90 protein-coding genes, 2 tRNA genes, 1 pseudogene and 1 riboswitch are annotated in these 111,251 nt (G+C 68.4%); of the genes and pseudogenes, 53 read left to right on the top strand and 40 right to left on the bottom strand.

Annotated elements, in window-relative coordinates:
• Positions 1-238: 238 nt before the first annotated feature.
• The 5 genes from AC1DVI_RS11050 to AC1DVI_RS11030 all read left to right on the top strand — a co-directional run bounded on the left by AC1DVI_RS11050 (position 239) and on the right by AC1DVI_RS11030 (position 4,126).
• Positions 239-811 (top strand): Hsp20/alpha crystallin family protein, encoded by a 573-nt coding sequence (locus tag AC1DVI_RS11050; protein WP_476958004.1) that lies wholly within the window; start codon positions 239-241, stop codon positions 809-811.
• Positions 812-889: 78 nt separating this feature from the next.
• The gene (locus AC1DVI_RS11045) at positions 890-1,408 is read left to right on the top strand and encodes a BCAM0308 family protein (RefSeq protein ID WP_476958003.1); all 519 of its coding nucleotides are present in this window, start codon (positions 890-892) and stop codon (positions 1,406-1,408) included.
• A gap of 50 nt (positions 1,409-1,458) precedes the next feature.
• Positions 1,459-2,820, top strand: coding sequence for a nicotinate phosphoribosyltransferase (locus AC1DVI_RS11040; protein ID WP_476958002.1), 1,362 nt, complete (start codon positions 1,459-1,461; stop codon positions 2,818-2,820).
• A 47-nt stretch (positions 2,821-2,867) separates the two neighbouring features.
• A complete protein-coding gene (locus AC1DVI_RS11035) occupies positions 2,868-3,113 on the top strand; it encodes a hypothetical protein (protein WP_476958001.1) in 246 nt (81 codons plus the stop codon).
• Between the two features lie 26 nt (positions 3,114-3,139).
• Positions 3,140-4,126 (top strand): ribose-phosphate diphosphokinase, encoded by a 987-nt coding sequence (locus tag AC1DVI_RS11030; protein ID WP_476958000.1) that lies wholly within the window; start codon positions 3,140-3,142, stop codon positions 4,124-4,126.
• Here the strand turns inward: AC1DVI_RS11030 and AC1DVI_RS11025 are convergent.
• The 7 genes from AC1DVI_RS11025 to AC1DVI_RS10995 form a co-directional block, all read right to left on the bottom strand.
• A complete protein-coding gene (locus tag AC1DVI_RS11025; protein WP_476957999.1) occupies positions 4,104-5,831 on the bottom strand; it encodes a long-chain-fatty-acid--CoA ligase in 1,728 nt (575 codons plus the stop codon). The two genes, AC1DVI_RS11030 and AC1DVI_RS11025, sit on opposite strands and share 23 nt — an antisense overlap.
• Before the next feature lie 61 nt (positions 5,832-5,892).
• Entirely contained in the window at positions 5,893-6,441 is a 549-nt protein-coding gene (locus AC1DVI_RS11020; protein ID WP_476957998.1) for a hypothetical protein, read from the bottom strand.
• Positions 6,442-6,453: 12 nt separating this feature from the next.
• A complete protein-coding gene (locus tag AC1DVI_RS11015) occupies positions 6,454-7,518 on the bottom strand; it encodes a hypothetical protein (protein ID WP_476957997.1) in 1,065 nt (354 codons plus the stop codon).
• A gap of 3 nt (positions 7,519-7,521) precedes the next feature.
• Positions 7,522-8,331 (bottom strand): universal stress protein, encoded by an 810-nt coding sequence (locus AC1DVI_RS11010; protein WP_476957996.1) that lies wholly within the window; start codon positions 8,329-8,331, stop codon positions 7,522-7,524.
• 47 nt (positions 8,332-8,378) lie between these two features.
• Positions 8,379-9,221: a universal stress protein gene (locus AC1DVI_RS11005; protein ID WP_476957995.1), complete on the bottom strand. Its 843-nt coding sequence runs from the start codon at positions 9,219-9,221 to the stop codon at positions 8,379-8,381.
• Between the two features lie 300 nt (positions 9,222-9,521).
• Entirely contained in the window at positions 9,522-9,827 is a 306-nt protein-coding gene (locus tag AC1DVI_RS11000) for a hypothetical protein (RefSeq protein ID WP_476957994.1), read from the bottom strand.
• A gap of 87 nt (positions 9,828-9,914) precedes the next feature.
• On the bottom strand, positions 9,915-11,522 hold the full coding sequence (locus tag AC1DVI_RS10995) for a sensor histidine kinase (RefSeq protein WP_476957993.1): 1,608 nt from the start codon (positions 11,520-11,522) through the stop codon (positions 9,915-9,917).
• Between the two features lie 570 nt (positions 11,523-12,092).
• Here AC1DVI_RS10995 and AC1DVI_RS10990 point away from each other — a divergent pair.
• Together AC1DVI_RS10990 and AC1DVI_RS10985 are read left to right on the top strand one after the other, a co-directional pair.
• Positions 12,093-12,518 carry a hypothetical protein gene (locus AC1DVI_RS10990; RefSeq protein ID WP_149166355.1) on the top strand — a complete coding sequence of 142 codons (426 nt, stop codon included), beginning with the start codon at positions 12,093-12,095 and terminating at the stop codon, positions 12,516-12,518.
• 21 nt (positions 12,519-12,539) lie between these two features.
• Positions 12,540-13,409 (top strand): Crp/Fnr family transcriptional regulator, encoded by an 870-nt coding sequence (locus AC1DVI_RS10985; RefSeq protein ID WP_476957992.1) that lies wholly within the window; start codon positions 12,540-12,542, stop codon positions 13,407-13,409.
• Positions 13,410-13,528: 119 nt separating this feature from the next.
• On the opposite strand, the gene AC1DVI_RS10980 is transcribed toward AC1DVI_RS10985, so the two are convergent.
• From AC1DVI_RS10980 to AC1DVI_RS10960, 5 genes are all read right to left on the bottom strand, one after another.
• A complete protein-coding gene (locus tag AC1DVI_RS10980) occupies positions 13,529-14,512 on the bottom strand; it encodes a zinc-dependent alcohol dehydrogenase family protein (RefSeq protein ID WP_476957991.1) in 984 nt (327 codons plus the stop codon).
• Between the two features lie 102 nt (positions 14,513-14,614).
• Positions 14,615-14,911, bottom strand: a complete 297-nt coding sequence (locus AC1DVI_RS10975; RefSeq protein WP_476957990.1) for a c-type cytochrome — start codon at positions 14,909-14,911, stop codon at positions 14,615-14,617.
• A 26-nt stretch (positions 14,912-14,937) separates the two neighbouring features.
• Positions 14,938-15,309 (bottom strand): c-type cytochrome, encoded by a 372-nt coding sequence (locus tag AC1DVI_RS10970; protein ID WP_149166351.1) that lies wholly within the window; start codon positions 15,307-15,309, stop codon positions 14,938-14,940.
• Between the two features lies 1 nt (position 15,310).
• Complete coding sequence (locus AC1DVI_RS10965; protein ID WP_476957989.1) at positions 15,311-16,657, bottom strand: L,D-transpeptidase family protein; 1,347 nt, start codon at positions 16,655-16,657, stop codon at positions 15,311-15,313.
• A gap of 17 nt (positions 16,658-16,674) precedes the next feature.
• Positions 16,675-16,935 carry a hypothetical protein gene (locus tag AC1DVI_RS10960; RefSeq protein WP_476957988.1) on the bottom strand — a complete coding sequence of 87 codons (261 nt, stop codon included), beginning with the start codon at positions 16,933-16,935 and terminating at the stop codon, positions 16,675-16,677.
• Positions 16,936-17,290: 355 nt separating this feature from the next.
• On the opposite strand from AC1DVI_RS10960, the gene AC1DVI_RS10955 reads away from it, so the two are divergent.
• The 6 genes from AC1DVI_RS10955 to AC1DVI_RS10930 all read left to right on the top strand — a co-directional run bounded on the left by AC1DVI_RS10955 (position 17,291) and on the right by AC1DVI_RS10930 (position 25,054).
• The gene (locus AC1DVI_RS10955) at positions 17,291-18,766 is read left to right on the top strand and encodes an efflux RND transporter periplasmic adaptor subunit (RefSeq protein WP_476957987.1); all 1,476 of its coding nucleotides are present in this window, start codon (positions 17,291-17,293) and stop codon (positions 18,764-18,766) included.
• Positions 18,767-18,798: 32 nt separating this feature from the next.
• The gene (locus AC1DVI_RS10950; RefSeq protein WP_476957986.1) at positions 18,799-19,545 is read left to right on the top strand and encodes an ABC transporter ATP-binding protein; all 747 of its coding nucleotides are present in this window, start codon (positions 18,799-18,801) and stop codon (positions 19,543-19,545) included.
• Positions 19,542-20,774 carry an ABC transporter permease gene (locus AC1DVI_RS10945; RefSeq protein ID WP_149166346.1) on the top strand — a complete coding sequence of 411 codons (1,233 nt, stop codon included), beginning with the start codon at positions 19,542-19,544 and terminating at the stop codon, positions 20,772-20,774. The genes AC1DVI_RS10950 and AC1DVI_RS10945 overlap by 4 nt, the downstream gene beginning before the upstream one ends.
• A gap of 44 nt (positions 20,775-20,818) precedes the next feature.
• Complete coding sequence (mgtA, locus tag AC1DVI_RS10940) at positions 20,819-23,437, top strand: magnesium-translocating P-type ATPase (protein ID WP_476957985.1); 2,619 nt, start codon at positions 20,819-20,821, stop codon at positions 23,435-23,437.
• Positions 23,427-23,903 (top strand): hypothetical protein, encoded by a 477-nt coding sequence (locus AC1DVI_RS10935; RefSeq protein WP_476957984.1) that lies wholly within the window; start codon positions 23,427-23,429, stop codon positions 23,901-23,903. The genes mgtA and AC1DVI_RS10935 overlap by 11 nt, the downstream gene beginning before the upstream one ends.
• A 254-nt stretch (positions 23,904-24,157) precedes the next feature.
• Positions 24,158-25,054, top strand: coding sequence for a universal stress protein (locus tag AC1DVI_RS10930; protein ID WP_476957983.1), 897 nt, complete (start codon positions 24,158-24,160; stop codon positions 25,052-25,054).
• A gap of 184 nt (positions 25,055-25,238) precedes the next feature.
• On the opposite strand, the gene AC1DVI_RS10925 is transcribed toward AC1DVI_RS10930, so the two are convergent.
• Positions 25,239-25,547, bottom strand: a complete 309-nt coding sequence (locus AC1DVI_RS10925) for a hypothetical protein (protein ID WP_476957982.1) — start codon at positions 25,545-25,547, stop codon at positions 25,239-25,241.
• 84 nt (positions 25,548-25,631) lie between these two features.
• Between AC1DVI_RS10925 and AC1DVI_RS10920 the strand changes: the two are divergent.
• A pseudogene (locus AC1DVI_RS10920) lies at positions 25,632-25,948 on the top strand (hypothetical protein); the annotation flags it as partial.
• A gap of 41 nt (positions 25,949-25,989) precedes the next feature.
• On the opposite strand, the gene AC1DVI_RS10915 reads toward AC1DVI_RS10920, so the two are convergent.
• The 7 genes from AC1DVI_RS10915 to AC1DVI_RS10885 form a co-directional block, all read right to left on the bottom strand.
• A complete protein-coding gene (locus AC1DVI_RS10915; RefSeq protein WP_476957981.1) occupies positions 25,990-26,535 on the bottom strand; it encodes a hypothetical protein in 546 nt (181 codons plus the stop codon).
• Between the two features lie 39 nt (positions 26,536-26,574).
• Entirely contained in the window at positions 26,575-29,646 is a 3,072-nt protein-coding gene (locus tag AC1DVI_RS10910; protein ID WP_476957980.1) for an efflux RND transporter permease subunit, read from the bottom strand.
• On the bottom strand, positions 29,643-30,743 hold the full coding sequence (locus AC1DVI_RS10905) for an efflux RND transporter periplasmic adaptor subunit (RefSeq protein ID WP_476957979.1): 1,101 nt from the start codon (positions 30,741-30,743) through the stop codon (positions 29,643-29,645). Before AC1DVI_RS10905 ends, AC1DVI_RS10910 begins: the two co-directional genes overlap by 4 nt.
• 49 nt (positions 30,744-30,792) lie before the next feature.
• On the bottom strand, positions 30,793-32,268 hold the full coding sequence (locus AC1DVI_RS10900) for a GntP family permease (RefSeq protein WP_476957978.1): 1,476 nt from the start codon (positions 32,266-32,268) through the stop codon (positions 30,793-30,795).
• A 24-nt stretch (positions 32,269-32,292) separates the two neighbouring features.
• Complete coding sequence (locus AC1DVI_RS10895) at positions 32,293-33,576, bottom strand: patatin-like phospholipase family protein (protein ID WP_476957977.1); 1,284 nt, start codon at positions 33,574-33,576, stop codon at positions 32,293-32,295.
• A 23-nt stretch (positions 33,577-33,599) separates the two neighbouring features.
• Complete coding sequence (locus tag AC1DVI_RS10890) at positions 33,600-35,102, bottom strand: alpha/beta hydrolase (protein ID WP_476957976.1); 1,503 nt, start codon at positions 35,100-35,102, stop codon at positions 33,600-33,602.
• A gap of 599 nt (positions 35,103-35,701) precedes the next feature.
• Complete coding sequence (locus AC1DVI_RS10885) at positions 35,702-36,835, bottom strand: c-type cytochrome (RefSeq protein WP_476957975.1); 1,134 nt, start codon at positions 36,833-36,835, stop codon at positions 35,702-35,704.
• A gap of 150 nt (positions 36,836-36,985) precedes the next feature.
• Between AC1DVI_RS10885 and coxB the strand changes: the two genes are divergently transcribed.
• The 3 genes from coxB to AC1DVI_RS10870 are packed head-to-tail and all read left to right on the top strand — an operon-like array spanning position 36,986 to position 40,919.
• Positions 36,986-38,008: a cytochrome c oxidase subunit II gene (gene coxB / locus AC1DVI_RS10880; protein ID WP_476957974.1), complete on the top strand. Its 1,023-nt coding sequence runs from the start codon at positions 36,986-36,988 to the stop codon at positions 38,006-38,008.
• The gene (gene ctaD / locus AC1DVI_RS10875) at positions 38,005-40,536 is read left to right on the top strand and encodes a cytochrome c oxidase subunit I (protein ID WP_476957973.1); all 2,532 of its coding nucleotides are present in this window, start codon (positions 38,005-38,007) and stop codon (positions 40,534-40,536) included. Before coxB ends, ctaD begins: the two co-directional genes overlap by 4 nt.
• Before the next feature lie 23 nt (positions 40,537-40,559).
• Positions 40,560-40,919, top strand: coding sequence for a hypothetical protein (locus tag AC1DVI_RS10870; RefSeq protein WP_119510319.1), 360 nt, complete (start codon positions 40,560-40,562; stop codon positions 40,917-40,919).
• 21 nt (positions 40,920-40,940) lie between these two features.
• Here AC1DVI_RS10870 and AC1DVI_RS10865 read toward each other — a convergent pair whose 3' ends face one another.
• The gene (locus AC1DVI_RS10865; protein WP_476957972.1) at positions 40,941-41,807 is read right to left on the bottom strand and encodes a DUF2189 domain-containing protein; all 867 of its coding nucleotides are present in this window, start codon (positions 41,805-41,807) and stop codon (positions 40,941-40,943) included.
• 245 nt (positions 41,808-42,052) lie between these two features.
• Between AC1DVI_RS10865 and AC1DVI_RS10860 the strand changes: the two genes are divergently transcribed.
• Complete coding sequence (locus AC1DVI_RS10860) at positions 42,053-42,346, top strand: acylphosphatase (protein WP_476957971.1); 294 nt, start codon at positions 42,053-42,055, stop codon at positions 42,344-42,346.
• 257 nt (positions 42,347-42,603) lie between these two features.
• A complete protein-coding gene (locus tag AC1DVI_RS10855; protein WP_476957970.1) occupies positions 42,604-43,050 on the top strand; it encodes a hypothetical protein in 447 nt (148 codons plus the stop codon).
• 3 nt (positions 43,051-43,053) lie between these two features.
• Here the strand turns inward: AC1DVI_RS10855 and lipB are convergent, their stop codons facing one another.
• Positions 43,054-43,794 (bottom strand): lipoyl(octanoyl) transferase LipB, encoded by a 741-nt coding sequence (lipB, locus tag AC1DVI_RS10850; protein WP_476957969.1) that lies wholly within the window; start codon positions 43,792-43,794, stop codon positions 43,054-43,056.
• Between the two features lie 125 nt (positions 43,795-43,919).
• Here lipB and AC1DVI_RS10845 point away from each other — a divergent pair.
• Positions 43,920-44,006: transfer RNA gene (locus AC1DVI_RS10845), tRNA-Leu, on the top strand.
• A gap of 144 nt (positions 44,007-44,150) precedes the next feature.
• A complete protein-coding gene (locus AC1DVI_RS10840; protein ID WP_476957968.1) occupies positions 44,151-45,314 on the top strand; it encodes a glycosyltransferase family 61 protein in 1,164 nt (387 codons plus the stop codon).
• 12 nt (positions 45,315-45,326) lie between these two features.
• Here AC1DVI_RS10840 and AC1DVI_RS10835 read toward each other — a convergent pair whose 3' ends face one another.
• Entirely contained in the window at positions 45,327-45,629 is a 303-nt protein-coding gene (locus AC1DVI_RS10835; protein WP_014199893.1) for an STAS domain-containing protein, read from the bottom strand.
• 296 nt (positions 45,630-45,925) lie between these two features.
• Between AC1DVI_RS10835 and mgtE the strand changes: the two genes are divergently transcribed.
• From mgtE to AC1DVI_RS10800, 7 genes are all read left to right on the top strand, one after another.
• Positions 45,926-47,365 carry a magnesium transporter gene (mgtE, locus tag AC1DVI_RS10830; RefSeq protein ID WP_476957967.1) on the top strand — a complete coding sequence of 480 codons (1,440 nt, stop codon included), beginning with the start codon at positions 45,926-45,928 and terminating at the stop codon, positions 47,363-47,365.
• 46 nt (positions 47,366-47,411) lie between these two features.
• Positions 47,412-47,515, top strand: a riboswitch (TPP riboswitch).
• Between the two features lie 57 nt (positions 47,516-47,572).
• Positions 47,573-48,691 carry a glycine oxidase ThiO gene (thiO, locus tag AC1DVI_RS10825; protein WP_476957966.1) on the top strand — a complete coding sequence of 373 codons (1,119 nt, stop codon included), beginning with the start codon at positions 47,573-47,575 and terminating at the stop codon, positions 48,689-48,691.
• Positions 48,688-48,897 carry a sulfur carrier protein ThiS gene (gene thiS, locus AC1DVI_RS10820; RefSeq protein WP_014199889.1) on the top strand — a complete coding sequence of 70 codons (210 nt, stop codon included), beginning with the start codon at positions 48,688-48,690 and terminating at the stop codon, positions 48,895-48,897. The genes thiO and thiS overlap by 4 nt, the downstream gene beginning before the upstream one ends.
• Before the next feature lie 61 nt (positions 48,898-48,958).
• The gene (gene thiG, locus AC1DVI_RS10815; protein WP_454020959.1) at positions 48,959-49,729 is read left to right on the top strand and encodes a thiazole synthase; all 771 of its coding nucleotides are present in this window, start codon (positions 48,959-48,961) and stop codon (positions 49,727-49,729) included.
• A gap of 63 nt (positions 49,730-49,792) precedes the next feature.
• Entirely contained in the window at positions 49,793-50,236 is a 444-nt protein-coding gene (locus tag AC1DVI_RS10810) for a PaaI family thioesterase (protein ID WP_476957965.1), read from the top strand.
• A gap of 37 nt (positions 50,237-50,273) precedes the next feature.
• Entirely contained in the window at positions 50,274-50,747 is a 474-nt protein-coding gene (locus AC1DVI_RS10805) for a hypothetical protein (RefSeq protein ID WP_476957964.1), read from the top strand.
• Between the two features lie 29 nt (positions 50,748-50,776).
• A complete protein-coding gene (locus AC1DVI_RS10800) occupies positions 50,777-51,475 on the top strand; it encodes an NnrU family protein (RefSeq protein WP_476957963.1) in 699 nt (232 codons plus the stop codon).
• A 16-nt stretch (positions 51,476-51,491) separates the two neighbouring features.
• Here AC1DVI_RS10800 and AC1DVI_RS10795 read toward each other — a convergent pair whose 3' ends face one another.
• Positions 51,492-53,603, bottom strand: a complete 2,112-nt coding sequence (locus tag AC1DVI_RS10795; protein WP_476957962.1) for a hypothetical protein — start codon at positions 53,601-53,603, stop codon at positions 51,492-51,494.
• 258 nt (positions 53,604-53,861) lie between these two features.
• Here AC1DVI_RS10795 and AC1DVI_RS10790 point away from each other — a divergent pair, with 258 nt between their 5' ends.
• On the top strand, positions 53,862-54,275 hold the full coding sequence (locus tag AC1DVI_RS10790; protein WP_149166318.1) for a Rid family hydrolase: 414 nt from the start codon (positions 53,862-53,864) through the stop codon (positions 54,273-54,275).
• 18 nt (positions 54,276-54,293) lie between these two features.
• On the opposite strand, the gene AC1DVI_RS10785 is transcribed toward AC1DVI_RS10790, so the two are convergent.
• Positions 54,294-54,485 carry a hypothetical protein gene (locus tag AC1DVI_RS10785; RefSeq protein WP_247890036.1) on the bottom strand — a complete coding sequence of 64 codons (192 nt, stop codon included), beginning with the start codon at positions 54,483-54,485 and terminating at the stop codon, positions 54,294-54,296.
• 224 nt (positions 54,486-54,709) lie between these two features.
• Here AC1DVI_RS10785 and AC1DVI_RS10780 point away from each other — a divergent pair, with 224 nt between their 5' ends.
• The 3 genes from AC1DVI_RS10780 to AC1DVI_RS10770 all read left to right on the top strand — a co-directional run bounded on the left by AC1DVI_RS10780 (position 54,710) and on the right by AC1DVI_RS10770 (position 57,196).
• The gene (locus AC1DVI_RS10780; protein WP_476957961.1) at positions 54,710-55,423 is read left to right on the top strand and encodes a response regulator; all 714 of its coding nucleotides are present in this window, start codon (positions 54,710-54,712) and stop codon (positions 55,421-55,423) included.
• An 84-nt stretch (positions 55,424-55,507) separates the two neighbouring features.
• On the top strand, positions 55,508-56,110 hold the full coding sequence (locus AC1DVI_RS10775) for a 2-hydroxychromene-2-carboxylate isomerase (protein WP_014199879.1): 603 nt from the start codon (positions 55,508-55,510) through the stop codon (positions 56,108-56,110).
• Between the two features lie 99 nt (positions 56,111-56,209).
• Complete coding sequence (locus AC1DVI_RS10770; protein ID WP_476957960.1) at positions 56,210-57,196, top strand: potassium channel family protein; 987 nt, start codon at positions 56,210-56,212, stop codon at positions 57,194-57,196.
• Positions 57,197-57,202: 6 nt separating this feature from the next.
• Here the strand turns inward: AC1DVI_RS10770 and ccoG (AC1DVI_RS10765) are convergent, their stop codons facing one another.
• From ccoG (AC1DVI_RS10765) to AC1DVI_RS10750, 4 genes are all read right to left on the bottom strand, one after another.
• Positions 57,203-58,717, bottom strand: coding sequence for a cytochrome c oxidase accessory protein CcoG (gene ccoG, locus AC1DVI_RS10765; RefSeq protein ID WP_476957959.1), 1,515 nt, complete (start codon positions 58,715-58,717; stop codon positions 57,203-57,205).
• 190 nt (positions 58,718-58,907) lie between these two features.
• On the bottom strand, positions 58,908-60,356 hold the full coding sequence (locus tag AC1DVI_RS10760; protein ID WP_476957958.1) for an aminotransferase-like domain-containing protein: 1,449 nt from the start codon (positions 60,354-60,356) through the stop codon (positions 58,908-58,910).
• Between the two features lie 401 nt (positions 60,357-60,757).
• Positions 60,758-63,577: a phosphoenolpyruvate carboxylase gene (gene ppc, locus AC1DVI_RS10755; protein ID WP_476957957.1), complete on the bottom strand. Its 2,820-nt coding sequence runs from the start codon at positions 63,575-63,577 to the stop codon at positions 60,758-60,760.
• 312 nt (positions 63,578-63,889) lie between these two features.
• Entirely contained in the window at positions 63,890-64,762 is an 873-nt protein-coding gene (locus tag AC1DVI_RS10750; protein ID WP_476957956.1) for an SMP-30/gluconolactonase/LRE family protein, read from the bottom strand.
• 241 nt (positions 64,763-65,003) lie between these two features.
• Here AC1DVI_RS10750 and fbaA point away from each other — a divergent pair, with 241 nt between their 5' ends.
• A complete protein-coding gene (gene fbaA, locus AC1DVI_RS10745) occupies positions 65,004-66,083 on the top strand; it encodes a class II fructose-bisphosphate aldolase (RefSeq protein ID WP_407823909.1) in 1,080 nt (359 codons plus the stop codon).
• 45 nt (positions 66,084-66,128) lie between these two features.
• Here the strand turns inward: fbaA and AC1DVI_RS10740 are convergent, their stop codons facing one another.
• From AC1DVI_RS10740 to AC1DVI_RS10725, 4 genes are all read right to left on the bottom strand, one after another.
• The gene (locus AC1DVI_RS10740; RefSeq protein WP_476957955.1) at positions 66,129-66,959 is read right to left on the bottom strand and encodes a GH12 family glycosyl hydrolase domain-containing protein; all 831 of its coding nucleotides are present in this window, start codon (positions 66,957-66,959) and stop codon (positions 66,129-66,131) included.
• Between the two features lie 77 nt (positions 66,960-67,036).
• Positions 67,037-67,891, bottom strand: a complete 855-nt coding sequence (locus AC1DVI_RS10735) for a glycosyltransferase (protein WP_476957954.1) — start codon at positions 67,889-67,891, stop codon at positions 67,037-67,039.
• 243 nt (positions 67,892-68,134) lie between these two features.
• Positions 68,135-69,613 carry a cytochrome c oxidase accessory protein CcoG gene (gene ccoG, locus AC1DVI_RS10730; protein WP_476957953.1) on the bottom strand — a complete coding sequence of 493 codons (1,479 nt, stop codon included), beginning with the start codon at positions 69,611-69,613 and terminating at the stop codon, positions 68,135-68,137.
• A 170-nt stretch (positions 69,614-69,783) separates the two neighbouring features.
• Entirely contained in the window at positions 69,784-70,491 is a 708-nt protein-coding gene (locus AC1DVI_RS10725) for a Crp/Fnr family transcriptional regulator (RefSeq protein WP_476957952.1), read from the bottom strand.
• Between the two features lie 364 nt (positions 70,492-70,855).
• Here AC1DVI_RS10725 and AC1DVI_RS10720 point away from each other — a divergent pair, with 364 nt between their 5' ends.
• From AC1DVI_RS10720 to AC1DVI_RS10685, 8 genes are all read left to right on the top strand, one after another.
• Positions 70,856-73,135: an ATP-binding protein gene (locus AC1DVI_RS10720; protein ID WP_476957951.1), complete on the top strand. Its 2,280-nt coding sequence runs from the start codon at positions 70,856-70,858 to the stop codon at positions 73,133-73,135.
• 8 nt (positions 73,136-73,143) lie between these two features.
• Positions 73,144-73,626 (top strand): response regulator, encoded by a 483-nt coding sequence (locus AC1DVI_RS10715; protein WP_149166307.1) that lies wholly within the window; start codon positions 73,144-73,146, stop codon positions 73,624-73,626.
• 16 nt (positions 73,627-73,642) lie between these two features.
• A complete protein-coding gene (locus tag AC1DVI_RS10710; protein ID WP_476957950.1) occupies positions 73,643-76,555 on the top strand; it encodes a PAS domain S-box protein in 2,913 nt (970 codons plus the stop codon).
• A 67-nt stretch (positions 76,556-76,622) separates the two neighbouring features.
• The gene (gene ptsP / locus AC1DVI_RS10705) at positions 76,623-79,145 is read left to right on the top strand and encodes a phosphoenolpyruvate--protein phosphotransferase (RefSeq protein ID WP_476957949.1); all 2,523 of its coding nucleotides are present in this window, start codon (positions 76,623-76,625) and stop codon (positions 79,143-79,145) included.
• On the top strand, positions 79,142-80,098 hold the full coding sequence (gene pfkB / locus AC1DVI_RS10700) for a 1-phosphofructokinase (RefSeq protein ID WP_476957948.1): 957 nt from the start codon (positions 79,142-79,144) through the stop codon (positions 80,096-80,098). Before ptsP ends, pfkB begins: the two co-directional genes overlap by 4 nt.
• Positions 80,099-80,124: 26 nt before the next feature.
• Complete coding sequence (locus AC1DVI_RS10695; RefSeq protein WP_476957947.1) at positions 80,125-81,957, top strand: PTS fructose-like transporter subunit IIB; 1,833 nt, start codon at positions 80,125-80,127, stop codon at positions 81,955-81,957.
• A gap of 170 nt (positions 81,958-82,127) precedes the next feature.
• Positions 82,128-84,458, top strand: coding sequence for an ATP-binding protein (locus AC1DVI_RS10690; protein ID WP_476957946.1), 2,331 nt, complete (start codon positions 82,128-82,130; stop codon positions 84,456-84,458).
• A gap of 100 nt (positions 84,459-84,558) precedes the next feature.
• Positions 84,559-86,103, top strand: a complete 1,545-nt coding sequence (locus tag AC1DVI_RS10685; RefSeq protein WP_476957945.1) for a tetratricopeptide repeat protein — start codon at positions 84,559-84,561, stop codon at positions 86,101-86,103.
• Here AC1DVI_RS10685 and AC1DVI_RS10680 read toward each other — a convergent pair.
• Both AC1DVI_RS10680 and AC1DVI_RS10675 read right to left on the bottom strand, forming a co-directional pair.
• A complete protein-coding gene (locus AC1DVI_RS10680; RefSeq protein WP_476957944.1) occupies positions 86,058-88,358 on the bottom strand; it encodes a TonB-dependent receptor in 2,301 nt (766 codons plus the stop codon). The genes AC1DVI_RS10685 and AC1DVI_RS10680 overlap by 46 nt on opposite strands.
• Positions 88,359-88,501: 143 nt before the next feature.
• Positions 88,502-89,470 (bottom strand): FecR family protein, encoded by a 969-nt coding sequence (locus AC1DVI_RS10675; protein ID WP_476957943.1) that lies wholly within the window; start codon positions 89,468-89,470, stop codon positions 88,502-88,504.
• Between the two features lie 307 nt (positions 89,471-89,777).
• On the opposite strand from AC1DVI_RS10675, the gene AC1DVI_RS10670 reads away from it, so the two are divergent.
• Positions 89,778-90,392, top strand: coding sequence for an RNA polymerase sigma factor (locus AC1DVI_RS10670; RefSeq protein WP_476957942.1), 615 nt, complete (start codon positions 89,778-89,780; stop codon positions 90,390-90,392).
• A gap of 355 nt (positions 90,393-90,747) precedes the next feature.
• Here the strand turns inward: AC1DVI_RS10670 and AC1DVI_RS10665 are convergent, their stop codons facing one another.
• Both AC1DVI_RS10665 and AC1DVI_RS10660 read right to left on the bottom strand, forming a co-directional pair.
• On the bottom strand, positions 90,748-92,811 hold the full coding sequence (locus AC1DVI_RS10665) for a putative bifunctional diguanylate cyclase/phosphodiesterase (RefSeq protein WP_476957941.1): 2,064 nt from the start codon (positions 92,809-92,811) through the stop codon (positions 90,748-90,750).
• 326 nt (positions 92,812-93,137) lie between these two features.
• Positions 93,138-93,329 carry a zinc-finger domain-containing protein gene (locus AC1DVI_RS10660; RefSeq protein WP_081863448.1) on the bottom strand — a complete coding sequence of 64 codons (192 nt, stop codon included), beginning with the start codon at positions 93,327-93,329 and terminating at the stop codon, positions 93,138-93,140.
• 171 nt (positions 93,330-93,500) lie between these two features.
• Here AC1DVI_RS10660 and AC1DVI_RS10655 point away from each other — a divergent pair, with 171 nt between their 5' ends.
• The 3 genes from AC1DVI_RS10655 to AC1DVI_RS10645 all read left to right on the top strand — a co-directional run bounded on the left by AC1DVI_RS10655 (position 93,501) and on the right by AC1DVI_RS10645 (position 95,678).
• The gene (locus AC1DVI_RS10655) at positions 93,501-94,514 is read left to right on the top strand and encodes an ABC transporter ATP-binding protein (RefSeq protein WP_476957940.1); all 1,014 of its coding nucleotides are present in this window, start codon (positions 93,501-93,503) and stop codon (positions 94,512-94,514) included.
• The gene (locus tag AC1DVI_RS10650) at positions 94,504-95,505 is read left to right on the top strand and encodes a lysophospholipase (RefSeq protein WP_476957939.1); all 1,002 of its coding nucleotides are present in this window, start codon (positions 94,504-94,506) and stop codon (positions 95,503-95,505) included. Before AC1DVI_RS10655 ends, AC1DVI_RS10650 begins: the two co-directional genes overlap by 11 nt.
• A gap of 96 nt (positions 95,506-95,601) precedes the next feature.
• Positions 95,602-95,678, top strand: a tRNA-Arg gene (locus AC1DVI_RS10645).
• A 72-nt stretch (positions 95,679-95,750) separates the two neighbouring features.
• On the opposite strand, the gene AC1DVI_RS10640 is transcribed toward AC1DVI_RS10645, so the two are convergent.
• A complete protein-coding gene (locus AC1DVI_RS10640; RefSeq protein WP_476957938.1) occupies positions 95,751-96,284 on the bottom strand; it encodes a hypothetical protein in 534 nt (177 codons plus the stop codon).
• Positions 96,285-96,437: 153 nt separating this feature from the next.
• Between AC1DVI_RS10640 and AC1DVI_RS10635 the strand changes: the two genes are divergently transcribed.
• From AC1DVI_RS10635 to AC1DVI_RS10625, 3 genes are all read left to right on the top strand, one after another.
• Complete coding sequence (locus tag AC1DVI_RS10635) at positions 96,438-97,100, top strand: DUF6766 family protein (protein ID WP_476957937.1); 663 nt, start codon at positions 96,438-96,440, stop codon at positions 97,098-97,100.
• A gap of 98 nt (positions 97,101-97,198) precedes the next feature.
• Entirely contained in the window at positions 97,199-100,108 is a 2,910-nt protein-coding gene (gene polA, locus AC1DVI_RS10630; protein ID WP_476957936.1) for a DNA polymerase I, read from the top strand.
• 1 nt (position 100,109) lies between these two features.
• Entirely contained in the window at positions 100,110-102,386 is a 2,277-nt protein-coding gene (locus AC1DVI_RS10625; RefSeq protein ID WP_476957935.1) for a CheR family methyltransferase, read from the top strand.
• Positions 102,387-102,404: 18 nt separating this feature from the next.
• Here the strand turns inward: AC1DVI_RS10625 and AC1DVI_RS10620 are convergent, their stop codons facing one another.
• Both AC1DVI_RS10620 and AC1DVI_RS10615 read right to left on the bottom strand, forming a co-directional pair.
• A complete protein-coding gene (locus AC1DVI_RS10620) occupies positions 102,405-102,971 on the bottom strand; it encodes a chemotaxis protein CheB (protein WP_476957934.1) in 567 nt (188 codons plus the stop codon).
• A 46-nt stretch (positions 102,972-103,017) separates the two neighbouring features.
• On the bottom strand, positions 103,018-104,037 hold the full coding sequence (locus tag AC1DVI_RS10615) for a chemotaxis protein CheB (protein ID WP_476957933.1): 1,020 nt from the start codon (positions 104,035-104,037) through the stop codon (positions 103,018-103,020).
• A gap of 198 nt (positions 104,038-104,235) precedes the next feature.
• Between AC1DVI_RS10615 and AC1DVI_RS10610 the strand changes: the two genes are divergently transcribed.
• The 5 genes from AC1DVI_RS10610 to ychF all read left to right on the top strand — a co-directional run bounded on the left by AC1DVI_RS10610 (position 104,236) and on the right by ychF (position 111,150).
• Positions 104,236-106,113, top strand: a complete 1,878-nt coding sequence (locus tag AC1DVI_RS10610; protein ID WP_476957932.1) for an ATP-binding response regulator — start codon at positions 104,236-104,238, stop codon at positions 106,111-106,113.
• Positions 106,114-106,214: 101 nt separating this feature from the next.
• Positions 106,215-106,628 carry a DUF2946 family protein gene (locus AC1DVI_RS10605; protein ID WP_476957931.1) on the top strand — a complete coding sequence of 138 codons (414 nt, stop codon included), beginning with the start codon at positions 106,215-106,217 and terminating at the stop codon, positions 106,626-106,628.
• Between the two features lie 214 nt (positions 106,629-106,842).
• Positions 106,843-109,089: a TonB-dependent receptor gene (locus tag AC1DVI_RS10600; protein ID WP_476957930.1), complete on the top strand. Its 2,247-nt coding sequence runs from the start codon at positions 106,843-106,845 to the stop codon at positions 109,087-109,089.
• A gap of 29 nt (positions 109,090-109,118) precedes the next feature.
• Positions 109,119-109,931: an energy transducer TonB family protein gene (locus tag AC1DVI_RS10595; protein WP_476957929.1), complete on the top strand. Its 813-nt coding sequence runs from the start codon at positions 109,119-109,121 to the stop codon at positions 109,929-109,931.
• 118 nt (positions 109,932-110,049) lie between these two features.
• On the top strand, positions 110,050-111,150 hold the full coding sequence (ychF, locus tag AC1DVI_RS10590; RefSeq protein ID WP_476957928.1) for a redox-regulated ATPase YchF: 1,101 nt from the start codon (positions 110,050-110,052) through the stop codon (positions 111,148-111,150).
• Positions 111,151-111,251 lie beyond the last annotated feature (101 nt).

Below are 111,251 nucleotides of genomic sequence, written 5' to 3'. Positions count from 1 at the left end.
CGAAACCTGGCTCGTCGCCCGGCATGGACACCGCACCCCAGCCCAGGTGCGCGCCGACCAACTCCGGGTTGATCAGATGCCCATCGCCGAGCTACCCTTGGTCGCCTGAACAAGCCCAGCCGGGTGTCTCAAATCCGGGCCGCGGTACAATGCTTGATCCAGGTTAACGTGTCCGGGCCGCTTTGGGTCGATAGAAGAGGCGGCACACGCGCCACCGCAACAAACAGGAGGCACTCCCATGGCCGACACGAACGTGACGGAAAAGCCCAAACAGGAGGAGACCTCCCGGCAGGCGATCGCCTCCACCGGCGCAGCGGCTCAGGAGATCGCCGCCCGCAACCGGCACCCGATCCTGGCGTTGCGCGACGAGTTCGACCGGCTGTTCGACGAGGCGTCGTCGATGTTCCGCTTCCCCTGGAGCCGGCGCTCGCCGTTCGACCTGGAACCGTTGCTGCGCACGGAGCTGGAGGGCGCCGCTTTCGCGCCGCCGGCCGAGGTCGAGGAGCGCGCGGGCGAGTATCGGGTGACCATGGAAATGCCCGGCATGGACGAGCAATCCGTGGACCTCAGCGTCCAGGACGACGTCCTGTCCATCAAGGCCGAGAAGAGCGAGGAAAAGGAGGAGAAGGACGCCAACCGTTACGTCTCGGAGCGGCGCTACGGCCTGTGCGCGCGGTCGTTCCGCCTTCCCGCCAATGTGGACCGCGACCGCATCGCGGCCAGCATGAAGAATGGCGTCCTCACCGTCGTTCTTCCCAAGACCGAACCGGGCCAACCGTCCAAGCGGAAGATCGACATCGCGAAGGCCTGAACGGCACGGTGTCGCGCCACGGAGTCATCGAGTGCCGGGCAACGCCGGCACTTCCTTTCCTTCACCGGCAGGTTCCCCATGGGCGAGCACATCCACGAACCGCGTCCCCACGACCAGCGTCCGCAACCGGCCCGCCGCGACCGGCTGATCCAGGAGCATGTCCACGACCCATACAAGCGGGCCGCCAAACTGTCCGATCCGACGGTCTGTCCGCAATGCGGCGCCGTCTACCACCACGGGCGGTGGAGTTGGGGGTTGCCCGCCGTCGATGCCGTGAAGGAATTGTGCCAGGCCTGCCACCGCGCCAACGACCGCTACCCCGCCGGCACCGTGACCCTGTCCGGCGGCTTCGTCGGCCCGCATCGCGACGAGATCCTGGCCGCCGTCCATCACCAGGAGCGCCTGGAGAAGGACGAGCATCCCCTGCACCGCATCATCGGCATCGAGCATCGCGACGGCGACATGGTGGTGACGACCACCGACGTGCATCTGCCCCGCCGCATCGGCGAGGCCCTGCACCACGCCTATGCCGGCGATCTCGACCTCCACTACGACAAGGACGCCTACTATGTCCGCGTCGCCTGGAGGCGCGACTGAGCCGGAACCTGTCGGGCATTCGCGCCTGAGGGCGTGGGAAAGGGACGGCCATGCCGGAGTCGGACGGAGACGGGGATGGCAACAGCCTGCTGCTGACGGACTATTACCAGCTCACCATGGTCCAGGCCTATGTCGAGCATGGCCTGACCGACGTGGCGTCGTTCGAGCTGTTCGTGCGCAAGCTGCCGCCGGGGCGGAACTTCCTGATGGCCGCCGGACTCGAACAGGCGGTGGCTTTCCTGGAGAGCGCGTGGTTCGGCGCGGACGAGATCGCTTGGCTTCGCGGCGAGGGCCGGTTCTCCGAGGCGGCCATCGAGGAGTTGGCGAATTTTCAATTCAGCGGGGATCTGGACGCGCTGCCCGAAGGGACGGTCTTCTTCGCCCACGAGCCGATCCTGCGGGTGACGGCGCCGTTGCCGCAGGCGCAGCTCGTCGAAAGCCGCCTGATCAACCTGATCCATCTGCAGACCGTCATCGCCTCGAAGGCGGCGCGGCTGGTGTTGGCGGCGCGGCACCGCCCGCTCATCGATTTCGGGCTGCGCCGGGCGCATGGGGCGGAGGCGGCGCTGCTGGCCGCAAGGGCGAGTTATCTGGCGGGGTTCGCCGGAACCGCGACGGCGCTGGCCGCCAAGCGCTTCGGCATTCCCGCCGTCGGCACCATGGCCCATTCCTTCATCCAGGCCCACGCCAGCGAGAGGGAGGCCTTCGCCAACTTCGCGCGTTCCCGCCCGCAACGGCTCGTGCTGCTTCTGGACACCTACGACACCGAAGCGGCGGCCAGGACCGTGGTCGCGCTGGCCCGCGATCTGGCCGGCGAGGGCATCCGGATCGACGGCGTGCGGCTCGACAGCGGTGATCTGGCCGCGCTCTCCCGCAAGGTGCGGGGCATCCTGGACGAGGGCGGCCTGGACGAGACGCGCATCATCGCCAGCGGCGGTCTGGACGAGGCGGGGATCGCCGACCTTCTGGACGGCGGGGCGCCCATCGACAGCTTCGGCGTCGGCACCAGCCTGGGGACCTCCACCGACGCGCCGGCGCTGGATTGCGCCTACAAGTTGGTGGAGTACGCCGGCCTGCCGCGGCGCAAGCGGTCCGCCGGCAAGGCAACGTGGCCCGGACGCAAGCAGGTCTTCCGGCGCTACGGGGCGGAGGGGCGGATCGAGGCCGACCGGCTTTCGACCCTGGACAGCGACGAGGAGGGTCGGCCCCTGCTGGTGCCGGTGGTGCGCGGCGGCCGGCGGGTGGCGCCGCTGCCGGACCTTCCGGCGATCCGGGCCCATGCGGCGGCGGAGTTGGCATCCCTTCCGGAAGCCCTGTCGCATCGGACCTCCGGGCTTCCTCTCCTGGTGGAGATCGCTCCGATTCTGGAACGCCTTGCCCGGGAGGCGGACCGGCGGGTCGACACCGTGTGAAGCAGAGCCTCGACCGGACGGACGGGGCGGAACGGATGGGTGGTGTCATGGATTCCTATCTGCATCTGGAATACATCGTGGAACGGCAGCAAAAGGCGTGGACCGTGCGCATGCAGGGCGGTGACTGCGCCGGCTTCTTTCCGTCCCGGCGTGATGCTCTCAAGGCGGCGCTCGGAGATGCGGAGCGGGTGTGCGATCTCGGCCACCATGTGGACGTGTACGCCCGGCGTGTGGACGGCAGCCTGAGACGGGTTGCGGCGCGCCCCGCCGACCGGCCATCCAACCGGCCATGAGCCGTGTCCGCCCGGAGGAGGCTCCCGTGGGAAACGATGGCATCCTGCTCTTCGATCTGGACCCGGACTGGGGCCTTGGGGCGCGGATCGCCCGGCAACTGGAGGTGCCGGTGAGCCTTCACGAGGAGCGGGGCTTCGAAGACGGGGAACTCAAGGTCCGCCCGCTGGTGGGGGTGCGCAACAGGGACGTCTATGTGGTGCAGTCCCTGCAAGGCGATGCGGAGCGCAGCGTGCACGACAAGCTGTGCCGGCTTCTGTTCTTCGTCGGCGCGGTGAAGGACGCGTCCGCGGCGAGCGTGACCGTCGTCACCCCCTATCTGGCCTACGCGCGCAAGGATCGGCGGACCAAGCCGCGCGATCCCGTGACCCTGCGCTATCTGGCCGGCATGATGGAGGCGGTCGGCGTGGACCGGGTGATTACGGTCGATGTCCACAACGAGGCGGCGTTCGAGAACGCCTTCCGATGCCGGACGGAGCATCTGGAGGCGCGCAAGCTGTTCGCGGCGCATCTGGCACCGCTGGTCGGCCAGGGCGGCCTGTCCGTGGTGTCTCCGGACGTCGGCGGGGTGAAGCGGGCCGAACGGCTCCGGGAGTCCCTGGAGCACGCCTTGGGCCGCGACGTCGGGCTCGCCTTCATGGAAAAGACACGCAGCGGCGGCGTGGTGCGGGGCGGGACGCTGGTCGGGGACGTCCAGGGGCGGACGGTGGCGATCCTCGACGACCTGATCAGCACCGGCACCACGATGATGCGCGCCGCCTCGGCCTGCCGCGCCGCGGGCGGAGGCCCGGTGTTCGCCCTCGCCACGCACGGGCTGTTCGTCGGCGGCGCCCCGACGGTCGTCGCCTCGCCGCTGTTCGACCGCGTCGTCGTCACCGATACACTGCCGCCCTTCCGCCTGCCGGAGAAGCTGGTGTCCCGCCGCGTGACGGTGCTGGCCACGGCCCCGCTGCTTGCGGAGGCCATCGCCCGCATTCACGGTGGCGGGTCGGTCAGCGATCTGCTGGCCGATTGACCTCCCGGTCGTCGCCCCCTAGCCGTTCGGGGATGAGGTCGCGTTTCAGAATCTTGCCGATCGTCGAGGTCGGCAAGGCCGTGCGGAACTCGATCCGCTGCGGCTGTTCGAAGCGTGACAGGCGATGGGCGAGGAAGGCGCGCAACTCCGCTTCGGACAGCGTGGAGCCGGGCTGCGGCACGACGAAGGCCCGGATCGCCTGCCCGCGCACCGGGTCGGGCTCGCCCACCGCCGCGGCATCGACAACCTGCGGATGCTGTTTGATGACCGCTTCGACGGTGCGCGGGTAGACATGCTGCCCACCGGTGACGATCAGATCCTTCAGACGGTCCACGATGTGAAGGTAACCGTCACCGTCGAGAAAGCCGATGTCCCCCGTGTGCAGATGGCCGCCCTCCATCGCCTGCGCCGTCGCCGGCGCGTCCTGCCAATAGCCGGCCATCAACTGCGGTCCGCTCACGCACACCTCGCCGCTGTAGCCTTGGGGTAGGGGCGTGCGGCGGTCGTCCAGCGAGACGATCTCGACCAGGGTGCCCGGCAGCGGCAAGCCCGCCGAGCCCGGCTTGTTCAGGCCGCTGAACGGGTTGCAAGTCACCACCGGCGAGGCTTCGGTCAGGCCGTAGCCTTCGGCCAGATAGGCCCCGGTGAGTTGCTGGAAGCGCTCCAGCAGCAGCGGCGGCAGGCTGTCGCCTCCCGACACGCACAGGCGCAGCGACGACAGATCGTAGCGGTTCAGGTGGGGAAAGGCAGCTATGGCCTGGAACAGGCGCGGCACGCCGCTGAAAATGGACGGGCGTTTGCGCTGTATGGTCTCCAGGATCTCGCGCACGTCCACCCGCGGCAGCAGGATCAGCTCCGCTCCCAGCGCCAGGGCGAAGTTCATCACGCCGGTCATGCCGAACACGTGGAAGAAGGGCAGCACCGCCAGCACCCGTTCACGGCCCGGTTCGGCGCCGGTGAACCAACGGCGGCACTGGATCGTGTTGGCGTACAGGCCCGCATGGGTCAGGACGGTGCCCTTGGGAACGCCGGTGGTGCCGCCGGTGTATTGCAGCACCGCGGGGTCGGCGCGGGGCTGCACCGCCACCGGGCGAGGCGCGCCATGGTCGGCGAGCAAACGGCGAAAGCACACATGCCGCTCGTCCCGGGGGATGTCGGCCACATCCCGGCGTTTGAACAGCCGATAGGCCCAGTTCCTTGGAAATGGCAGGGCGTCGGCCATGCGCGCCACGACGATCGTTCGAAGCCGGCCCGGCCACCCCAGCGCGTCGAGCTTGGCGTGGAACGGGACGAGGTCCAGCGTGATCAGAACCTCGGTCCCGGAATGCTCGATCTGATCGGTCAACTCGGCGATGGAGGCGAGCGGGTTGAGGTTCACGACAACGCCGCCGGCCTTCAGGATGGCGTGGAACGCGATCACCGAATAGGGACAGTTCGGCAGCAGAAGAGCCACCTTGCCTCCCTTTCCGACGCCCAGCTCCTGAAGCCCGCGCGCGGCGCGATCGACCAGGTTGCCGGTCTGTCGGTAGGTGATCCGCTTTCCATAGAAGTCGAGGCAGACGGTGTTCGGAAAGGCGGCGCAGGCATCCTCCACCAGCCGGTGCAGCGGCTGCTCGGGGATGGGGGTGCGCCAGTCGAGCCCGGCCGGATAGGACGCTTCCCAAGGCTGACGTCCGTTTGTCGGCGGCGTTGTCGCGCTGTCCATGGCGTGCCCCTGCATTGATGGGAACCATCGGGAACCCGGTGTGGGTGCGTTTCGGCGGCCGTCACATCATGTCGCCCGCTCCGGTCTCCGCGTCGAAGGGGTTGATGCCCGGCCGTCCCGGCCGTCCCGCCACGCAGTCGAGCAAGGCTGGAATGGCCTTGCTCGTCCCGCTCAGCAGGATGGACACCGTGCTGCGTCGCCCGTGGACGGACAGGCTCGATCCGCGCATCAGGGCATCGAGCAGGTCGCGCGTCAACGGCAGGCCCAGGTTGAAGATGTCCGGCACCGGCACCTCGACGATGCCTTGCCCGGTCCAGCGCCGGTCGATGCTGACGACGACGTCATAGACGGCGCCGATGGACAGGTCGAAGTCCGCGCGGAAGACATGCAGCCGGAACGTCCTGAAATCGCCGGTGACCGTCATTGCGATGGCGGCATCGATCTCCGGGCGCCCATCGATCCGGTATTCCGAAAGGAGCAGGCAATAGCCCGCGCCATCGCTTTCCAGTCTCCAGCCCACCACCCGGTCCTTGCCGTAGGCCAGTTCCGGAGCAAAGCCGGTCGTGGCGATCAGCAGTGCGAGCGTGCGCCATATGGATCTACGCTCCATTGTCGGAGGCTCCTATCCTTGACCGAAGGGGCGCGCGGTGGCCAAGCGCAAATAGGCGTCGATGCGGGCGAGCCAGTCGCCGCGCCGCTCGCCCGCCGCCTCGTCCAGCCGCTCGGCGGCGAGGCGCGCCCGCAGGCTGGCGCGGAAACTGCAGTAGAAGGCGATCAGTCGCCGATCGGCTGCGTCGCCGCTCCAGACGCGGTAGAGGTCGAGAATTGCGTCGCCGACCCGTCGGGCGCCAAGCCGCTCGCATTCGAGAGACAGATAGGCCAGTTCGTCCACCGGGTCGAGCAACCGCAGGTCGCGGCTGAACTCCAAGCAGTCGATGATTCGGGGCGTGCCGTCGAGAAAGACATGCTCGGGCCGCAGGTCGCCGTGCCCCTCGATGATCCGCCCCTCCGCCGCCCGCGCCCGAAGCAATCGGCCGTGTCCCGTCAGAAAAGCGACCTGCGTTTCGGCGGCGGCGCGGGCTCGTTCGGCCAGCGGACCGGTCACCCGGGGAAGCGTCACGTCGAGATTGCGGCTGATGTCCGCCTCGAAACGCCGCTGATAGTCAGCTGGCGACATCGGTTCCGCCAAGCCGCCGCGGTAGAACTTCGTCAGGACGAGGCCGAGCCGTTCGATGTCGGCCGGTGCCAGAGCGCCGGCCCGGATGCGTTCGTCCAAGCGCCGCTCCTGCGGCAGTCGCACCATCCACACCAGCCAGTCGGCCATCAAGTCCCGCGGACCAGGGCGTCCCCCGAGACGGAACGAGCCGTCCGGACGGGCGAGCAGACCGACCACGCCGAGGTAAACATCGGGCGCCAAGCGGCGGTTCAGCCGCGTCTCCGTCAAGCAATTGCTTCGCCGGGCGGTGAGGGACGTGAAATCCACACAGGGCAGACGCGCCGGCTTCTTCAGCTTGTAGGCGTGCCGCTCGGTCAGGAAGACCCACGACAGGTGTGTTTCAATGGTCTCGACCCGGCTTGGACGATCCGGGTAGGCGTCGGGCTTGCGCAGAAAGCCGATCTTCGCATCCAGCGGGATGCAGGCTTCCCTCGTCTCCTGTGGAACGGCGATAATGTGCGGGTCCGCCACGGTTCAATGCACCATCAGCACCGGCCGATCGGCGGCTTCCAGCACATGGTGCGTGGCGCCCCCCAACGCTTGTTCGAACACGCGGGCGTGGCCGTAAGCCCCCATGACGAGGAGATCCGCCTCCACCGCGCGGGCCTGGGCGAGAATCGCTCCGGGCGCTTCGAACTCGGCGGCGAAGTTGATCCGCGCGTCCGCGTGGATGCGGTGGGCCTCCAGGTAGGCCAGGGCGCGGCGGTCGGGCTCGTCGTCGAACCCCGGCGGGTGCACGGAGAGCAGGATGGTTTCCTTGGCGTGACGCAGGAACGGCAGCGCGCCGTGCAAGGCGCGGCCGGCCTCGCGGCGCTCGTTCCACGCGACAAGCACGCGTTGCGGCCGGAAGGTTTCCTCCGCCCCCGGCGGAACGATCAGCAGCGGCGCGCTGGCGCTCAGCACCAGTTGGCCGAGCGCGCGCGGCGACAGTCCGCCCTTGCCTGCGGAGTCTCGATCATCGCGGCCGGCAACGATCAGGTCGGCGTAACGGCTGTGGAAGGCCAGCCGCTCGGGCAGGAAGCCGTGATCGGCGATCCAGTCGCATTTCAGGCAGGCGGCGCTGCACCGGGCGATGAAGCTCTGTTCCGCTTCGGCCGAGGGCCGGCCGGGCACCGGTGGGATGGCGACCGGTGCCGCGACGTACCAGGGCAGGGCGGTCTCGGCCGGGCAATGGAGGCCGATGAGGCGCGCGCCCATTAGGCGCGCCACCGCGATGGCCGTTGAAAGGCCGGCGCTCGTGTGCAGATCCCGGGCGAACGGCACGAGGATCGTCTTGATGTCCATGATGACCTCCCGGTCTTGCTCGCATCGGTATGCCCGGCGCCGATGCGTCAGTGGGACATCAGCACCGGGACGGTCATACGGTCGAGGATCGAGCGCGTCGCGCCACCGAGCACCCATTCACGGGCGCGGGAGTGGCCATAGGCACCCATGACCAGCAGATCCGCATCGTGGTCGAACATCCAGTTCAACGCCACATCCGCCACGTCGCTGCCCTCCGACGACAGGGAGGCCACCTCCACCGTCACGCCGTGGCGGGCCAACAGGGTGCCGATGTCCGCCCCCGGCAACGCGCCGTGACCGCTTGGCGTGGATGCCGCATCGACCACCAGCACCGTGACCGATGTCGCCTTCTCCAGCATGGGCATGGCGTCTGCGACCGCGCGCGCCGCCGCGCGGCCCGCGTCCCAGGCCACCACGATCCGTTTCCCGATGGTGGGACGGAGGCCGGCTTGGGGAACCAGCAGCACCGGCCGCCCGCAGGACATCACCACCGTTTCGATCTCCAACCGGCCGACGAGCGCCGAATGGCCGGGCAACGCCTGACCGAGGACGAGAAGGTCCGCGTAGCGGGCGTTCAGAGCCAGAGCCCTGTCGATCGCCGTGTCATCGCACTTGCAGATCCGCCGTTCCGCCACGCACCGCTGCGGGTCGAGCAAGGCGTCCATCCTGGCAACCGTGCGCTCCGTCTCCTCCGCCGCGGACCGGTTCAGCGCATCGGTCACGAACTGCGGAACGCCACCGTCGATGGACATGGGAATGCGCGGCTGAATGTCGAGCACGAGGCCGGTCAGATGCGCCGTGTGCTGCTCCGCCAGGAGCATGGCCGCTTCGACCCGTGCCGCGCCGGCCGGGCAATCATCGAACTGAACGAGAATTTCCCGGTAGGACATGGCCGCGTCTCCTTGGTCGTGTGATGGGGCGTTTTCGCCCGACGAGCATGGCGAGACAGCATTGGCTCGTATGAGGATCGTGACATTAACCTGGATAAAGACCGGAGCGGCGCAGACACCGGGAACCGGCTCCGCCAAGCGTGCACGAGGTGGTCAGTCAACTCCCCGCCAACTCCCCGCCAACTCCCCGCCAACTCCCCGCCAACTCCCCGCGGATCGGCAGATAGAAAGCTGTAGGCGGGGCTTCGGCGGGCGGTGGCGCGGGCGCAGGCCGGGGTGGCGGCCCGCCAGTCGTCCCTGTCAGGCGACTGTGTGGTGACCATCGCCCTCTCCCCTGCGCACCGCTTCCTCGTTCTCGTGATGGCGGACGTAATGCGCCAGAACGATCTTCAGGACACCGGCGCGCTTCATGTCCCGGCAGGCCACGGCATGGGCAATGTCATCCTCGATCATGCGGCGGATGGTGCGTTGCCCCTCCGGGGTTTGGTCGAGGTAGGAACCGAGTTCCGCGGCAACGATCTCCGGCAAATGCTCATGCTCGGCGATGGCGTCGATCTCCTCGCGGGTCAGCCCACTCAGCCCGATGCAGTCCTCGATCGTGATCATTATGATGGCCTCCCTGGTCACGGGTGTGACACCAGTCTGGCCGGATCGAGCAGCGCGGACCTTAACCCAGGTTAGCAAGCCACGACTTCAATTGGCGTGTCCTGCGTCTCCGGTGTGAAGGGTCAGCCGCAAACTGGTTTGCGGCGACGTTGTCCATGTCGACTTCGCGCCAACCTGCTCGGCCAGCATGCTGATCAATTCGAGGCCGGAGGATCGTACCCGCTCCGGCGGCAGGCCAACGCCATTATCGGACAGCATCAGATGGATCTCGCCGGGCTTTGTCACGAGCAAGGCGAGGGTGATCGTCCCGCCTCCCTGTGGGAACGCATGCTTGGCGCTGTTGGTGATGAACTCGTTGGCGATCAGCCCGAGTGAGACGGCGGTGTTGTGGTCGACATACGCATGGTCGACGCTGGTTCGCAGCGCGATTCCACCGGCAAGGCTGCGTCCATGAAGGGCTATGGCGTTGGCGCACAGTTCTAGAAGATACTCTCCCAGTTCCACGACGCCGACCTGGCTGGCCTCATACAGGCGAGAATGCACGAGGCGAAGCGCCTCGACCCGCCCCTGGAGTTGATCCAGGATGCGGATGGTTTCTTCGCTCTTGGCTTGACCGCTTTCCAACGCAAGCAGGCTCAAGATCGCCTGGAGGTCGTTCTTGACCCGGTGCTGAAGTTCGCGCATCGACATGATCCGCTGGTCTTCCGCCCGGCGCAGGAGGTCGCTGGTGTTCCGCATCGTGTCGTAGACCGAGGCCAATTCCTCCAGGTTGGTCGGCGGCGGCGGCGGCAACGCCGCTCCGGGTGTCTGCATCGCTTCCGCGACTTGCGCCAACCCGCTCACCGACTTGGACAGCCGACGGGCGTAGCGCAGCACCAGGAGGGAGGCGCAGCCGAGCGCTAGGATGCTGACGGCGGCCGCCGACCACAGCGATCGGCGCAGAGGCTCCTCGAACACGGAGGCCGGCGCGGCGAACGCGACTGTCCATCCCGACACTTTTGAACGCGAGAACACGAGCGACAACGGCTCTCCCTCCAAAGCGGGGCCGGTCGCCTGCCCGGTCGGAGCCGTCTGGATCGCCATTTGAACCCACCCAGGGGCTGGTTTGCCGACAAACTGGTCGGCAGCGCGCGTTCGCGCGACGACGACCCCGTTTCGGTCGATGATCCCAGCCACCCAGCCGTCGGGAATTGGCTGCTCTCGAAGGAGGGTCTCCCATTTCGAGGTCGTCACCGCCGCAATGAGTGCGTAACGCTTGCCATCCTTTGCCTGAACGGGCACCAGGACTGCACCGACATGCTCGTTGGCGATGGGGCCGTACAACAGGCCGGAAACCTGCGGCTGTCCGGTGGTCATCGCCTCGCCCAGCTTGGGATTGATGTCGGCAACCGTCGGCACGGTCGTTCCATACGGAACTTTGGTGCTGAACACCACGCTTCCATCGGCATCGCGAAGCGTTACGTGCGACCAGTGGGAATGCTTGTCCTTGACCGCTTGAGCGACGCGATAAAGCCGTTGCGGATCGCCGTCGACGACCATCGTCGCGGCAAGCGCCTCCAGGGCGGAGGTGGTGACGAGCAGTTGCTGATCGAGAGCCGCCGCGATGGCGCGGACCGTGATCGCCATCTCGGCGGCGGCAAACTGTCGCTGTGTTGTCAGATTCCATGCGACCAAACTGACGGCGATGGCAGCCATGGCTGCCAAGGCCGTGACCACGACGCTGAGAAGATGGCGGCTGATGTTCCGTCGCGCCAAACCTATGGGAGGTGGAGGGGCCGGCGAGATATTGGTTAATAGCTGCATTGCCAAACCTCTTGATCATCAAAAGGTTGCCGTCGGTATTTTAAATTATAGACTCCTTATACTCTTTCTATTAAAGTGTGCAATGATTTTATAGTCCGGGACATTGTCGCGTCATGAAGGTTATCGACAATATGAAGAATGTGTTTTGTCATAGTTTATCTTATTATGTTTGGCGTTGATATTGTTGCGAATTGAGTATGATGCATAAGGCGTGATGGGGTGTCGCCGGCCTATTTTACGGATATGCTCCATCTCATTAGCATAGGCGCGCCGGATGGTGATCCAGATCAAGTCAATCGGCGGCACAATGAGGGACTGTTGCCGTGATGAGCCCAAGCGTTGAAAGATCGGCGGCGAAAAACCGGGGGCTGCGTTTCAGCCCCAACCGCGTTTTCGATGCCACTTTTTCCTGATGAGGGCGGTGCTCAAGCTAAACCCCGTGCATTGCCACAGGAGGCGGCCATGATGCCAACCGGTGACCTTGCGGAAGTCGGGCATCTCCATGCCGAACTCATGAACGCGATTGCCTTGGCCCTGGCGAGCGGCAGGCATCGCGATCAGGATTTGCTGTTTCTCTTTCAATGGGTACAAGAGGTGGGACAGGCCGAAGCAATGGACCGCGTCCGGTCCGTTGCAAGCGAGGCGTCGGACCGGACAACGGAGATGGACTGCCAGAGCGTGTTGCGGTCACTCGTCTGCACGCCGGCACACACGCCTCTCGGGATCGCCGCGAAACTGGCGGTCGCATGTGCAATGTTCGACGCTTTCAAAATGGCTCAGGAGGCGCCGGGAGGTCCTGTGGCGCCCCATGTCATTCTGTCCGCATTTTTCGACGCCATGGCCCAGGCTCAGCTGCTTCCGTTGGAGCGGCCAAGCCTTCCGCACTGATTCCAGGCTGAGGAGGCGGTCATGCAATCAGACTGCCAAGCGTGCCCGCTGCGACGTGACGGGTTGTGTGCAAGCGTTGCGGATGAACAGCTGCCCAGCTGGGCGGCGATCAAACGCCCGGTCCGCACCATTCGTGCCGGCGCCAGCTTGTTTGTCGAAGGTGACGAGAACGAGATGGTCTACATCGTTCGCCGTGGCTGGGCGTTGGCGTCCATGATGCACGAGAACGGTCGGCGCCAAGTGCTGCGTTTCGTCATGCCGGGAAATCTGATCGGTTTCGAGCGGGCCCCCGACGGCGACATGCCCTGCACGGTTGAAGCGCTCACCGATCTGATCGTCTGTCCGATGCCACGCCATTCCCTGATGCGCTTTTGCCAACAGGCGCCGAACGTTGCCTTGCGGATGGCATCCTTGCTCGCGGCCGAAACGATCTCTGATTGGCGGCTCCTGGGCGGACTCGGCACCCGCACCGCCGCGGAGCGGATTGCCCGGCTTCTCCTTGCCCTTTACAATCGGCAACGGCAAAGAACCGCACCGGACATTTCGGACGTGACGTTGCCGATCAGTCAGGTCCTCATTGCCGATGCCACAGGGCTGACACCGGTTCACGTGTGTCGGACGCTCAAGGAGATGCGTACGGCTGGCCTGCTGTCCTTCGCGAAAGGCCATCTGCGTGTGCTCGATTGGATGCGGCTCACTGAACTGGCCGAGATGAACGACGCCACGGCACCTCAGCCACTCGCCAAGCAGGACGTGTCGTTGCCACTCACCAATCCACGGGACCGCGGGCGATTGTCACAAGATTTCCGAAAACCATTATTGAACTCGCCCGGGGTGCGCGTAATTCATGTTATGGACTTTTCCAGTCGATCCGCTTCGAAAAAACTCTGACATCAGTAGTTATCGATCGATTTGGCCCGTCGATTTAAATGCTGTATGCCAAGGACCAGGAGAGGAATTCTGAATTCCACCTGATGCAAGCAGCGACCGCACAGCGGAAGGACGCCACCTCAGACGGTCAGCACCGCCGCTCCGGTGACGGTCCCGCAGCGCAGCGCTTCCACGGCTTCATTGGCCTGGGCGAGGGGAAAGGGCGTTGTGCGGGTCCGTACGGGGATGCGGGGCGCAAGCGCCAGGAACTCCTCCCCGTCCCGCCGGGTGAGGTTGGCGACGGAGCGGATCACCCGCTCACCCCATAGGATGTCATAGGGGAAGGAGGGAATGTCGCTCATGTGGATGCCGGCGCAGACGACGGTGCCCCCCTTCACCACCGCCCGCAGCGCCGTCGGCACCAGCGCGCCGACGGGGGCGAAGAGAATGGCGGCATCCAGAGGCTCCGGAGGGGGCTCTTCAGACCCGCCGGCCCATGCCGCGCCAAGATCACGGGCCAGGGCCTGTGCAGCTTCGTCCCCAGTCCGCGTGAAAGCGAAAACCCGCTGATCCCAGTGCCGGGCAATCTGGATGACGATGTGCGCAGCGGCCCCGAAGCCGTAAAGACCCAGGCGCTCCACCTCCCCGACGGCTCGGAGGGCGCGGTAGCCGATCAGGCCGGCGCACATCAGCGGCGCCGCTTCGATGTCCGTGTAGAACGGGTCGACAGGAAAGGCGTAGCGAGCGTCGGCGACCGCCATCTCGGCGTAGCCGCCGTCGATCTGGTAGCCGGTGTAGCGCGCGCGGTCGCACAGGTTCTCGCGTCCCGAGCGGCAATAGACGCATTCGCCGCAACTCCAGCCGAGCCAGGCGATGCCCACGCGGTCCCCAAGATGAAAGCGCTCCACGCCCGGCCCGGTTTCGAGGACGCTCCCGATGATCTCGTGGCCGGGAACAAGTGGCAGCTTGGGATGCGGCAACTCGCCGTCGATGACGTGCAGGTCGGTTCGGCACACCGCGCAGGCGTGCACGGCGATCAGGATTTGGCCCGGTCCTGGCTCTGGGTCCGGCAGCAAGGCGGGAATCAGCGGTGCGCGCGGCTGCGGCAGGATCATCGCTCTCATGCTCAGCCCTCCATGTGAAGGTCTGTTTCACGATCGTTCCGGACAACAGCGGCTTCCGGCGACCTTGATCGGGGCGCGCGGCGCGGAGTGGTTGGGCTCGCGTTAGCGCGACATCCCTTGCAGATAGGCGATAACGTCATCGATCTCCGAGCGTGAAAGATTCAGGTCGGGCATCGGCGGGTGAGGAAAGGTCAGCCATTGCCGCAACCAGTTCGGGCTGCGGTTCGGATCGCGCGCGATGCTGGCCAATGTCGGGACCGCGTCGGTGCCGCGCACGACACGGCTGTCCGCATTGCTGTCCGAGGCTAGGTGGCAGGCGGCGCACCAACGGTCGGCGATGCTTCTGCCGGCTTCCGCGTCCGCCGCCTGTGTCACGTCCGCCATGGCGAAAAACGTCATCAACACCCCCGCGCATAGGCCCGTCTTCATTGCAAGCCTTCCTTTAGGGACATCAGGTACGCGACGACATCGTCCGTTTCTTCCATGGACAGACGGATGTTCGGCATCACCGGGTGGGATGTCCGCAGGTAACTGCGCAGGGCCATTTCGGTGATCCCTGGATCGCGCATTCGCTCCACCAGGTCGGGCGCAGCAAGCTCCTCCTGCATGGGGGGCGGCTTAGCCATCGGCGGCTGCGACACGCGGTGGCACTCACCGCAGACCTCCTCGACCAAGTGGCGCCCGAAGCCGATGCTGCCCGGTCCATCGGACGCGGCGCGCGCGGACGCGGCAACAATCAACGAAACGATGATTGCTCCGACCGCTAGGCTGGGCAATCGGCACGGAGTGTCGACCATGTCAGGCCTCCCTGTGCCACGGGGCTGGTGCAATGGATACAGCGTCTTGTGCAGAAACGGCGGCCCGCCCGAAGCTGGCGGCAAGCCGGAAAGGTTCTGCGATGATCAGCTGCATGCTATGGCTGGGGCGCTCGGGAAGTCCACTCTTCGTACGAGGTACATGGCTGACAGGGCTCAGAAGGGCGCAGGACAAAAAGACGCAGGATAAGGCGCCTGCGCAGCGCCATCGCCGCCTTTGAACCGCGCCGGCTTTGTCGGAGGCCGGTATGTAGGGATCACGCCGCCGTGGCGACGTCTTCACGCGAACGCCATCCGCAACGCGCGCTCGTGGACCTCGGGGGCGTATTCGGGTGATGACGGTTTCGTCATGATGACCCCATCGTCTCGGAACATGGAGTCTCCGGAAAACTCGGAGCGGTTCAGTCTCCGACGACCCACGCAGGATGGGCCGCGGGAGGCCACGCTGTTCCTCGACCGCCTTGTGGACGGCGCCCCAATCCACCCGTGACGCGGCACGACCCGCGGCGCGTGCAACGATCGCCTCAAGATTCGGGAAGTCGGGCGGGTCGAAGCGCCCTGTTTCCTCTAGGGCATCGGCTTGCCGGGTCGTCAGGTGAACCTCGATGTAAAGGCTGTCGCCGACCCAGCCGAGTTTCACCGGCTCGTCCACGACACGAATCTGGGTGCCGATGGGCACCTCCTCGTACAGGCGCCCGATATCCCGGTTGTGCAGGCGGAAGCAGCCGTGGCTCACGCGGCGCCCAACACCATAGGGTTTGTTGGTTCCATGGACGATGATGCCCGTCCAGCCGAGGTACAGTGCCTTGGGTCCCAGCGGGTTGTCCGGCCCCGGCGGGACATAGGACGGCAGGTCCGGGTCCTCCTCCCGCATGCGCGTGGAAGGCATCCAGGGCGGGTTGACACGCTTGGCCCGGACGTAGGTGGAGCCGGTCTGCAGGTTGGCGGCCTCGGCACCAATTCCCACCGGAAAACTGGCCGGCGGCTTCCCCCGTGCGAAGTGATACAGGCGCTGCTCCGCAAGATTGATCACAATGCCGTTGCGCCCCCCGGATGGAAGGATATGCGCCGTCGGCAGCACCACGAGTGTTCGGTCGCCCGGCAGCCACGGGTCGATGGCTGGATTTGCCATGATGATCTCGGTGTAGCCGAGATCATTGTCGATGGCGATGTCGGCCAGCGTGTCGTCCGCTGACGCAAAGAGAATACCGAATGGCAATGGTCCAATGATGTCGGCCGCCGCCACCGGCACCGGAGCAAAGGCCAGGGCCGCCAGGGCAGTGACAACGCCTCCAATCGAACGCAACAGGACGGCAGCGCCCACGGTCACCTACGGCCTCAGTCCGCCTAAGAGCGGGTTTTCCGCTGGGTGCGGCTGAACATGCGTTCCGCCTTCTCGTTCGCCGCCCTGGCGTCCGCCGCTGCGGCGCGCGCCTGTTCGGCCGACTGCTGGGCGGCGCGGGCCGCCAGCGTCGCCTCCGCCTTGGCGTCATTGGCGGTGGCTTGCGTCTGGATCAGAAGGTTGCGGTCTTCCGCGCTTAACCCCGAGCACCCCGCCGCGAGCAGGGTGCCCAGCACGACGGATACGTTGCGCAAGGACATCGCCATATCAATCTCCTGTCTTGGATCCGAGAAACAAGGCGACCGGCTGGAGCGCGGAATCTCCGCTACAGGAGGGCCGCCCCGCCCAGTCATCCGCTTGCCCGGCATATCGAGCGTCGAGCATGGACGAAGGCGGAGTCGAGGCATTAACCCAGGTAAAGGCGGCGCATCGTAAAGACGCGGAGATCGGGCGGAGCCCGACCTCTTTCGGTCGAAGCGTCCCTGTGGGCGCCGCCTTTTGCGGGTTAACCCCATCCGCGAGCGCTGATCTTGATGCACGTTAATGCCCCGGGGCATCCTTCGGATAGGGTGCGGGAGTCCATGGTGCGGAGCGTGGACCCAGTCCTTCCGGAGTCAGCCGATGACGCTGCCGCTGACCGAGCACGGGCCGCTGACCGAGCACGGGCCGCTGACCGAGCACGGGCCGTTGAGCGACCACGGTCCGAGCCCTGGACGATCAAAGATCCCAGCGGAACGCCGTGTCGCCCGACATCCCGGCTGGCTGTTCGGGCTCGCGCTCGCCCTGACGGCCGCCGCAATGCTGCTTTCTCACGTTGTGGGCACCCGCAACGCCGCGCCCGCTTACCGCACCGGCCCGGTGGCCCGTGGGGCGGTTACCGCGTCGACCACCGCGTCGGGCACCGTCAACCCGGTCGTCACCGTGCAGGTGGGGTCACAGGTGTCGGGACAGATCAGCGAACTGCTCGCCGACTTCAACACCGAGGTGAAGACCGGTCAGCTCGTCGCCCGCATCGATCCTGCGCTGTTCGAGACACAGGTGGCGCAGGCGGCCGGCGACCTCGCCGTTGCCCAGGCGGGCATCGAGACCCAGCGCGCCACTGTCATACGCGCCAACGCCGACCTGGAGGCCGCGCGCGCCACGCTGACCAACGTACAGGCTCAGCTGCGCAAGGCCCAAGCGCTCCTGTTCAACGCCAGGAGCAGTTATGAACGCACGCAACGGCTCTTCGACCGCGGAAATGCCTCCGCCTCGGGCCGCGACAGCGCGAAATCCGCCAACGACGCCGCCCAGGCGGAGGTCGAGGCTCTGACCGCGCAGGAGATCAGCCAGCAGGCAACCGTCCGCTCCAGCGAGGCCCAGCTTACCCTCGCCCAAGCCAACGTGGCGAGCGCGATGGCGTTGGTGCAGCAGAAACAGGCGGCGTATCAGGGAGCGCGCATCAATCTGGAGCACACGCGCATCGTCGCCCCGGTGGACGGCACCGTCATCCAGCGCAACGTCGACCGCGGCCAGACGGTGGCGGCCAGCTTGCAGGCCCCGGTGCTGTTCACCATCGCCCAGGATCTGACGGCCATGCAGGTGGACGCTTCCGTGGACGAGGCGGATGTCGGGACCGTCCGGGTGGGCCAGGACGTGCACTTCACCGTGGACGCTTTCCCCGGCCGCCGCTTCACCGGGGCGGTGATGCAGATCCGCAAGGCGCCGCAGGTCGTGCAGAACGTCGTCACCTACGACGTGGTCATCTCGGCGCCCAATCCCGATCTTGCGCTCCTTCCCGGTCTGACCGCCAACGTGCGCATCGTCGCCGACCACCGCGACGACGCGCTGCTGGTTCCCAGCGCCGCCTTGCGCTACCACCCGGCCAAGGCCGCCCCGTCGAGCAGCCCGCCATCCCAGCAGACGGGCGAGGTCTGGGTGCTGAACGCCGCCGGGCAGCCGGAGCGCCGCCCTCTTCGGCTTGGTGTTTCCGACGGCAGCATGGTGGAGGTCGTCGAAGGAAAGCTGGGAGTCGGAGACCGTGTCGTGCTCGGCGAAACGGCGCCGTCCACGGCTTCGGGTGCCGTTCCATCCATGGGCGCCGGACCGCGCATGTGACGCCGGCGCTTCAGACATCGGGGGGCCCAGCCATGGGAGACTGGCTGATCGAGACCGAGCATCTGTGCAAGGATTACCGGCTGGGCAACGTATCGTTGCGTGCGCTCGACGACGTGTCGGTTCGCATCGCCCCTGGCGAGTTCGTCGCCGTCATGGGACCATCCGGATCGGGCAAGTCCACCTTCATGAATCTGCTCGGCTGCCTCGACAGCCCCAGCGGCGGCCTCTACCGCCTCGACGGCCGTGACGTCTCGCATCTTGCACCCGATGAGCTGGCGGTCGTGCGCAATCGCTTGATCGGCTTCGTATTCCAGGGATTCAATTTGTTGCCGCGCACGCCGTCGGTCGAGAATGTCGAACTGCCGCTCGTGTACGCGGGCGTTTCAGCACCCGAGCGGCGCCGTCGTGCCTTGGTCCGGCTGGCCGAGGTCGGTCTCGCCGAGCGGGCGTGGCATCATCCCTCGCAACTGTCGGGCGGCCAGCAGCAGCGTGTCGCCATTGCGCGCGCGCTGGTCAACGACCCGCTGCTGATCCTCGCCGACGAGCCCACCGGCGCGCTCGACTCGCGCACCAGCGTCGAGGTCATGGCGCTGTTCCAGACCTTCAACGCGCGCGGCATCACGGTTATCCTGGTGACGCACGAACCGGACATCGCCGCCTTCGCCCGGCGCACGCTGCGCTTTCGCGACGGCCGGCTGATGGACGATCGGCCGGTGGCGGCGCCCCGCGTGGCCTCCGAGGTGCTGGCGGGCCGGCGCCCGGAGGAGTCTGCGGCATGAACCTCCTGTCGTCCATCCGCATCGCGCTCGCCGCCCTGCGCCTCAACCTGATGCGCAGCGTGCTGACGATGCTCGGCATCATCATCGGGGTGGGGTCGGTGATCACCATGATCGCGGTCGGCGCCGGGGCGGAAGCCCGCATCGCCGAACAGATCAACAGCCTCGGCTCCAACCTGATCGTGGTGGTGTCCGGCGCCATCACCTCGGGCGGCGTGCGGCTCGGCTTCGGCACCGAGATGACGCTGAGCGAGGATGACGCACAGGCTCTGGAACGGGACATTCCCGAAATCCTGGTGGCCGCACCGGGAGTCCGCGGCAGCGCGCAGGTCATCTACGGCAACCTGAACTGGTCGACCGTGATCGTCGGCTCCACCCCCGACTTTCTGACGGCGCGGGATTGGGGCGTCGTCCAGGGCCGGCCCTTCGAGCAGGCCGATCTGGACCGGGCCGCCAAGGTGGCGCTGCTCGGCCAGACGGTGGCCACCACGCTGTTCGGCAACGCCGACCCCGTCGGTCAGATGATCCGCATCAAGAAGGTGCCCTTCACGGTGGTCGGCGTGCTGGACCGCAAGGGCCAGAGCATGCAGGGGCAGGACCAGGACGACACCATCGTCATGCCGCTGAGCACCGCGCGGAACCGAGTTCTGGGAGCCAGCGAGGTGAACCGGCGGGCGGTGGGCGCCATCCTCATCAAGATGCGCGACGGCGTCGACATGCACGCCGCCGAGGTGCAGATCCATGGCCTGCTGAGGCAACGCCACCATCTTCAGCCGGCGCAGGACGACGATTTCTGGCTCCGCAACCTGTCGGAGGTCGCCCAGGCGCAGGAGACCTCGTCGCGCGTGCTGACCCTGCTGCTGGCGGCGGTGGCCTCGGTGTCGCTGGTGGTGGGCGGGATCGGCATCATGAACATCATGCTGGTCAGCGTCACGGAACGCACGCGGGAGATCGGCTTGCGCCTCGCCGTCGGGGCGCGAAGCCGCGATATCCTGAGCCAGTTCCTGATCGAGGCGCTGACCTTGTCCCTGACCGGCGGGCTGACCGGAATCGCCGTCGGCGCGGCGGCCTCCTTCACCATCGGCCATTGGGCGCACTGGCAGACGGAACTCAGCGTGTCGGCCATTCTCCTGGCCGTTGGCTTCGCGGCGGCGGTCGGTGTCTTCTTCGGCTTCTACCCGGCCCGCAAGGCCTCCCGCCTCCAGCCGATCGAAGCCCTTCGCTACGAGTGAACAGGCCAAGGCAGCGGGACGCAGCGTGCAAGGAGACGGGCGACATGGAAAGCGATCCCGACAGCGTCGCCTTGGCCAGCCAGCCGCTGGACTCCCTCCTCGCCGGGATCGGAAGCACGGCGGGTGGGTTGAGCGGCGCCGAAGCGGACGCGCGGTTGACCCGCTGCGGGTCCAACGACCTTTCGGCGGTGCGGCGGAGGCCGTTGTGGCTCCAGTTCCTCGACCGCCTGCGCAACCCTCTGCTGATCATCCTGCTTCTGGCCAGCGGATTCTCGGCCATGGCCGGCGACTTCTACAGCTTCGCCATCGTCATGGGCATCGTGTTCGTCAGCGTCGTTCTCGACTTCGTTCAGGAAGTCCGTGCCGGCAACGCCATCGAGGACCTGCGCCGCTCGGTTGCGCTGCGGGCCAGGGTCCTCCGCGATGGCCAGGAACGTGCGTTGCCGGTCGAGCGGCTGGTGCCGGGCGACGTCGTGCAGTTGGCCGCGGGCGACCTCGTGCCGGCGGATGCCCGACTGATGGAAGCGCGCGACCTCTTCGTAAACCAGGCGCTGTTGACGGGCGAGCCTTATCCGACCGAGAAACACGTGGCCGAACTGCCGCACGTCGTCGATCCCGGCGAGGCGACCAACACGCTGTTCATGGGCACCTCGGTCATCAGCGGCACAGGACGTGCGGTGATCCTGCGGACCGGGCGCGCCACCCTGCTCGGCGCGATGGCGCACAGCCTGAGGGCGCCGCCGCCGCCCACCGATTTCGAGATCGGCGTGCGCCATTTCGGTCTGCTGATCCTGCGTGTGACCGTGTTCCTGGTGCTGTTCGTGCTGCTGGCGAACGTGCTGTTCCACCGGCCCTGGCTGGAATCGCTGATGTTCGCGGTTGCACTGGCGGTCGGGCTGACACCGGAATTGCTTCCGATGGTCGTGACGGTGACGCTGGCCCGCGGCGCCTTGCGTCTCGCCGAACGCAAGGTGATCGTCAAGCGGCTGACGGCGCTGCACAATCTGGGAGCCATGGATGTCCTGTGCACGGACAAGACCGGTACCCTGACTGAGGCGCGTATCCGTCTGGTCCGGCACATCGACGCCCAAGGAGAAGACAGCGACGAGGTGTTCCGGCTGGCCTGGCTCAACAGCCGCTTCGAAAGCGGCATCCGCAGCCCGCTCGACGACGCCATCCTGGAGCATGGCCAACCGGATGCCGTCGATTGGCACAAGCTCGACGAGGTGCCCTTCGACTTCGAGCGCCGGCGCGTCTCCGTCCTTCTGGAGCGCGGCGGACAGCACCTGCTGATCGTCAAGGGGGCGCCGGAGGACGTCCTGCGCCTGTCCACCCATTACGAGCCGGGGCCGGGGCGGCCGAGCGCCTTCGACGCCGAGGCCAGGGCGCGCGTCCAGCGCCTGTTCGAACAGTTGAGCGACGACGGGTTCCGGGTGCTCGGCATCGCCTCGCGCGTGGTCGGGCCGGACCAGCGGGAAGCGCGGGTCACGGACGAGACCGAGCTGATGTTCGCCGGCTTCGCCGCCTTCCTCGACCCGCCCAAGGCCGACGCGGCGGCGGCCGTGCACGCCCTGTCGAAGGCCGGGGTCGCCGTGAAGATCCTCACCGGCGACAACGACCGCGTGACCCGGCACGTCTGCCGCGATCTGGGCATTCCCGTGACCGGTCTGATCACCGGCGACGAGTTGCGCGCCATGAGCGAGGAGGCGCTCCGCTTGCGGCTCGCCAAGGTGAATGTGTTCTGCCGGCTGTCGCCGCCGCAAAAGCAGCGCGTTCTGCTGGCGCTGAAGCAGCGCGGTCACGCGGTGGGCTTTCTCGGCGACGGCATCAACGACGCGGCGGCGCTGCACGCCGCCGATGTCGGCATCTCGGTGGACGGCGCCGCCGACGTGGCCAAGGACGCGGCGAGCCTGATCCTGCTGGAGCACGACCTGTCGGTGATCCACGGCGGCGTGCTGGAAGGCCGCCGCACGGTCGAGAACGTCACCAAATACATCCTGATGGGGAGCAGTTCGAATTTCGGCAACATGCTGAGCATGGCGGGCGCCGCGCTGGTTCTGCCCTTCCTGCCGATGCTGCCGATCCAGGTGCTGCTGAACAACCTGCTCTACGACGCGTCGGAGATCGGCATCCCCTTCGACCGCGTCGATCCGGAAACCATCACCCGCCCGGTCCGCTGGAACATGGATCTGATCCGCCGCTTCATGCTCATCCTGGGGCCGGTCAGTTCCCTGTTCGATTTCCTGACCTTCTACGCCCTGCTGACCCTCTTCGGTGCCGGGGAGGCGCTTTTCCAGACCGGCTGGTTCGTGGAATCCCTGGCGACCCAGGCGCTGATCATCTTCGTCATCCGGACGCGGCGGTCGCCTCTGGTCAGTCGGCCGCATCCACTTCTGGCGGCCTTGTCGGTGGGGATGGTCCTGCTTGCGGCACTCATCCCGCTGAGCCCGCTCGGCCCGCTGTTCGGCTTCGTAAGCCTGCCATTGGCCTTTTTCATCTTCCTGGCGGGGACCGTCGCTGCCTATCTGATTCTGGCCGAGTGCATCAAGCGCTTGTTTTATCGGCGGTTTGGCCGACAGGTGCGACGAGGGGCGATGGCGGCGGGCCGGTTCCCGCACGGACCGTCCAGCCCGCGATCCGAGCACAGAGCGCATGATGCCTGACGATACGATGATTCACGCGGTGCAGCACGAAGCTGCAGCGCAGGGAGGCCGGCCCGAACCGTTGCCGCCATCGATCGCCAGCTATGTGTGGCGCCACAGCGGGAAACACCAAGTCGGGCTGTCGGTCCTGTCCGCCATGGTCTTCCTTTTGAGCGTGTGGCCCCTTGAAATCCAGAGGCGCATCGTCAACGACGCCATTTCGTCCGGATCGCTTTCGGCGATCATGGGGCTGTCCGTCGTCTCTCTCGGCATCGCCATTCTTGAAGGCGTGCTCAAGTTCATCCTGAACCTCTACCGTGGCTGGGTCAGCGAAACGGCGGTGAGGCACCTGCGCATGACGATTCTCCGCTTGTGCGGCCATGCCTCGCAGTCGGGCGCTTCGCATGAACAAGATGGTGTGGCGATCGCACCGGTCCTGTCGGAGGCGAAACCGCAGTCCGGCAAATCGCCGTCGGTGCCGATTTGACGGGGCGGTCGTTTCAATAGGAGCGTCACCTTTCTTCGGAGAAGGCGTCGCCAAGTCTGCCGAACAACGATGGTTGAAGCGATCATTGGGTCAAGGCACGGTTTGCGAGGCCTGACGCCGAAGGCGGAAAGGAACGCCCTTAATCTGGGATCCCTTAATCTGGGATCCCTTAATCTGGGATAAGGCAGCACAGCGACGGGTAGGCAGGATCTCCGAGTCTTTGTCCTTATTTGCATGAAGCGCTGGGAGGCCCCATGATCAAGAACATCCTCATTCCGGTCGGCGGTCTTCCCACCGATGCGGCGCTTCTGGAAGAGGCCTTCGCGCTGGCACGCCTCTTCGCGGCCCATATCGAGGTCCTGCATATTCGGCGCGATCCGCGCGATGATCTGCCTTTGTACGGCGAAAGTGTTTCCGCCGAAATCCTCCAGGAGGTCGTCGATGAAGCCGAGCGCAAAGCGCAGAAAACCGCGGCAGCGGCCCGGCGGATGTTCGATGAAATGGTGGCCAGAGCCTCCGCAATCGTGACGGAGCGGCCCTCGGAAGGATTGGCCAAGGCAAACGGCGTGTCGGTTTCTTGGCGCGAGGCGACCGGCCCGACCGCCTGGATCCTGCCGGCACGGGCGCGCTTTGCCGATCTGACCGTCCTGGCCAGGCCGGCCGGCGAGCCGGTGGACTTGGAGGTCTCCCAGTGCGTGCTGTTCGAGTCGGGCCGTCCCCTGCTGTTGACCGGCGGTGCCATGGAGCGGCTCGACACCGTCGCCATCGCCTGGAACGGCAGCCTGTCGTCGGTGCGTGCGGTCGCCGGCGCCATGGGCTTCATCTCTCGGGCGCGCACGGTCTCCATCCTGATCGCGGACGAAGGCCCAATGGATGCCCTGGCGGGCGTGCTCCGCGGGCGGCCACGGCCGCAGCCGCAGCTTTTGGCCGACCACCTCGTCTGGCACGGCGTCCAGGCCACCATCCACAAGGTCGGCCGGGAAGGCCAGCCGGTCGGTGCAGCCCTGGTGGAAGCGGCGCACGCTCTGAATGCCGGATTGCTGGTGATGGGTGGCTACGGGCATAGCCGGATGCGGGAGATCATACTGGGCGGTGCCACGCGCCACGTTCTGACGCATCCCACTGGCTGCGCCGTGTTGCTGGCGCATTGACCGGCCAAGCTGGGGTGGCCCTCCGATCACGCGACATGAAGGCGGGAGCCGCCTCGCTCGATCTCTTCATAAATCCGAACCTGAAGGTCCGACCAACAGCCTCGACCCGTGAGCCACCTTCAATGACGGTGAATCACAGCCTCAGCTCCGGCGCAACTCCGATTCCCGTTTCATGCACGATGCTCTAATCCTGGCGTTCTTTCGTCACGCCGGAAAAACCTCGGAAGGCTTCGGTTACATCTTTCATGACCTGCGGGAAAAACGCGACACGGCCGGCAAGCGGACCTTCGTTGATTGGCGTGGGGCGGGGGAGCGGACGCGGCAAAGGGGTTGGTTTGCCAGGGTTCTTCTCGTCGGTACGGGGAGGCTCATAGAAATGCAGAGCCAGCTGGCCGTCGGGTTCGGCAGCGTAGGGAAGTCCGGGCTCGGTCCGGCGCTCCGCACCGGGAAGGACATACTGATCGCCCTGGGCGGTCCTTTCCGTCAACGGCATCCAAGACCCCCCATTCGCCGGTTAAAGCCTCGTTCAACCTACCAGATTTCAGCCAATCCGCTCTAGGGAATACGGCTGATTATTGAGTGCATGCTGGCGATCGTCGGCGCCACCCCGGCGGACCGGAAGGAACGGATCGACATCCAGGCGCGTGGCCTCGCCATCGGCCTGGACAGCGCTGCTGGGTGCACAAGACCGCCAACGTGCTGAACAGGGTGGCCACGTCCGTGCCGCCGGCGATGAAGCAGGACCTGCGCGAGATCCGGATGGTCCCGGACCGGGAGACGGCGGAAACCTGGCGGCGGCTGCAGGGCGAGAACCGGTTGCCCAAGGTCGTCTACGGCGTCACATTCCGCGACGGCATCGAGGTCATCGAAGCCGTGTCTCAGAACGCCGCCTGACCGCCCCGTCACCCAATCTCCCGCATAGCTCGACGCTGAAGTTATTCGCACACGACGACTTCGGCGGACGAGAGGCGATGCAGCAGGTGCCGGCGGCGGCGTTTGTCCGGCGGCAGCAGCTCGTAAAGAAAGGTCTCGATGGGCCTCCAGACCGAGACCCAACCAAGGATGACGAAGCTCTCCTGCAAAATCCGGGTCATCGGGCGAGCCGGAAAATTGTTGGAGATCTGCCAAGCAAGGAAAAGGCAGACGGATAGAACGACAAAACCGATCAAGGCCGCTTGGCGCCACGTTCGGATGGACTCGCGATTCCTTTTCGCCTCGCCCGCAGCACAGGCGGCGAAATGGCCGGTCAGCGCGGCGGCGACATCGAACGGCGGACACCGCGTCATCTCCTTGGCCGGAAAATGGACCACGATGCGAACCGGCTGATTCACGGGCAGTTCCTTCACCCGCCTCAGGAAATACTCCTCGGCGCCCGGCGTCAGACTGCCTTCGCGGAACGGCGACGGATCGACGCTGTCGAACAACTGCGACAGGTGGCAGAGCCTGATGTCGATGACGTTGTTCTTCGTTTCCACCGGCATCCTCATTTCCCGCGTTCAAGACCGAATGTCCCAAGGCGGTCACACCGCCGATGGACGGGCCGAAGCTGGCTTGCGCACCGTCCCGCGGCGGCTGAACCACGCCACATAGAGCGTCGGAAGGAAGACGAGCGTCAGCAGCGACGCGACAAGGAGGCCGCCCATGATCGCGAAAGCCATCGCACCCCAGAACACCGTGAAGGCAATCGGGATGAGGCCGAGCACGGTGGAGGCGGCGGTCAGCATGATCGGGCGGAACCGGGAGCCGCAGGCTTCGACCACGGCGTCCGGGATGGCTCGTCCGGCGGCCCGCTCCGCCTCGATCTGCTCGATCAGGATCACGGCGTTCTTCGCGATCATGCCGACGAGCGCGAGGACCCCCAATATGGCGACGAAGCCGAGCGGCTGGCCGGACGCCAGCAGCGCCAGAACGACGCCGATCAGGCCGAGCGGCACCACGCTCAGCACGATCGCCAGACGCTGGAAGCTGCGAAGCTGGACCATCAGCACGGTCAGCACCAGGAGCAGCATCAAGGGAATGACCGCGAAGACCGACGCGCGGCTTTTGGCGCTTTCCTCCGCGATTCCGCCGACCTCGATGCGGTATTCCGGTGGCAGGGTGGCCGACAGGTCGGCGATGCGGGGCGCCAGGGCGTCGATGGCGGATTCCGGTGGAACGCCGGGCGCCACGTCCGCCTGCAGCGTCAGGGTCGGCTGACGCCCGCGCCGCCAGACCAGCGGAAGATCCTGGGCGTAGCCGAAGGACGCCAGCTGGTTCAGCGGAACGCTCCGTCCGTTCGGCAAGGACACCGGCAGGCTGCGCAGCGTTTCCACCGACAGGGTCTGCCCGCGGGCATCCCGCGCCAGAACGTCGATCAGATAGATCCCGTCGCGGATCGGCGTGACGGGGCTTCCCGAGACGGCGGCGTTCAGCATGGTGGCGACGGCGGCCGAACTCAGGCCCAGGCGCCGCGCCTCGTCCTGGTCGATCCGCACCCGCAATTTGCGGGCGGTTTCCATCCAGTCGAAGTTGATCCGCCGCGTCTCGGGGAACGTCGCGACGACCTGCGCGAGCTTCATCGCGATCTCGCGCACCTCGCTCGGGTCCGGCCCGACGACGCGGTACTGCAGCGGCCACCCCACGGGCGGCCCGAGTTCCAGCGGGTACACGCGGGCGACGGCGTCCGGGAACTCCTCGGCCAGTAGGGATTCCAGGCGGGATTGCAGCCGTTCGCGCGCCGCGATGTCCGTGGTCACGACCACCGTCTGGCCGATGAAGGGGTTGGCGAGCTGGACGTTCAGCGGCAGGTAGAAGCGGATCGCGCCGCGCCCGGCATAGCTGCTCCAGCGCGCGACCCCCGGCTCCTTGGCCAGCAGCGCGTCGAACCGTTCGACCGCCTCGCGCGTGGCGTGGATCGAGGCGTTCTGCGGCAGGCGGAGATCGACCAGAAGCTCGACCCGGTCCGAGGGTGGAAAGAACTGCCGCGGAACGAGACCCAGCGCCAGGATCGCGGCGACGAACAGGCCGAGCGTCGTCGCGATGGTCACTCCCCGGAACCGGATCGCCGCGCCCAGAACACGGCGGTACAGCCGCAGCACGACGCCGGGCTCTCCGCCCCGCCCCGGCTTGGGCGGCCGCAGCAGCATCATGCCCAGGACGGGTGCGAAGACGGTCGCGACGAGCCACGACGCGATCAGCGCGATGCCCACGACGGCGAAGATGGAGAAGGTGTATTCGCCGGCGGAACTCTGCGCGAAACCGATCGGCACGAAACCGGCGATGGTCACCAGCGTGCCGGACAGCATCGCGATGGCCAGGGCCTTGTAGGGGTACACGGCGGCGACCTCCATCCGGTCGCCGGCGGCGAGCCGCCGGGTCATCGCGTCGATGGTGGTCATGGCGTCGTCCACCAGCAGGGCGAGCGCGATGATCAGCGCGCCCAGCGAGATGCGCTGGAGATCGATGCCGAGCAGATCCATGGCGGCGAAGACGATGGCCAGCGTCAAGGGAATCGTGATCGCGACGATGGCGCCCGCGCGCAGGCCGAGCGCGACGAAGCTGACGATCAGCACGATGACGACGGCCTGCCACAGCGACGTGATGAAGTCGGAGATCGCCTCGTCGACCGTGCGCGCCTGATCGGCCACCAGATGCGCCTCGATCCCCATCGGCAGGCCGGCGCCGATGCGCGCCATCGCCGCCGAGACGTTCCGGCCGAGGGCGAGGATGTCGCCGCCCGGACGCATCGCGATGGCGAGCCCGATCGCCGGCTCGCCGTTCACCCGGAACAGCGGCTGGGGCGGATCGGCCAGATCGCGGCGCACCTCGGCCAGATCGCGCAGGCGCAGCATGCGCCCACCGGCCACGAAATTGACGTCGAGGATGTCCTGCTCCGACGCGAAGGCGCCCGAGACCTGCAGGGACACCGCTTCCTTGCCGGTGCGCAGCACGCCGGCCGGGCGCACCGCGTTCTGCGCCTGCAAGGCGGCGATCAGGGCGCCGGGCTCGACCCCCAGCCCCGCCAGCGTCTCCAGCGAGAAGTCCACGTAGACGCGCTCGTCCTGCTCGCCCAGAAGCTCGATCTTCGAGACGTCCGGGATGAGCAGCAGGCGTGAACGGACGTCTTCGACGGCGTCGCGCAGTTCGCGATGCGTGAACCCGTCGGCGGTGAAGCCGTAGATGATGCCGAAGGTGTCGCCGAAATCGTCGTTGAAGCCGGGGCCAAGGACGCCCTGCGGAAGGGTGTGGCGCATGTCGCCGACCCTCTTGCGCACCTCGTACCAGGTGTCGCTCACCGCGCGGCCCTGGGTGCTGCCGACCAGATCGACGAAGATCACGGTCGTTCCGGGAACCGTGTAGCTGCGCAGCGTGTCGAGGTTCGGCACCTCCTGCAGAGTCCGTTCGATCCGCTCGGTCACCTGCTGGAGCGTTTCGTCCAGGGTGGCGCCCGGCCACTGCGCCTGCACCACCATGGTGCGGATGGTGAAGGCCGGGTCCTCCGCCCGGCCGAGCTTCAGGAACGCGAGGGTTCCAGCCAGGACGACACCGATCATCAGGAAGAGGACCAGGGACCGGTTCCGGATCGCCCAGGCGGAGAGATTGAAGCCGCTCATGGCCTGGCCCCGAGCATGCGGACCTTCTGCCCCGGCCGCAACGCCTGCACCCCCGCGGTGACCACGACCTCGTCGGCTTCGAGGCCGCGCGCGACGATGACCCGGGCGAGGTCGTAGCGCTCGAGGTCGATGTTGCGCAACGCGACGGTGCCCGTCGCCTGATCGACGACCCAGACCGCCGGCTGCCGGTTCGCCTGCGTCAGGGCGGTTGCGGGAATCTCGAAACCGCCCACGCCGCCGGTCCGGATCGACCCGGTGACCGTCGAGCCGAGGCGCATCGCGTCGGGCGGGTCCTGAAGGCCGACCCGGACCGTGAAGGTGCGGGTCACCGGGTCGGCCTGCGGTGCCACTTCGCGCACGCGCCCCATGGTCTGCACCGCGGGGTCGGAGGTCAGGGCCACCGTGACGACCGAGTTGGCCGGGGCGATCCGGAACACCGGTGCCGGAACGTCGAAAACGGCGTCCCGCCCGTCCCGGCGGGCCAGATGCACGATCATGCGACCGGCCGCCACCACCTCGCCGGGTTCGGCGCCGCGGGCGGTGACCGTGCCGGGACCGTCGGCCACCAGCTCCGTGTAGCCCAGATGATCCTGCGCGGTGTCGAACTGCGCCTGCGCCGCATCGACCTGCGCCACCGCCGCTTTCAGCGCCTGCGCCGCGGTGTCGTAGCGGGCGCGGGTCGTCCAGCCCTGGCCCAGGAGGGTTTCCTGCCGCTCGTAGTCGTTGCGTGCCAGCGTCTGCTGTCCCATGGCGGCGCTCAGGTTCGCCTGCGCCGTTCTCAGGGCGTTGCGGGCGGGTTCGGGGTCCAGGCGCGCGATGGGTTGCCCCGCTTCGACCTGATCGCCGACATTCACCAAACGCTCGATCATCCGTCCGTCGATGCGGAACGCGAGGCTGACCTCGTCCTGCGCCTGGATCTGGCCGGACAACGACAGGGTCTCGCCACCCTCGTGCTTGATGACCGTCACCACCCGCACGGGGCGGACCGGGTCCGCGACGGGTTCCTCTCCGGAACCGCATGCCGCGAGCAGGATCGACGGCGCGACGGCGAGCAGAGCCCATCGGCGGCGTGCGCGTTCGGCTCGTTTGTGGTTCACGGATTCCCCCATTTTTTCGGCGTCCGGCGATCCCGATGTGACGTTCGCCCTAGATTCCGAGGCGCTTGAGCAGGCTGGCCAAAACGATCAGGACGACCAGAGCGAGCATCGGTATGGCGGCGGCGACGACGAAGACGTCGCCATAGGAGTCGCGGTGGTTGAGCCGGCAGACGGTGAGCAGCGTGATGACGGCGCCGTTGTGCGGCAACGCGTCGAGCGCACCCGAGGCGACCGCCGTCACCCGATGCATCACGTCGAGCGAAAAGCCGGACGTGTGCGCCATGTCCACGAAGGTCGGGCCGAGCGCGTCGAGGACGATGCTCATGCCGCCGGACGCCGAGCCGGTCATCGCGGACAGAATCGCCACGGACGCCGCGACCGACACCAGGGGGTTGCCGCCGCCGATGGCAAGAACGGCCTGGCTGATCGTCCCGAAGACCGGAAGCGCGGCGATCACCGCGCCGAAGCCGACAAGGCTCGCCGTGCTGAAGATCGGCAGGACCGAAGCGTCGGCGCCCTTGTCCAGGCTCGTGCGCAGATCGCCCAGACGGTTCCAGTTGCCGGCGATCAGAAGAAGGATGGCGAGGAACAGCGCCACGATGACCGCCCATACGCCGCGCACGGCCTCGATGGTCGTGGCGCCGAACCGCGGCTCGGCGAGGAAGGCGGTGTCCATCCGGGGAGCGACGACCTGGACGAACAGGAAGTTGCTGGCGATGACCACGACGATCGGCAGCACGGCCAGCGCGGCCGGGGGCAAGGCGTCCGTGTCGGCGAGACCTTGCGGAGCGGGTTCGGCGGAGAGTTCGGCGATGTCGAACCCTTCGCACTGCGCGTGTTCGCGCGCCGCGCGGTCCAGCACCGGGGTGCCGTCGACATGGTCGCCGTACCCCTCGCCGGATGCCTTCGCGGTGGCGGCGCGCCGGTCCAGCCACAACACTCCCAGCGCGAACATCACGAGCCCGCTGACGATTCCGAGGCCCGGCGCGGCGAAGGCCGTGGTGCCCAGGAAGGGCATCGGGATCGCGTTCTGGATCGCCGGCGTTCCCGGCAGGGCCGACATGGTGAAGGTGAAGGCGCCCAGCGCCAGGGCGCCCGGTATCAGCCGCTTCGGGATGTCGGCGTCGCGGAACAGGGCGGCGGCCACGGGGTAGATCGCGAAGGCGACGACGAAGGCCGACACGCCGCCATAGGTCAGGACGGCGCAGCACAGAACCACCGACACGACCGCGCGGTCCGGTCCCAGCCGGGCGCTGACCAGCCGGGCGAGGGATCGCGCCGACCCGGTGTCGTCCATCAGCTTGCCGAAGATCGCCCCAAGCATGAACAGGGGAAAGAAGGCGATGATGAAGGAGCCGGTGTTGGTCATGAAGATCTGGGTGTAGGCGCCGAGGATCGGCAGGCCCCCGGTCAGCAGGGCGGCGAGCAGCGCGGCCGCCGGCGCGGCGATCAGCAGGGTCACGCCGCGATAGGCCAGGAAGATGAGCAGCGCGAGCGCGACGAGGACGAAGGCGATATCGAGCATGTCGGTGGCTCCGTGGGGGCCTGCTTAGGGGGCTCCGTGCGAAGGCGGTTGGGGCGGCTCGGGGTAGCGCGCGTCGTAGGGATAGCGGGGAAAATCCTTGCCGAGCCTCCGCCAGTCGGCCAGCCACCCTTCGGTGACGGTTCGCCCTTCCTCGCGAAGCGTCGCGAAGTAGTCGGGGCAGCGGTTGAATTTCGAGGTGTGCTTGAGTCCCCAGGCGGTGTCGCGGGTCATCTTGATGGTCCGGACCGCGATGATCTTATGATTGTCCAGCGGTGGACGCCCGTTCCCGTACCGCTCGATCCATTGGTTGATCGTCATGATGGCGTCCAGTTCCTGGTTGAGCGACAGGTTGCCGGCCAGATCGTTCTCCCGGTCCCGGATGTCCTCGAGACCGATGTTCGAGGAGGCGGGGTGGAACTCCTGGGGGTTGATGCGCACGATCCAGATCTCGTCCGGCTTTTCGTCCTTCACCTTCGCGTCGAGAAGGTCGCGCACCGGCGGGTTGCGCGAATACAGGCCATCCCAGTAATACCCGTTGCGGGTGACGGTCCGTCCCGGCACGCAGGTCGGAAACACCATGCCGGGAATGACCTGCGCGGGCAGGACCTCCGGAAGCGTCCCCGACGCCGCCACGCCCGCCAGCGAGATCGCCCGGCGCATGCGCCAGCGGGTGATGTCGTACTGGTTGATCTCCCGGCCGTCCGGCCGCAGACCCTTCTGTTCGAGGGTCTTGTTGGAATCGAACACCTCGAAATTGCCGCTGAGCACCTCGATGGCGCCGGCGAGAATCCGGATGTCGGCTTCGGCCACCCGCGGCCAATCGATCGTGTCGAAATGCGGGCACAGGTCTTTCAGCAGCTCCGGGAATCCAAGATACTGCCAGCGGGCTCCCATCATGTTGAGGCCGGCCAGTCCAAGTTGACCGACGGGGGAATAGGGGTTGGACACCGGCAGCGGCAGTCCCTGTGATTTCCACCCCAGTAGGGTGGCGACCAGATGGTTGTGGGCGGCTTCGGCCGGGGTGATCGCGGCGAAGGTCGTCCACAGGAAGTCCAGGCGCTCGATGGCCTTGCCGATGGTGCCGCACGCCGTGTCGGCGGTGTTCGGGGCGAGGCCGTACCAAACCGCCAGCGCGCACAGCGCGCCCGCCGACGTGCCGCTGATCGCGACGATGTCGAAGGTGTCGCCGTCCCGCGGGGTCTCGTCCCAGCCCTGCTTCGTCGTCAGAATGGTTTTCAGGACGCCCCAGGTGAACGCGGCGTGCGTTCCTCCGCCCTGGCAGGCGATCGCGACCTTCTTGGTGGCCATGTCTTCACCGCCTTCCAGGGTGTCTAGGGGGACCGGTCGTTGGGCAGCAGGTGGCTTGAGGCGTCCCCGGACGTTTCCGGTGCCAGGGTTTCCTCGATCCGCCCCAGCAGGTAGGGGAAGAAGGGGTTGGACGACATGCGGAGCAGGGCGTCCATGCTGACGATCAAGGCTCCGCGCTCTCCACGGGCGGCGACCGCGCCCAGATGGATGCCGAAATCCTCGTTGGGATCGGGGTGCAGGCCGTAAAGGGAGTCGGTCGTCGGAAACGGAAGGGCGACGTGCGAAAGCGAATAGACGTCGGCGGGATAGATCAGCCCCAGTTCATGCACCTGTTCCGTCTCCGTGCCGGCCTCCGTCATGCGCGCGACCACGTCGGGCCGCTCCGCATCGGCGTTGGTGATGATCGTGGTTCTGAACCGACGGGGCGGATCGGGCAGGATGCGCGCCAGCATGGTGTCGGACGCCGAACTCAGGAGCGGGCCGAACTTGGTGTTGCGGTTCACGTCGAACAGAACGAGTTCGCTGCCGTTGGCGGGGAGGTGGGCGTACAAGCCGGACAGGATCGCACGCGTGCTGACGGTGAAATCCATCACGGACTGGAAGGTGAGGATCGGCGGAAGGCCGTCCAATCGGCCATGGCCCGCAAGATTTGCGATTCGGCTCTGAAGAGCCGATGTCAGCAGATGCGACTGCCGTGCGCCGTTGACCGGAAACGAGTTGTACTTGAAGGGGTTGAATTCCGGCACCACGCCGAGCCAGGCGGCCTTCGCGAATGGGGGGAAGATCGCGGGCAAACCGGCCAGCCCGGCGAAGCGCGCGAATGCGGTGATCCCGATCATCGGCGAGATCAGAACGATGCGGTCGGGGCGCTTCAGCCGGGCATCGTCGAGGGCGTCGAGCGCGTACATCATCGCAAGCGCGCCGCCGTTCGAAAACCCGACGACGTGAAGCGGTTGGTCCGGCGCGATTCGCCGCTGCGCTTCCCGTGCCGCCAATCGGGTGGCCGCCAACCAATCCTCCCACTCGATGTCCGTCAGGCCTGCGGGAACCGTGCCGTGGCCGGGCAACCGGATGGCGATGGCGACGAATCCGTACGCCTGATAAAGGCGGGCGATGTGACGAAGGCTGTAAGGGGAGTCGGTCAAACCGTGAAGGAACAGCACCGCTCCTTTGACCGGACCGTCGGGCTCGAGTACATAGGAACGGTTCCAGTCCCGCGAGAACTTTCCAGGGTAGATCGGGCTTCCATCGAAATAACGGTTGACCGGGATGCGCTCCCCTGGGGGCAGTTTCTGGCTGACTTCCGCCCGCACACTGTCGAAGATGGCAGCCTCTGTCTTCATGTATTCGGTCCAGCCGCTGCTCTCCAGATCCTTCCTGTGCAGTTCCTGTGGTACGAAGGTATGCCAAATCTCGAGTGGCAGGCCACGTTGCGAGTCATAGGCGCGCACAAGAAGAAGGACGACGACACTCACGGCGAGCAGCGTGATTATTCTCCTTAAAATTTTTTGTGCCCACAGCTTCATGAAGATATGACTTTCGAGTGTGGAAGGGTTCGCCTGGCTACCGGAAATGTATAGGAATGTTAACGCAATGATCATGCCGCAACGCGATCGGGCATGCTCATGTTATGCAAAGGGCATTTTTGATGAAAGGCTTCCATATTGACTAATCAGGTCATTCATTATGAGTTATGGCATCACACCCAATTTACGGCAGCCGTTTCGACAAAAATTTCTTTATTGAGAACGCAAGTTCTGCGTGATTGATGATGTTTAGTGTATGAATAATTGAACCGGCCGGCGTGATCATAGGAATCGATCTGGGCTGCGCCGCATTGCGCATCGGTGTTTACAACCCGAGTTCGTCCCTCGGGTGGAAGGGGGATAGCCCTACGCTGTGTGCCGGCTTTGGGTGAAGCGTGGAAGCATCCTGCGGCGTACCCGCTGGACGGCCCAATCGTCATTTTGCGCCAGGAGGATCGTGCCGATGAGACGGTTGATCGCCTCCAGCGCCACCTTTGCCTTGTACTCCGCCGAATGCCGCCTCGGTTTTCCCGTCATCGGGTCCGTCCTTCATCCTGGGCGAACCAAGCTTATCCAAACGTCGGGAAAACGGGACCAGTTCACTCCGTCTCCGCCGTCTCCCGTGGGCGGCTCAGCGCGTAGTGCAGGGACAGGGCGTGGATCTGCTCCTCCGTCAGGTTGCGCACAGCGGCGCCCATGATCCTGGACAGCGGTGTGTCGCCGTGCGCGTCCCTCTGCCAGAGGCGGAGCTGGTCGGCGATGTAGCTCGCGTGCTGGCCGTCGAGGCGGGGATAGCGCGGGTCGCGGTCCTCGCCATGGCAGCCGGAGCAGGCCGGCACTCCGGTGTCGCGGTCGCCGGAATCGGCGAGCCGGGCGCCCAGCTCCAGCAGGGCCGGATCGGCGTCGGCGGGCGGGGGCGGGTAGGGCGCCGCCGTTTGCCCCGCATAGTGGTCGGCGAGAGCACGCAGGATCGAATCGTCCAGCCCGGCGGCCACCGGCTGCATGATGCCGCTGTGCCGGCCCCCCTCGGCGTAGGCCTTCAGCGCGTGGAAGAGATAGTCGGCGTTCTGGCCGGACAGGCGGGGGAAGGCGGCGGTGCTGTCCCCGGGGCCGCCCCCGGCACCATCATAGCCGTGGCAGCGGGCGCAATTGTCCAGAACCTCGCGGACGGAGCCGTCCAGCATTTGCAGATCGGCCAGGGCCGAGCGGTCGCCGTCCGGCGGAGTCTCCCCGAAGGCCAGGCGGCGGTATTCCTCGGCGCTCATGCCGTCGAGCCGGCGCAGGAAGGCGGCCACCGCCCACGGCTCGTCGTCGCGCGCCTGCGCCGGCCAGGCGGGCATGCCGGCGTATTTGATGCCGTTGTAGGTGATCCAATAGAGCTGCTTGTCCGTCCAATCCCCGGCATGACCCGGCAGGAAGGGCGGGGTGGGCAGCATGTGGCGCGAGATCGGGTTGCGCCCGACGTCCGGCGCGCCGTGGCAGGGGGCGCAGCCGTCCTCGTAGTGGCCGGCGCCGCGCCGGATCAGCGCCGGGTCGTCGAGGTCAGGCGGATCGCTCACGAAGGCGGCGTGCGTCTCGATGGAGCTGCGCATCGCCATGCTGAAGAACCAGTGGACCGGCGGCCAGTGCTCCTTGCTCGCGGCGATGCTGTAGAGCCCCGACCAGGCGAACAGGAAGCCCCCCACCGCTTGGGCGCCCAGAACCAGCCCGATGATCGTCAGAACTCTGCGCATGGATGGGCCGCTCCGCCGGTTGAGAGTGATCGTCCCCGAGTGAATGCTCCCCCGCTGACCGAAGTTCCGGCGGAACCTGCGGCCTTGCCGTGAGTTTAGCCGTGCAACGACGATGCCCGCCGCCGCGGGCCAACGCCGCGAGGGGGGTGCATGGACCGCAGGTCTGGCCGCAGCGAGGGACGCAGACGGAACTGGCGGGGGGCGGCCCTGGCCGGCGGAATGGGCCTCCTGGCGGCCTGCGAACAGGGTCCGCAATCCGCGCTCCACCCCGCCGGGCGCAACGCCGAGGCGATCCTCGACCTGACATTGCTTCTCGTCGCCGGGGGCGGGGTCATCTTCCTTTTCGTCATGGCGCTGGCGGGGTACGCCGTCATCGCCCGGCCGGAACGTTTCCCCGGAAGCCGCGCCTGGATCATCGGCGGCGGCATCGTCTTTCCCATCGTCACGCTGACCGCGCTTCAGGTCTACGAGTTCGCGGTGGCCCGGCAATTGTCGGACACCGGCGGGGTGGAACCGCTGCGCGTCGAGGTCACCGGCCACATGTGGTGGTGGGAGGTCCGCTACCCCGGTGTGGGGGAGGGGGGTGAGGTGCTGCGCACCGCCAACCGCCTCGTCATTCCCGCCGGGCGGCCGGTGGAGGTGGTGGTGACCGCGGCGGATGTCATCCACAGCTTCTGGGTGCCCAGCCTGGGCGGCAAGATGGACATGATCCCCGGCCACGAGAACCGGCTGATCCTGGTCGGGGAGCGGCCCGGCACCTACCGCGGCCAATGCGCCGAATATTGCGGCGCCCAGCACGCGCTGATGGCCTTCGACGTGGTGGTGGAGCCGCCCGACCGCTTCGATGAGTGGCTGGCCGCCGAGCGCCGCCCCGCCGCCGAGCCCGACGGGCCGCAGCAGGCCGCCGGGCGCGACGCCTTCCTGCGCACCGGCTGCGGGTCCTGCCACACGGTGCGCGGGACGCCGGCCAACGGGGCGGCCGGGCCGGACCTGACCCATGTCGGCGGGCGCGGCGCGCTGGCCGCCGGGACGCTGCCCAATACGCCGGAGGCCCTGGCCGGCTGGATCGCCGGGGCGCAGCACATCAAGCCGGAGAACCGCATGCCGTCCTTTCCGATCCTGGGCGGCGACGACCTGCACGCCATCGCCGTCTGGCTGGAGAGCCTGAAATGACCCCGCCGCTCGACGATGCCGCCCTGCCCAACCGCCTGCCGCGCCCGAAGGAGGAGCTGGAGGCGCTGAAGCGCGCCTGGAGGCCGACCTCCGGCCTCGGCCTGCTGAAGGAGGTGAACAACAACATCATCGGGGTGATGTACATCGGCACGGCGCTGCTGTTCTTCGTCATCTCGGGCACGCTGGCGCTGGTCATGCGGACGCAGCTCGCCGTGCCGGAAAACGACGTGCTGGGGCACAGCCTCTACAACCAGTTCTTCACCGTGCACGGCACGGGCATGATGTTCCTGTTCGCCGTGCCCATCGTGGAGGCCATCGGCGTCTTCCTGCTGCCCTCCATGCTGGCGGCGCGCGACCTGCCCTTTCCCCGGCTGTCGGCCTTCGCCTTCTGGGCCTACCTGTTCGGCGGGCTGGCCTTCTTCTGCTCGCTGATCTTCGAGGTGGCACCGGACGGCGGCTGGTTCATGTACCCGCCGCTGACCAGCATGAGGTTCTCGCCGGGCATCAACGCCGATTTCTGGCTGCTCGGGATCGGCTTCATCGAGATCTCGGCCATCGCCGGGGCCATCGAGATCATCGTCGGCATCCTGCGCACCCGCCCGCCCGGCATGACGCTGGACAAGATCCCGGTCTATTGCTGGTCGATGCTGGTGATGGCCGGGATGATCGTCTTCGCCTTTCCGGCGGTGATCATCGCGACCGCGCTTCTGGAGATCGAGCGCGCCTTCGACTGGCCCTTCTTCATCGCGGAGCGGGGCGGCGACCCGCTGCTCTGGCAGCACCTGTTCTGGTTCTTCGGCCATCCGGAGGTCTACATCATCTTCCTGCCGGCGGCGGGGCTGGTGTCGATGATGGTGCCGGCGCTGGCGCAGCGGCCGCTGATCGGCCACGACTGGGTGGTGGTGGCGCTGGTCGGCACCGGCTTCTTCAGCTTCGGCCTGTGGGTGCACCACATGTTCGCCACCGGCATCCCGCCGCTGAGCCTGAGCTTCTTCTCCGCCGCCAGCATGGCCGTGTCGGTGCCGGCGGGCATCCAGGTCTTCGCCTGGATCGCCACGCTGGGCAAGGGGCGGCTGCAATGGACGGTGGCGACGTGGTTCCTGCTGGGCTTCCTGTTCATCTTCGTGGCCGGGGGGCTGACCGGCGTGATGGTGGCGGTCATCCCCTTCGACTGGCAGGCCCATGACAGCTACTTCGTGGTGGCGCACCTGCATTACGTGCTGATCGGCGGCATGGTCTTCCCGGTCTTCGCCGGGCTGTATCACTGGTGGCCGACCATGAAGGGCACCATGCTGTCGGAGCGTCTGGGGCGCTGGGCCTTCTGGATGATGTTCATCGGCTTCAACGTCGCCTTCTTCCCCATGCATGTCAGCGGCCTGATGGGCATGCCGCGGCGGGTCTACACCTATCCGGGGGATCTCGGCTGGAACGTCCTGAACATGATCTCGACCGTCGGGGCCTTCGTGATGGCCTTCGGCATTCTGCTGGTGCTGATCGACATGGCGCGCGACGCCTTCGGCCGGGGGCGCCCGGCGCCGGAGAATCCGTGGAAGGCGGGGACGCTGGAATGGATTCCGAACGACAACTACGCGACGCGCAGCATCCCGCACGTCCGCTCCCTCTACCCGCTGTGGGACCACCCCAACCTGTCGCGCGAGGTGCAGGAGGGCGCCCATTACCTGCCCGGCGCCCCGACCCGCCGGCGCGAGACCATCGTGACCAGCCCGATCGAGGCCCGGCCGCAGTATCTGATGCCGATGCCCGGCCCGCACTGGAGCCATTTCCTGGCCGGGCTGTTCACCGCCGCCCACTTCATCTGTCTGGCGGTGCAGCTCTACTGGGTGTCGCTGGTGCCGGGGGTGCTGGCCATCGCCTCGGTCTTCTGGTGGGTGTGGAGCCTCGACAAGGGGGCCGACCACCCGCCGCAGGACGTCGGCGGCGGCTGGCGGGTGCCGGTCTATCTCCAGGGATCGGAGAACCATTCCTGGTGGGGGACGGCGGTCCTGCTGCTGGTGGACGGGACGGCCTTCGCCTGCCTGTGCTTCACCTACGTCTTCCTGTGGACGGTCAGCCCGGATGTCTGGCCGGAGGGCACCGACGCCCTGCCGGGGCTGGGGTGGCTGGCCGGCGAGGCGGCGCTCTGGGTCGTGGCGGCGGGGGCGATGCTGCTGGCGAGCCGCGCCGTGGCCGGCAACCGCTCCTGGGCGATGCGGGGCCTCCTGCTCGCCGGTCTCCTGCTGATGCTGGCCGCCGCGGTGGCCGAGCCCTACAACCATATCGGCAGCGGCCTCGTGGCGTCGGAGAGTGCCTATGGCGCGATCGTCTACATGCTGGCCTCCTGGCAGGTTTTCCACGTCGTGATCCTGGTCCTGATGACCGGCTTCACGCTGGCGCGCTCCTTCGCAGGCTTGCTGCACGCGCAGCGCCGCGTCACCTTCGACAATGTGATGCTGGTGTGGCTCTACACCTGCGGGCAGGGCGTGGTGTCGCTCCTGCTGGTGCATCTGTTCCCGCGGCTGGCCGTGTGAGCCCGGAAACTGTGAGGTTGGGCATGGAGAAGACGGCGTTCACCGCGACCTTCACCGGAATGATGTCGGCCTTCCTGATCTGGGCGGCCCATTTCGCGGCGGTCTACGGCATCAACGGGCTGATCTGCGCCCGCGAATGGGACGGGGTGGCGTTGTACGGCCACCCCGTCGCGGTGGTGCTGATCCTCGGCGCCACGGCGGTCGCCCTGCTGCTGGCCGCCGGCGTGCTGGCGGCGGCGCTGTGGGGCGCCGCGCCGGGCCGGCGGGCCAGCGAGGACCCGCGCCGCTTCATCCGCCTGTTCACCGCGCTCGCCGCTGCGGGGGCGCTGGTCGCCATCCTGTGGAACGGGCTGCCCGCCCTGCAGGTGCCGGCCTGCGGCTAACCCGGTTGTCTCACTCCGGGATCAGCCCTCGGGAATCAGGCGCCGGTAGAGGTGCCATGTGGCGTGGCCGAGCACCGGCATGACGATCACCAGCCCGACGAAGGCGGGCAGCGAGCCGAGCAGCAGCCCGCCCGCCACAATCAGGCCCCAGAGCGCCATGGGCTCGGGATTCCTCAGCGTCGCGCGGACGGAGGTGCGGATGGCCATCGCCACGCCGACCCGGCGGTCCATGAGAAGCGGGAAGCTGACGACGCTGATCGCCAGCGCCAGAACGGCGAACAGGAAACCGACCCCGATCCCCAGCACGATCATCGCCCAGCCGGCGCGGGTGGTGAACAGCGCCTGGGTGAAGGCGCTCCAGCCCTCCGGCGCCAGCGGGGCGAGGGTGGCCATGTAGATGAGCTGCGCCGCCACCAGCCACAGCAGGAACACCGCCGTCAGGATCGCCCCCATCGCCAGGATCGCCCCGAAGGCCGGGGAGCGCGCCACCGCGAAGGCGTCCACCCAGGACACGCGGTCACCGCGCTCGCGCCGGCGGCTCATCTCGTACAGGCCGACCGCGGCGAAGGGGCCGATCAGCACGAAGCCGGAGGACAGCGGGAACAGCAGGTGCAGCGCGTTCTCGTTGAACACCACCTCCGCCAGCAGCAGTCCGACCAGTGGGTAGATCAGGGCGATGAAGAGGACGTCGGTCCGGCAGGCCATGAAATCATGAAGCCCCTTCCGCAGCGCGTCGCGCAGGTCGTCGCTGCGGATGCGCCGTACCGTGGGCTCCAGCGCCGCCCGTTCCCGCGCCGGCGGGGCGATGGCGTGGCCCGCTTCGGCCAAGCCGTGGGACCAGGATTTGAAATGGGCCGCTCCCCATTCCGCAGGGTTTCGGATGGTCATGTCCGTTCCTCCCGAACCGTTCGTTCAGGGTGCGCGAGCCCGCCCGTGCCCGGTCGCGGCCTTCGCTGTCGCGGCCCGGCGGTCACAGGAGGTCCCGCGCCCCGCCATGCACGGATGATACGCCGACGAATGGTTGGCGGCACTGTTCATTGGGGGAGGAGAGGGCGCCGGGTGGCGCCGGGTTTTCCCGAACCGCCGTCTGTCTTATTGTCCTGACCTTAGGGAAAGCGACATCGGGGAAGGGAATGGGGGACGAGGACAACCGCAAGGCCGTGCTGGCCCGCGTTCACGGCAAGGTGCAGGGCGTGTGGTACCGCGGCTGGACGGTGGACACGGCGAACCGGCTGGGGCTGGCCGGCTGGGTGCGCAACCGCGGCGACGGCACGGTGGAGGCGCTGTTCGCCGGCCCGGCGGACGCCGTGGACCGGATGCTGGAGGCCTGCCGCCGCGGCCCCTCCGCCGCCATCGTCAGCGACATCGCCGTCGAGCCGGCCCGTGATCCTGGTCCGGGCGCCTTCGAGCAGCGCCCGACGCTGTGACGGCGGCGAGGGGTGGTTAGCCTTCTGTTAGCCATACGCGGCTAGGCTGTCGGGTGGGGATGAGGGGGGCGGAGCGCCGTGCCCCCACCCCGGCCCTCCCCCGCTGGCGCAGGGGAGGGAGATATTCGCGGAGCGGCGGCAGTCCCCTCCCCTGCGCAGCGGGGGAGGGTTAGGGTGGGGGCAAGCGGATCGGAATGAGCGGCAAAAGGCCAAAATCAGCGCTCCGGCTCCTGCGCGGCACGCTTCTGTCGCTTGGCATGCTGACGACCGGAGCCGCCATGGCCAAGGGGCCGCTCGACCGGACCGAGCCGGGGCACATGCCGCCGGTGCCGCCCGGCGGCTACGACCTGCCGCTGTCGCCGCCGGTGGTTCGGTACCCCTTGCCGCCGCAATGGGTGACGATCCGCTCCACCCAGGACTGGCGGCACGCCGGAACCTTCGAGAAGGAGCTGAGCAAGGCCTGCGCGTCCCGCCAGTTCCGGGAACAGATGCCCATGCGCTACCGCGCCATCTTCAAGGGCGAAGTTCTGGGCGTCGCCTTCGGCCACGGCCTGAACCTGCACGACCCGAATAAGCAGGCGAACCGCAAGCTGATCTATCTGTTCCGCAACGGCGACAGCACCGGCTGCACCATCGTGTCGATCACCAACGAGGATTTGCGCGTCCTGAACGACGCCCAGTCTGCCGGGGCGCCGAAGCGGTAAAGGTCACTCCCCGTCCGGCCCGCCGCCGAAGACCTCCGCGAAGCTGGCGATCAGGGCGGCGTCCACATCCTCCATGGTGACGAGATGGCCGAGCGCCACGATGGAGGTCACCCCATGTTCGCTGATGCCGCAGGGGACGATGCCGGCGAAGTGGGACAGGTCCGGCTCGACGTTCAGGGCGACGCCGTGGAAGCTGACCCAGCGGCGCACCCGCACGCCGATCGCGGCGATCTTGTCCTCCTGGCCGGGGGCGCCGCCGTAGGGTTGCTTGTCCACCCAGATGCCGACCCGGCCCTCCCGCCGTTCGCCGCGGATGTTGAAGGCGGCCAGCGTGCGGATCAGCCACTCCTCCAGATCCTGGACGAAAGCGCGGATGTCGGCGCCGCGCGTCTTCAGGTCCAGCATCACATAGGCCACGCGCTGCCCCGGCCCGTGATAGGTGAATTGCCCGCCGCGCCCGGCCTGATAGACGGGGAAGCGGCCCGGTTCCAGCAGGTCCTCCTCCCGCGCGCTGGTGCCGGCGGTGTAGAGGGGCGGATGCTCCAGCAGCCAGACCAGCTCCGGCGCGGTGCCGGCGCGGATGGCCTCGACGCGCGCCTCCATCTCGGCCAGCGCGTCGGGATAGGGGACGGGCGTGTCGCTGATGCGCCATTCCACCGCCCGCGTCGGTGCGGGAGCGGGGGCGAGAACGGCATTGCCAAGGACGTCGGGGGCGGGCGGAACGGGGGCGGTGAGGTCGGTCATGCCGACGTTATGAACTTTCTTTGGCAAAAACGCGAGACGCCGCTTGATCGGGCGTTGGGGATCTGCTATTCCCCCGCTCCACCCGATGAGGGGAGCAGTTCCCTCCTCGGTTCTACCAGCCTTGTGCGGTCGTGGCGGAATTGGTAGACGCGCAGCGTTGAGGTCGCTGTGGCAGAAATGCCGTGGAAGTTCGAGTCTTCTCGACCGCACCATCCTCCCTCCGGGAGGAATGAGATGTTGAAAGGGCGCCCGTCATACGGCGTCCTTTTGTTTTTTCGCGCGAAGCAGGGGCCGACAAACAGCCCAAGACGGGGGAAACGGTTCCGTCAGCCAGGACCAGCCCGGATGCCCGTGACATGAACCTTCCTCTCCATTTGTCGCTCGCCGAGGCGGAGGCGCGGCACTTGGTCGACGGCGATGGGCATCCCATCGTGGAGTCGCGCGAGTTGTTGCCGGCGCGGGAGATCGGGGTCGCGCCGCTGGCTTTCGGCGACACGGATTTCTCGCATCGCCGGGTTTTCGAGCGTCCCTACGAGGGGGCATGGTGCGAATCGGTCTACCGCTCGGCGTCGGTGCGGCTCTACCGGCTCCGCGGCGCCCTGGTCCATTCGTCGTCCGGCATCGTCATGCTCAGGCCGGTGGACCAGACCACCGGACAGACCGGGCTTTGCCTGCTTGATGAAACCATCCAATACATCGAACTGGCGGAGCATGGCATCCATCTCGACCGTGATGCCGGCTCGATTTCAGTATCGAGCGAGAAGTTCAGCCGGTTGCAGAATCGCGCCGTTCACCTTCTCGCACCGGGTGGAGCTTATAATTATTACCATTGGAACATCGATGTGATGTCCCGTTTTTCCGTCCTGCCGGAAAAGTACCTTGATGATGTCTTTCTTGTTCCGCCCTTGCGGTGTCAATTCCAGTGGGATTTTCTGAACGGCGTCGCGAGCCGCCGGGCGATGCGGCTTCAGGCCGTCCATGCGCCGGAAACCGTCGAAGTGGACGAGTTGATTCTCATACCCAACATTGGCGATTTCGGTCATTTCCCGCGCTCGGAGCAGTTGCGCGTCTTCGCGTCTTCCGGCTTGGGTGCGCCGTCGACGGTGGCGGGCCGCCGGTTGTACATCGCGCGCCGGAACGCGGAGCATCGCCGATTGCTGAACGAACAGGAGGTCATCACCCTCCTGGAAGCGGCCGATTACGAGATTCTCGAATGCGAGACGCTTCCGCTCGCCGAACAGGCGCAGCGATTTGCCGAGGCGTCGCACATCGTGGCTCCGCACGGTGCGGGCCTGACCAATGTGGTTTATTGCGACAGCCGCGCGGCGCTGTGCGAACTGCAGATGGATCTGAACGTGAACTGGCTGTTCCGGCGGTTGGGCAATCTCAAGGGCATCCGCTACGGATGCGTGGTCGGTGAGAACGACGGCCTCTGGGAGCCGTTGCGGCCTCACAACAAGGCTTGGCGCCTTCCGGTCGACCGGTTGGCTGCGGTTCTGAAGAGGGAGGGCTTCCTGTAACGCCGGGCCGCCTCAGCGGAACTCCACATACTGGTCGAGTGCGACGCGCCGCATGGTCTGCACGATGTAGGGTTGCGCATTGTGCACCGTCACCAGTCCCTTCGCGTCGCGGCAGCGGTTGGCGAGGACGAACAGCATGCCGATCGCCGCGGAATCCAGGAAGGTCATGTAACGCAGGTCCAGCCGCACCTCGGGCCGCGCGCCGATGTCCCAGTCCGCCAGCAAATCATGAAACTTGCGGCTGTCGTCGTAGGTGAAACGCCCCGACAGCATGATCCCTTCCTGACCGTCGATGTCGGTGTAGGCGTACTCCATCGTCACATCCGTTGGCCGGTGGTGTCTGTTTTTCGCTGCCTGCGCGGGGAAAAAAGCCGCGCGCGCATTATGGGTGCACGAATTGCGCAGCCCACGCAAGCATTGCGCGAGGGTCTGGAGAAGCCGGAGCGGCCCGCCGCGCTGGACAAAACGGCGGCACACCTATATTCGGTGGGCGCCCCGGCGGGAACCCGCAAGGGCTCCCCACCAACCCGCAAACGCCGGTGCGCCATGGTCGGCCGATCGCAGGACCATGCCGTCACGCCGCATTGCCATCGTACAGGGAGGGTGCCGCCATGCACACCGACCGCCAGGAACCGGATCGTATCCAGGACGATGTGCCGCACCCGGCCGAACGCCCCGACCCGCCCCGCGAGGACGGGGAGGAGGAGCGCGCCTATGGTGTGGAGCCGGAGTTCGTCGAGGAGGTCGTCGAACGGCTGCACGCCGGACGGCGCGACGATCTGCGCGCCGAGCTGGACACGTTGCATCCCGCTGACATCGCGGATCTGATCGAGCAGCTCGGCCACGACGACCGGGAGGCGCTGGTCGGCGTCCTGCGCCCCGACTTCGACGGCGAGGTGCTGAGCTACCTCAACCCCGATCTCCGCGAGGAGATCGTCGAGCTGTTCGAGCCGAAGGAGCTGGCCGCCGCCGTCGCGGAGCTGGACACGGACGACGCCGTCGACGTCATCGAGGATCTGGACGAGGACACCCGGCGCGAGGTTCTGGAGAATCTGCCGGCCGCCGACCGCGCGCTGGTTCAGGAGAACCTGACCTACGACGAATACACCGCCGGCCGCCTGATGCAGCGCGATCTGGTGGCGGTGCCGCAGTTCTGGACGGTCGGCAAGACCATCGACTATGTCCGCGCCGCCACCGACGAGCTGCCGGAGGACTTCTACGACATCTTCGTCGTCGATCCGATGCACCGGGTGGTCGGCGCTGTGCCACTGTCGCGCCTGCTGCGCCAGAAGCGGTCGGTCCGCATCGCCGATCTGGTGACGGAGGAGGTGGACACCATTCCCGCCACCATGGACCAGGAGGAGGTGGCGAACCTGTTCCGCCAATACGCCCTGGTCTCCGCCCCCGTGGTGGACGCCGGCGGGCGGCTGATCGGCGTCATCACCGTCGACGACGTGGTCCACATCATCGACGAGGAGGCCGAGGACGACATCGGCAAACTGGGCGGCGTCGGCGACACCTCCATCTATCGCTCGGTTCTGGAAACCTCGCGCTCGCGCATTTCCTGGCTGGGCGTGAACCTGTTCACCGCCTTCGCGGCGGCGGGCGTCATCTCGCTGTTCGAGGCGACCATCGAGCAGATCGTGGCGTTGGCCGTGCTGATGCCGATCACCGCCTCGATGGGCGGCAACGCCGGGACCCAGACCCTGACCGTGGCGGTGCGCGCCCTGGCGACGCGTGAGCTGTCGTCCTCCAACGCGCCCCGCGTGGTGGGGAAGGAGGTGCTGGTCGGGCTGCTCAACGGCGCCGTCTTCGCCACGCTCGTCGGGGCCATCGCCGCGACGTGGTTCGAGCCGATGATCGGGCTGGTCATCGGCTGCGCCATGGTCATCAACCTGTTCGTCGCCGGCCTGTGCGGGGTGCTGATTCCCATCGGGCTGGACCGGCTGGGCGTCGATCCGGCGGTGGCGAGTTCGGTCTTCCTGACCACCATGACCGACGTCATCGGGTTCCTGTCCTTCCTGGGGCTGGCGTCGCTTTTGTTGCTGTGACCAACGAAAAGGGGCTTGCCAAAGGCGGCTCTCTTCCGGATGATCCGGGCATTGGCTGGGGTGCCGTGCGGGATGCGCTCGCGCGGCTGAGATCACACCCATCGAACCTGTCTGGATAATGCCAGCGAAGGGAGCCGCCGCATGGTATCCGCGCCCTTACTTCATTCTGATTCCACCCTTTCCGTTTCTGGAGGACCCTCCGTCGCCGTGGTCGGCGCCGGGGTGATCGGCCTGTCCATCGCCTGGAGGCTGGCCGCCGCCGGCTGCCGGGTCGAGGTCTTCGACCGCGGCGCGCCCGGCCGGGGCGCCAGCCACGCCGCGGGCGGCATGCTCGCCGCCTGCGTGGAGACGGAGCCCGGCGAAGAGAGTCTTCTGCCGCTGACCCGCGCCTCGCAGGACCTGTGGCCCGCCTTCGCGGCGGAGCTTGAGGCCGCCGCCGGCATGGCGGTTGACCTGCGCGACGAAGGCACGATGGTCATCGCGCTGAACGCCGACGACGCGGCCAAGGTGCGCTTCCTGCACGACTTCCAGACCAAGCTCGGCCTGCCGGTGGAATGGCTGAGCGGGGCGGAGGTGCGGCGGCGCGAGCCCTATCTCCAGCCGGGCGTGGCCGGCGCGCTGTTCTGCGCCGGCGACCATCAGGTCGACAACCGCAAGGTTGCCACCGCCCTGCACGCCGCCGCCCTGCGGGCCGGCGCCGTGGTGCACGAGTATGCCGAGGTGTCCCGCATCGAGATCCGCGGCGGCCGGGCCGTCGGCGTCCAGGTCGGCGACCGGCTTTTCGAGGCTGATCAAGTGGTTCTGGCCGCTGGGGCATGGTCAGGCTGGATCGACGGGCTGTCTCCGGCGGTGCGTCCGCCGGTGCGCCCGGTGAAGGGGCAGATGCTCTGCCTGCGCATGGACGCCCGCCTGCCGCTGCTGCGTCATGTGGTGTGGACTCCCGGCACCTACCTGATCCCGCGGTTGGACGGGCGGCTGCTGGTCGGCGCCACGACGGAGGAGCGCGGCTTCGACGACCGGCTGACCGCCGGGGGCCAGTTCGCCCTGCTGGAAGGGGCGTGGCGCGCCCTGCCGGGCATCGCCGAACTGCCCATCGAGGAAGCATGGGCCGGCTTCCGCCCCGGCACCCGCGACGACGCCCCGATCCTCGGCCTCTCGGAGGTGGAGGGGTTGGTCTACGCCACCGGGCACCACCGCAACGGCATCCTGCTGACCCCGGTCACCGCGGATTCGGTGGCGCGGCTGGTCCTGACCGGGGAGGCCGATCCGGTGATCCGCCCCTTCGCGCTCGACCGCTTCGCCCAGCCGAAGGGAGCCGCGGCATGAGCGCCCGCATCCGCGTGAATGGACGGGAGGAGGATCTCGCCGCCCCCACCGTCGCCGCCCTGCTGGCCGGGCGGGGAATCGCCGCGGGCACGCGCGGGGTCGCCGTCGCCCTGAACGGCGCCGTCCTGCCGTCCCGCCGCTGGGACGAGACGCCCCTGTCCGCGGGCGACGCCCTCGAGATCATCCGCCCCGTGCAGGGCGGCTGAGCGCAGGGCGGCTGACCTTCCCACCCGCCGGAGCGCGGGTCCGACATCCAAGGAAACACCCATGAACGACACGCTCACCATAGCGGGCCGTGAGTTCCGCTCGCGCCTGTTTCTCGGCACCGCCGGCTATCCGAACCAGCAGGTCATGCTCGACGCGCTGGAGGCCAGCGGCAGCGACCTGGTCACGCTGGCCATCCGGCGCATCAGCCTGGACGGCTATTCGGAGAGCCTCGTCGACGTCATCGGCGACCGCGCCGGGCTGCTGCCCAACACCGCCGGCTGCCTGACCGCCAAGGAGGCGGTGCTGACCGCCCAGCTCGCCCGCGAGGCGCTGGGGGTGGACTGGATCAAGCTGGAGGTCATCGGCGACCGCGAACTGCTCTACCCCGACGTCGAGGAGCTGCTGCGCGCGACCGAGGAGCTGGTGGCCGACGGTTTCACCGTTTTGCCCTACTGCAACGACGATCCGGTGACCTGCCGCAAGCTGGCCGATCTGGGCGCGGCGGCGGTGATGCCGCTGGGCGCCTTCATCGGCTCGGGGCTGGGCATCCGCAACCCGCACGCCATCGAGACGATCTGCGCGCGCAGCCCGGTGCCGGTGGTTCTGGACGCCGGGATCGGCACGGCGTCGGACGCCGCCCTGGCGATGGAGCTGGGCTGCGCCGCCGTCCTGCTGAACACCGCCGTGTCGAAGGCGCGCGATCCGGTGCGCATGGCGGCGGCGATGCGCGACGCGGTGGCGGCGGGGCGGGCGGCTCGTCTGGCCGGGCGCATGCCGAAACGCGCCTTCGCGGAAGCGTCGAGCCCGCAGCTCGGCTTGATCGGAACGTAAGGCTGGCGCAGGGTAGGGGCCGTCCGATTTGAACCCCCGAAAACGATCAGAGAGACCCGAGACGTGCCCAAGATCTTCGAACCGCGCGACCCGGACTGGGAGGCGCGCTGCCGCGCCAGCTTCGAAATCCAACCGATCTGCAAGACGCTGGGGATCGAGCTGACGCGGCTGGAGCCCGGCTTCTGCGAGATGCGCCTGCCGTTCCGCGCCGACCTGACGCAGCAGCACGGCTTCTTCCACGCGGGCATGGTCAGCACGCTGGCCGACAACGCCGGGGGCTACGCCGGCTACACGCTGATGCCGGCGGGCAGCGAGGTCCTGGCGGTGGAGTTCAAGGTCAACCTGATGTCGCCGGCCAAGGGCGAGGTGATGATCGCCCGCGCCCGCGTGCTGAAGCCGGGCCGCACCCTGACCGTCACCAGCGTCGAGATTTCCATGCTCGACGGCGGGGTGGAGAAGGACTGCGCCATCATGCAGCAGACCCTGTTCTGCCAAGCCCCCGCCTGACCCGCCCCAACCCCTTCATCCGATCCAGGAGGTTCGCATGCCGCTGTCGCGTCTTTTCGGTGCCGCGCTGATCGTAGGAGCCGCCACCATCGCCCTGGCCCAGCCGGCCTTCGCCCAGAAGAAGGAGCCGCCGGCCTGCGGCGCCGTGTCCTTCCGCGCCATCGCTCCCGGCGCGCCGGACGGTGAAACCGACGCCGGGCTCTACAAGTCCCGATTCGGCAAGATCGAGGTGAAGGCCGAGGTGAAGGGCGGGCAGGCCACCAACTACTACATGGTGCTGAACGGCAAGCGCATCGACGCGTCGGCCAACCCGCCCAAGGCCGCCGATTCCTGCCTGAAATCCAAGAGCGTCAAGCTGCCCTACCAGAAGCAGGCGGCGGGCGCCTGTACCGGCAACCGCTTCCGCGTGGTGATCGACCGCTCCGGCAAGCAGCCGGTGGCCCTGTTCTTCGGCCTGCACGGCGACGACTGGGCCTATTGCAGCGGCACGACGCTGGAAAAGGGCGCCTGACGAGAGGCTTCGCGACCGGGAGACCGCGCATGACCGGCACCATCGCCCATCTGTCCGCCGCGGGGCTGTTCCTGCTGCTGACGCATTTCGGCATTTCCAGCACGCCGCTGCGCGCGGCGCTGGTCGGACGACTGGGCGAGAAGCCCTATCTCGGCCTCTATTCGCTGATCGCGGCGCTGGCCTTCTGGTGGCTGGTGGCGGCCTACAACGGGGCGCCCTCCGTGCCGTTGTGGCCGCCCGCCGGCGGGCTGGCCTGGGTGCCGGTCCTGCTGGTGCCGGTGGCGCTGTTCCTGCTCGTCGCCGGCCTATCCACCCCGAACCCGACCTCGGTCGGGCAGGAGACGCTGCTGACCGGCGAGCGGGAGCCGGTCCGCGGCATCCTGCGGGTGACGCGCAACCCGTTCCTGTGGGGCGTCGGGTTGTGGGCGGTCGCCCATATGGTGCCGAACGGGGATCTCGCCTCGCTGATCCTGTTCGGCACCCTCGCCCTGCTGGCGCTGGGCGGCAGCGTCCTGATCGACGCGAAGCTGGCGCGGCGGCTGGGGGCGGCGTGGGACCGCTACGCCGCGCGCACCTCCAACCTGCCCTTTGCGGCGATCCTGGCCGGGCGCCAAAGCCTCGTCTGGAAGGAGATCGGCTGGTGGCGCCCGGCGGTGGCTCTGCTGCTCTATGGCGGTCTGCTGCACCTGCACCGGATGCTGTTCGGGGTGTCGCCGCTGCCCTGGTGACGGCGCCTCCTCACCGTCAGAACGTCATGCCGCGCACCTGATCGCGCAGCGTGTTGCGGGCGGTGTCGGCCTCCTTGCGGGCGGTGGACAGCTCGCGGGACAGACCGTCCAGGCGGGTTTCCTGCTCGCCCATCTTGGCGATGGTCCGCTTGAACAAATCGCTGTCGCGCGGCAGCGTGGCGAGGTTCTGGCGCAGCCGCTCCTGCTCCTTGCCGATCTCCGCCTGTTCGCGCTCCAGGTCGGCGACGCGGCGCTCCTTGTCGGCGACGGCGCCGCGCAGGGTCGCGACCTTCGCCAGGGCCTCGCGCGCCGCGGGCGGCAACTCCGTGGAGGAGGCGTAGGCCCGCACCTGCTCCGGCGACATTTCCGAGAGGCCGAACCGTTCGATCCGCGGGCGCTCCAGCGCGACCGCCAGGGTCACCGTCTGGCCGGCGGGCACCGCCACCGGCAGGCGGTAGGCGTCGGCCGTCAGGTCGGGAGCGGCCCCGCCGGTTGGCTGCACCAACTCCCAACCGGACCGCCGCGGGTGCTCGACGATGACGGTGCGGTCCTCGCCCGCCGCGCCGGAGATCCGGTAGGTGGTGGTCTGGCGGTCGGTCACGGTCAGCTGCAGCACCCCGTCGGCCAGGGTGGCGCGGGACAGGGTGCGGCTCGGCTGCTCGGAGCGGTCCACCGTCACCGCCTGATCCACCGCGAAGCTGAGGATTCGGCTCTCGCCCGCCGGAAGGGTGGCCAGCCGCGCGTCGCCCACATAGGCGGCGGCCCCGCCCAGCCGCTCATAGAGCGTCAGCACGCCCGGCGGCAGGCCGGTCTCGCCCGAGTCGCCGTTGCTGAGGCGCAGCGCGGCCAGCGGGTGGCGCGGCTGGGTGTTGGGCTGGTAGAGCGACAGCCGCTCCGCCGGGATGGCGCGGGCGGTGATCGGCATCATCATCGTGCCGCCGTTCGCCAGGGTCACCGGCTGCGGGTAGCGGAACAGCACCTGCGCCGTCGCCTCCGTGCTCTCGGCGGGGGTGGTCTCCGCCGCGCGCTGCGGCATCGCCCCGGCGAAGGGCGCACCCATGGCCGGCGCCGGGGCGGGCGGGGCGGCCATGGCGGTGGGGGCGCCGGACTCGGTGGCGGCGCGCGAGCGGACGGCCGGTTCCATGGCCTTTGCCATCGCGTCGGCGGCCACGGCCCCCTCGTCGGGGGGAGGCAGGACGCGGCCCAGCACCTCCACCGGCACCTCCGGCCGATTCACGAAATAGGCGGAGTAGAGCGCCTGACGGAAGGTGACCGGGTTGCCCGAGGCCACCGACAGCTCCACCCCCTTCCAATCGTCGCCGCTGAGATTCTCCAGCACGGCCCAGCCCTGCAGATCGCCGGTGCCGCCCTCGGCCCCCTTCGCCGATCCGGGCGCCGATTCGGGCAGGGTCAGGCGGTACGTCGCCTTCCACAGCGGGGCGGCGACCACATAGGCGACGCGCACGGTCCGCTCGGCGCCCGCGTCCGTCTGCGGGGCGGTGGTGCGGATGGTCAGGCGCCGCCGTTCCTTGCCCGCCGCTCCGGCGACCGCGGCCAGCGCGGTGTCGAGCTGCTCCTGCACCCGCGGGTCGGCGAAGCGCAGGGAATCGGTCTCCTCCAGGACGAGCTGGCGCAGCCCCTCAGCGGTCATCAGGCTGACCCGGTTGCGGGTGACGGTGCCGCCGCCGTTGGGAAGCTGGGTGTATTCCTCGGTCACCGAGAGCAGCCGGCCCGACACCGCGCGGGAGCCGCTGGTCTGCACCTCCGCCCCCTTCATCGCGTTCAACAGGGCGGTGGGGGAGGCGAGATCCTCCGGCGTGAAGGGCAACTCGCGGAATGCGGTCTCCAGCGGCTCCTGCCCCGGCAGGTCCACCGTGCCGATGCCGCCGTGGTCGTCGTAGACCACGATGCTCTTCAGCACGTCGTCCACCTGATCGCGGCGCACCTCCAGGGTCAGCGCCGCGTCGCCGGACACGCGCGCCTCATGCTCGAAATAGCCGACGCCGCCGGTGGACAGCAGCACCCGCTTCAGCGACAGCGCTCCCGGCGGCTGGTCCGCCGCCAGGGCGGGCGCGGCCAGCAGCGGCACGGCGAGGGTGAAGAGGGCGGCTTTCGTGATCCCGGACATGCGGGTTTCTCCCGTTATGGACGATTGGGCATTCTTGGCCCGGCTGATTGGACCCGGCTGACTGGGCCCGACTGATTGGCCCGGCTTACGCTTTGATTTGGGAAAGATTTGGGCAGGCGGAAAGGACCGAACCGCGCCGACATGCCGCGGAACCGCCGCTGGTCAGGGTTTGTGCGGGTTCGGCCCTCTGTGACATAAAGGTGCCAAGTCGGTTTTGCTGACTATAAAGAACACGAACAATAAAGGGAGGGGAGAGCCATGAATCCTGGCGAGAGCGGAGCTGAAGGGGTGGCCGGCGGCTGGCGGGGGGACGGCGTTCGGGCCGTCGTGGCCGGCAGTGTGGCCGGGGCCGCGGGTGCTCCGGACCGGCGGTGGGTGTTCGTGTCCGGCACCTCCGGCTTCGATGCGGAGCGCCGGACGATGGCCGGCGACGTGGAGGAGCAGGCGCGCCAGACCCTGCGCAACATCCGCCGGACGCTGCGGCGGTCGGAAGCGGACTTGTCGGATGTGGTGCGGATGCGGGTCTATCTGGCGGACGCCGCGGACTTTCCTCGGGTTCAGCCGATCCTGGCGGAGGAGTTCCGCGACCGCCCGCCCATCGGCACGACCATGGTCTGCCCGCTGGCCGACCCGCGCATGAGGATCGAGATCGAGGTCACCGCGCGCTGTTGAGCGTTTCGCATCTCCGGCTCAGGGCTCGCCGACCAGCGTGCGCGCCGATTCGATGTGGCGGCGGGCCTCGCTCAGAAGCGCGCGGTGCTGGGCCAGCGCTTCGCGGATCGGCAGGCGGCTGTTGTAGACGCGCACCTCGTTCAGCAGGCGGTCGGCGCGGTCGAGATGGGCCATCCGTTCCAGGCACTGGTCGAGCACGAGCATCGTCATTCCCCTTCGGTGCGGGCTTTTGCCTTTCGCCTCGCGGCTGAGAGGAATAAACCAACCTGTGATGACCGCGTGATTTCAGGAAACCGGCTTTTTCGTTTCGTTCGCACGGTGGGATGTTTCAGCCGATTCACCCAGCGGTCGTGCGGCGAGTGCCTGTTACGGGGTTGTAACCGATTGCGTGCACCCATGGCGGTGAGCTATGAAGAGGACGGGAGGTAACGGCCATGCACATTCTCGCGGTCGATGATGACGAGCCGGTACGCGAACTTTTGGAGTCCTATCTGGCTTCGGAAGGCTACCGCGTGACCACCGCACCGGACACGGCCGCGGCGAAGAAGGCGTTGGAGAGCGATTCCGTCGATCTGGTGGTCTGCGACCTGCGGCTTCCCGACGGCGACGGGCTGGGGCTGGTCCGCCAGATCCGCACCGAATCGCACATCCCCGTCATCATCCTGTCGTCGAAGGACCAGGACGTGGACCGCATCGTCGGTCTGGAACTGGGCGCCGACGATTATCTGACCAAGCCGTTCAACCCGCGCGAATTATTGGCCCGCATCAAGGCCGTGCTGCGCCGCGTCTCCGGCGAGGGGCGCCCCCCGCGCAGCCCCGACGATCTGCGCGCCGTCGTGCAGTTCGCCAACTGGGAACTGGACCTGACCGCCCAGCGCCTGCGCAGCCAGGAGGGGCGCGAGGTCGAGCTGACCAAGGCGGAGTTCGGCCTGCTGGCCGCCTTCGTGAAGCGCCCGCAGCGCGTGCTGACCCGCGACCAGCTGCTGGACCTGACCCGCGCCGACGGGGCGGAGGTGTTCGACCGCTCCATCGACGTGCTGATCCTGCGTCTGCGCCGCAAGATCGAGGCGAATCCGAAGGAGCCGCGCATCATCAAGACCGAGCGCGGCGCCGGCTACGTCTTCGACGCCAAGGTGAAGGCGGTCTAGCGTCCCGTCCAGCCGTCGGCGGCTGGACGGAACCTTCGGCGCGCGCTAGCCTTTCCGGAAAAGCAGAACCGGGAGGAACCGCGGATGGCCGACCCCATCGATTTCTATTTCGACTTTGCCTCGCCCTACGGCTATTTCGCCAGCCGCCGCATCGAGGAGCTGGCTGCGGCGCATGGCCGCACCGTCACCTGGCGCCCGATCCTGCTTGGCGCCATCTTCAAGGTGACGGGGATGAAGCCGAACCTTCAGCAGCCGTTGCGCGGCGAGTATCTGGTCCATGACGTGGGCCGGATCGCCCGGCTGACCAACGCGCCCTTCACCTACCCCGACTCGGCCCCCGCCAACAGCGTCGCCGCGTCGCGCGCCTTCTATTGGCTGACCGACGAGCATCCCGAGCAGGCGAAGCTGCTGGCCCGCACCCTCTACCACGCCCATTGGGGGGAGGGGCGCGACATCGGCCCCGCCGAAACGGTGGTGGAGATCGCCGGCACGCTCGGCCACGACCGGGCGGCGGTGGCGGCGGCCCTCCAGGACCAGACCGTCAAGGACCGCCTGCGCGCCGAGAACGACGCGGCGGTGGACCGCGGAGTCTTCGGCTCTCCCTTCGTCATCGTCGACGACGAGCCCTTCTGGGGCTGGGACCGGCTGGACATGGTGGAGCGCTGGCTGAGCACGGGCGGCTGGTAGGCTTACCGTAAAGCCCGTTGGGGGAGGGCGGTTGAAAGTCCTGCCATCGGGACCGGCGGTGGCGCTATAAGGTGGGCACCTCCGGCAACCGGTTCGCGCATGGACCAGATCCTCCCCGACCGCCGCCCCAGCAAGGCCGCCGGCCCCGCCCCTACGTCCCGGCCGCGCGCACGCCGGTCCTGGCTGACCGGCGCGGTGCTGACCGCGCTGATGCAGGGAATGATCGCCCTGTCCATCCGCTCGGTGTCGGGCGATCTGGCCATCGCCCTGCTGGGGTCGGTCGGCCTCGTCGTCGGGGCCTTCCACTATCTGTTTCCGGGAAGCCAATTCTTCAGCCTGGCCCTGGCGAACTTCATCGGCGTCTACGCCTGCGTGTTCGTCTTCTTCCTGGAAAGCAACTTCCACAGCATCCCGTCGCACATCCAGGCCGCCGCCTTCGCGATCCCGCTGATCGCCTTCCTTGGGGGTGCGTGGTGGCGGGCCAACACGATCCGCAGCATCGTGATGTCGCGGCGGCTGCGCGACGGCGGGCATTTCGACCGCATCTTCCTGTGGATGGCCCCGGTCTGGGGGATCGGCGCGCTGACCTTCCTGCTGCCGGGGCGGGACGTGTCGCCGGAGATGCTGACGGCGATCTTCCTGCTGTCGATGACCGCCATCGGGATCGTCGTCGCCCTCGTCGCCCGCGACATCGCCGTCTTCCTGCTCGATGCCGGGCTGCTGTTCGAGGGCTTCTTCCAGCAGGCGGCCCGGCTGGTGCTGCCGGCCTTCGCCTTCCTGACCTTCTATTCGCTGTGCATCATCATGTTCGGCGCCTTCTACACCGTCCTCGACCGCTTCATGGTGGAGCCGAACTTCATCATCGACGGCGTGCGCCGCGACCTGACCTTTCCGGAGGGGCTGTACTTCTCTCTGGTCACCTTCGCCACGGTCGGCTACGGCGACATCCACCCGGTGACGGGGGCGGTGCGGCTGATCTGCGGGATCGAGATCGTGATGGGCGTCCTGCTTCTGCTGTTCGGCTTCAGCGCCATCATCGGCCACACCGCCCCGCGGGACCGCCGCGACCGCGACGGTCCGTTGTAAGGCGGGTCAGGGAGCGAGGAACACCGTCTCGGCCTGATGGACCACCCCGTCCGACAGGCGGGTCAGGGTGAGGGTCAGCGGCGTGGAGCCGGCCACCGCGGCGCCCGCCGGGGCGCGGACATGGATGCGGTGGGTCTGCACCGTGTCGGGTTCGGCGCCCAGCACCGGTGCTGCGCCATCGGCAGCCCCGCCACCAACTGCCTCGCTACCAACCGCCGTCACCGTGGCGCCGCGGGGGCCGGAGACCGTCAGGCGGTAGCCCTGCGGGGCGGGGGTCATGTTGGAGATCTTGACCGTGTAGCTGTTCTGGATCGCGCCGTCGGACAGGGTGACGTAGATCGGCGCCCGGTCACGCAGGACGGAAACGTCCACCGTCGGCTCCAGCAGCACGCCCAGCGTCATCATCCCGCCGACCACCAGCATCACCAGCGAATAGATGATGGTGCGCGGGCGGACCAGCCGGTAGGGCTCCGGCTTGCGGGCCACGGCCTTGGCCTCCTGGGCGGACTGGGTGTCGTAGCGGATCAGCCCGCCGGGGCGCCCGATGCGGCCCATCACGTCGTCACAGGCGTCGATGCACAGGCCGCAGCTGATGCAGTCCATCTGGAGGCCGTCGCGGATGTCGATGCCGGTCGGGCAGACCTGGACGCAGGCCTTGCAGTCAATGCAGTCGCCGAGCCCTTCGGCGGAACGTTCCGTCCAGCTCTGCTCCTTGCGCAGCGGCGCGCGGCCGTCGCCGCGCCAGTCCTGATAGGTGACGGTGAGGCTCTCATCGTCCAGCAGGGCGGCCTGGATGCGCGGCCAGGGGCAGACATAGACGCACATCTGCTCCCGCATGAAGCCGGCCATGGCGTAGGTGCAGGCGGACATGAACAGGATCCAGCCGGTCGCCACCGGCCCGGGCTGGAAGCGCAGCAGGTCCGCGACGTAGCCCGGCGCGTCCACGAAGTAGAAGAGGGCCGAGGCCCCGGTCGCCAGGGCGATCAGCAGCCAGACCGCGTGCTTGGCCGTCTTCTTGGCCAGCCAGCCGGCGTTGCGCGGGCCGTTGTCCAGCCGGATGCGGGCGCCGCGGTCGCCTTCGATCCATTCCTCCACCTTCACGTAGAGGTCGGTCCACACCGTCTGTGGGCAGGTGTAGCCGCACCAGACGCGGCCGGCCAGCGCGGTCGCCAGGAACAGGCCGACCGCCGCGAGGATCATCGCGCCCGTCAGGTAGTAGATGTGCTGCGGCCAGAGTTCGAGGGCAAACAGGTAGAAGCGCTGGCTGTCCAGATCGAAGAGGATCGCCTGGTTGGGCAGGCCGGCGCCGCGGTCCCAGCGCAGCCAGGGTAGCAGCATGAACAGCGCCAGCAGGCCCACCATCAGCGCCGACTTGATGCGGCGGAACCGGCCGCGCGCCGCCTTCGGGTAGATCTTCTGGTGCGAAGCGTAGAACGGAGCCGGGGCGGAAGAAGCCGGGGTGGACGGGGCCGGAGCGGAGGGCGGCGGGGGAAGGCTGGACGAGCGGGCGAGATTCTGCATGGCGTGCCTCTGCGCAAACATCCGCACCACCCGAGCGGTGGCCTGCGGCATGGCGCCGACTGTATGCCTTCAATCACAGACTTCGCAAGCGTGATTGAATGCATTCAATGGAGGCTGTGTATGGAAAATCCCGATTTTTCGGGGGTCGATCCCTGCAATGCGACACTCTGAAGCAGGCTGTTGACCGGATTCAGATGATCACGCCCGCGGTGGCGGGGGGCAGGACCAGGGCGTCGGCCAGGATCTCCAGCGCGCGGCGGGTCTCGTCGCGGTCCAGCGGAGCGCCCAGGCAGAAGCGCAGGGCCGCGGGCACGTCCGGGGTGGTGGCGAAGGCCTCCGCGGCCACCGCCGAAATGCCCCGGCTGCGCAGGTGGGCGGTGAACTCCCCGCCGGTCCAGCCGTCCGGCAGGGTGAGCCAGAGATGGAAGGCCTCCCGCTTGGTGATGATCCGTTCCGCCGGCAGGAGCGATTCGGCGAGCGCCCGGCGGGCCATGGCCTCCGCCCGGATGGCGTCGCGCACGGCCTCCGCGGTGCCGTCGGCGATCCACAGCCGGGCGATGGCGGCGGACAGGGGGGCGGCGATCAGCGTGGTCGCCCGCTGCGCCACCGCCACCCGGCGGGCCTGCCGGGCGTCGGGCGCCGCCACATAGGCGATGCGCAGCGCCGGGGACACGCATTTTGCAAGCCCGGCGACGTGGTAGGTCAGCTCCGGCGCGAAAGCGGCCAGCGGCGGCGGCGCCGTTTCCGGCAGCGGGCCGTAGATGTCGTCCTCGATGATCGGAACGCCATGGTCGCGCACCGCCGCAACGACCGCCCGCCGCCGCTCCTCCGGCATGGTCGCGGTGGTCGGGTTGTGGAAAGTCGGGATGCAGTAGAGCGCCTTGGGCCGGTGCTCGGCGAGCGCGGCGCGCAGCGCGTCGGGGTCGATGCCGTCCGCGTCCATCGGAACGCCGACCACCCGCAGCCCGAGCTGGGCCGCCGCGGCGCGGAAGCCGGGGTAGGTCAGCGCTTCCGCGCAGACCGTGTCGCCGGGGCGGGCCAGGGCGGAGAGCAGGGCGAGCAGGGCGGCCTGCGTGCCGGGCGCAACCAACACCCGCTCCGCCGTCAGGCCGGGCAGGCGATGGCGCAGCCAATGGACCGCCGCCTCGCGGTCCTCCGGGCTGTCGGCCCCGTCCGGGTAGCGCAGCAGGTCCGGTAGCCCCAGAGCCGCGGTGGCCGCGGCGACGCCGCGGGTCATGCGGGCGGTGAGCGCGGCGGCGTCCTCCGGCTGCGGCGGCTGGTTCATCGCCATGCTGACGGCCAGCGGGACCGTGCCAACGGTGGTGTGCGGCTCCGCGGCGAAGGGCGGGGGAACATGGCTGGTCTTGCGCACGAAGGTGCCCTGCCCGACCCGCGCGTCCACCAGCCCGCGGTGGCGCGCCTCCCCGTAGGCGCGGCTGACGGTGGTGAAGTCGATGCCCAGCCGGTCGGCCAGGATCCGCTGCGGGGGCAGCCGGTCGCCGGGCCTCAGCCGCCCCGCGCCGATGTCCGCCGCGATGGCGTCGGCGATGGCGATGTAGACGGGCCGGCTGCGGTCCTCCAGCGAGGGCGCCCAGTCGATGGGGTGGGAAGCGTTTTGAGGGGCGGGAAGCTGCGGCATGGTGATCCTTGCAGGGAGGCGGGGCGCTCCCTTCCAGACATTAGGCCCGGCATTGTATGGATTGTCAATGTGCGCGTCGGGAATGTACCACCGGCCGCGCCAGCCCCCGTTCATCGCGGGGTGTTCCACCCTGGACAACAGGCTCCGCAGCCAAAGCGTGCGCAGAAAAAAGGCCACCGGGGTGGTCCCCGATGGCCTTCGAGTCTAGGGAGGAAACGTCCAGGACGTCGCGCCAGCCGCCGCAACGGCGGCCCACAACGCTTGAACACAAGGGAAGCATACTAATATATTAATATGAAAGCAAGCAGGAAATCGGGGGTGGCAATCCATATTCGACGCCGCCGTTCGATCTCGCCGCCCCCATCCCGCAGGATTGACGGGATGGGGTATCGGGTGATGGGTCAGCCGCTGTTGCGCAGGCCGGCGGCGACGCCGTTGATCGACATCAGGATGCCGCGCCGCACCCGCTCGTCGCTGCTGCCGGCGCGGTGGCGCCGCAGAAGCTCGACCTGGACGTGGTTCAGCGGGTCCATGTAGGGGAAGCGGTTGCGGATCGACCGCGCCAGCAGCGGATTCTCGCCCAGCAGCTCGTCATGCCCGGCGATGGCCAGCAGATGGCGGCGGGTGCGCTGCCACTCTTCGCGGATGCGGCCGAAGATGCGCTCGCGCAGCTCGACGTCCTCCACAAGCTCGGCGTAGCGCGAGGCGATGGCGAGGTCGCTCTTGGCCAGCACCATGTCCATGTTGGACAGCAGCGACTTGAAGAAGGGCCAGGCGCGGTTCATGCGCTGGAGCAGGGCGAGCCCGTCCGGCTCCTCCTTCAGCCAAGCCTCCACGGCGCTGCCGAAGCCGTACCAGCCCGGCAGCATCAGGCGGCACTGCGCCCAGGAGAAGACCCAGGGAATGGCGCGCAGGTCCTCGATGCGGTCCGACTTGGTGCGCGAGGCCGGACGGCTGCCGATGTTCAGCGTGGCGATTTCCGAGATCGGCGTGGCCGTGCGGAAATACTGGGTGAAGCCCGGCGTCTCGTAGACCAGCCCGCGGTAGGCGCCGAAGGCCAGCTCCGACAGCCGCTCCATCGCCGCGTAGAAGGACTCCGCCGGTTCGACGCGGTTCTCCAGGTCGAGCAGGGTGGCCTCCAGCGTCGCCGCGGTCAGGACTTCCAGGTTGCGCTGCCCGACCTCGGGCCGCCCGTACTTCGAGGCGATGACCTCGCCCTGCTCGGTGATGCGGATCTGGCCGGACACCGCGCCGGTCGGCTGGGCCAGGATCGCCTGATAGCTGGGGCCGCCGCCGCGGCCGACCGAGCCGCCGCGGCCGTGGAACAGCCGCATGCGCACGCCGTGCCGGTCGAACAGCTTCGCCAGCTCGATCTCCGCCTTGTACAGCTCCCAGCCGGAGGTCAGGAAGCCGCCGTCCTTGTTGCTGTCCGAATAGCCGAGCATCACCTCCTGCTCGCCCCCGCGCGAGGTGACGAGGGCGCGGTAGGCGGGCAGGGTGAACAGCCGCTCCATCGTCGCCGGGGCCTGCCGGAGATCCTCAATGGTCTCGAACAGCGGGACGATGTTGAGGCCGAGCGCCGGAGCGCCCCCCGCCTCCGGGCGCAGCAGGCCGGATTCCTTGAGAAGCAGCGCCACCTCCAGCAGGTCGGACGCGCCGTCCGTCTTGGAGATGATGCTGTTCGGCAGGGCGGCGGGGCCGTAGGTCTCGCGCAGCTGGCGGGCGGCGAAGAAGATCGCCAGCTCGCCCGCCGTCTCCTCCGAATAGACGTGGTAGGGCGAGTGGAGCGGGCGCGGGCTCTGGATTTCCTCGGCCAGCAGGGCGATGCGCTCGTCCTCCGACAGGGCGGCGTAGTCGGCGCAGCGGCCGGCCACGGCCAGCAGCTCCGCCACCGTGCGCTGGTGCACGTCGGAGTTCTGGCGCAGGTCGATGGGCGCCAGATGGAAGCCGAAGGTCTTCACCGCGATGATCAGGCGGCGCAGCCGCCCGGCGGCCAGACGGCCTGCCCCGTGGGCCTTCAGCGAGGCGGCCAGCACCTCCAGATCGGCCAGCAGCTCGGCGCTGGTGGCGTAGGGATCGCCCTTGCCGACCGCGTTGCGCAGCGCCTCATGCTGGTCGAGCGTGCGCGAGGTCGCCGCCAGACGGGCGTAGATGCCGGTCAGGGCGCGGCGGAACGGCTCGTCGGCGCGGTGCGGCGAATGGTCGGGGGAGCGCTTGGCCAGCGCCTCCAGCTCCGGAGAGGTGCCGAGCAGCAGCTCGGACAGCGGCAGCTCGCCGCCCAGCTCGTGGATCTCGGTCAGATAGTGGTCGAGCGCGGCGGTCGATTGCAGGCGCATCGCCTCGCGCAGGATCGGCGCCGTGACGAAGGGATTGCCGTCGCGGTCGCCGCCGATCCAGGAACCGATGCGGAAATAGGGCGGCAGCGACCACTCCCGCTCGGGGAAGCGCTTGGCCAGCAGATCCTCGAAGCGGCAGAACAGCTTCGGCAGCTCGGAGAAAAAGGTGTCGGTGTAGTAGGAGATGCCGTTCTTCACCTCGTCGATCACGGCGAGGCGCTGCGGGCGCAGCATGCGGGTGCGCCACAGGGTCAGGATGGCCTCCTGCAGCGCGTCCATGTTGGCCTCCGCCTCCTCCGGCGTCAGGCGGGAGCGGTCGCGGGTGTCGAGCAGGGACGCCACCTTGTGCTCCAGCGCCAGGATGCTCTTGCGCTGGACCTCGGTCGGGTGGGCGGTCAGCACCGGGCTGACCTGGGCGATGTCCAGCACGCCGGCCAGCCGGTCCGGTCCGACCCCGGCGGCCTCCAGCCGTTCCAGCGCGTAGGGCAGGGTGCCCTCGCGCGCCGGCGAGCCGGCGATGGCGTGGTCGCGGGTGCGGCGGATGTGGTGCTGGTCCTCGGCGATGTTGGCGAGGTGCAGGAAATAGGAGAAGGCGCGCACCACCGACATCATCGTGTCGCGCGGCAGACCGTTCAGGATCTCGGCCATCTCGCGGCGGGCGGAGTCGTCGTCGTCGCGGTTGAAGCGGACCGAGGCCTGGCGCACGTTCTCGATGACGCCGTAGACGCCGTCGCCCTCCTGCTCGCGCACCGTGTCGCCGAGCAGGCGGCCGAGCAGGCGAATGTCCTCGCGCAGCGGGAAATCCTTGTCGTCGATGCCAGTGTCGGTGCCGGTTTCGGCGTCGGTGACCGGAGCGGTGGAATGGAGGGAGGCGTCGGTGGTCATCGTGGGTCGCTCCGGCTGTGCGAAGGTGGAACCGTCGAGAAAGGATATGCTTGCAACTGTAAAGCAGTTTGCTGCACCTGCTAAAGCCCTTTTCCCCTTGTGGGAGAACGGCTTCGGCACGGTTGCGGACGCCGCCGCCCCGGTGGCGCCGGATAGGCTGCGGTGTCCGCACAGATCTATCACCTGGGGGCGGCACCCGCCACGACGGCGCGCGGTCCTTCCGCCATGCGGTGACGGCTGCTGTTCAGCAGGGGAGTTATACTAGTATATCAAATTCGCTGGCAAGACCGGCGGCTAAGACCCGCAGTTTGCTCATGGCGCGCCGAACCGTCCCGGCGGCAGCCCGGCGACGCCGGGCGTACAGGCGAACAGCCCGCCGGCCAGCGGCTCCCCGGCCGGCGCGTCGTGGGCGGCGGTGGTGATGAACAGCTGGTCCAGGCCCGGCCCGCCGAAGGCGCAGGAGGTGACGTTGGACGCCGGCAGCCGCACCACCCGGTCCAGCGTCCCGTCCGGCCGGAAGCGGCTGACCCGCCCGCCGCTCCAGTGGGCGACCCAGAGATGCTCCTCGGCGTCGCAGGTCATGCCGTCGGGATAGCCGTCCTCCTCGCCGAAGCGGAGGTGGACGCGCTTGTCGGACAGTGAACCATCCCCGGCCAGGGTGAAGGCGAAGATGGTCCGGGACGGGCTGTCGGTGTGGTAGAGCGTCCGCCCATCCGGGGACAGGGCGGGGCCGTTGCTGACCGTGTAGCCCTCGTCCACCCGCTCCACGCGACTGTCCGGCCTGACGCGGTACAGCGCGCCGGAGGCGTCCTGTTCCGCGTCGTCCATGCTGCCCACCCACAACCGCCCCGCCGCATCGGCCATGGCGTCGTTCAGGCGGTTGCCGGGTGTATCCTCCTCCAGCCGCACAAGCTCACGGCCGATGGTCAGCCGGTCGCCGTCGAGCGTCAGGCCGACCAGCCGGCGCGAACGCAGCCCGGCGACGAAGCCAGCGCCGTCCGCCCGCTCGACCAGCCAGCAGGCGGCCTCCTCCAGCGGCCAGTCGCGGCCCCGACCGTCGGCGGGTGTGTAGCGCAGCAGGCGCGACCCGCGGATGTCCACGGCGAACAGGGCGTTGCGCGACGGCGACCAGACCGGCCCCTCGCCAAGCTGTGCGCCCGCCTCCCAGACACAGTGAGCGTCCATGGTCCCGGTCTCCTTACCATTGCGGTCCTGCAAGGCGCCGCGGGTCCTTTCGTCACAGGTCCAGGGTGGCTTTCGCGGCAAGTCTTTTGCAGCGTTCCGGCGCGGGAAGTGGCAAAAAGAGCGCGTGGCGTTCGCCGGTCCCATGCCCATATGGGGCTTGACCGAACGATCGAACCGACGTTTGAACCAACCTTTGAGCCGACGTTTCAAGGCAGTATTTTTCCGAGGGAGGAATTCACCCATGTCTGCCCCGACCCGACTGAAGCCCGGCGTCGTGACCGGAGAGGACTACCGCGCGCTGATCGCCGCCTGCCAGGACGGCGGTTACGCTCTGCCGGCGGTCAACGTGGTCGGCACCAACGGCATCAACGCCGTCCTCGAGGCGGCGGCGAAGAACCGCTCCGACGTGATCGTGCAGCTGTCCAACGGCGGCGCCCGCTTCTACGCCGGCGAGGGCATGAAGGACGCGCTCCAGGCGCGCATCCTCGGCGCCGTGTCGGCGGCCCAGCACGTCCATCTGCTGGCCGAGCAGTACGGTGTCTGCGTCGTCCTGCACACCGACCACGCCAACAAGGGCCTGATCCCCTGGGTCGAGGGCATGATCGGCCACGGCGAGGAGCATTTCCGCCGCACCGGCCGTCCGCTGTTCAGCTCGCACATGCTCGACCTGTCGGAGGAGTCGCTGGACTTCAACCTGTCGGAATGCGCCCGCATCCTCAAGCGCCTCGCCCCGCTGGGCATGAGCCTGGAGATCGAGCTGGGCGTGACCGGCGGCGAGGAGGACGGCATCGGGTCGGAGGACCTGGACGCCGCCAACAACGCCCACCTCTACACCCAGCCGGAAGACGTGCTGCGCGCCTATGAGGAGCTGTCGCCCATCGGCCACTTCTCGGTCGCGGCCTCCTTCGGCAACGTCCACGGCGTCTACGCCCCGGGCAACGTGAAGCTGCGCCCGGAGATCCTCGGCGCCTCGCAGTCCCTGGTGGCGGAGCGTCACGGCGGCGGCGCCAAGCCGCTGGCCCTGGTGTTCCACGGCGGTTCGGGGTCGGAGAAGGAGAAGATCGCCCAGGCGGTCGGCTTCGGCGTGTTCAAGATGAACATCGACACCGACACCCAGTTCGCCTTCGCCGAGTCCATCGGCGGCTTCGTGCTGGAGAACGAGGCGGCTTTCCGCCATCAGATCGACCCGCAGTCGGGCAAGCCGCTGAAGAAGCTGTACGACCCGCGCAAGTGGCTGCGCCTGGGCGAGCAGGGCATGGTCCGCCGCCTGGACGAGGCCTTCGCCGATCTGGGCGCCGCCGGCAAGTCGCTGGCCGGCTGATTTGGTCAAAACGTGGGGGTGGGGGGCCGGCACGGCCGCTCACCCCTACACCGACGGCACCACCCCGATCACCGGGTCCGGCGGCGTCGCAATCATCGCCGGAGCCGGGGCCGGAGCCGGGGGCGCCGTGAAATCCACGGCCAGTTGCTCGACCGTCATCGACCCGGCGCCCGCCGCCACCTCCGCGCCGAACTGGAAGCCCAGGATCCAGTCCGTCTCGCTGACGATCCCGCGGGTCTGAAGCTCGTCCAGCAACCCGTCCAGGTCCAGCGTCCCGGCAAGCCGGTCGTCGCCGTATTGCAGGACCGTGTATTCCCAGTCGATCGGATTGCCGTCCACCCCACCGCTGAACAGCGGCTTGTTCCACAGGGTGGCGTCCCCCTGCGCGTCGGTCAGCGTGGCGACCGGCTCCCCGGCGGGGGTGAAAAAGCCGCTGTGCAGCCACACCATCACCTCGTCGGTCACGCCCTCGATCCCCTTGGCCGGGTCGTCGCCGATCCACAGGCTGACGGCGACGTTGTAGAGGTTCGTGGCACCGGTCAGGCCGACCTTGTAGGTCACGTCGAAGTTGGGCAGGTCGGCGATCCGCGCCGGCAGGACCGCGCTGGTGGACGGCGCACCATTCCACGGGTTGACGCCGTGGGTCAGCTCCGGATAGGCGCGTACCGGGTAATTCTCGTAGGTCAAGGCGCGCCGGCTGTCGTAGGGCCAATTCCAGCTGATCACCGTCCCGTTGGGAAACGTCGCCTCGTTGAGGACGATGGACTGGGTGAAGTCCTTGCCGTTGCGGTAGCCGCCCGGATTCCAGACGTTGCTGCTGGCCGCCCAGCCGCCCGCATCCAGGCGGTCGGCGCTTCCCGTCAGCGTCGTGGTCATGGTGGGTCCCCGCTCCGTCCTGTTCTGTCCGGCGTCGGGGCTTCAACAGAGGCGGTCGGCGAAGATCGCGGCGGCGTTCAGCCCCCCAGGGAAAGCCGGCGGTCGATGTCGCGGGCGAGCCGATCCATCGGGCTCGTCGGCTCGATGACGTCGCGCCACTTGTTGTGCCAATGGAAGCAGAAGGCGCCGGGGAAGAAGCTGTCGAGGTCGAACGCGACCGGCGACGCCGTCATGAAGTCGTTGAAGTGAAGCACCGAATTGTCGATCCACCCGGCGTCGAACCAGGGGCACGGCAGCACCAGGATGTCCATCGGCGTGTCGTAGACCAAGCCGGCCTGCTGGAAACCCCAGCCGCGCCCGCGGTTGCGGATGAACTCGATGTTGCCCTTCATCGCCTCCGATCGCGGCGTGGGGGAGATGTAGAGCGCGCCGTTGGGATAGTTCTGCCGCTCCCATCGATAGGCCAGGATCTTGCCGGGAAACTGGTTCAGGAGCGGCGTGACGCTCCTCAGGAACAGGCAGTCGAGGTCGAACCACACGCCGCCGTATTTGTAGAGCAGGATGTACCGGACGATGTCGGAGTAGAAGGACGCGTCGATCGACCGCCCGAAGTCGTTTCCCTCGAGAAAGGTGCCGCGGCATTCGTCGCGCTCGGAAAAGGCGCGGATCTCGGCGTATTCGCTGATTTCACTCGGATATCCGTTCTCGACGCCGTTCTGCGTCCAGAGGATGATTTTGTTCGCGCGGCCACGGACGTTGAACAGATGGCAGCTTTTCACTGAAATGAGGTGCTTCTCGTTCAGCGGGCCGTCCCAATAGGCGTGGAAGGTGAGCGGTTCGGCCGGGGGCGTCTCGTCCTTGATGAGCTTGGCGATCTCGAGCGCCAGAAGTTCATGGGAGAAATCCTCCGGCGAGAACTTTAGCACTTCCATCGATGGACCCTTCACGACGCCGTTCTTGGGGGATCTCCCGCCGAACGCCGTTATGCAACAGGTCCGGCGGGGCAAGCAACCTCACCCTCCCGACGGGAAGCCTTCACTTGCCCTTGCGGGTCAGCAGGAAGGCGAAGACGCCGATGGTGACGACGAAGACGCTGACGGCGCCGGCCAGGGCGATGTAGGTGGTGGTGTCGAAGTTCATGGCGCAACCTCCATCGGTTGAAGAGACAGGCAGGGTCAGGGAGCGAGGAAGACGGTCTCGTGCTGGACGGTCAGCCCGTCCGGCTGGCGGGTGACGACGAAGGCCGTGGGGGTCGAGGGCTGGCGCAGCGCCTCCTTCGGCACGCGGACCAGCACGCGGTGGGTCGCCACGCTGTCGGGATCGGCCTCGACCAGGACGGAGCCTTCCGCCGCCTCGCCCTCGCCGCCGGCCACCGACAGGACGGCGCCGGGAAGGCCGGTGACGGACAGGCGATAGCTCTGGGCCGCCCGCGTCATGTTCAGGACCTTGACCGTGTAGGCGTTCTGGATGTCGCCGTTGGACAGGGTGACGAACAGCGGCGCGCGGTCGCGCAGGATGTTCACGTCGACCTTCGGCTTCAGCACCAGACCGGTAGCCATCATCCCGCCGACGACGGTCAGCAGCAGCGTGTAGATGATCGTCCGTGGGCGTACCGGCTTGAACGCCGGCTTGGCTCCGTTGGCCCGCGCGATCTGGGCGTTCAGGGAATCGAAGCGGACCAGATCGCCGGGCCGCCCGATCTTTGCCATCACGTCGTTGCAGGCGTCCACGCACAGGCCGCAGCCGATGCAGGCGAGCTGCGGGCCGTTGCGGATGTCCACCCCGGTCGGGCAGACATGGACGCAGGCTCCGCAATCGATGCAGTCGCCCAGCCCCTTCGCCTTGCGCTCCTCCCAGCTTTGCGAGCGCTTCAGGTGGCCGCGGCCCTCGCCGCGCCAGTCCTCATAGGTGACGGTCAGGCTCTCCTCGTCCTGCATCGCCGCCTGGAAGCGCGGCCAGGGGCACATGTAGATGCACACCTGCTCGCGCGCGTGGCCGGCCAGCAGATAAGTCGTCGCGGTGAACAGCCCGATGAACAGCAGGACGTTCGAGGTCGCCTCGAACCGCAGCATCTCCAGCGCCAGCGTCGGGGCGTCGTTGAAGTAGAAGACCCAGGCCCCGCCGGTCAGCAGAGCGATCAGCAGCCACGCGGCGTGCTTGGCCGCCTTCTTTGCCAGCTTGGCCGGCGACCAGGGGGCGTGATCCAGGCGGATGCGGTCGCCGCGGTCGCCCTCGATCCGGCGCTCCACCCACAGGAACAGGTCGCTCCACACCGTCTGCGGGCAGGCGTAGCCGCACCAGACGCGGCCGGCGAGCGCGGTCGCCAGGAACAGGCCGATCGCCCCCAGGATCAGCGCGCCGGTCAGGTAATAGACCTGCTGCGGCCACAGCTCGATGAAGAAGAAATACAGGCGGCGGCCCGGCATATCCACCAGCACCGCCTGATCCGGCGCGTTGGGGCCGCGGTCCCAGCGAATCCAGGGGGTGACGTAGTAGAGGCCGAGCAGAAGGATCAGCGTCAGCCATTTCAGCCGGCGGAAGGTGCCGCCGACCGACTTCGGGTAAATCTTGCTGTATTTGGCGTAGAGGCCGCTTTTGCGCGCAGGTTCCGCGGGATGGGGGGCGGTAGACGGTTCGGTGGTGGAAACGCTCATCATGGTCGTCCGTGGTTCGGCCCGCGGACACATGGGGCAAGGGCGGGGCAGGGGGCGGGCCGTCCCCGCAGGCTAGGGAGACGGCGCGGCGCCGCCTTTGCGAATCCGCAAACGGACGGGGGTGGCGGGCGATTTTTGTCGGAGGGGCGCTGGGGTGGGGGCAAGCGCCTCTACCCGTCCAGCGTCACCGCCTCCAGCGCGGACAGGTCGCAGACGAAGACGTTCGGCGCCCTCTCGACCACGAAACCCGCGCGCTTGAACTCCGCGATGGTGCGGCTGGCCGTCTCCATGCCGACGCCGAGCATGGCGCCCAAATCCTCGCGGCCCGACAGCAGGACCGGATCGTTCGGAGCATCGGCGGCGAGCTTCAGGAACAGTCGGGCCAGCCGCCGCCGGGCGCTGCCGGTGGACAGCTCGGTCAGCCACTCGTCGGCCTGATGCAGGGATTGATACCAGCGCTCCATCAGGCGGGCGTGCAGACGCGGCGTTTCCTTGCTCAGCCGCTCGACCACCGCACGGGGCAGGCGGCAGGTCTCGGCCTCCTGAAGCACGACGGCGGTGTGCTCGTAGGGCTTGCCGACCAGCACCTCCAGCCCGGCCACGGCGCCCCGGCGGAGCAGCCGGACGATGCGCTGCGTGCCGTCGGGGAGGAACTGGACCAGCTTCACCAGCCCGCTGCGGATCGTGTAGAGGGAGCCGCCCTCGTCCCCCGCGCTGTAGAGCGTGGCGCCGGGCTGGAAGCGCAACTCGTCGATGGGAATGTGGATCAGGTCGAAATCCTGGTCGCGCAGGTCGCCGAACAGGACGAGGTCCCGTATGGCGCAGCTGCTGCAGCGCGCGGTGCCCAGCCGCGCGGCGTCGATTCCGTTCCGATGCACCCCTGCCCGCCTTCCGTCCGCTGGCCCCGTTCCGCCCGAAGCTCCAGAGCGAATTTTACGCGGTCCGGTCGAAAAGTTCCAACCGCGTGGATCCGCCCCGGGCGATATCCCGTATCCTGTTCCACCCCCCTACCCACGTTGCGCCCAACGAAAGGCAATCTATATGACTAATAGCTTATGATCTTATTCTGAAGTGGTATTGTCTCAGTCGATCCCCGGCGATAACCAAAGAGATGCCCGCAACGTGAAACATTCGACATTATCTGAAATCATCGAATAGACCGCACGGCGAGCAGGGCATTAAGGAGCGACCTATTGGATTTTCTTTGTTTTTGGAGTGAACGCTGCCGCAAGGACCGGCGCCATGACCGTCGGTGATTTGGATCTCGACGCCTGCAGCCGGGAACCGATCCATCGCCCCGGCAGCATCCAGCCTCACGGCATGCTGTTGGCCTTTTCCGGAAACGACGTCGGCGCCACTCTGATCCAGGCAAGCGCCAACGCTGCGCCGGCGCTTGCCCTGCCGCTGGAGCAGGCGTTGGGTCAGCCGTTGGAACGAGCGCTCCACCCGCAGATCGCCACCACAGTCCGCTCTTTCCTTGCCGCCGGTCCGGTGCCGTCCCGCCCGGTGCCAGTCACCGTGACCGAACTGCCCGGTGCCGGCCGTCACCAGCTTCTCGCCCACGCCGTTCCCGACGCGGCGGGCAACGGTGTGGTGATCCTGGAGCTGGAACGGCTGGACGGGCAGGAGACCGACCTTCTCGACCACGTCTACCCGCGCATGCGCGAGGCGCTGGAGCGGCTGGACGCGTTGAACGCGCCGGCGGACCTCCTGAACTGCGCCGCGCAGGAGGTGCGGGCACTCACCGGCTTCGACCGCGTGCTGATCTACCGCTTCGACGCCGATTGGCACGGCACGGTGGTGGCGGAAGACGGGAACGGGCGGTTGCCCTCCTACATGGATCTGCGCTTTCCCGCCTCCGACATCCCCACCCAGGCGCGCGAGTTGTACCGGCTGAACCGCCAGCGGCTGATCCCCGATGCCGGCTACGCCCCGGTGCCGCTGGTCGCGCTGCCGCCGGTTCCCGCCGGGGCGGCGCCGCTGGATCTCAGCCTCTCCGTCCTGCGCAGCGTGTCGCCGGTGCATGTGCAATACATGCGGAACATGGAAACCGCCTCTTCCATGTCGGTGTCGATCCTGCTGCACGGGGTCTTGTGGGGGCTGGTCTCCTGCCACCACCGGGAGCCGAGGGCGGTGTCCTACGCCGTGCGCTCGGCCTGCGACCTGATCGCCCAGATCCTGTCGGTGCGCATCGCCGCGGTGGAGGACCGGCGCGACGCGGAGCACCGCATCGCCCTGCAATCCATCCAGGCGCGGCTGCTGGCCGCCATGGCCCAGGTCGATCCCTTCATCGCCGGCCTGACCGAGCATCCCGACGACCTGCTGCGCTTCGCCAACGCCAGCGGAGCCGCCGTCGTCTTCGAACGGCGCTGTACGCTGGTCGGCGACACCCCGACGGAAGAGCAGGTGCGCGACCTCGTAAACTGGTTGGCCACCCAGGGCGAGCCGGAGCAATTCGAGACCGACAGTCTGCCCGCCCTCTACCGGGCCGCCGCGGACTTCGAAGGCAAGGCTGCGGGGCTGCTGGCCATCGCCGTGTCGAAGCTGCACGCCAGCTACGTGCTGTGGTTCCGGCCCGAGGTGGTGCGCACCGTCCGCTGGGGCGGTGACCCGCGCAAGCCGCTCGACCGCGACGGGCAGCGATTGTCCCCTCGTGCCTCTTTCGAGACGTGGAAGGAGACGGTGCGCCACCGCGCGCTGCCCTGGACCGCGGCGGAGCGCGACACCGCCGCCGCGCTGCGCCACGCCGTCATCGGCATCGTCCTGCGCAAGGCCGAGGAGCTGGCGGCCCTGTCGCGGGAACTGGCGCGCTCCAACAAGGAGCTGGAGTCCTTCTCCTACTCCGTTTCCCACGACCTGCGCGCGCCGTTCCGCCACATCGTCGGTTACGCCGAGCTGTTGCAGGAGCTGGAGTCGGACCAGTTGAGCGCCACCGGAAAGCGCTATCTGGACGTCATCGTGGACGCGGCTAACAGCGCCGGCACGCTGGTGGACAATCTGCTGCACTTCTCCCAGATGGGACGCAGCGAGCTGACCCCCGTCTCGGTGGACATGAACGCCCTGGTGGCGGAGGTGCGGGAAACGCTGGCGCCCGACACCGCCGGACGGGCGATCGAATGGAACATCGCCCCGCTGCCCACGGTGCGCGGCGATCCCGTGATGATGCGGCTGGTTCTGCAAAATCTATTGTCGAACGCCATCAAATACTCCCGCGCCCGGGAACCGGCGCGCATCGCCGTGGGTTGCGAAGACCGGCCCACCGAAACCATCTTCTTCGTCAGGGACAACGGGGTCGGCTTCAACCAAGCCTACGAGAAGAAGCTGTTCGGGGTCTTCCAGCGGCTGCACCGCAACGAGGAATTCGAAGGCATCGGCATCGGCCTGGCCAACGTCCGCCGCGCCGTGGAGCGCCACGGCGGACGGACCTGGGCCGACGGGCGGCTCGACAAAGGGGCGATCTTCTACTTCACGCTGCCGAAGGCCGGGATGGCGAAACCGGATCCGCGCGATCTCGATGAGTGACCTGAAACATGAGTGACCTGAAACCCATCCTGCTGGTCGAAGACAACCCGCGGGACCTGGAGCTGACCCTGGCGGCGCTGGAGAAATGCCAGCTCGCCAACGACGTGATCGTCGCCCGCGACGGCGAGGAGGCGTTGCGGATGCTGACCCGCCGCGATCCGGAGACGGGGCAGCCGACCCAGCTTCCCGCCGTCGTCCTGCTCGACCTCAAGCTGCCGAAGATCGACGGGCTGGAGGTGCTGGAGCGGGTGAAGAGCGATCCGGAGACCCGGCACGTTCCCATCGTGATGCTCACCGCGTCGCGCGAGGAAAGCGACCTCGTGCGCAGCTACAAGCTGGGGGTGAACGCCTTCGTGGTGAAGCCGGTGGACTTCAGGGCCTTCTTCCAGGCGATCCGCGACCTGGGCGCCTTCTGGGCGATCCTGAACGAACCCCCGGTCGGCTGCGCCCGCCGGCCGGCGGGAACCCCGCCCGCGGGAAAAGGCGCCTGAAGGAATGCCCGCCGGAATGCCAGCCGCCGTGACCATCCTGCATCTGGAAGACAGCCCGCTGGATTGTGAGCTGGCCTGCGCACGCCTGCGCAAGGCGGGGATTTCCTGCGACGTGACCCGCGTGGACACCCGCGCGGCCTTCGAGACGGCGCTGGTCAAGGCGGCGGTGGACGGGCGGCGCTTCGACCTGATCCTGGCCGACTTCTCCCTGCCCGATTTCGACGGGCTGGAGGCGCTGGGCATCGCCAAGGCCCGCGCTCCGGAAACCCCCTTCCTGTTCCTGTCCGGCCGCATGGGGGAGGAGACGGCGGTATCGGCGCTGAAGATGGGTGCCCGCGACTATGTGCTGAAGCAGCGGCTGGCCCATCTGCCCGCCGCGGTGGAGCGGGCGATCCTTGAGGCCCGCACCCTGGCCGAGCGGCGGCAGGCCGAGGAGAATCTGCGCCGCCTGCGGCAGGCCATCGACGACATCCGCGACTACGCCATCGTCACGCTGGACCTGGGCGGTCGCATCACCTCGTGGAACGAGGGCAGCCGCCGCCTTTTCGGGTACACCGAGGAGGAGGCGCTGGGCCATCCGCTCTCCCTGCTCTTCGCGCCGGAGGAACGCGGCGCGGAGAACATCCGCAGCCTGCTGGCCGGGGTGGCGGAGAAGGAGCGCTGCGAGGTCGAATGGATCCACGCGGCGCGGGACGGGCGGCGCTTCTTCGGCTCCACCGTGCTGACCGTGGCGCGCGACGCCACGGGCGCGCCGGCCGCCTATTCGGTGGTGGTCCGCGACATCACCGACCGCCGCGCTTCGGAAATCGCGCTGCGCGACAGCGAGGCCAAGTTCCGCGCCATTGCGGAAAGCATGCCGCAGCTCGTCTGGTCGGCCCCGCCGGACGGCTTGCCCGATTACTACAACCTGCATTGGTTCGCCTACACCGGCACCCGGCCGGAGGCGATGACCGGCACGGCCTGGGTGGAGGTGGTTCATCCGGACGACCGGGCGCGGACCGCCGCCCTGTGGACCACCGCGGTGCGGTCGGGCGATTTCTACGAGGTCGAGTACCGGCTGCGCGAGGCCGGGGGCCGGTACCGCTGGTTCCTCGGGCGGGCGGTGCCGCTGCGCGATGGGGACGGGCGGATCACCCGCTGGTTCGGCACCTGCACCGACATCGACGACGCGGTGAAGGCCCGCGCCGCCCAGGCCGATGCCCGCGAGGATCTGGAACGGCAGGTGGCCGAGCGCACGGCGGAACTGGTGGCCGCCAATCGGCGGCTGCTGGGCGAGGTGGCGGAGCGGCAGCGCGCCCAGGCCGACCTCAGCGCGCTCTACGCCAAGACGCCGGTGCCGCTGCATTCGCTGGACGCCGAGGGGCGGCTGCTGAGCGTCAGCGACCGCTGGCTGGAGTTCATGGGTTACGAGAGCCGGGGCCAGGTGCTCGGCCGCAACATCACGGAGTTCATGCCGCCGGACGTCGTGCGCGAGCACCGGGAGCACCACTGGCCGGAGCTGCTGCGGCTCGGCGCGTTCCAGGACATGCCCTACCGGCTGGTCAAGCGGTCGGGGGAAGTCGCCGACGTGCTGGTTTCCGCCCGGATCGAGCGGGACGGGCGGGGGGGCTTCCTGCGCACCATGGCCGCCGTGGTCGACGTCTCCGCCCGCCTGCGCGCCGAGGCCGAGCGCGAGCGGGCGGAGGAGGCGCTGCGCCATTCCCAGAAGATGGACGCGCTCGGTCAGCTCACCGGCGGCATCGCCCACGACTTCAACAACCTTCTGACGGCGATCTCCGGGAACCTTGACCTCCTGCTGTCGCGGCTGGACACGGCGGAGCGGGCGGACCTGCGCGACTACGCCGCCCACGCCAAGGTCGGGGCGACCCGCGCCGCCGGGCTGACGCAGCGTCTTCTCGCCTTCGCCCGGCGGCAGCCGCTGCGCCCCGACGCGACGAAGCCCTGCGTGCTGGTCGAGGGGATGGAGGACCTGCTGCGCCGCACGGTGGGCGAACAAGTGTCCATCGCGACCGACTGCCCGCCGGACGTCTGGGCGGCCTGGTGCGATTCCAACCAGCTGGAGATCGCGCTGCTGAATCTGGTGGTGAACGCCCGCGACGCCATGCCGGACGGCGGGCGCATCACCATCACCGCCGGCAACGCCCATCTGACGACGGCCGACGTGGCCGGCGACGTCTCCGGCGCGGCGCCCGGCGATTATGTGGTCCTGACCGTCACCGACACCGGCATGGGCATGCCGCCCGACATCATCAAGCGCGCCTTCGACCCCTTCTTCACCACCAAGCCGATCGGGCAGGGGACCGGGCTCGGGCTGTCGCAGGTCTATGGCTTCGTCAGCCAGTCCCACGGGCTGGTGCGCATCGACAGCGAGGCCGGGCGGGGCACCGCCGTGCGCCTCTACCTGCCGCGTTGCGACGGGGAGGAGGGTGCAGGCCTGTTGCCGGGGGCCGCCGCGGCGCCCGCGACCAACAGCGCGGTGGACGGCGCAGTGAATGGCGCGGTGGACGGCACCGCCGGAACCGTGCTGCTCGTGGAGGACGAGGCGCTGGTTCGCATGGTCGCGGTGCAAGCGCTGGAGGACGCCGGGCTGGACGTCGTCGAGGCGTCGGACGGGACGGAGGCGCTGGAACTGCTGGACGGCGGCCTGCGCGCCGATCTGGTGGTCACCGACGTCGGGCTTCCCGGCATGAACGGGCGGCAGCTGGCCGAGGCGGTGCATGAGCGGCGGCCGGAGCTGGGGGTGCTGTTCATGACCGGCTACGCTTACGACGCCACGCTCGGCACCGGCATCCTGGAGCCGGGCTGCGAGGTGCTCCAGAAGCCCTTCGAGACCACGGCGCTGGTCGCCCGCGTCACCGGGATGCTGGCTCACACGCGGGGTGGCGGCGGCGCCATGCGCGACTCTGTCCCGGAACGCCGCTGCGAGTGACGCGTTATCCTCCTCTAAGGAGGAGTCCGGCCCCGCGCACGGACTCCGCGCGGGGGGAGGACGGGCGATGCTTCAGGTCTCCGAATCGCAGGTGCGCCTTGGGTTTGCGGCGCCGGACAAGACGGAGGCCATCCGCATCGCCGGGCGGGCGATGGTCGACAGCGGCCTGATCGACCCCGGCTACATCGACAGCATGCTGGGCCGCGAGGCGGTGTCCGGCACCTATCTCGGCAGCGGCATCGCCATTCCCCACGGGCTTCCCGACGCGCGCGATCTGGTGCGGCGGACCGGCGTGGTGGTCGTCCAGTTCCCCCAGGGCGTCGATTGGGGCGGCGGGGAGCCGGCGCGGCTGGTCGTCGGCATCGCCGCCAAGTCGGACGAACACATCGCCGTCCTGCAACGGCTGACCGGCGTGCTGGGCGACCCCGCGGAGGCCGCGCGGTTGGGCACAACCCGTGACCCGCACGCCATCATGGCCGTGCTCAACGGCGAAGCGCCCCCAGCACCCGCAACGGAGCCCGTCGCGGTTCCCATCGACGGGGACTCCATAGCGGTCACCGCCCCGTCGCTCCACGGGCTGCACGCCCGTCCGGCGACGGCGCTGGTCGAGGTCGCCAAGCGCTTCCGTGCGGAGATCGCCGTCCGGCACGACGGCACCACGGCCAACGCCAAGAGCCTGATTTCCCTGCTGCGGCTCGGCGCGTCGGGCGGCCAGCCGCTGACCATCACCGCGTCGGGCGAGGACGCCGCGGCGGCGCTCCAGGCCATCCGCGCAGCGTTCGAAGCGGGGCTGGACGAGCCTGTCTCCACGGCGACACCCGCGGAGGAGCCGGCCCCACGGGCCGCGCCGGCCGACCTCGGCCCAGTTGAACTCGACTACGACGGGCGGGTGATCGCCGGCATCTCCGCCTCCCCCGGCGTCTCCACCGGCCCGGTCTGGAAGTTCCAGCGGGAGGAGCTGACGGTCGCCGAAACCGCCCCCGATCCCGCGGCCCAGCACCGCCGGCTGGATCAGGCGCTCGCCGCCGCCGCCGCCGACCTGCGCAACCTGCACGAGGCGTTCTGGAAGAAGGCCGGCGCCGCCAAGGCGGCCATCTTCAAGGCGCATCAGGAGCTTCTCGACGATCCGGAGATGGTCGTCGAGGCCCACGCCCTGATCGACCGGGGCAAGAGCGCCGGCTGGGCGTGGCGCGCGGTCTACGAGGAGCGCGCCGGCACGCTGTCCCAGCTCGCCGACCCGCTGCTGGCCGGGCGGGCCGCCGACCTCAGCGATGTCGGGCGCCGGGTGCTGCGCCTGCTCGCCACGGTGACGGAAACCATGGCGGCCCTGCCGGATCACCCCGTCATCCTGCTGGCCGAGGATCTGGAGCCGTCCGACACGGCGAAGCTCGACCCGGCCAAGGTGCTGGGGCTGTGCACGGCGGGGGGCGGCGCCACCTCCCACACGGCGATCATCGCGCGTTCGCTGGACATTCCCGCGGTGGTCGCCGCCGGACCGTCGGTGCTGGACCTGGAGAACGGGCGGGCGGCGATCCTCGACGGCGACGGCGGCGTTCTGGTCGCCGACCCCAGCGAGCGCGACCGCGGCCGCGCCGCCGAGGCCCGCATCAAGGTGGGCGAGCGGCGGGAGGCCGAGCGGCTCGACCGCTACAAGCCGGCCATCACCACGGACGGACGGCGCGTTGAGGTCGCCGCCAACATCTCAGACCCGGCGGAGGCCGTTCAGGCCGTGGAGGCGGGCGGTGAGGGCGTCGGGCTGATGCGCACGGAGTTCCTGTTCCTGCAGCGCGACCTGCCGCCGGACGAGGAGGAGCAGTTCGCCGCCTACCGGACCATGGTGCGGGCGATGAACGGGTTGCCGATCATCCTGCGCACGCTGGACATCGGCGGCGACAAGAACGTCCCCTATCTGCGCATGCCGGCGGAGGGCAACCCCTTCCTGGGCGTGCGCGGCATCCGCCTGTGCTTCGAGCGGGAGGACCTGTTCCGCACCCAGCTCCGCGCCATGCTGCGCGCGTCGGTGGAGGGGCCGGTGCGCATCATGTACCCGATGATCGCCGCACCCGCCGAGCTGGAGCGCGCCAAGGCGATCACCGAGGCGGTGCGGCGGGAGCTGGACGTGCCGCCGGTCGAGCTTGGCATCATGATCGAGGTGCCGTCCGCCGTGATGATGGCCGACCGGCTGGCCCGGGAGGTGTCCTTCTTCTCCATCGGCACCAACGATCTGACGCAGTATGTGCTGGCGATGGACCGGCTGCACCCGGTTCTGGCCCCGCAGGCCGACGGGCTGCACCCCGCCGTCCTGCGCATGGTGGAGCGCACCGTGGACGCCGCCCGCCGCGCCGGAATCTGGGTCGGCGCCTGCGGCGGCGTGGCCGGCGACCCGGCGGGGGCGGTGCTGCTGTCCGGCCTGGGGGTTACGGAGCTGAGCGTGGCGATCCCCGCCGTTCCCTCCGTCAAGGCGCGGCTGCGCGCCATCGCCATGGCCGACGCCGAGCGCACCGCCCGCGAGGCGCTGGACTGCGCCGACGCGGCGGAGGTAAGAGCGTTGGTCCGCCAACGTTTCGCCGACGCCGGGGGTGTATCATGAGCCCGCAGCCCACCCCACGTCCCGGCGTCGTCACCGTGACGCTGAACGCCGCCATCGACCAGACGCTGGACGTACCGGGCTTTGCCGCCGGGGCGGTCAACCGGGCGGTCGCCGAGACGCGGACCGCCGGCGGCAAGGGCATCAACGTCGCCGCCTTCCTGGCGGGCGGTGACACTCCCGTCACCGCCACCGGCTTCCTCGGTGAGGAGAACACCGCGGTCTTCGACGCGCTGTTCCGCCGCCGCGGCATCCGCGACCGCTGCCTGCGCTTGGCCGGCCGCAGCCGGGTGAACATCAAGCTGGTGGACCGCGAGGGCCGCTCCGTCACCGACATCAACCTGCCGGGCCTGTATGTTCCGGCGGAAAGCTGGCGGGGGCTGCTGACCGTGGTGAACGATCTCGCCGCCGCCAACCGGACTTTCGTCCTGTCGGGCAGCGTCCCCATGGGCGTGCCGGACACCGCCTACGCCGAGATGGTCACCGCCCTGCACCGGCGCGGCGCCTTCGTGGTGGTGGACGCCAGCGGCCCGCCGCTGCGCCACGCCGTGGCCGCCCGCCCCGACATGGTGAAGCCGAACGCGGCGGAACTGGCGGAACTGCTGGGCCGCCCCCTGACGGATCGGGCCGAGGTGGTACGCGCCGCCCGCGAGTTGTCGGAGACGGGCATCGCGCTCGTCGTCGTGTCGCTGGGCGCCGAAGGGGCGGTCTTCGTGGAAGGCGGCCGCGCCCTGCTCGCCGTGCCGCCGCCCGTGGAGGTCGCCAGCACGGTCGGCGCCGGGGACGCCATGGTCGCCGGAGTCGTCGCCGCCCGGCTGGAGGGCATGGGATTGGAGGACTGCGCGCGGCGCGGCACCGCCTTCGCCGCCGGCACGCTGTCCCGCCTCGGCCCCGAACTGCCGCCGCCGGAGCGGCTCGCCGAGCTGATGCGGGCCGTTCGGGTGGAAGAACTCTAAGGGTTTCAGCGCCGGAGGGGATCGCGATGGCAAAGCTCGTGGCTGTGACCGCCTGCCCGACGGGGATCGCCCACACCGTCATGGCGGCCGAGGCGCTGCGCCGCACCGCCGCGCTGATGGGGCATGGCATCGCGGTGGAGACCCAGGGGTCGAACGGCGTGCAGACGCCACTGTCCGCCGCCGATATCGCGGCGGCCGACGCGGTGATCCTGGCCACCGACATCGCGGTGGACGATTCCCGCTTCGCCGGCAAGCCGATCCTGCGCACCTCCACCGCTGCCGCCATCCGCGACACCAAGTCGGTGATCGGCAACGCCTTGGGGCATGTCCCCGACACATCGCCCGCTCCGATCCCGGTTCCTCCCAAACCGACCCCTACGGTGGTGCGCAGCCCCGGCCTTCTGGTCGCCATCACCGCCTGCCCGACGGGGATCGCCCACACCTTCATGGCGGCGGAGGCGCTGAAGCAGGCCGCCCAGGCCAAGGGCTACCGCATCAAGGTCGAGACCCAGGGCTCGGTCGGCGCGAAGAACGCGCTGACGGAGGAGGAGATCGCCGAGGCAGAAGCCGTGATCATCGGCGCCGACACCCACGTCGCCACCGACCGCTTCGCCGGCAAGCGCCTGCTGAAGACCTCGGTGGGGGAGGCGCTGAAACAGCCCGCCCGCGTGATCGACGAGGCGCTCGCCCTGCCGGTCCCGACCACCACGGGGAACGCCGCCGCTCCCGCCTACGCCGACGCGGTGTCGGGCGCCAAGGCGCGGCAGAAGGAGGCGCAGTCTGGACTCTACAAGCATCTGCTGACCGGCGTGTCCTTCATGCTGCCCCTCGTGGTGGCCGGCGGACTGATCATCGCCTTGTCCTTCGTCTTCGGCATCGAGGCCTTCAAGGAGCCGGGAACCCTGCCGGCGGCGCTGATGCAGATCGGCGGGGAGGCGGCTTTTGGGCTGATGGTGCCGGTGCTGGCGGGCTACATCGCCTACTCCATCGCCGACCGGCCCGGCCTCGCCCCTGGTTTCATCGGCGGAATGCTGGCCGCGAAGATCGGCGCCGGCTTCCTCGGCGGCATCGTGGCGGGGTTCCTGGCCGGCTACATCGCCCGCTGGCTGCGCGACACCATCCGGCTGCCCCAGAATCTGGAAGGGCTGAAGCCGGTGCTGATCATCCCGCTCTTGGGCACGCTGGCGGTCGGCTTGCTGATGATCTACGTCGTCGGCACACCGGTCGCCGCGATCATGAACGGGCTGACGGCCTTCCTCCAGGGCATGACCGGCGCCAACGCGGTGGCGCTCGGCGCGCTGCTCGGTGCCATGATGGCGCTGGACATGGGAGGGCCGGTCAACAAGGCGGCCTACACCTTCGCGGTGGGGCTTCTGGCCTCCAGCACCTACACGCCGATGGCCGCGGTGATGGCGGCGGGCATGACGCCGCCGCTCGGGCTGGCGCTCGCCACCATGGTCGTGCCCAGCCGCTTCACGCTGCAGGAGCGCGAAGCCGGCAAGGCCGCGGGCGTGCTCGGCCTCGCCTTCATCACGGAAGGAGCGATTCCCTTCGCCGCCAAGGACCCGCTGCGCGTCATCCCCGCGGCCATGGCCGGCTCGGCGGTGGCCGGCGCCCTGTCGATGTGGTTCGGCTGCGGCCTGCGGGCGCCGCACGGCGGCGTCTTCGTGTTGGCGATCCCCAACGCGGTGGCTCCGCTCGGCCCCTACATCCTGGCCATCGTCGCCGGGACCATCGTCACCACGCTGGCCCTGATGATCCTGAAGCGCCGCGTGGAGGCGGACCCGGCCGCAGGGCCAACGCTCGACACGGCGGCGTCAACCTCGACCAGCCCCGCGCCCAGCGGGGCGGCGCGCTGATGACCTGAAACCGCCACACCCGCTGATTGTCGGTTCTACCGCAAATTAGTTTTAATTTTCGCCAAAATTGAAAGAACTCGACAACTCCAGAGTGCTATCGCTAGCTTTGCGATGTTCCGCCGCCGGCCTGTTCCGCAGCCCCTCGGAGGAACGGCAGCCGGCGGAGCGTGATGAGGATCTCGTATCGCATAGCGACGGTGGGGGGAATCCCGGTGGTCATCGCGGCGCTGATCGCGGTGTCCGCCTGGATATTGCTCGAACGCGCCGGTCGGTCGCGCGAGGCCGCGGTCCTGGCCGGCACCGTCTACCGCGAGATGATCGCCGCCACCGCGGCCCGCAACGACTTCATCCACTCCGCCCCCGAAGGCCGCCTTCCCCATGAAGTCACCTTCCGCCGCGCCACCCACGGCGCACGGGCGGCGCTGGACGCGCTGGGCGGGCTGGCGGACCAGGGCATCCAGGCCGACGCCGTGGAGACCGCCCGCCATGCGTCAGACCGTCACGCCGCCCGGCTGGAGGAACTGGTCGACGCGATCGCCTTCAGCGACGCCCGCGCCCGCGGCATGGCGGAGCAGGAGGCGCGCCTGCTCGCCCTGGCCGAACAGGCACGCCAGCGGCAGCACGCCGCCAACACCACACTCGTCGCCTCCCTGGCCGAGGTCGACCGGCAGATGCGCGACAGCCGCGACCTGGTGTACGGTCTGCACGCGTTGCGGGAAGCGATGCTGAACACCCGTCTGGCCGCCAAGGACGAGGCGGCCGTCGCCGAATTGTCCGGCTCGCCAGCCGATTCACCGCCGAGGTCCAGAGGCTTGGCCCGGTGGCTGGACCAGGTGGAGCGAACCGCCGACAGCCTTGCCGCGTCGCTCGCCGCCGCCGGCGCTGATGGGACGGCGGTGGCCGAGCTGACGCGTTTGCGGGCCGAACGGCTGGACCGAAGGACGCTTTCGGAGTTGGCGCCGCGCTATGACGCGCTCGTCGAGCGGGTGCTGAAAGCCGCGGACACCGGCTACAGCGCCGTTCAGGCCGAGGTGGCGGAGCTTCTGCGCCACACCGTGTCGGCCCACGCCATCGAGCAGGAGACCCAGACGCTCGCCATGACCGCCCTGACGCTCAGCGGACGGACCCTGAGGGCGCTGGAGCGGCGCGACACGCGGGGCCTGCGCGACGTTGCCGCCGAGAGCGGGCGGCTGCGCGACCGGGTGGCCGGGCTGCCCATCTCCCCGCTGATCCAGGACGAGATGCTGGCCGCCATCACCGCCTGGCGCGACGGGCTGGAGCGCGCCACCGACGGGCTGGCCCGCCAGAACGGCGCCATCGCCGCGATGGACATGGATGCCGCCGCGGTGATGAACACCGCCCGCCGTCTGAACGACCTGTTCCAGGACAGCGCGGTGCGCAGCGCCGACCTGCTGCGCTCCACCCTGCTCATCGGGGCGACCGTCGGCCTGTTGTTCGCCGTCGGGGCGGCGCTCCTGGTGGCCGGCGGGATCACCCGGCCCCTGCGCCGTCTTCAGTGCGCCACCCAGCGGCTGGCCCGCAACCCGCGCGACGGGCGGGTGACCGACCTGGAGCGGAGGGACGAGTTGGGTGACATGGCCCGCGCCGTCCATCACTTCGCCGCCGAGATCAACCGCCGCGAGGACGAGTTGCGCCGTGCCAAGGAGCAGGCGGACTCCACCCTGGCGGAGTTGCGGCGGACCCAGGCCCATCTGGTGCAGGCGGAGAAGCTGGCCGCGCTGGGGCAGGTGGTGGCCGGCGTGGCGCACGAGATCAACACGCCGCTCGGCATCACGCTCACCACCTCCACCCTGATTCGCGAGAAGGTGCCGAAGATGAAGCGCCTTCTCGATTCCGGCCAGTTGCGCCGCCGCGAGCTGGAGCGTTTTCTGACCGACATGGGCGACGTGTCCGAGCTGCTGGTCAACAACACCGTCCGCGCGGCGGAACTGGTGCAGCGCTTCAAGGAGCTGGCGGTGGACCCGGCGGACGAGAAGCGCCGGCGCTTCGACCTTCGCCTTTGCCTGATGCAGGCGGTGGAGGCGCTGGGAGCCTTCTGGGAACCGGCGGAACACCGGGTCGTCGTGGACTGCCCGCCGGGACTGATGATGGACGGCTACCCGCAGGCAATCGCGCAAATCGTCTCGCACCTGTTGCTGAACGCGGTCAACCACGGCTTCTCGGGCGGGGAGGCGGCGGATGGGAATGGGCGGTGCGGCACCGTGACGGTCCGTGCTTGCAAGGCCGCGGCGGATGTCGTGGAACTGGTCGTCGCCGACGACGGGCGAGGCATCCCGGTGGAGCTTCGGGCGCGGATCTTCGACCCCTTCTTCACCACGCGCCGCGACCGTGGACACGCCGGGCTCGGCCTGCACATCGTCCACAACGCGGTCAGCCAGCTCGGCGGCACCATCAGCTTGGAGGAGGGAGAGGCGGGGGCGGACGGGGCGCGCTTCGTCATCCGCCTGCCTCCCGCCACGCCGGAGAAGGAGGGCGCGTGACGCAGGCGGACGCTTGCGCGCCGCGCCGGTTCCGGTTTACTGCAAGACGGGTCCGTTCGACGATTTCCCGTTTGACGGTTTCGGCGCGGGGTGTGGGGGCATGGCGACGATCGAGGAAGCCTACGCGGTCGCCATCGACCACCATCAGGCCGGGCGGCTGGACGAGGCGGCGATCATCTACCAGCGCATCCTGGACGCCGATCCGGAGCAGGCCCACGCCTCGCACCTGCTGGGCATCGTCGCCGGGCAGCGGGGCCGGCATGCCGAAGCCGTCGCGCTGATCGGCGCCGCGGTGGCGCGGGACGGGCTGAACACCGACTTCCTCGGGAATCTGGGCGCGGCGTTGAAGGCCGCCGGTCGGTATGATGAGGCCATCCGTCATTTCGCCCGCGCCCTGGCGCTGGAACCGGCGGCGCGCGGCGTTCCGGGCAATCTCGGCTCCGCCCTGGCCGCCGATGGCCGGATCGGCGCGGCCGTGCCCTGGCTGGGGCGCGCCGCCGCCCTCGACCCGGCGCATTTCGAGACGCTCCTGAACCTGGGCATCGCGTTGCGCGACGCGGGCCGGTTCGACGAGGCGGAAACGGCGCTGGAAACCGCCAAATCCCTGCGCCCGGACCATCCGCACCCGGTCTGCGAGCTGGCGGTGCTGAAGCTGGCGCTCGGCGATTTCGAAAGGGGGCTGGCGCTTTACGAACGGCGCTGGGACTACACCGGCCAATCCGCGGCGGTGTCCGGCAAGCCGGTGTGGCGGGGCGAGGACATCGCCGGCAAAATCATCCTCCTCTATTACGAGCAGGGCCTGGGCGACACCCTGCAATTCGTCCGCTACGCGCCACTGCTGGCCGACCGCGGCGCGCGGGTGCTGCTGATCGTCCAACCGGAGTTGCACCGCCTTCTGGCCTCGGTGCGGGGCATCGACCGTCTAGCCACCTACGACGACGCGGCGGGACTGCCGGATTTCGACCTGTGCTGCCCGCTGATGAGCCTGCCCTTCGCCTTCCGCACGCGCATCGACGGGATACCCTCCGGCACCCCCTACATCACGCCGCCTCCCGATCTGGTGGCGGGCTGGGCGGAGCGGCTCGGCTGGAACCGGACCGGAGAATTCGCCGGAAAGCGCCCGTTGCGCGTGGGATTCGTCTGGTCGGGCAACCCGCGGCGCCACGACCCCACCTCCCACGCGATGGACCGCCGCCGCAGCGTGCCCTTCGCGCTGATGGAGCCGCTGCTGTCGGTGCCGGGGATCGCGGCGGTCAGCCTCCAGGTCGGGGACGCGGCGGAGCGGGCGCGGACGGCCGTCGCAGCGGGCCGGCTCGCCGACCCCATGGCGGGCGTGACCGACTTCGCCGACACCGCGGCCATCGCGGCGCATCTCGACCTCGTCATCACCGTGGACACGTCGGTCGCCCACCTCGCGGCGGCGATCGGGCGCCCGGTGTGGATGCTGTCGCGCTCCGACGCCTGCTGGCGCTGGTTCCGCGGGCGCGACGACAGCCCCTGGTACCCGACCATGCGCCTCTACCGGCAGGAGTCGCCCGGCGACTGGGGGCCGGTCATGGCACGCGTGGGCCATGACCTTGCCGCAGCCGCGGCGCGGAATCAGAACTGTGCCGAGGCGCTCAGCAGGAAGGCCCGGCCCGGCTGATAGAGCGGGGTGACGGTGCCGAACTCCTGCCCGTAGGTGGCGCGGTCGGCGTAGGTCTCGTCGAAGAGGTTGCGGACGTCGAGGCGCAACGCCAGGTTGGCGTGCTCAGGCAGCCGGTGCTCCACGAACAGATTGGCCGTCTGATAGCCCTTCAGTGGTTGCTGCCCGGCCTGGACCTTGTCGTAGTCGAGCACGAACTCCACCTCGGCGCCCAGGGTCAGGTTCCAGGATTGCACGGTGTGGGCGCCGCCGACGGTGAAGACCTGCCCGATCGGCGTGGCGAGGTAGGTGCCGGTGTCGGAATCCGCGGGCAGCCCGTCGATCGTCACGTCGATGTCGGCGTATTTGGCGCGGATGAAGCCGTTCGTCCAGGCGTAGCCGAGACCCAGCTCATAGCCTTCCGACCGCACGTCGCGAGCGAGGTTGGCGCTCGTGGCGGCGAAGCGCGCGGCGCGGGCGTCGTCCAGCTTGGTGCGGAAGATCCGGCCTTCCGCGGTGAAGCCTTCGTAGCGGGCCTCCAGACCGGCCGTGCTGTTGTAGGCCGTCACCGGGCGCGGACCGGCGCCGTAGTTCCAGGCCGGGTTCATGATGTAGTTCTCGGCCAGTTGGATGCCGCCCCAGCCGCGGGACACCCCGGCCTTGGCGGTCAGGTAGCGGGGAAGCAGGTCGAACTCGCCCGAGATGTTGTGGCTGAGGCCGTGGTTGGTCCATTCCCGTCCGGTCGTCCCTTCGAAGGTCTGACGGTCGCCGCGCAGGCCGAAGGACAGGCGCAGCCGCTCCATGGGCTCCAGCCGGGCCTGACCGTACAGGCCGTTGTTGCGCGCCCTCTCGGTCGCGGACATCGTCCGGTCCCGGTAGTTGGCGCGGTCCACGTAGAAGTCGGTGCCCGTCGTGACGGTGCCGATCCGGAAGCCGAAGCTGTTTTCCAACTTGCCGTTGAAGGAGCTGGTCGCCCCCTTGCCCGGATAGCTCCCCGGCACGGTGCTGCTGCCGACGGGGCGGGTGAAGATCGGCGTCTCCACGTCGGTGCGGCCATAGGCCAACACCAGCTTGGGGTTCCACAGCTCCGTCGGCAGGGCGTCGGTGTAGGTGAAGACCATGTTCTGGCGGTCGAGCGAATAGTCGCGCACGCGCGGCTCCCAGGCCGGGCGCCCGGCCAGCGACCCGATGTTCGCGCGGAAGGGCCGCGGCGCGTCGTCGTAGACCCGCTCGTAGCTGGCCTGGAAGCGGTGGCCGCTCTCCGTCTGCACCGCCGCCTTGCCGAGGCCGCTGACCAGGTCCGTCTCGGTGCCGTCCACCTTGCGTCCGTTGCCCGCGGTGTATTTGCCGCCCTTGCCGTAGGTCACGGTGCCCAGTGCCTCCAGCCCCTGGTGGCGTCCGAAGCCGGCGAGGTTGGTGGTCAGGCCGGAGCCGTTGGTGTTGAAGGTGGTCTTGCCGAAGGCGCCGACGCCGTCGCTCGCCAGGAAGTCGCTGGCGTCCTTCGTCTCGTAGGCGATGGAACCGGCGAGCGCGCCCGGCCCGGCGTCGGCGGGGGCGACGCCGGCGTCCACCCGCGCCACCTTCAGCAGCGCCGGGTCGATCAGCGTGGTGCCGTTGTGGTGGAAGACCTTGTTGTTCTGGCGGCTGCCGTCGATGGTGACGGCCAGATTGGTTTCCTCGACGCCGTTCACATAGACCTTCTGCGACATCGGCACGGAACTGCCCACGCGGATCGTCGGCTCACCGGAGAAGACGTCGCGGAGGTCTCTGGGATTCTTGCGCTCCAGATCCTCCCTGGTGATCGTGATGCTGCCGCTTCCGCTGCCGGCGCCGGTCGAGGCGGTGACCGACACCGGCGCCAGCATCGTGACGTCGCCGGTCGGGGCCGGAACCAGCGTCGCGGAGCCGGATCCGGTCATGCGGTAGCCGACGCCCGTCCCGGAGAGCAGCGTGTCGAGCGCCTGGGCGGGCGACATGCTGCCCGACACCGGGCGGGAGTTGCGCCCGGTGGACAGATCGGCGGAATAGCCGATCTGCCAGCCGGTCTGGCGCGCGAAGGCGTCGAGCGCCGCGGGCAGGGGCTGCGCCGGCAGCGCGAAGGCCATCGTCTGCGCGGCGCCCGCGGCCGGTGCGGGCTGCTGGGCCAGGGACGGGGAGGGGAGGGCCAGGAGACCGCCGAGCGCGGTGGTCGCCATCAGGGCCATGACCAGATGCCGGGCGGCGGTTCCCCGCGCGCATACCAAGAACTTGCCTGTCGAAACCGTCCGGCCTTCCATTCCTCACAACTCCCGTCTGCGCTGGTGGCGGGGGCGTGATGACCGGTGTACGGACTGTGCCCCCTCTTTTCGGCAGACGCACGGGGGTGTGGCGTCTCACAAAAAAAGACCTGCAAAAAGGACAAAGCCGATCGAAGCCGGGCTTATCGAAGCAGGATGATCCCGGCGGGAAGCTCGGTCACGCGGGCGCCCACCACATCGGCCAGCGAGCGGATCGCACCGGCAGGGTCGTCCAACCGGTAGTTTCCGCTGACCCGCGTGCCAGCCAGCCGGTCGCCGATCAGAATGACCGGTGCGGGGTGGTAGCGCCGGATGGTGTCGACGACCGCGGCAAAAGGCTGGTCGTGGAACACGTAACGCCCGTCCTTCCAGGCCAGTGCGACCGCCGGATCGGGGCGGGCGGGTGCCGAGAGACCGTCCGCAGTCGCCGTTACCCCGTCGCCCGGAACGAGGGCCACCGTCTGGCCCGGCGGCTCCCGCCGGCTGACCGACACCCGTCCGCGCTCCAGGAAGACGGTGTCCTGCCCGCCGACCGATTGCACGGTGAAGGCGGTGCCGGTCACCTCCACCTCGCCGAAGCCGGCGGTGACGCGGAAGGGGCGGGCGGTGTCGCTGACCACGTCGAAATAAGCCTGCCCGCGCAGCAGCCGGACATGACGCCGTCCGTCCGCGAAATCGAGCGCGACCGCCGAATCGGTGTCCAGGATCAGCCGCGACCGGTCGGGCAGGGTGATCTCCCGCCGCTCTCCGGTGGCGGTGCGCTGGTCGGCGGTCAGACGGAGCGTCAGCGTCGGTTGGAGATGAACGCCGATGGCCAGCAGCAGCGCGGCGGCGGCCAGCGAGGTTCGCCATCCGCCCCACCATGACCGCCGCATCGTCGCGGAACGGGCGACGGCCGACCGACTGGAGGAGCCGGCTGGAGACATCGTCGTTTGCAGCTGTTGAGCGTGCGTCGCCGCCTGCAATTCGGGCATGGTCCCAAGCGTCGACAGACGGTCAAACGCCGCGGCATGGCGCGGGTCGCGGTTCCGCCATGCCTGATAGGCGGCGTCGGTGTCCGGATCGGCGGGCGCGTCGAGAAGCGTCACGAACCAGGTGAGCGCCTCGTCCATGATCGGGTCCGCATGCCGATAGGCCCTGGCATCCTGTCGACCGTCCGCCTCGTCCTTCTCCACGCTGGTCTTCCACTCTTCCTGTGACCGGACACACGTACAGTTGAGACGTTTCAGCGCTCAAGGGATCACAATCCGCGCATCTCGGATCCAAAAATCTCAGCCCACAGATGTGATCGCTCGCGCCTTCGTCCAACTGGCTTGACATTTCAAATTGAGAATCATTATCAATTTCAACAATGCAAGGCCGCCGATGTCGCACCGACCGCGGCGATGCCTCACCGCTGCCGTGACCGACAGGGCTATCATGTCCGCAAGCCTGATTGCGATCTATCTCGATCACCGCCGCTCGCTGTTCGGATGCGCGATGAGGATCGTGCGCGATCTTCAGGTCGCCGAGGATCTGCTGCAGGAAAGCTACCTGCGGGCCTGCAAGGCCGTGGAGAAGGGACCCATCGACAACATCGGAGCCTTCCTCCACCGGACGGTCCACAATCTCGCGCTGGACCATCTCCGGCGCTGCCGGACCCAGGAACGGTTCGAGGCCGGTCCGGCGGACACCGTCGAGGCACTGCGCATCGCCGCGGAAATCCCTTCGGCGGAGGAGCGCCTGCTGCACCGTGAACGGCTGTCGTGCTTCATGGACGCGCTGGACCGATTGCCGGCGCGGGCTCGTCAGGTGTGGCTTCTGAACCGGGTCGAAGGCATGTCCTATCCTCAAATCGCCGTCCTTCTCGGCGTGTCGCAGGGAACGGTCTTCAACGACATGAAACTGGCCATGGGCCATTTTGTGGACGCCATGGCCCGCGCCGACCGGGCGGAACCGGCCGCCCGCCGGGTCGTCGTAGGCGCGGATTCGTCTTTCCCTGGTTCGCAGGAAGGGGCGGGCCGACCCCCGCATGACGAAGAGCAAACGCAGTGAGACGATGTTGGATGTATGCTGCAATTGCATGTGATTGGAGAGGCATAAAAACTCCATAAGGCGTCTTATGGAAAATATGCAGTGTCTTAGATTTTTCCCATACGGACGGCTCAGTGCCTTGGGCAGGAAACCCTCGTCAGCGCAACCGGTACAGATTCCTCTTTGCCGCAAGAGATCGGCATAGCGATGAGCGTGCCGACACCAGCAGGCTCGGCAACGGTTTGCTTTCGCTTTGGATTCATACGGCCTCATCTGCCGGCCGGGCTTCGGCCGCACTTGCGGCCGGGACCGCAGTCGCGGTGCAAAGCGGATTGAAATCCGCTTTAGGGCTTCCCGCCCTGCTCGAAAAGCCGCCCTACCCGACGTTCTCCACCAAGAAACGCTCGAAGGCGTCCACGTCCAGCGGGCGGCTGATCAGGAAGCCCTGGATGCGCGTGCAGCGCTGGCGACGCAGCATGTCGGCCTGCTCCTCCGTCTCCACCCCCTCGGCGATTGTGTCGAAGCCCAGGCTGTCGGCCAGATTCACGATGGTGTTGACGATGGCCGGGTCGGTGGCCGACTGCACGATGTCGCGGACGAAGCTGCGGTCGATCTTCAGCGTGTTGATCGGGAACCGCTTCAGATAGGCCAGCGAGGAGTAGCCGGTCCCGAAATCGTCGATGGACAGGCGGATGCCGATCCCCTTCAGCCCGTGCAGGATGGTCACCGCCTTCTCGATGTCGCCGATCATGGCGCCCTCGGTCAGCTCCAGTTCCAGCCGCTCCGGCGGCACGCCGCTGCGCTCCACCACGTCGCGGACGAAATTCACCAGGCGCGCGTCCTGGAACTGGCGCGGCGACAGGTTGACCGACACCGACGCGATGTCCAGGCCCGCGGCCAGCCAGCCAGCCAGCCGGGCGCAGGCCTCCCTCAGGGTCCAGGCGCCGATTTCCCAGATCAGGCCGGTTTCCTCGGCCAGCGGGATGAACTCCGCCGGGCTGACGAGGCCACGGACCGGGTGGTGCCAGCGGATCAGCGCCTCCGCCCCGATCACCCGGTGGGAGCCGCGCTGCGGCATGTCCACCTTGGGCTGGAAATGCAGCGCGAACTCCTCGCCGGTGGCGGCGGCGCGGCGCAGGTCGCTTTCCAGCCCCAGCGTGAAGCCGGTGCGTTCCCGCATGCCCGCCTCATAGAAGACGAACTTGCATTCCGGGTTGCGCTTGGCGTGGTACATGGCGAGGTCGGCGTTGCGCAGGAGCTGGTCCGCCGTCTCGCCGTCGTCGGGGAAAAAGGCGACGCCGATCGAGGCGCCGCAGAAGAGTTCCTGGTTGTGGACGGCGAAGGGCTCGCCCATCGAATAGAGAACCTTCTCGACCAGCCGGGCGCCGGCGGCGCGGTCCACCGCGTCGGGCGCCACGATCAGGAACTCGTCGCCGCCCAGCCGGCCCACCGTGTCGGACACGCGGGTGCAGTTGCGCAACCGCTTGGCCACCAGCTTCAGCAGGTCGTCGCCGGCGTGGTGGCCCAGCGTGTCGTTGACCTGCTTGAAGCGGTTCAGGTCGAGGAAGGCGACGGCGACCTTGGTGCGCATGCGCTGGGCGCGCACGATGGCCTCCTCCAGCCGTTCGTTGACCAGCCATCGGTTCGGCAGGTCGGTCAGCCGGTCGAAGCTGGCCTGATAGCGGATCTGGTGTTCCTGGTCCTTGCGCTGGCTGATGTCGGCGAGCGTCAGCACGTAATGCTCTAGCGCCCCGCCCGGCGCGCGCACTGCCGTGACCGACAGCGAGGCCGCGAAGGCGTCGCCGGAGTGGCGGAAGCTGGTCACCTCGCCCTGCCAGCGCCCGTCCGTGCGGGCGGTGCGCCAGATGTCCTCGATGAAGGCGCGCTCGTGCGAGCCGGGGGCGAAGATCACCAGCGGGCGGTGGATAAGCTCCTCGCGCTGGAAGTCGGTCATCACCTCGTAGGCCGGGCTGACCGCCTGCACCGACAGGTCGGGATCCACGATCAGGATGCCGTCGGCCACGCTGTCGAAGACGGTGGCGAGCAGGCGGATCTTCTCCTCATGCTGCTTGCGCTCGGTGATGTCCTGGACGGTGCCTTCGTAATAGCGGATGCGGCCTTGCGGATCGCGCACGCAACGCGCGTTCTCCGAGATCCAGATGATCGAGCCGTCGTTGCGGAAGACCCGCGCCTCGAAGCTCTGCACCACGTCGCGCTCGGCCATCAGGCGGGCGAAGGCCTCGCGCTTGCCGGGATCGACGTAGAGCTGGCCGGCGATGTCCGTCAGGTTGTCGATCAGGTCGTCCGGCGAGCGGTAGCCGTAGATCCGCGCCAGCGCCGGGTTGACCCGCAGATAACGCCCGTCCACCGTGGTCTGGTAGATGCCCTCGACCGCGTTCTCGAAAATACTTCTGTACTGCTCTTCCGTCTCTTGGCTCATGGATCGGGCCTCATCTGGCGCGAGAGCGTTGGCCTCAGGAAAAAGCATGCGAAGGACCTGAGCGGGCAATTGCGATGGACGCCTCTTTTGCGCCGCAAAAAAGTAGAAGGCGGATCGCGACGCGCGTCAAGGCGGTTCGTTTTATATTTTTCACAATTGCAACAAAAGAGGCATATGACCCGCCCTGCCCGCACGTTGCATTACCGCCGTGAGGGGTGGCGGATGGGCCACAGACTCGGCCCGTGGCTCAGACACGCGAAAAGGGCCGGATCGCTCCGGCCCTTGCTGCGTGCGGGATTTCAGCCCTGTAAGAGACGCCGCTGGGGTCAGTGCCCGTGCGTGCCCGTCTTGGCGCCTTCCTTCAGGACGAAGTGGCGCGAGCAGTAGGGGCACTCGACCTTCCCCTCGGCGCTCAGCGTCAGATAGACCAGCGGGTGGCCGAGCGCGCCACCGCCACCGTCGCATCCGACGGTCAGGGTCTCGACTTCAATCGTTTCAACTGGCTGCATGGCAGACATCCTCCACTTTGACACACGCGCGCGTTAACGCCATCGTTAAGATGCCCACCGAATGAGGCACGCGCGCGGGGTCGGATCATACCCAACGCGCCGGACGGATCAAGTGATTGGACAGTGATCGCCCCCGTGGGTTCGGACTCGGGGCACGACCGGAAAGGCCCTTTCGATTCCATGGTTGCGCACGCCCCGCTGAACGCCGCCGCCCTGCCCGCCCACGCCGTCCCCGCCTACGCCGTGGAGGTGCGCGGCCTCACCAAGACCTACCAAGCCTCCGGCAAGGCCGGGCCGAAACAAGCTCTGAAGGGCATCGACCTGGCGATTCCGCGCGGGGCGGTGTTCGGGCTGCTGGGGCCGAACGGGGCGGGCAAGTCCACGCTCATCAACATCATGGCCGGGCTGGTCAACAAGACCGGCGGAACGGTTTCGATCTGGGGAACCGACATCGACGCCCATCCGCGCCAGGCGCGGGCGTCGATCGGCGTGGTCCCCCAGGAACTGAACATGGACCCTTTTTTCACCCCGCGGGAAATGCTGGAGCTTCAGGCCGGCCTCTACGGCGTGCCCAAGGCCGAGCGCCGGACCGAGGAACTGCTGGAGGCCGTGGGCTTGCGCGACAAGGCCGACGCCTACGCCCGGTCGCTGTCGGGCGGCATGAAGCGGCGGCTGATGGTGGCGAAGGCGATGGTGCACACTCCGCCCGTCCTGGTGCTGGACGAACCGACCGCCGGCGTGGACGTGGAACTGCGCATCCAGCTGTGGGAGCATGTGCGCAAGCTGAACCGCGAGGGCTCGACGGTTCTGCTGACCACCCACTATCTGGAAGAGGCGCAGGAGCTGTGCGACTCCATCGCCATCATCAACCACGGCACGGTGGTGGCCTGCGAGCCGACCGCCACCCTGCTCCGCCGGGTGGATGCCAAGGCGCTGACCGTGCTGGTGGACCGCGACCTGGACGACGTGCCGGCTGAACTGGCCGCCTTCACCGCCGAACTGGCCGAGCCGCGGCGCCTGATCGTCCGCTACCAGCCGAGCCGCCAGCGGGTGGACGGCATCCTCGCCGCCCTGGCCGGGGCCGGACTTGGGGTGGTCGATCTCAGCACCGAGGAATCGGACCTGGAGGACATCTTCCTGCAATTGACCGGCGGCGCCCACGCCCGCAAGGAGATCGCGCACGATGCGGCGTAGGGCGGCCGGCCGGATTGCGAGCGTGATCGTCGGGATCGGCCTTCTGCTGTCCGGCTGCACCGCGGCCTATCAGCCGATGGGCCTTCCCGTGACCCAGCCGGCCCTGACCGAGCGTGCACTGATCGCCGCCGACGGCTTCGAACTACCGCTGCGCCGCTGGCTGCCCGAGGAGGGGGCACCGCAAGCGGTGGTGCTGGCTCTGCACGGCTACAACGACTATTCCAACGCCTTCGACGGAGCCGGGCGCAGCCTCGCCGCGCGGGGGATCGCCGTCTACGCCTACGACCAGCGCGGGTTCGGCGCCACACGGAACACCGGCATCTGGCCGGGGACGGACACTCTGGTGGCCGACCTGAAGACGGCGGTGTCCCAGATCCATGCCCGCCACCCCGGCCTGCCGGTCTACCTGATGGGCGAGAGCATGGGCGGCGCGGTGGTGCTGGCGGCGATGACCAGCGCGACTCCGCCCGACGTGAACGGCACGATCCTGGTCGCCCCCGCCGTCTGGGGCCGCGACGCGATGGGCTTCTTCCCAAGGGCGCTGCTCTGGCTCAGCTACAACACGCTCCCGGGGATGGTGGTGCACCCGCCGAAGGATCTGAAGATCCAGGCGTCCGACAACATCGAAATGCTGCGTGCCCTGGGCCGCGACCCGCTGGTCATCAAAGGCTCGCGCATCGATGCGCTGGAGGGGCTGACCAACCTGATGGGCACGGCCCTGGCCGCCTGCGGCCATCTGTCGGTGCCGTCCCTGGTGCTCTACGGCGCCCACGAGGAGGTGCTGCCGAAGACACCGGTCAACCGCGCGGTCGAGGATTTCGAGTCCGGCGGGCGGCATGTGGTGGCGGTCTATCCCGATGGCTGGCACATGCTGTTGCGCGACCTCAAGGGTCAGGTGGTGGTCAACGACATCGCCGCCTGGATCGAGAACCCCAAGCAGCCCCTGGCGAGCGGCGCCGACCGCAACCGCAGCCTCCTGGCCGCGAAATAAGCGCGGATGGGCGGCCCCGGCGGGGTGTGAAAAAATGTCGAAAGGAGTGTTTGCACTCGGTTAGGCTTTTCGCTATGGTGCGCCTCCGCTGATGATGGACCCGTAGCTCAGCTGGATAGAGCGCTGCCCTCCGAAGGCAGAGGCCGATGGTTCGAATCCATTCGGGTCCGCCAGCGATTTCAAAGGCTTAGCCGCAATGCCGGTTAGGCCTTTTTTATTCATATCCCCGTATCGCTGCGGAAGCGCTACGCAAGCTCCCGGACCGCGGGGGCATGGCCGCGAGCGCCCGTCATCGGCTCCGCACCGGCTCGGCTCTGGTTTCCCCCACCGATCAGATACGCGGCCGTAACCCCGGTCACCCCTCCCCAGACCACATGGGCAGTCAGCATCAAGGTGTTGCGGGCGCGTGGATGACGCGTCGCGGGCGTCAGGATGCGCATCGCTGGAATCCACCCCAGATAGCTGGCGCCCCAGACCGCAAGGCCATAGCCGATTCCCGTCGCCACTGCCGGCCCGCCGATCCGACGCGCGATCGCCGGATACAGCGCACCGGCAGCGGCGCCGTAGCCGTAATGCAGGGCGAGCGTCAGGTCGCGGCGCTGCGGTTCGTCCAGTGCGTCCAGCAGCCCGGTCGGGCCGACGACTCGGTTGGTGATCAGGCGCGGCGGCAAGGGGTAACGGTCCTTCTCCGGCAGTGCGCGGAACATCGCGCGCATGGCCGCCGTCATGGCGACGGTGCCGGCCAGTCCGGCGATGGCTCCGGCGACAGAGTGGTTCATGGGAAATGGACCAAAGGTTGTTGTGTGGAGCCTCCAATCAACAGGATCCCGCCTTTCAAGGTTCCTGGCGAGGCTTCGGGGGCGGCGGGGAAACCTCTTGCTTGGCCAAGCGTTGAGGGACCAGAGCGTGGCATCCGACTCAAGGTGCAGCATATGCGTCGCTTCCTGCGGGACAACGGGCTGTCGGTCGCCTTGTTCGGGCTGTTCCTCGTCTCCATCGTCGGGCAGGTGCTGGCGGGATGGCGCGCCCTGGCGGAGGAGCTTCGCCTCCACGCCCAGGCGCCCGTCGGCTTCCTCGACTATCTGACCACCGGCCATTTCCTGTCGGCGACCTTCGAGAACTGGGAGAGCGAATTCCTCCAGATGTCGGTCTATGTGCTCCTGACCGCCATCCTGGTCCAGAAAGGCTCCTCGGAATCCAAGAAGCCGGAAGAGGCCAACCCGGAGGACGAGGCGCCCGAGCGGCGGCGCGGCGACCCCGACGCGCCCTGGCCGGTGCACCGGGGCGGCCTGCTGCTGCGGCTCTACTCCCACTCGCTCAGCATCGCGCTGGTCAGCCTGTTCGTGATGTCCTTCGCCCTGCATCTGGCGGGCAGCACGCGACGCTCGAACGAAGAGGCGGCGTGGCATCACCAGCCCATCCGGACCATGGGCGAAACCCTCGGCGATCCGGAATTCTGGTACGAGAGCTTCCAGAACTGGCAGAGCGAGTTCCTGTCCATGGGGGTTCTGGTCGTGCTCGGCATCTATCTGCGCGAGCGCGGCTCCCCCGAATCCAAGCCGGTCGCCGCCCCGAACCGCCAAACCGGCGACTGAAAGTCCGGCCCGCCACCGCCCGTCTTCCGGCGTCGGGCGCGCTCGACTCTCGGGCCGCCTTCGGCCATGGTATCGCCCCGAAGGGAAGAGGCCGCATCATGTCCGACGAAAAGACCACCGACACGCTCCAGACCGCCACCGAAGCCCCCGCACCCGCCGGGGACGGCAGCGGCCTGTATCTGGTGGACGGGTCGGGCTTCATCTTCCGGGCCTTCCACGCCCTGCCGATGCTGAACCGTCCGGACGGCACGCCGGTGAACGCGGTGCTGGGCTTCTCCAACATGCTGCTGAAGCTGCTGGCCGACCTGAAGGCCTCCGCCGTGGCGGTGGTCTTCGATTCGAAGCGGCTGAACTTCCGCAACGAGTTCTATCCCGAATACAAGGCCCACCGCCCCGAGCCGCCGGAGGAGCTGAAGCCCCAGTTCGCCCTGATCCGCGAGGCGACGGAGGCCTTCTGCCTGCCCTGCCTGGAGCTGGAGGGCTACGAGGCCGACGACCTGATCGCCACCTACGCGCGGCTGGCCAACGAGGCCGGGCGCGAGGTCACCATCGTGTCGTCCGACAAGGACATGATGCAGCTCGTCCGCCCCGGCGTGCGCATGCTCGACCCGCTGAAGAACAAGCCCATCGGCCCCGACGAGGTGTTCGAGAAGTTCGGCGTCGCCCCCGACCGGGTGGTCGACGTGCAGGCTCTGGCCGGCGACAGCGTGGACAACGTGCCGGGCGTGCCGGGCATTGGCGTGAAGACCGCCGCCCAGCTCATCACCGAATACGGCGACCTGGAATCGCTGCTCGCCCGCGCCGGCGAGATCAAGCAGCCGGCCCGCCGCCAGAAGCTGATCGACTTCGCGGAGCAGGCGCGGATCTCCCGCCGCCTCGTCCTGCTGGACGACCACGCCCCGCCGCCGAAGCCGCTGGACGAGCTGCGCGTCCGCGAGCCCGACCACCAGAAGCTGATCGACTTCCTGCGCGCCCAGGGCTTCCGCACCATCGTCAGCCGCGTCGAGGCGGAGATGCGCAAGGACGGCACCATCGCCGACGGCGCGGTCCCCACCTCCGCCACGCCGTCCGCCGGCCCGGCCAGGACGGCAACCACCTCCCCCGCCCCGGCGGCGGCGGCCGGCGCGCCGCGCAGCCGCCCCGCTCCGCCCATCAACGTCGAGCAGCGCTACGAGCTGGTGCAGGACCTCGACGCACTGGCCGTCTGGCTGGAGCGCGCCCGGACCACCGGCGTCCTCGCCGTGGACACCGAAACCAACTCGCTGACCCCCGCCACGGCGACGCTGGTCGGCATCTCGCTGGCGACGGAACCGGGGCTGGCCTGCTACATCCCCCTGGCGCATCAGGCCCCCAACGCCGCGGCCAGCGGGGAGCTGTCCTTCGAGACACCGGAAGCGCCGAAGCAGATCCCGGCGGAGGACGCGCTGAAGGCCCTGAAGGAGGTGCTGGAGGACCCGGCGATCCTCAAGATCGGGCACAATTTCAAGTTCGACCACCAGCTCTTCGCCCGCCACGGCGTGCGCGTGTCGCCGGTCGACGACAGCATGCTGATCTCCTACGTGCTGGAGGGCGGCGCCCACGGCCATGGCATGGACGAGCTGGCGGAACTGCACCTCGCCCACACGACCATCCCCTACAAGGAGGTCTGCGGCACCGGGAAGAACCAGATCACCTTCGACCGCGTGCCGCTGGACAAGGCGCTGGCCTACGCCGCGGAGGACGCCGACATCACGCTGCGCCTGTGGCGGGTGCTGAAGCCGCGGCTGGTCGACGAGCGGATGGTCACCGTCTACGAGACGTTGGAACGCCCGCTGGTCCCGGTGATCGCCGACATGGAATCCTGCGGCATCCGGGTGGACCGGGCGGCGCTGGCCCGCCTCTCGCAGGACCTCGCCGTGCGCATGGCGGAGATCGAGAAGGAGGTGCACGGGCACGCCGGGCGCAGCTTCAACATCGGCTCGCCCAAGCAGCTCGGCGAGATCCTGTTCGACGAGATGAAGCTCGGCACCGGCAAGAAGGGCAAGACCGGCGCCTACTCCACCGATTCCAGCGTGCTGGAGGAGCTGGCGGAGCAGGGCCACGTCATCGCCCAGCGCGTGCTCGACTGGCGCCAGCTCGCCAAGCTGAAGAACACCTACACCGACGCGCTCCAGGCCCAGATCGTCGAAGGATCGGAGCGGGTGCACACCGCCTTCGCCATGGCGGCGACCAACACCGGCCGCCTGTCCTCGACCGACCCGAACCTGCAGAACATCCCGGTCCGGACCGAGGAGGGCCGCAAGATCCGCCGCGCCTTCGTCGCCGCACCGGGCCACAAGCTGATCTCCGTCGACTATTCGCAGATCGAGCTGCGGCTGGTCGCCGAGATGGCCGACATCGCCGCGCTGAAACAGGCCTTCCAGGACGGCATCGACATTCACGCGGCCACCGCCAGCCAGGTCTTCGGCGTACCGCTGGACCAGATGACCTCGGAGATCCGGCGCAAGGCCAAGGCGATCAACTTCGGCATCATCTACGGCATCTCCGGCTTCGGGCTGGGCCGCCAGCTCGGCATCGCGCCGGGCGAGGCCAACGCCTTCATCAAGGCCTATTTCGAGCGCTTCCACGAGCTGAAGGTGTGGATGGAGGCGACCAAGGCCTTCGCCCGCCAGAACGGCCATGTGGTGACTCTGTTCGGGCGGCGCTGCTACATCCCCGGCATCCACGACAAGAACGCCGCCCGCCGCGCCTTCGCGGAACGGCAGGCGATCAACGCGCCGATCCAGGGCACCGCCGCCGACATCATGAAGCGCGCCATGGCCCGCGTTCCCGGCGCCCTGAAGGAGGCCGGCTTCGACGAGGTCCGCATGCTGCTCCAGGTGCACGACGAACTGCTGTTCGAGGCGCCGGAGGATCAGGCCGAACGCGCCGCCGCCCTGGTGCGGCAGGTCATGGAGGGGGCCGCGACGCTCGGCGTGCCGCTGGTGGCGGAGGCCGGCATCGGCGGCAACTGGGACGAGGCGCATTGAGATGTCCAACCAGGATTCCAGCGCCAAAGACCCCACCGATCCTGCATTCGAGGCGCTGATCCGCTACATCCAGGAAGCCCGCGGCCTCGATTTCCGCGGCTACAAGCGCACCAGCCTGCAACGGCGCATCCGCCGCCGGATGGAGGAGGCCGGCTGCGAGGATTTCGCCGCCTACCACGGCCTGCTGGAAGCCGACCCGCAGGAATTCATCCATCTTCTGAACACCGTGCTGATCAACGTGACCTCCTTCTTCCGCGACACCGAGTCGTGGGACGTGCTGCGGAAGGAGGTCGTCCCGCAGATCCTGGCGCAACGCTCCGACCGCGACCCCATCCGCATCTGGAGCGCCGGTTGCGCGTCGGGGGAGGAGCCCTACTCCCTCGCCATGCTGTTCGCGGAGGCGCTGGGCAAGGACGCTTTCATCAACCGGGTGAAGATCTACGCCACCGATCTGGACGACGCGGCGCTGAACACCGCCCGGCACGCCATCTACTCCCCGCGCGACGTGGAAGGCGTGCCGTCGCCGCTGCTGGAACGGTATTTCGAGCGCACCAACAACCACTATGTCTTCCAGCGCGAGCTGCGCAAATGCGTGATCTTCGGGCGCCACAATCTGGTGACCGACGCCCCGATCTCGCGCATCGACCTGCTGGTCTGCCGCAACCTGCTGATCTATCTGGAAAGCGAAACCCAGAGCATCGTCCTGCCGCGCCTGCACTATGCGCTGATGAACGACGGCATCCTGTTCCTCGGCAAGGCGGAAACCCAGCTCGCCCGCTCCAAGATGTTCGAGCCGGTGAACCTGAAGAGCCGCATCTTCCGCAAGGTGCCGCAGGAATGGCGGCGCAGCCTGGGCGGCAGCCTGACCATCGCGCCGGAGCACAACAACCACCGGCAGAGCTTCCAGAGCCGCCTGATGGAAGGCATCGTGGACAGCAGCGCCACCGCCTATCTGTCGGTCGACGGCGACGGCATCCTGGTCTTCGCCAACGCCATGGCCCGGCGGCTTCTCGACGTGGGCGAGATCGATATCGGCCGCCCGTTCCAGGACCTGTCGATCTCCTACCGCCCGGCGGAGCTGCGTTCGCGCATCGAAGAGGTGCAGAAGACCGGGCGCGCGGTGCGCATCGAGCATCAGGAATTCGCCCGCCCGCCGGGTGAGCCGATGCGCCTGAGCATCGAAATCTCCCTGCTTTACGGGCGCGACGGCAAGCCCTTCGCCACGCTGCTCGGCTTCACCGACACCAGCCGGCATTTCCAGGTGCAGCAGGAGCTGGAAGCGGCTCAGGAGAGCCTGGAGACGACGATAGAGGAGCTGCAAAGCTCCAACGAGGAGTTGGAAACCACCAACGAGGAACTCCAGTCCACCAACGAGGAGCTGGAGACCACCAACGAGGAACTCCAGTCCACCAACGAGGAGCTGGAGACCATGAACGAGGAATTGCGCTCCGCGAACGAGGAGTTGGAGGTCGCCAACGAGGAGCTGCGCCGCCAGGGCGAGGAATCCGGGGAGTTCCGCCGCTACTCGGAATCGATCCTGCGCAGCATGGACGTGGGCATCATCGTTCTGGACCAGGATTTGCGCGTGCGCTCCTGGAACCGCTGGGGCGAGAACATGTGGGGCCTGCGCGCCGAGGAGGCACAGGGCGAGGACTTCCTCGACCTCGACATCGGCCTGCCGGTGCAGCGGCTCCGCCTCGACCTGGCGAGGATCCTGCACAGCGAGGCGCCGCAGACGCCGGTCACGCTGAACGCCGTGGACCGGCGCGGTCGCGCGGTGACCTGCCGGGTCCGGCTCTCCCCACTGCTGTACGAGGCGCGGGAGGCTCGCGGCGTCGTCCTGATCATCGAGGACGTGACCGAACAGACCCGGACCGAAGCCTTCGCCGGCTATCTCGGGCGGGTCATCGGCGAATCCCTGAACGAAGTCTATTTCCTGGACCCGTCCAGCTTCCATTTCCTGCTGGTGAACCGCGGCGCCGAGACCAAGCTGGGCTACAAGCTGGAGCATCTGAAGCGACTGGCCGTCCACGACCTGATGCCCGAGGTGCCGGCGGAGCGGTTCCGGGCTCTCGTCGCCCCTCTTCTCTTGGGCGACAAGCAGGAGGTGGTCTTCGAAACGGTGATGCAGGGCAGCCACCGCGGCCCCCATCCGGTCGAGGTCTGTCTTCAGCATTTCGGCGGGGAACAGCCGCCGATCCTCGTCGCCATCGTGCACGACACCACCGAACGCCAGCGTCTCGGCGCGGATGGCGGCGAGAGGGCGGAGGCGGAGTAAGGGGCCGGGTAGAAGCGGTCAGAACCGGTCAGGCGCGCCGCCGCTTCCGGGGTGGATGGATGGGCGAATCCACTCCTCGCCTAAGAAGCGGATCAGCACCTCCGCGCGCTCGCGCGCTTCGCGCCCGGCCTCGCCCCACCGCTTGGCGGACAGCGCCTGCCCCATGCCCTGCGCCGTCTCGGCCAGACGCAGGCACAGGGCGGCGCGTTCGCTCAAGGCCCGCAACGCCACCTCGAACGCCTGCTCAACCATGTGAAGCTGCGCCTCCTCCATGCTGTCGGCGCCGTAACGATGGCCGATGTGGCAGGTGAAATAGGGCAGCGTGTCCACCTTGGTTTCCCGGAGCGCCCCCCCGCAATCCGGGCAGGTCAGGGCGGACGGCTTTTCCAAACTGTAGATACCCTCCATAGGCGCCTCCATGGATGCCGCGGGCCGCGTTGCAGCCGGAATGCGTTCCGTGACCAGCCGGGCGAGCAACGCGCCCATGGCCGCCGGCAGATCGGACGGCAACCCGCTGACCAGCGCTTCCAACGCCTCCAACCCGCCCGCCGACGCGCCGATCACGATCAGGGCGCCATCCGTCATGGAGCCCCAGCCTTTGCCCGTTCCGCATCGGCTGGAGTTCGTCCCATCAATCCTCTCCTTCGTCGGCCAGGCTGCCCGCCAATTCCTGCCCCTGTTTCGACAGCACCTCCTTCAACATCGCCACGGTCCGCTCGGCCTCCTGTGCCGACCGGGTCCAGTTGGCCTCGACAGCGGCATGACCCTGCTTGCGGGCCCGCTCGGCCAGCCGCCGGAACATGATGGCACGGTCCTCATGGGTGCGCAGGGCCACCCAGATGGCCTGCTCGATCGACTCCCGATGGGACTCCGCCAGCGTTGCGGGGCCGTAGGCGTGACCGACCTTGCAGCGGAAGCGCAGCATCGGGCCGTCCTCGATCTCCACCAGATTGCCGCCGCAATCGGGGCAGCTCAGCGTGCTCGGCTTGCCGACGGAGGCGGTGAGTTCCGGCACTGCGTCGAACTCGTTCTCCGGGACGCGCGCCTCCATCGCGATGTCGTCGGGAACCGGCACCGGGGGGCCGGACGGTTCGGTCAGTCGGCGGGCCAGCAGCGCCGGAAGGTCGGACAGCGGGGCGCAGGCGTCCACGGAGGTATGCCGCATGGCGTTGCGCGGCATGTCGGGCCATTCGGCGTCGGCCGGGTCCTGCACCATCGCCAGCCCGCCGCAGCGCTTCACGGCGCGCAGCCCGGCGGTCCCGTCGTCCAGCGTGCCGGTCAGGATCAGCCCCACCACCCGCACCCCATAGGCGACCGCCACCGACCGGAAGAGCGGATCGATGGACGGCCGGCAGCGGTTCTCCCGCGCCCCACGGCGCACCAGAGCGGATCCGTCCTTGACCAGCAGATGATGATCGGGAGGGGCGACGTGAATCCAGCCCTCCCGCACCGGCTCCCCGTCCTCGGGATGGAAGGCGGGGAGCCAGCCGGCGCGCGACAGCAGGACCGGCAGCACGCTGTGCGTGGCGCCGATGTGCTGAACGACAAAGACCGTGGCCATCACGTCGCGCGGCATCGCCGCGAACAGCCTCCGCAGGGCGGTGATCCCACCGGCGGAAGACCCGATGGCCAGGATGTCCCTCTTGTCCATGATCCGGAAACAAACGTGGTGTGCATGCACAGTGACAACAGCACAGCGGCCGACAAATTCCGGCTTTGGTTCTATCACTTTTCCACACGCGCGCTGTTGAGTGGTCTGTGCAATCATTCGTTCCTGGCAAGAGGGGGGAGCGTGGGGAAAGGGGCATCCATCCGCGCAGGGGGCGATACGCGCGAGTCCGAGCGCAACGTGTTGCTCCAGCGTGTCGCGGAGCTGGACCGGAGCCTGGAACAGGCCCTGGTGACGGCGGAGGACGCCCTCGAGGAAGCCCGCCTTCTGGCGGCCGACCGGATTCAGCTCGAAGAGGAGATGACCGCGCAGCGGCAGGAGATCGCCGCGCTGCGCGAACGCCTCACCGTGTCGGAAACCCGCCGGACGGAGTTGCTCGACGCCCTGGCGGATTCCGATCAGCGCTTGAACACGCTCCGCCGGGATGAGACCCATCTGTCGGAGGAACTCCAAACCTCCTACGAGGAGCTTCAGGTCCTCACCGAGGAACTGGAGCAGGCCAACGCCGATTTGGAGCAGCGGGTCGAGGAGCGCACGGCCCAGCTCACCGAAAGCGAGCGGCGGTTCCGCACCCTGTTCGAGGCGATGGACGAGGGGTTCCTCCTTGCCGACGTCCTGTTCGACGGCGACCGGCCGGTGGATGTCCTCTATCTGGAGATGAATCCCGCGGCGCGGCGCATGACCGGGGAGGATTTCGTCGGGCGGCGGCTGCGCGAGATCAGCCCGGCCTTCGAGGACCACTGGTACGAGGTGTTCGGCCGCGCGGCGCGCGACGGTGAATCGACGCGGACGGAGCTGTATGCCGGACCGCTCGAAAAATGGATTAATTTCTACGTCTTCAAGGTCGGCGCCCCCGAGCAGCGCCGCATCGCGGTGATCTTCCGCGACGTGACCGAGCGGAAGCGGACGCAGGAGCAGCTCAAGCAGGCGAAGGAGATGGCGGAGGCGGCGAACCGGGCCAAGACCAAGTTCCTCGCCGCCGCCAGCCACGATCTGCGCCAGCCGATCCAGGCGGCGGCACTCTATGCCCATGTCCTGCTCGGGTCGGTCGGCGCCGACCCGGTCGCCCAGGAATCGCTCAACCGGCTGAAGGCGTCCATCGACAGCCTGAACGGCATGCTGAGCGGGCTGCTCGACCTGTCCCGGCTGGAGGCCGGCGTCATCGAGGTGGCGGTCAGCGATTTCTCGCCCGCGGCGCTGATGACCCGTTTGGCCGAGGAGTTCCGCGGCGTGGCCGAGGCGTCGTCCATCGACCTGCGGTGCCGGCCCAGCCGCCTGGCCGTGTCCACCGACCCCCATCTTCTGGAACGGCTGTTGCGCAACCTGCTGTCCAACGCCATCGCGCACGGCCGGCCCAAGGACACGGATGGTCGAGGGCGGGTGCTGGTCGGCTGCCGCCGCCGGGCGGACGGCGTGGAGTTCCAGGTGTGGGACAACGGGCCGGGCATCCCCGAGGACGCCCGCGAGTCTATCTTCGAAGAGTTCCGCCAGCTCAACAACCCGGAGCGCAACGCCACCCAGGGCTTCGGGCTGGGGCTGTCCATCGTGTCGCGCATCGCCCACCTGCTGGGAACGGAGGTGACGCTGCGCTCACGGGTCGGGGCGGGCTCGGTCTTCTCGGTGACGGTGCCCTACGCCCTCCAGCCGGAAGCCAGCGCCGCGGCGGTGCCGGCCGCCAACCGGGAACCGCGGCTGAAAGGGCGCACGGTGCTGCTGGTGGAGGACGACGAGCAGGTCCGCCGCAGCATGACCATGATGCTGAAACGCTGGGGGCTGCGCGTGGTCGCCGTGTCCTCGGCGGGGGAGCTGGCCGCGACGCTGCCCAGCCTGCGGCGCCCCCATGTGGTGCTGACCGACTACCGCCTGCCGGGCGGCGACTCCGGACGCTCGGTGGTCGAGCTGGTGCGCCAGCGCTGGCCGGTGCCGGGCATCATCATCACCGGCGACACCGCCCCGGAACGCTTGCGCGAGGCCATGTCTCTCGGCTGCCGCCTGCTGCACAAGCCGGTGCTGCCCGCCGATCTGGCCGGGGCGCTGGGCGAGGTATTGCCCTCCTAAAAGTGGCGCACCGGTGCGGGGCTGCGACCAATAGTCCCTTGTTCCTTCGGCATAGTCCGATTAACCTAATCTCTTACTCGGATTAAGGGGTCGACCGGGACATGCCGGCTTTACTCGGAAGCATCGGACGCAGGCTGGGCCGCGCCGCCGTGATGGCGGGCGGGGTGGCTTTGCTTCTGCAGCTTCTGGGCTGGGCCTTCCTGATTCCGGTGGCCAACGCCGCGACCGGCGAAACGGTCATGATCTGCACGCCGCAGGGCATGGCCTCCATCGCCCTCCCCGACGGCCCGCCCCCCGACTCCCTGATCCCGGACGGCAAACCCACGCTGTCCATGGGCGAGGATTGCCCGGTCTGCGGGCTGGTCGCCGGCCTCACCGCGCCGCCGCCGCTTCTGACCGTGGTGCTGCCCGTCTCCGTCGTCGCCCACAGCTCCATCGGACTGCCCGGCCAGCACATCGCCGCCGGCTGGTTCCTGTCGCGGCTGAAGGCACGAGCGCCCCCGGCCCTCGTCTGACCGCCCTCGGCATGCGCCGTGTGATCGCCGCGCCCGGCTTTTGAGCCTGGCGGCGTGGCCCTCCCGGCCGTGCCCACTCCACCCCTCACGTCGGCCTCCGCACCGCAACCTGGCGGTTTCGATCCCCTGCGCTGATCCTGCGCACGGGTCGCGACCGGGCGGGACGGCAAGGCTGCGCCGATCTTCACTCGTCCGATTCGAGAACGAGCGCCCTATGATTCGCCTGTCCACCGCCGCCGCCGCGGCGAACGCCCCCCGTTTGTCCAATCGTCTTCTCGCCTCCACCGCTCTTCTGACGGGCATCCTCGCCGCTCTCGGCGCGCCGGCCGCAGCCCAGACCCCGCAGGCCCTGCCCGCCGTCCCGGTCGAGACGGAGACGGCCCCCGCCGCCACGGCGCCGGAGAAGGGCCTGTCCCGGCCACTCGGCGCCGGCACGCTCGACGCCGCCGCGATCGCCAGCCGCAAGATCGCCAGCCCGGACGCCGCAGTGCTGCTGCGCAGCCTGCCGGGCGTGTCGCTCTACAGCGCGGGCGGCTTCTCCAGCTTGCCGGCGCTGAACGGGCTGGCCGACGACCGCGTGCGCGTCCAGGTCGACGGCATGCCGATGACCGCCGCCTGCGCCAACCACATGAACGCGCCGCTGTCCTACGCCGACCCCGCCGTCATCGGCGCCATCGAAGCCATCGCCGGCGTCACCCCGGTCAGCAAGGGCGGCGACAGCATCGCCGGCACGGTCTCGGTGACCAGCAAGCCCCCTGTCTACGCCCAGCCCGGCGAGCCCATCCACGGCGAGGGCAGCCTGTCCACCGTCTACCGCTCGAACGGCAACGGCACCACCCTGTCCGCCACCGCCACCGCGGCGACCGAGCGGTTCAGCCTGCGCTACACCGGCGCCTGGAGCCGGGCGGACGACTACGAGGACGGCAATGGGGACAAGGTCCGCTCCACCCTCTACAACGTGCAGAACCACGCCCTGTCGGCCAGCGCGCGCAAGGACGGGCAGGAGATCACCCTGTCCGGCGGCTACCAGTATTCGCCCTACTCCGGCTTCGCCAACCAGCGCATGGACATGACGCTGAACCGCGGCACCACCCTGAACGGCCATTACAAGGGCGCGTTCGACTGGGGCACGCTGGACGGCCGGGCCTTCTGGCAGCGCACCGTCCACGCCATGAACTTCCTGCACGACAAGGGCGGCGCCGACCGCGGCGGCATGCCGATGAACACGGACTCGCACGAGATGGGCTACGCCGTCTCGGCGGAGGTGCCGCTGTCGGCGCAGGACACGCTGCGCGTCGGCAACGAGCTGGTCCGCTACCGCATCGACGACTGGTGGCCGCCGGTCGCCGGGGCGGCGATGATGTCGCCGCTGACCTTCGTGAATCTGAACGACGCGCGGCGCGACCGGCTGGGCACCTTTGCCGAGTGGGAGAAGCGCTGGACCCCGGCCTGGACCTCTCTGCTCGGCGTGCGCAACGACGTAGTGTGGATGGAGAACGGGCCGGTCCAGCCCTACTCCTGGGCCGACCCGATCCGCACCGGCATGATGGGCATGGGTATGGGCATGGCGAACCCGGACGCGCCCGCCGCCACGGCCTTCAACCGGGCTGACCGCTCCAAGACCGACGTGAACGTCGACGCCACGGCGCTGCTCCGCTTCGCGCCGTCCGCGTCGGAACGCTACGAGCTGGGCTTCGCCCGAAAGACCCGTTCGCCCAACCTGTACGAGCGGTTCGCCTGGGGCACCGGGGGCATGTCCTCCACGATGATCGGCTGGTACGGCGACGCCAACGGCTATGTCGGCAACCCGGACCTGAAGCCGGAAACCGCCTACACGGTCGGCGCCACCGCCGCCTGGCAGGACGCCGAGGCCAAGCGCTGGTCGGTCAAGGTCACGCCTTATTATTCGCACGTCGAGAACTTCATCGACGCCGACCGCATCGGCAGCCTGTCGAACGGCTTCGTCCAGCTGCGCTTCGCCAACCACACGGCGGAGCTGTACGGCATCAACGCCGAGGGCCACAGCATCGTCCACCAGGACGAGCGACTGGGCGAGTTCACGGTGGGCGCCGTGGTCAGCTACGTCCGTGGCCGCAACCTCGACACCGGGCGCGACCTCTACCACATCATGCCGCTGAACGGGACGGTCGACCTGGGGCACCGGCTGGGCGACTGGAGCAGCGTCCTGGAGTTCCAGATAGTCGGGAGGAAATTCCTGGTCGATTCCGGGCGGAATGAGCCGGAAACCCCCAGCTACGCCCTGGTCAACCTGCGCACCAGCTACGTCTGGGGCAACCTGCGCGCCGACGTCGGGATCGAGAACCTGTTCGACGCCCACTATTATCTGCCGCTGGGCGGCGTCGATTACGGCGATTTCCGCGCCAGCGGCAACCCGCAGCCGATCGGCGCGCTGGCCGGCATGGGGCGGTCCTTCAACCTCGGCCTGACCATGGCCTTCTGATGGAGGCCGATTGACGAGGCATCCCCGCCTTGCGCGCGATCCGCCTGCATGAGCGTCCCCAGCCGGCCCGCCGGCCGCTGGGGGCGCTCGCCCTGTCCGGGACGCTGCACGCCGGCGTCCTGGCCGTCCTCCTGTCCGCCGCCGGCGCGGCCCCCGGCACCGGCACCGAGGAGACCGGCGCCGTCAGCCTCAACGACACCATCACGCCGGTGATCGAGGTGATGCTGGTGGCATCCGAGGCGGACAGCGGCCCGCCGCCGGCAGCGGTCGCCGAACCGGAGATCACTCCGGAGATCGAACCGCAGCAGGACCCCGCGCCGGAACCGGAGCCGGAGCCAACTCCCGAACCGGCGCCCCCGGAGGCAGAACCGACCCCGGAACCCGCACCGGAACCGATCCCTCCACCACCACCCAAGCCGCTGCCAAAGCCAGCGCCGAAGCCGCCCGTCAAGGCAGCGCCGAAACCGCAGGCCGCTCCCGGTCCGAACCCATCACCGACGCCACCCACCGAAACCGGAACCGGTCGCAACGCGGCGGCGGCGGTCGAGCCGGTGTCGGCCAGCCGGGGCGCGGTGGTGGACTACGGGGCGCAGGTCTGGGCCTGGATCGGACGGCACAAGCCGGAGAAGGTGGTCGGGGGCGGACAAGCCACCGTCAAGCTGACCCTCGGCGTGGCCGGCGAGGTGCTCGACGCCGCCATCCTGACGTCGAGCGGCGACGAGGCGCTGGACCACGCCGCCCTGGCCGCGGTGCGCAAGGCGTCTCCCTTCCCCACCCCGCCGCCCGGTCTGTCGGCGGAGGACCGCATTTTCTCCGTGCCCTTCCTGTTCCGCCCGCGGTGACTCCGGCGCGTCGGAAGTGGCGCTCAACCCTGCCCACCCCCACTTCCCGTTTGCGCTTTGCGGCTCCACGTAGGATAAAGCGCCCCAATTCCCGAGATTTCCGACGGCGAGCACCCCCATGGGCTTCAATTGCGGCATCGTCGGCCTGCCGAACGTCGGCAAGTCGACCCTGTTCAACGCGCTGACCGCCACCCAGGCGGCCGAGGCGGCGAACTTCCCCTTCTGCACCAAGGAGCCGAACGTCGGCCGCGTCGGCGTGCCCGACCCGCGGCTGGACAAGCTGGCGGCCATCGCCAAGTCGCAGAAGATCATCCCGACCCAGCTCGAATTTGTCGACATCGCCGGCCTGATCCGCGGCGCCTCGAAGGGTGAAGGGCTGGGCAATCAGTTCCTCGCCAACATCCGCGAGGTGGACGCCATCGTCCACGTCCTGCGCTGCTTCGAGGACGACGATGTCACCCATGTGGAAGGCAACGTCGATCCCCTGCGCGACGCCGAGGTGGTCGAGACGGAGCTGATGCTCGCCGACATGGAGAGCCTGGAGCGCCAGCTCACCAGCCTCCAGAAGAAGGCCAAGGGCGGCGATAAGGACTCCAAGGTCAAGGCCGACCTGATGGAACGCGCGCTCAAGGTCCTCCAGGACGGCAAGCCGGCCCGCGTCGTCGAGGTCAGCGACGACGAGTGGCCGGTCTTCAAGCAGTTCATGCTGCTGACCGCCAAGCCCGTCCTCTATGTCTGCAACGTCGAGGAGGCCTCGGCGGCCACCGGCAACAGCCTGACCGCCAAGGTCGCCGAGAAGGCCAAGGCCGAGAACGCCGGCATGGTCGTCATCTCCGCCGCCATCGAGGCGGAGGTCGCCCAGCTCTCCGACGCCGCCGAGAAGCAGGAGTTCCTGGAATCCCTCGGGCTGGAGGAGACCGGCCTCAACAAGCTGATCCGCGCCGGCTTCCAGCTTCTCGACCTCATCACCTTCTTCACCGTCGGCCCGAAGGAGGCTCGCGCCTGGACCGTGCGCCGCGGCGCCAAGGCCCCGGAAGCGGCCGGCGTCATCCACACCGATTTCGAGCGCGGCTTCATCCGGGCCGAGACCATCGACTTCGACAGCTACATCACGCTGGGCGGCGAGCAGGGCGCCAAGGACAACGGCAAGATGCGCCAGGAAGGCAAGGAGTACGTCGTCAACGACGGCGACATCTTCCATTTCCGCTTCAACGTTTGATTGGACAGCCGCGCAACCCTTCTCCTCTCTGGGGGAGAAGGGTTAACGCCTCCCAATCTTATCACCGTCGAGAAATCCGTTAACTCTTTCGTAAAACTGGA

The sequence above is a fragment of the Azospirillum sp. P4_B5 genome (assembly GCF_056402275.1).
Note: the sequence above shows the minus strand (reverse complement) of the source record. Positions and strands in the feature narration are given on the sequence as shown.

Excerpts from the sequence above, each read along its gene's own strand:
- ppc (WP_476957957.1), bottom strand. The coding sequence starts at position 63,577 with ATGACCACCGACGCCTCCCTCCATTCCACCGCTCCGGTCACCGACGCC.
- AC1DVI_RS10805 (WP_476957964.1), top strand. The coding sequence starts at position 50,274 with ATGCCGCTGTCGCGTCTTTTCGGTGCCGCGCTGATCGTAGGAGCCGCC.
- ptsP (WP_476957949.1), top strand. The coding sequence starts at position 76,623 with ATGCTTCAGGTCTCCGAATCGCAGGTGCGCCTTGGGTTTGCGGCGCCG.
- lipB (WP_476957969.1), bottom strand. The coding sequence starts at position 43,794 with ATGACCGACCTCACCGCCCCCGTTCCGCCCGCCCCCGACGTCCTTGGC.
- pfkB (WP_476957948.1), top strand. The coding sequence starts at position 79,142 with ATGAGCCCGCAGCCCACCCCACGTCCCGGCGTCGTCACCGTGACGCTG.
- AC1DVI_RS11010 (WP_476957996.1), bottom strand. The coding sequence starts at position 8,331 with ATGGACATCAAGACGATCCTCGTGCCGTTCGCCCGGGATCTGCACACG.
- AC1DVI_RS10945 (WP_149166346.1), top strand. The coding sequence starts at position 19,542 with ATGAACCTCCTGTCGTCCATCCGCATCGCGCTCGCCGCCCTGCGCCTC.
- AC1DVI_RS10620 (WP_476957934.1), bottom strand. The coding sequence starts at position 102,971 with ATGACGGATGGCGCCCTGATCGTGATCGGCGCGTCGGCGGGCGGGTTG.
- fbaA (WP_407823909.1), top strand. The coding sequence starts at position 65,004 with ATGTCTGCCCCGACCCGACTGAAGCCCGGCGTCGTGACCGGAGAGGAC.
- AC1DVI_RS10785 (WP_247890036.1), bottom strand. The coding sequence starts at position 54,485 with ATGACGATGCTCGTGCTCGACCAGTGCCTGGAACGGATGGCCCATCTC.
- AC1DVI_RS10970 (WP_149166351.1), bottom strand. The coding sequence starts at position 15,309 with ATGGTCGACACTCCGTGCCGATTGCCCAGCCTAGCGGTCGGAGCAATC.
- AC1DVI_RS10790 (WP_149166318.1), top strand. The coding sequence starts at position 53,862 with ATGAATCCTGGCGAGAGCGGAGCTGAAGGGGTGGCCGGCGGCTGGCGG.
- AC1DVI_RS11000 (WP_476957994.1), bottom strand. The coding sequence starts at position 9,827 with ATGATCACGATCGAGGACTGCATCGGGCTGAGTGGGCTGACCCGCGAG.
- AC1DVI_RS10680 (WP_476957944.1), bottom strand. The coding sequence starts at position 88,358 with ATGGAAGGCCGGACGGTTTCGACAGGCAAGTTCTTGGTATGCGCGCGG.
- AC1DVI_RS10955 (WP_476957987.1), top strand. The coding sequence starts at position 17,291 with ATGACGCTGCCGCTGACCGAGCACGGGCCGCTGACCGAGCACGGGCCG.
- AC1DVI_RS10650 (WP_476957939.1), top strand. The coding sequence starts at position 94,504 with ATGCGGCGTAGGGCGGCCGGCCGGATTGCGAGCGTGATCGTCGGGATC.
- AC1DVI_RS10885 (WP_476957975.1), bottom strand. The coding sequence starts at position 36,835 with ATGCGCAGAGTTCTGACGATCATCGGGCTGGTTCTGGGCGCCCAAGCG.
- AC1DVI_RS10900 (WP_476957978.1), bottom strand. The coding sequence starts at position 32,268 with ATGCTCGATATCGCCTTCGTCCTCGTCGCGCTCGCGCTGCTCATCTTC.
- AC1DVI_RS10950 (WP_476957986.1), top strand. The coding sequence starts at position 18,799 with ATGGGAGACTGGCTGATCGAGACCGAGCATCTGTGCAAGGATTACCGG.
- AC1DVI_RS10980 (WP_476957991.1), bottom strand. The coding sequence starts at position 14,512 with ATGAGAGCGATGATCCTGCCGCAGCCGCGCGCACCGCTGATTCCCGCC.
- AC1DVI_RS10640 (WP_476957938.1), bottom strand. The coding sequence starts at position 96,284 with ATGAACCACTCTGTCGCCGGAGCCATCGCCGGACTGGCCGGCACCGTC.
- AC1DVI_RS11005 (WP_476957995.1), bottom strand. The coding sequence starts at position 9,221 with ATGTCCTACCGGGAAATTCTCGTTCAGTTCGATGATTGCCCGGCCGGC.
- thiS (WP_014199889.1), top strand. The coding sequence starts at position 48,688 with ATGAGCGCCCGCATCCGCGTGAATGGACGGGAGGAGGATCTCGCCGCC.
- AC1DVI_RS10840 (WP_476957968.1), top strand. The coding sequence starts at position 44,151 with ATGAACCTTCCTCTCCATTTGTCGCTCGCCGAGGCGGAGGCGCGGCAC.
- AC1DVI_RS10910 (WP_476957980.1), bottom strand. The coding sequence starts at position 29,646 with ATGAGCGGCTTCAATCTCTCCGCCTGGGCGATCCGGAACCGGTCCCTG.
- AC1DVI_RS10975 (WP_476957990.1), bottom strand. The coding sequence starts at position 14,911 with ATGACGTTTTTCGCCATGGCGGACGTGACACAGGCGGCGGACGCGGAA.
- AC1DVI_RS10735 (WP_476957954.1), bottom strand. The coding sequence starts at position 67,891 with ATGGAAGTGCTAAAGTTCTCGCCGGAGGATTTCTCCCATGAACTTCTG.
- AC1DVI_RS10740 (WP_476957955.1), bottom strand. The coding sequence starts at position 66,959 with ATGACCACGACGCTGACGGGAAGCGCCGACCGCCTGGATGCGGGCGGC.
- AC1DVI_RS10925 (WP_476957982.1), bottom strand. The coding sequence starts at position 25,547 with ATGCCGTTGACGGAAAGGACCGCCCAGGGCGATCAGTATGTCCTTCCC.
- AC1DVI_RS10800 (WP_476957963.1), top strand. The coding sequence starts at position 50,777 with ATGACCGGCACCATCGCCCATCTGTCCGCCGCGGGGCTGTTCCTGCTG.
- AC1DVI_RS10600 (WP_476957930.1), top strand. The coding sequence starts at position 106,843 with ATGATTCGCCTGTCCACCGCCGCCGCCGCGGCGAACGCCCCCCGTTTG.
- AC1DVI_RS10895 (WP_476957977.1), bottom strand. The coding sequence starts at position 33,576 with ATGGCCACCAAGAAGGTCGCGATCGCCTGCCAGGGCGGAGGAACGCAC.
- mgtA (WP_476957985.1), top strand. The coding sequence starts at position 20,819 with ATGGAAAGCGATCCCGACAGCGTCGCCTTGGCCAGCCAGCCGCTGGAC.
- AC1DVI_RS10690 (WP_476957946.1), top strand. The coding sequence starts at position 82,128 with ATGAGGATCTCGTATCGCATAGCGACGGTGGGGGGAATCCCGGTGGTC.
- AC1DVI_RS10780 (WP_476957961.1), top strand. The coding sequence starts at position 54,710 with ATGCACATTCTCGCGGTCGATGATGACGAGCCGGTACGCGAACTTTTG.
- AC1DVI_RS10835 (WP_014199893.1), bottom strand. The coding sequence starts at position 45,629 with ATGGAGTACGCCTACACCGACATCGACGGTCAGGAAGGGATCATGCTG.
- AC1DVI_RS10890 (WP_476957976.1), bottom strand. The coding sequence starts at position 35,102 with ATGAAGCTGTGGGCACAAAAAATTTTAAGGAGAATAATCACGCTGCTC.
- ccoG (WP_476957959.1), bottom strand. The coding sequence starts at position 58,717 with ATGCAGAATCTCGCCCGCTCGTCCAGCCTTCCCCCGCCGCCCTCCGCT.
- AC1DVI_RS10685 (WP_476957945.1), top strand. The coding sequence starts at position 84,559 with ATGGCGACGATCGAGGAAGCCTACGCGGTCGCCATCGACCACCATCAG.
- AC1DVI_RS10605 (WP_476957931.1), top strand. The coding sequence starts at position 106,215 with ATGCCGGCTTTACTCGGAAGCATCGGACGCAGGCTGGGCCGCGCCGCC.
- AC1DVI_RS10915 (WP_476957981.1), bottom strand. The coding sequence starts at position 26,535 with ATGCCGGTGGAAACGAAGAACAACGTCATCGACATCAGGCTCTGCCAC.
- AC1DVI_RS10775 (WP_014199879.1), top strand. The coding sequence starts at position 55,508 with ATGGCCGACCCCATCGATTTCTATTTCGACTTTGCCTCGCCCTACGGC.
- AC1DVI_RS10660 (WP_081863448.1), bottom strand. The coding sequence starts at position 93,329 with ATGTCTGCCATGCAGCCAGTTGAAACGATTGAAGTCGAGACCCTGACC.
- ctaD (WP_476957973.1), top strand. The coding sequence starts at position 38,005 with ATGACCCCGCCGCTCGACGATGCCGCCCTGCCCAACCGCCTGCCGCGC.
- AC1DVI_RS10760 (WP_476957958.1), bottom strand. The coding sequence starts at position 60,356 with ATGCCGCAGCTTCCCGCCCCTCAAAACGCTTCCCACCCCATCGACTGG.
- AC1DVI_RS10860 (WP_476957971.1), top strand. The coding sequence starts at position 42,053 with ATGGGGGACGAGGACAACCGCAAGGCCGTGCTGGCCCGCGTTCACGGC.
- AC1DVI_RS10855 (WP_476957970.1), top strand. The coding sequence starts at position 42,604 with ATGCTGACGACCGGAGCCGCCATGGCCAAGGGGCCGCTCGACCGGACC.
- AC1DVI_RS10870 (WP_119510319.1), top strand. The coding sequence starts at position 40,560 with ATGGAGAAGACGGCGTTCACCGCGACCTTCACCGGAATGATGTCGGCC.
- AC1DVI_RS11035 (WP_476958001.1), top strand. The coding sequence starts at position 2,868 with ATGGATTCCTATCTGCATCTGGAATACATCGTGGAACGGCAGCAAAAG.
- AC1DVI_RS10635 (WP_476957937.1), top strand. The coding sequence starts at position 96,438 with ATGCGTCGCTTCCTGCGGGACAACGGGCTGTCGGTCGCCTTGTTCGGG.
- mgtE (WP_476957967.1), top strand. The coding sequence starts at position 45,926 with ATGCACACCGACCGCCAGGAACCGGATCGTATCCAGGACGATGTGCCG.
- AC1DVI_RS10930 (WP_476957983.1), top strand. The coding sequence starts at position 24,158 with ATGATCAAGAACATCCTCATTCCGGTCGGCGGTCTTCCCACCGATGCG.
- ychF (WP_476957928.1), top strand. The coding sequence starts at position 110,050 with ATGGGCTTCAATTGCGGCATCGTCGGCCTGCCGAACGTCGGCAAGTCG.
- AC1DVI_RS10655 (WP_476957940.1), top strand. The coding sequence starts at position 93,501 with ATGGTTGCGCACGCCCCGCTGAACGCCGCCGCCCTGCCCGCCCACGCC.
- AC1DVI_RS10720 (WP_476957951.1), top strand. The coding sequence starts at position 70,856 with ATGACCGTCGGTGATTTGGATCTCGACGCCTGCAGCCGGGAACCGATC.
- AC1DVI_RS10990 (WP_149166355.1), top strand. The coding sequence starts at position 12,093 with ATGATGCCAACCGGTGACCTTGCGGAAGTCGGGCATCTCCATGCCGAA.
- polA (WP_476957936.1), top strand. The coding sequence starts at position 97,199 with ATGTCCGACGAAAAGACCACCGACACGCTCCAGACCGCCACCGAAGCC.
- AC1DVI_RS10995 (WP_476957993.1), bottom strand. The coding sequence starts at position 11,522 with ATGGCTGCCATCGCCGTCAGTTTGGTCGCATGGAATCTGACAACACAG.
- AC1DVI_RS10985 (WP_476957992.1), top strand. The coding sequence starts at position 12,540 with ATGCAATCAGACTGCCAAGCGTGCCCGCTGCGACGTGACGGGTTGTGT.
- AC1DVI_RS10675 (WP_476957943.1), bottom strand. The coding sequence starts at position 89,470 with ATGGACGAGGCGCTCACCTGGTTCGTGACGCTTCTCGACGCGCCCGCC.
- AC1DVI_RS10750 (WP_476957956.1), bottom strand. The coding sequence starts at position 64,762 with ATGGACGCTCACTGTGTCTGGGAGGCGGGCGCACAGCTTGGCGAGGGG.
- AC1DVI_RS10770 (WP_476957960.1), top strand. The coding sequence starts at position 56,210 with ATGGACCAGATCCTCCCCGACCGCCGCCCCAGCAAGGCCGCCGGCCCC.
- AC1DVI_RS10670 (WP_476957942.1), top strand. The coding sequence starts at position 89,778 with ATGTCCGCAAGCCTGATTGCGATCTATCTCGATCACCGCCGCTCGCTG.
- thiG (WP_454020959.1), top strand. The coding sequence starts at position 48,959 with ATGAACGACACGCTCACCATAGCGGGCCGTGAGTTCCGCTCGCGCCTG.
- AC1DVI_RS10615 (WP_476957933.1), bottom strand. The coding sequence starts at position 104,037 with ATGGACAAGAGGGACATCCTGGCCATCGGGTCTTCCGCCGGTGGGATC.
- AC1DVI_RS11045 (WP_476958003.1), top strand. The coding sequence starts at position 890 with ATGGGCGAGCACATCCACGAACCGCGTCCCCACGACCAGCGTCCGCAA.
- AC1DVI_RS10715 (WP_149166307.1), top strand. The coding sequence starts at position 73,144 with ATGAGTGACCTGAAACCCATCCTGCTGGTCGAAGACAACCCGCGGGAC.
- AC1DVI_RS11020 (WP_476957998.1), bottom strand. The coding sequence starts at position 6,441 with ATGGAGCGTAGATCCATATGGCGCACGCTCGCACTGCTGATCGCCACG.
- AC1DVI_RS10795 (WP_476957962.1), bottom strand. The coding sequence starts at position 53,603 with ATGTCCGGGATCACGAAAGCCGCCCTCTTCACCCTCGCCGTGCCGCTG.
- AC1DVI_RS11025 (WP_476957999.1), bottom strand. The coding sequence starts at position 5,831 with ATGGACAGCGCGACAACGCCGCCGACAAACGGACGTCAGCCTTGGGAA.
- AC1DVI_RS10865 (WP_476957972.1), bottom strand. The coding sequence starts at position 41,807 with ATGACCATCCGAAACCCTGCGGAATGGGGAGCGGCCCATTTCAAATCC.
- AC1DVI_RS11040 (WP_476958002.1), top strand. The coding sequence starts at position 1,459 with ATGCCGGAGTCGGACGGAGACGGGGATGGCAACAGCCTGCTGCTGACG.
- AC1DVI_RS11050 (WP_476958004.1), top strand. The coding sequence starts at position 239 with ATGGCCGACACGAACGTGACGGAAAAGCCCAAACAGGAGGAGACCTCC.
- ccoG (WP_476957953.1), bottom strand. The coding sequence starts at position 69,613 with ATGAGCGTTTCCACCACCGAACCGTCTACCGCCCCCCATCCCGCGGAA.
- AC1DVI_RS10710 (WP_476957950.1), top strand. The coding sequence starts at position 73,643 with ATGCCAGCCGCCGTGACCATCCTGCATCTGGAAGACAGCCCGCTGGAT.
- AC1DVI_RS10960 (WP_476957988.1), bottom strand. The coding sequence starts at position 16,935 with ATGGCGATGTCCTTGCGCAACGTATCCGTCGTGCTGGGCACCCTGCTC.
- coxB (WP_476957974.1), top strand. The coding sequence starts at position 36,986 with ATGGACCGCAGGTCTGGCCGCAGCGAGGGACGCAGACGGAACTGGCGG.
- AC1DVI_RS10625 (WP_476957935.1), top strand. The coding sequence starts at position 100,110 with ATGTCCAACCAGGATTCCAGCGCCAAAGACCCCACCGATCCTGCATTC.
- AC1DVI_RS10695 (WP_476957947.1), top strand. The coding sequence starts at position 80,125 with ATGGCAAAGCTCGTGGCTGTGACCGCCTGCCCGACGGGGATCGCCCAC.
- AC1DVI_RS10665 (WP_476957941.1), bottom strand. The coding sequence starts at position 92,811 with ATGAGCCAAGAGACGGAAGAGCAGTACAGAAGTATTTTCGAGAACGCG.
- AC1DVI_RS10935 (WP_476957984.1), top strand. The coding sequence starts at position 23,427 with ATGATGCCTGACGATACGATGATTCACGCGGTGCAGCACGAAGCTGCA.